The organism is Paenarthrobacter sp. YAF11_1 (assembly GCF_052113445.1).
Classification (GTDB): domain Bacteria; phylum Actinomycetota; class Actinomycetes; order Actinomycetales; family Micrococcaceae; genus Arthrobacter.
Genome location: NZ_JBFRDF010000002.1, coordinates 57672 through 172585, shown reverse-complemented (window position 1 = coordinate 172585; position 114914 = coordinate 57672). Strand labels below are relative to the sequence as shown.

The window sequence follows — 114914 nt, the reverse complement described above, 5'->3', positions numbered from 1 at the left end:
CGTGCTGTCCAACGAATAGAGCCGCAAGGGGTCAACGTCGCGTTCCGTCAGCTCATCCCGCTGCCGGGAAAGATACTTCAGGTGCAACTGCCGGCCGTCCCTGATGGCTTGGGTAATGACGGCGAACGCCTGCGATTGTTCTGGCTCGACGGATTGCCCGGCTACTGCGCCTGCCAACCGTCCTGCCCGCCCTGCAGCACCAGTCAGCTTGAGGGTGACGGATTCCAGCGCACTCCCGGGCTCGTCTTCGGAGACGCCGGCCAGCGCCGGAAGGTCTCCCAGCATGGCCAGGCCGGTCAGCAAGGCAGCGGCTTCATCCTCGCTGAAGCGTACCGGGCGGTTCAGGTCAAGGTGTTCGGAGATGTACACATGGTCGTTCTCCCATTGAATATCCAGGAGGTCATCCGGATATCCCTCAGGGAGTCCAGAACAGATGAGGATCTTGAGATCGTCAATCAGCGCCTTGCGGGTGATGCCGAAGTGGTCTGCCACTTCCTGGATATGGAGTCCCTGGTGATGGACCAGGAACGGGACCAACTGCAGCATCCTGGCCAGTTGGTCCTCCGAGGTCCGCTTTCGGGCACGCTGCGCCCGGGCGACCTCCGGGAACGCCACAGGTACGGGCGGTTGAGCGTCGAAGTCAAGGGCGCCTTGGAGGCGGCGCACGACGGCGGCGCGCAGTTCAGCCGGGCCGTCCACCTTTACCTGGGGACCGTAAGATGCCAGCTCTTCGGCGAGTACCTCGGGATCGCGGAACTCCACCATGACGCGATCACGGTGCGTATCGACGGATGTTGTTTCGACGCCTCTTTTGCGCAAGGCAAGCAGGCGGTCCTTGTCGACGGAGAGAGTGGCCCGCTGCAAGGGTAATTCATGGAGGGCATCCAGCTCGGCCCGGGCATTGAAACCGACCGGAGGCTCGAAGCTGCTCCCGGGCACCAAGGTGACAGCGGTAGTCATGCGTGAAAGCCGGAAGAGTCTCTTGGCTCCTCTCCCCCGGTCAAAGCCCACGAGGTACCACTGGCCAAAGCGGCTGCCCAGTCCCCACGGTTCAACCTCGCGGACTTCTTCACGCCCGGTACTGACGGCGAGGTAGCCGAATCGGACCGGATGGTTGCCATGCATGGCTGCCACGACGTCGTCGAAGGCCTGTCCTGCAGGTTTAATCCGCGGCTGGACACCGGCGGGAAGGTCCACTTCCGTGAAGCCTCCTGCGGCTTGCAGCTTGCGGACGGCGTTGGCTGCCGCGGAGCCAAGCGCTGCCCGTTCCCACAACTGCGCGGCGAGAAGCAACACGGTGCATTCTGCAGGCGTGAGGCTCACATCAGGCAGCCGGTTGGAGTCCTTGCCGATGCGGTAGCGCGTGGAGGCAGGGTCATCGACGCCAAAATGGCGCGGATCGGTGAGTGTCTCGATCTCAAAGCCAAACTGTTTCAAGTCCACTTTGTCGCGCTCGAACATGCGCCCAAAGGCAACGTCATTCTCTGCGGAATCGTGATAGACCTTCTCGCGCAGGACGGAGCGTGGAAGGCCCACCCGGGTATTGAGCAAAGCCAGGAGAAGGTTCAAAAGTCGTTCAGTGCGGGATGCGGACACGGTTGCTACGTTACTAAAGTCCGGCGGGAAAGCAGCAAGGCGCGTCACCAACCGGTAAAACCGGAAGGTAACGCGCCTTGCCCTGAGTGGGGTCCTAGCGGACAGCCACCAGGTCTACAACGAAGATGAGGGCTTCGTTGGGCTTGATGGCTCCACCGGCGCCACGGGAACCGTAGGCGAGTTCCGAAGGAATTTCCAGGCGGCGGCGGCCGCCGACCTTCATGCCCAGCAGGCCCTGGTCCCAGCCCTGGATGACCTGGCCTACGCCAACGCGGAAGTCCAGCGGTGCGCCGCGGCCCCAGGAAGCATCGAATTCTTCGCCCGTGGACCAGGCGACGCCGACGTAGTGGGTGGAGACGGTATCTCCGGCTTTGGCTTCCGTGCCCGTGCCCTCGATGAGGTCGGTGATGACGAGGTCCGTGGGGACGTCGCCTTCCGGGAAGTCGATTTCGGGCTTGGTGCGGTCAAAGTCACGCTGACCAAATGACATGGTTGCTCCTTGGTGTGAGAAACGGAAATGGTGTCAGGAACCAGCTTAAGCCAGTGCCAGGCAGTCTTGCAGACGGTTCGGCAGTGGTTACTTGACGCCCAGAATGTCGACGACGAACACGAGGTCGCCCTTGGCTTCACCTTGGCCGGTTTCGCCGTAGGCCAGGTCCTGGGGGATGACCAGCAACACGCGGGAGCCAACAGTCTTGCCTTCAAGGCCCTGCGTCCAGCCCTTGATGACGCCGGTGAGGGGGAAGCTGGTGGGCTCTCCCCTGTCGAAGCTCGAATCGAACTTGGTGCCACCCACGAGGTTCACACCGACGTAATTGACCGTCAGGGTGTCAGTGGCCTTGACGGCAGCACCGGAGCCCTTGATCAGGTCCTGGGCGACGAGTTCCTTGGGCGCAGCAACGCCATCCACGGAAATCTGCGGAATGCCCTTGTCGTCTTCCTTCACAGCGGGGAGGCCGGCAGGAGGAGTAACAGCTTCACCTTCGGGCTTCTCCAGGACCGGAGCGGCATCCTTGGCGGAGATGATCTTGAAGACCACCAGCTGGGTGCCGGCCGGGGTGTCGCCCGAGGAATTGCCGGGTGCGGCGATGGCAACGTGGCTGCCCACCTTGGCACCGATGATGGCGTTGTAGATCAGTTCATTGCTGGACTTGATCTGGTCCGTCAGATCGATCGGCTGGGGGCCGGTCGCGTAGCCGTCCTCAAGGGTCTTGCCATCGTTGCCGTCCACGGCGACGTAGGCCAGCTCGGCTGTCTGCCCCGCCTTCACGCGGGCTCCGTCGCCTTCACTGACGACATCAACTGTGGGCTCGGCCACGGCGAGGGGCTTGGAGAACTCAATGCCCGGCGCTTTGTCGTTGCCGTGGTCCGTCACCTTCACGGAATCAAGCTTGGAGACGTCGCCAACGGACTTGCTGGTGGGCTCGGCGGCCGGAGTGCTCTCTCCGCCGCAGGCGGTGATGAGCAGAAGAGCGGGCAGGAGGATTGCTAGGAGTCGGCGCACAAAAAAGACACTTTCGTCGGGGCAAGGGACACTCGGAAGGGCGCATTGCGCTTCCAAGCAGGTTGGGTCCCGTGAAGAGACCACTATCCAGAATAGCCCGTGAAGCTGGGAGTCAGCTCATAGAGTCCAGCAGCGCATCCACGCGTTCGTCGACGCTCCGGAACGGGTCCTTGCACAGAATTGTCTGGTGGGCGCGGTCATTCAGCTTCAGGTGGACCCAGTCCACGGTGTAGTCACGGCCAAGTTCCTGGGCCCTGCGGACAAAGTCTCCACGCAGTTTGGCCCGGGTAGTTTGCGGCGGTGCGTCCACGGCGTCCTTCACCTCTGTTTCCGTGACCAAGCGGCGGGCCGCTCCCCGTGCCTGCAGCAGGAAGAAGATTCCGCGTTGCCGCGAAATGTCGTGGTAAGTGAGGTCAAGCTGGGCGATTCGTGCAGAATCCAGGCTGAGGTCATGCCTGCGCATGTACCCGTCCATCAACTTCTTCTTGATCGCCCAGTCCACCTCGGTATCGATGGTAGACGTATCGCCGCTTTCGATGGCGTCCAGCGTGCGCTTCCAGAGGTCCAGGATGAGCGGTACGTGGGCATTGTGTGCCCCATTGGTGGCGACGAATTCAGTGACCTTGGTGAGGTACTCGCGCTGGATATCGAGGGCGGTGAGCTGCCTGCCGTTGGCAAGCCTGACCAGCGCGCGGCCCGTAAGGTCATGGGAGATCTCACGGATGCTGCGGATGGGGTTTTCCATGCGCATGTCACGCATAATCACTCCCGACTCGATCATGCGGAGGATCAGGTCCACTGTTCCCACTTTGAGCAGCGCCGTGGTTTCGGACATATTGCTGTCCCCCACGATCACGTGGAGGCGGCGGTAGAACTCGGCATCCGCATGGGGTTCATCGCGGGTATTGATGATGGGCCGGGACCTGGTGGTTGCTGAGGACACGCCTTCCCAGATGTGGTCGGCGCGCTGGGAGAAAGCGAAGGTGGCCCCGTGCGGTGTTTTGAGGACCTTGCCTGCACCGGCGATCAGCTGGCGCGTCACCAGGAAAGGAATGAGGATCTCAGCCAGCCGGGAAAATTCGCCGCGACGCGGAATCAAGTAGTTCTCGTGGCTGCCGTAGGAGTTTCCCGCGGAGTCGGTGTTGTTCTTGAAGAGATAAACAGTGCCGTTGAAGCCCTCTGCCGCCAGCCTTGCCTGGGCCTCATCCACGAGGTCGTCCAGGATGAGTTCACCGGCCCTGTCATGGGCGATCAGTTGTGCGAGGTCGTCGCATTCGGCGGTGGCATACTCCGGATGCGAACCCACATCCAAGTACAGCCGCGAGCCGTTGGTCAGGAACACATTCGACGAGCGGCCCCAACTGACCACCTTGCGGAAAAGGTAGCGGGCCACTTCCTCGGGAGCCAGCGGCCGCGAGTCCGGGCTCGAATATGAGATCCCGAATTCCGTTTCGATGCCAAATATTCTCTTGTCCATCTCAAGCCTCCTCTGTGAGCAACCGGGTCATGTCCTCCGGCAAAAGCCTCCGGAACGCCCGCCGGGAACCGCGGTGGCTCTCGGACGCGCGGTACAGGACCGCAGCTTCGACGGCGGTGGCCGGCAGGGCATCCGCGTCCTTGTCTGTCGACAGGGCGCGCAGGGCCAAGCCCATGGCGCCGGCCAGGGTGAGCTCGGGATCCCAAGCCCCGCTGACGACGTCGGAAATTTGGTCGGCGAGCCCGCCCATGACCACGAAGCCGTTCTCATCGGCGATCGAGCCATCAAACGTCAGCCGATAAAGGTGGTCCTGCTCCTGCGCCAAGCCGACCTCAGCAACAGCGAGTTCCACTTCGAAGGGTTTCTGTTCGGCCGTGAACACAGCACCGAGGCTCTGGGCATACACGCTGGCCAGTCCGCGGGCGGTGACGTCTTCGCGATCGTAGGAATAGCCCCGGACGTCGGCGTAGCGGACGCCGGCCTGCCGGAGGCTTTCGAACTCGTTGTACTTGCCCACTGCCGCGAACGCGATTTTGTCGTAGATTTCACCAATCTTGTGCAAAGACGGTGAGGGGTTCTCTGCGATCAGCGCGATGCCGTCGGCACAACTGATCACCACTACTGACCGGCCCCGTGCGATGCCTTTCCGTGCGAAGTCCGCACGGTCCTTCATGAGTTGTTCAGGCGAGACATAGAATTGCTGGGTCATTTCAGGCCTCCCGTCCGGCGATGGCGCGGGATTCGACAATGGCGCCCGCTATGGCCGCTAAATCCCGTTCCGGGACACGCCGTGTTCCGGCGCGGTTCACTGTGTAGACCACAGGCCACAGCTGGCGGACGGGATCGGGCCCGCCGGTGGCGGAATCGTCATCGGCGGCGTCGTAGAGCGCCTCGACGGCCACTGCAACCGCGGCTTCTTCGGAGAGGTTCGGCTTCCACAATTTCTTCAGGGCTCCGCGGGCAAACACTGAACCTGAACCCACCGAATGGTGTTCCTGTTCTTCATAACGGCCACCGGTGACGTCGTAGGAGAACAGCCTGCCCACGCCGGAGACTTGGTCAAACCCTGCAAACAGCGGAATGACCGCCATCCCTTGCATGGCCATGGGCAGGTTCCCACGGATCATGGCGCCCAGACGGTTCGCCTTGCCCACGAGGCTGAGCAAGGTGCCCTCGATTTTCTCGTAATGTTCCAGTTCAACCTGGAAAAGACGGGTGATGTCGATGGCCAGGCCCGCTGTTCCGGCAATTCCCAAGACGGAGTACTCATCAGCAGGGAACACTTTCTCGATGTGCCTGCTGGCGATGATGTTGCCCATGGTGGCGCGACGGTCTCCCGCCATCAGCACTCCGCCCGGATACGTCAAAGCAACGATCGTGGTGGCGTGCGGCGAGGACGGGACGGTGCCGGCGGGTAATGACTGATTGAACGGGAGGAGTTCGGGACGCGAGCGTTGGAGATGCTCCGTGAAAGAGGATGTTGCCTGGGTGGCCAGGGGGCCGGTTGATGGGTCCTGCATTGCTGCACTCCTTCGACTCTGCGTTCCGATGCCCGGCGGCCTCACGCCTGCCGGGCAGTACATTCTGTAGCGGGTCTGGGTTACTGGCCGCCCTTTTGGACAAACGCCCTGACGAATTCTTCAGCGTTGGATTCGAGAACGCCGTCGATTTCGTCGAGGAGGTCATCCACGCCCTGCGTCGCGTCCGAAGCCTGGGCCGCAGGTGCTGCGGGCGGGGCCTCAGGGACATCCGCCTCAGTTTCCGTGTCGCGGGACTGTGGTTGTTGCTGCTCCTGTGCTGCCATTTTCTTTCTCCCTACTGTCAGTCTCCTGATGACGGAGACTTCCTACTGCCATATTGCCACGCTGCGGGCTGCTGCGTATGGCTTTGACCAGGCCCGGGTCTTCCCGTGGCGGAGCGCCCTCAGCTCTTCGCCGGGGGTACATTGCGGCCCATCAAATCGGACAGGAAGGCGCCTGCATCCTGGTGACGCTCAAACAGCGCACCAGTCAACGCCTCGGTGCCCCGGAGGGGTTCGCGGGTGGGGACCCGCTGCAGCTTGCCCAACCCAGGAACATCGAAAATAACCGAGTCCCAGCTGGCCCCGACCACGTCCTTGCCGAACTTCGAAACACAACGGCCGCGGAAGTACGCGCGGGTGTCCGACGGCGGTTCGGTCACGGCCCGGGCGATGTCGGCGTCGTCGACGATCTTGAGCATGCGGTCCTTGGACAGCAGCCTGTAGTAGAGACCCTTTTCCGGCCTGATATCGGACCACTGAAGATCAACCAGACCAAGCCGGGCGTCGTCCCAGGACAGTCCGTCGCGCTTCCGGTACCCTTCCAGGAGCGATCTCTTGGCTACCCACTCAACAGAGGATGCGGCGGCGTCGAGGTCGATGCCCAGCGTGGTCAACGTTGATTCCCACCGCGACAAAACGCCATGGGTGTGGCCGTCACCGGTCACGGAATCCGCCACTCCCGTTTCCTGGGAAAGCTTGGCGGCAGCCTCGTAGTACATCCACTGGATGTCCAGGGCAGTCACCCTCCTCCCATCAAGCAACCTCACGGTTGCCGTCAGCGTTGTGTCGTGGCTGATGGCCTGAAGGGCCTGGACGGGTTCGTGGACCTCGATCCTGGGTGCCTGGCCGGCCTCGATGAGACTCAGGACCATGGCAGTGGTGCCGAACTTGAGGTAGTTCGATGCCTGGCTGAGGTTGGCGTCGCCAATGATGACATGGAGGCGGCGGTACTTGTCGGCTGTTGCGTGCGGCTCATCCCGGGTGTTGATGATGGGGCGCCGGATTGTTGTTTCCAGACCCACCTCTGCCTCGAAGAAGTCGGCGCGTTGGCTGATCTGATAACCGGGGGTCGAGCTGTCCTGCCCCAGTCCCACGCGTCCGGCCCCACAAATGACCTGGCGGGACACAAAGAACGGTGTCAGGCCGCGAATGATGTCGCCGAAGGGAACCGAACGCGGCATGAGGTAGTTTTCATGCGAACCATAGGACACTGACTTGTTGTCCGTATTGTTTTTGTAGAGGTTGATGGGAGGGAGGCCCGCATCGGCCGCCACTTTCCGGACAGTGGCCAAGGCAACCACATCGCCTGCCGCATCCCAGGCAACAACATCCCGGGGGTTGGTGACCTCAGGACTCGAATACTCCGGGTGCGCATGGTCCACATAGAGGCGTGCACCGTTACCCAGGACCATGTTCATCAGCAGGGAACCGGACTCGTCCGCGCCATCAAGTTCCAGCTCCTGGCGGCCATAGGCCAACGCGACTGCCTCGGCGTCGAGCACTGGTGGCTGGTCCGTCAGCTGGCTTGGGTCCGCCGCTGCCCGGTCCACGGTCCAGCCGCGGGCATCGTGCAACGGTTCCTCATCGGTGTAGTCCCAGCGTGTTTCCGCTCCCCCCGCCGCCCGTTGCCGGGTGACTGTGGCATACGCCTGGATGATCCTCGCGGACATCATGGTGGCGTTCGCTCCGGGAGCCGATGGTGCATGGATGCCGTATTCAGTTTCCGAGCCCATGACGCGCATGGCACCGCCGGCGGGCAACTTCTCAGCGGGCGTACCTTCGGGTCTTGCTGTCACAGGTACTGGCCCGTGTTGGCAGTGGTTTCAATGGATTTGCCCGGTTCCTGGCCGGCCTTTCCCTGGACGATGGTGCGGATGTACGTGATCCTCTCGCCCTTCTTGCCGGAGATCCGTGCCCAGTCATCCGGGTTGGTGGTGTTGGGCATGTCCTCGTGCTCACGGAACTCGTCCACCACGGCCCGCAGCAGGTGCTCGATGCGGAGTCCCTTTTGATTGTTGGTCAGGAGGTCCTTGATGGCGTACTTTTTGGCACGGTCCACCACATTCTGTACCACGGCACCTGAGTTGAAGTCCTTGAAGTAGAGCATCTCGGTGTCGCCATTTGCGTAGGTGACCTCAAGGTATTCGTTGGACTTCTCCGTTGAGTACATGGCTTCCACGGTGCGCTGGACCATGGCCTCGACGGTGGCCTGGACGTCTCCACCATATTCAGCCAGGTCCTGCGCATGGAAGGGCAGGTCAGTGGTGATGTACTTCGCGAAAATGTCAGCCGCGGCTTCGGCGTCGGGGCGCTGGATCTTGACCTTGACGTCAAGGCGGCCCGGCCTGAGGATGGCGGGATCGATCATGTCCTCACGGTTGGAGGCGCCAATGACGATCACGTTGTCCAAGCGCTCCACACCATCGATCTCGCTGAGCAACTGCGGAACGATGGTGGTTTCCACGTCGGAGGAAACGCCGGTACCGCGGGTCCGGAACAACGAGTCCATTTCATCGAAGAAAACGACTACCGGGCTGCCATCGGACGCCTTTTCCCGTGCGCGGGAGAAGATCAACCGGATGTGCCGCTCAGTCTCGCCCACGTACTTGTCCAGCAACTCCGGACCCTTGATGTTCAGGAAGTAGCTCTTGAGGTCGGTGTTGCCGGCACGCTCCGCCGCACGTGCTGCAAGCGAATTGGCCACGGCTTTGGCGATGAGGGTCTTGCCACAGCCCGGAGGGCCGTAGAGGAGGATGCCTTTGGGGGCCTTCAGTCCGTGCTCACGGTAGAGGTCCGGATGCAGGAACGGCAGCTCCACGGCGTCGCGGATCTGTTCGATCTGGGGGCCAAGGCCACCGATGTCCTGGTAGGTGATATCCGGGACTTCTTCGAGGACCAGATTCTCCACCTCGGCCCGCGGCACCTTCTCAAGGGCGTAACCGGTGCGGGAATCCAAGGACAGTGCGTCGCCGACCTTCAGGTGAACACTTTGCAGGGCGCCCGAAAGCCGGACCACCCGCTCTTCATCGGCCCGCCCAACCACCAGCGCGCGGTCCTTGCCGAGCATTTCCTTGAGCGTCACAAGTTCGCCGGCACGCTCGTAGCCGAGGCCGGCCACCACCAGCAGTGCTTCATTCAGGAGGACTTCCTGGCCCACTGCGAGCTGGTTCAGGTTGACCAGCGGGCTGACACCCACACGCATTTTCCGGCCGGAATTGAAAATGTCCACCGACTCTTCGGTCGCGGCCTGGCCGGAATGACCGGCAGCCGGCTGCTTCCGCGGGTTGATCTGCACCACGGTTCCGAAGCTGTAGGGTGGTTGGCCCTCCTGCTCAAGTGCACCCTTTAGGCGGAGGATCTCGGCCTTCGCCGTCTCCAGCATGCTCACGAGCTTGCCGTTGTTCTGGGTAGCGGCTGCCAACTGTCGGTCGATGTGGCGAAGCTTGTCCCGGAGGATATTTATTTGCCGTTCGGCAACAGTCAGATCACTCGAGGGCTCTGGCGGTTGGACCGCGGCAAGCCCCCGGCCTGCTGCTTCTTCCGCTGCGGCGTGTGCTTCCTCCGGCGTCGGCCGTCCAAGGTCGTTGTTTGACGTATCCACGATTCATCAGCCCCTTCCTGCGCTTAAGAAGACCTTAGTCCCGAAAAGCTCAGGGTGCTGGGCGACATCCGGAATGCGGACCCTATTGTGACCTTTGTCAGTTTGTGACTGGGGGATCATCCTGGACGTTGGTTCCGGCGATGGCGTCACGGGCAGCCCGGCGGAGCTTTTTGTCGGAGACCGACCGCTCCCCCACTGCGCCGGGGGTCCAGGCGTTGAGGTCCTCTTCGCTGAACTCTGTCTTGGATGGGCGGCGCTTGACTGAAATTCCGGTAACACCATCCGCGAGACGGCGTGTCACCAGGAGGAAGCCGGTGTGGGCCACCATGCGGTGGTCCGGACGGACGGCAAGGCCCTCAAGGTGCCAACCGCGGACCATCGACTCCCAACCATCAGGCTCGGTAAAGCGTCCGTCAGCACGGATGGCTTCGGCAGTGCGGGACAACTGGGTGACGGTTGCAACGTAGTTGATCCAGACACCTCCGGGCGCCAGGACGGTGGCCACGGCATCAAGGCATTCCCACGGAGCGAGCATGTCCAGGACCACGCGGTCCACGGAGCCGGGAGCCTCAGCCTTGACTACTTCTTCCTGGAAGTCACCCAAGGAGATCTGCCATGCGGGGTGCGGTCCGCCGAAAATGGTCTCCACGTTGCCACGGGCGATGTCGGCGAATTCCTCGCGACGCTCAAAGGAGTGAAGGTAGCCACCGTCACCCACGGCACGCAGCAGGGAGATGGAGAGCGCACCGGAGCCGACGCCGGCTTCCACGACGCGTGCGCCCGGGAAGATGTCGGCCATGGTGACGATCTGGCCGGCGTCCTTCGGGTAGACCACAGCGGCACCGCGAGGCATGGACAACACGAAGTCGGAGAGCAACGGACGCAGGGTCTGGTACTGCTGGCCTACGTTGTTGCTGACCACGGAGCCATCTACCTTGCCGATGATTTCGTCGTGGTTCAGGAAGCCGCGGTGGGTGTGGAAAGCACCGCCCACTTCCAAGCTGATGGTGTTCATCCGGCCACGTTCGTCAGTGAGCTGGACCCGCTCACCCACGCGGAAAGGCCCGCGGCGACGCGCAGCGCCCGTCGGCAGCACAGCCTGGCTGGCGGATGCCTCGTCGGTGCCTGCGTTTGCTTCGGGGGCGGCGGTTTCGCTGCTCATGTACTGTTCCTCGCTCCTGTACGGCTTGGCCGCAACATCGTGCTGGCGGGTGGGCGCCAAAAATCAATGGGTTCTTCGGTAAAACCGCCGGCATGCAACTCTACCGGCAAGGATGTCAGGGGCGCCCGCTCCGGCGGGCTTCCTTACCTGTTATGGCCGTCACTACTGCCTGCTGGCGGAGAAGCCCGGTGACGATTCCGTTGTGGTCCACCACAGCGTATTCGCCGCCCTCAAGCCGTGCCAAGTACTGGATCAGTTCCTGGCCCTTGGACCATTCCGGGACGTAAGCCCCGGCGCCGAGGGCGTGGGCCACTGCGGTGACCGGCGTCGTCGTCGTCGACTGCGGCGGTACTGCGGCCGCTGCGCCAAAGTCCACCACGCCCTGCGGTTTGCCATCCGGCCCACAAATTACGACGGCGGGACTTCCGGACGGTGATATGTCCAGGACATCGGCCACGGTGGCGGAGTTCGGTACGCCCACGGCGCGCTCTGCCAGGCCCGCAGCGCTCACGAGGTAGAGGCGGCTGCGAAGTTTCGCGTGATGAATGGAACTGGACGCGCCCATCCACAGGAAACCGCAGACGAGGACGGTGATGAGCATGAGGTTGATGTCCAAGGGCGAACCGCTGAGGAGCGGCAGTCCGATGAACCAGATGACCAGTGCGGCAACGATGATACGGCCGGACCAGCCGGCGGCGATGGTGCCTTTGTCCTGGCTGCCTGTCGCTTTCCACACGGCCGACTCCACCAAACGCCCGCCGTCCAGAGGCAGTCCAGGGAGGACATTGAAGAGTCCGATCAGGAGGTTGGCCCACATCAGGATGTTGGCCAGGATGTCCGAGACCCCGTTGAGGAGGCCTGTAGAGAGGACGGCCCACATCCCGGCCGCCAGGACGAAGTTGGAGGCAGGGCCGGCCAGGGCGACCACTACTGAACGTCCGGGTGAAGCCGTGAAGTTCTCGAACTGGGTGTGGCCACCCCAGAGGTTCAGCACAATCTTTTCCGTGGGCCAGTTGAAGACTTTGGCGCTCAAGGCGTGCGCCAGTTCATGGACCAGGACAGAGACGGCCAGGAGCAAGGCGTAACCCAAGGCAACGAAGTAGGCCCCGATGCCGAGATCCGGCATCCGTACCAGGAGCGCGGGTCCGTACACGATGACCGTGAAGCCTGCGATCACGAACCATGAGTAGGCGAGAAAGACAGGGATGCCTGCAATCTTTCCGAGGGGTATGCCGTCCTTCTTGCTGGTTGCGTGATGCGGGGTGGAGGAGCTTGTCACCTAGTTGGCCCCTTCGAGGAGGTTTGCTGCCTGAAAGCGGTCAACGACCAGTTGCTGGACATCGGAGGCAGTCCTGCCCACCAGAGTGTCCCACATGACCATGCGGTGATCCTCCGGCAGTGGTACCTGATGCGGAATTCCCACGGTGACCACGCCCGAAGCGATGGCCGCAGTGGCGCCCGGAATGGAATCCTCCAGGGCGACGCAGTGGTGGATCGTCAAAGACGGGTCATCCAGGCGGAGGCGTTCCACGGCCGTAAGGTACGCCTCGGGGTGCGGTTTTCCGTTGGCGACGGTATCCCCGGTGACCATGAACTCGAAGTAGGGCTTGGGCAGGCTGTCCACTACAACGCCGGCCAGCGGGCCCTCGGACATCGTCACCAGGGCGCAGCGGATGCCTGATTGGTGGAGTTCGTCCAACAATTCGCGGGCGCCGGGACGCCAGGGAACTTCCTTGCGGACCTGCTCAATGACCTGGGCGCTGAGCGTATCCACGATCTCGCGGGCTTCAAGCCCGACTCCGGCGGCTTGCAGGACAGCAGCGGAATGCAGCAACGACTGCCCCACCAGTTGCATGGCTTGCTGGTGGGACCAGCTCCCGCCATGTTCCTCCACCAACGCGCGCTCGGCAGCGATCCAGTAGGGTTCGGTGTCCACGAGTGTGCCATCCATATCCCAGAGCACGGCTTTGAGGAGGGGCTGGCTGGGTGAGGAATGCATGGTTTCCAGTCTACGTGGAACCGGGCGACCGGCTGTGCCTGCTTTGCGCTGTGGGCGAATACCGGACACGCACCCACATGAAATGCCATGCATCCACGAGGGTCTTGGACGTAGGGTGAGTGGATGAACAGTGTGGACGGGACACCCGAAGGACAGGACACCACCGCGGAGCCCGAGCGTTTCCTCAAGGAACCTGCGGAAGGCCAGCGTGTCACCGTAATGCTCGCCGCCTTCGAGGGCTGGAACGATGCCGGTGAAGCCGCCAGCGATGCGCTGCACTATCTCAACAAGCTGTGGGACGGCAAGAAGGTTGCCACCGTGGATGCCGAGGAGTACTACGACTTCCAGTTCACGCGGCCTACTGTGCGGCGGACATCCTCCGGGGCCCGCAAGGTCAAGTGGCCCTCGACCCGCATCTACAAGGCAGCGGTACCGGACAGCAACGTGGACGTCGTCTTTGTCCTGGGCACCGAACCTTCCTATCGTTGGCGTGCCTACACCACGGAATTGCTGGTCCACGCCGAAGCCCTCAAGGTTGACTCAGTCATTCTGATTGGCGCGTTGCTGGCTGACGTGCCCCATAGCCGTCCCATCCCGGTGAGCACCACCACCGAGGACAGCTCATTGCGGGAGCGGCTCAACCTTGAGGCCTCCCAGTACGAGGGGCCCGTGGGCATCGTAGGTGTGCTCGCTGAGTTTGCCATGCTTGCAGGCTTGCCGACTGTCTCCTTGTGGGCAGCAGTCCCCCACTACGTGGCCCAGCCGCCCTCCCCCAAGGCCCAGCTAGCCATTTTGCACAAGGTTGAGGATCTGCTTCAGGTTCCGCTGGACAGCTTGGCCTTGGCTGAAGAGTCGGAAGCCTGGGAGCGCGGCGTGGACGAACTCGCCACCGAGGACCCGGAAATTGCCGCGTATGTGCGGCAGTTGGAGGAGGCCAAGGACACAGCGGATCTTCCTGAAGCGTCCGGGGAATCCATAGCCCGCGAATTCGAGCGGTATCTCAAGCGACGCGGCAAGGAACGGCCCTGACCCGCCAACACCGGAACAAACCAGCAGCGGCCCCGACGTCATGTCGGGGCCGCTGCTGTGTTTCCAAGGATTTTGTGGGATCAGAGTTCGACGCCAAGCAAAGCATTGATGGCGTCAGCAACGACGGCACTGTCGTGTTCGGACGCCGCAGCATTGGTCTGCTGGGCGTCTTCCGCCCAACGATCGATCGCTGCAATGGCTCCGGGCGCGTTGAGGTCGTTGGCCAGTTCCTTGCGCATGGCGGCCACCAGCGGTCCCGCTGAACCTGCCTGGGCATGCTCCGCTGCTTCACGCCATCGCGCCAGCCGCCTCTTGGCTGCCTCGAAATCCTCATCGGTCCAGGACCAGTCCGAACGATAGTGGTTGGCCAGAATCGCCAGGCGGATGGCCGCCGGTTCTTCACCAGCCGCGCGGAGCTTGGAGACAAGAACAAGGTTGCCCTTGGACTTGCTCATCTTCTCTCCGTCCAGGCCCACCATGCCGGCATGTGAATAGTGCCGTGCCAGCGGCACTCCGGACAGGGAGTACGCGTGGCCGGCACCCATTTCGTGGTGCGGGAACACGAGGTCCGAGCCTCCGCCTTGGACAGTGAAGGGAGCCGGAAGGTACTTCTGTGCGATGACCGTACATTCGATGTGCCAACCGGGCCGGCCGTCTCCCAGAGAGCCTCCGGGCCAGCTTGGTTCGCCGTCACGGGCTGCACGCCAGAGCAGGGGGTCCAGTGCGTGGCGTTTTCCGGCCCTTGCGGGATCTCCGCCGCGTTCGGCGAACAGCGCCAGCATCTCTGTTTCACCGAGTCCCGACACTGCCCCCAGGGTCCAGGCGTCTGTTGCGTCCGAGCGCTTGCCGGCCATTTCGACGTCGTAGTAGACATCGCCGTCGGGCTCACCGTCAGAACCGTGAACGCGGTAGGCAACGCCGTCAGCAATGAGGCGTTCGATGGCAGGCACGATGTCCGGGATGGCTTCAACGGCGCCGATGTAGTGATCGGGTGCCAGGACATTGAGTGCGTCCATGTCTGTCTGGAACAGCTCGATCTGGCTCTGGGCCAGTTCGCGCCAGTCCACGCCCGTGGCCGTGGCGCGCTCGAGCAGGGGGTCATCAATGTCGGTGACGTTTTGGACGTAGGAGACGCGGAGGCCAGCGTCGCGCCAGGCCCGGTTCAGGAGATCGAAGGCCACGTAACTGGAGGCATGACCCATATGGGTCGCGTCATACGGCGTGATGCCGCAAACATACATGGACTGTTCCGGTTGCCGTTCAACCTCCACTACACGGCCAAGGGCTGTGTCGAACAGCCGTAGTTGCGGCATGCTGCCGGGCAGCTCAGGAACAGGGCGGGAGGTCCACGATTTCACGACTCAACCTTAGTGCTAGGCACTGATGACATTGAAATACAGCAAGACATACAAGGCCAGGCCCAGGAGGATCCGGTACCAGACGAACAGCCGGTAGCTGCGGGTGGAGACGAACTTCAGGAACCAGCCAATGATGATGTAGCCCACCACGAAAGCGATGACCGTAGCCATGGCAGTCTCCGCCAAGCCGTAAGGACCGGCCAGGCCATCATTGGAAACCGTTTTGTACAGCTGGTACAGGCCACTGCCGAAGACAGCCGGGATGGCCAGCAGGAACGAATACCGGGCAGCGGCTTCACGGGTGTAGCCCATGAGGAGCCCGGCCGTGATGGTTCCACCGGAGCGGGAGACCCCCGGAATCAAGGCCATGGCCTGGGCGAACCCGTACAGGATGCCGTGCTTGTACGTCAGTTGTGTGAGATCCCTCTCCTGCCGCCCGATCGCATCCGCGACAGCCAGGATCATGCCGAAGACGATCAGCATGGTGGCGACGATCCACATGCTGCGCAACACCGACTCGATCTGATCCTGGAACAGCAGGCCCAGCACGATGATCGGGAGGCTGCCCAGGATGACGAGCCACCCCATACGGGCATCGGGATTGCTGCGTTCGACTTTGCCGGTGAGGGACCCGAACCAGGCGCGGACGATCCTCACGATGTCGCGCCAGAAATAGACGATGACGGCGGTTTCGGTTCCCAGCTGCGTGATGGCAGTAAACGCGGCACCGGGATCGGAGGCATTCGGGAGGAATGAGCCGACGATCCGCAGGTGTGCGCTCGAAGAGATCGGGAGGAATTCGGTGAGGCCCTGCACCAGGCCCAGCAAGGCTGCTTCTATCCAGTTCACGTGAATAGACCCTACGTCATGAAGACTGGGAACTCCCCGTAAGCTAGCAGCTATGCAGCAGCGTTATGTCGGGAACAGTGGGTTCCGCGTGTCCTCTTTGTCCCTTGGAACCATGTCCTGGGCACAGGAGACCGATGAGCAGGACGCTGCCGAAGTTCTCCACGCTTTTGTCGCTGCCGGCGGCACGGTGGTCGACACGGCAGCCTCCTATGCCCAAGGCCAGGCCGAGGCAATGCTGGGTTCCATGCTGGGCGACGTCGTGGCCCGCTCCGAACTGGTCATCTCCACCAAAGCCGGCGCGTCGTCGTCGGACTCAAGGCGCAGCATCAATGCATCACGCGGGGCCATGCTGTCCGCGCTCGATGCCAGCCTCGCAAGGCTGGGAACCGACTACATCGACATTTGGTTCGCCCACGAGTGGGATGCCAACGTACCTCTTGATGAGACCCTTTCAGCGCTGGAACTGGCCCAGCGGACCGGCCGCGCCCGGTACGTGGGAATTTCCAACTACAACGGCTGGCAGACCGCCAAAGCCGCTGCCGTGGCCGGATTCACCCTGGTAGCCAACCAGTCGGAGTATTCCCTGGTCCAGCGGAAGGCCGAAGACGAACTGATCCCTGCTGTGGAAGACGCCGGATTGGGTCTTATGGCGTGGGCGCCGTTGGGCCGGGGCGTCCTTAGCGGCAAATACCGTGGACAGATTCCAGCGGACTCCCGCGCCGCGCAGAACCGCCTCGCCGCCTATGTTGAGCCGTACCTGGAACCGAGGGCTTCGCGTGTGGTGGAAGCGGTGGCCATGGCCGCCCGCGGGCTGGGGCGCACCCCCCTGGATGTTTCATTGAGCTGGCTGCTCTCACGCCCCGGTGTCGCGACGGCAATCGTCGGGGCGAGGAACGCCGTCCAGCTCAAGGAACTGCTGGACGCACAATTGACGGCCTTGCCTGCGGAGATAGGACGCGCCCTGGAGGACGTTTCGGCCCCGTAGCCCGGTCTATTGGCGGTCCAGGATGTCCAGCAGGTAGTTGCCGTACCCGCTCTTGGCCAGCTTGGCAGCCTGCTGGCGAAGTTCGTCGTCGTTCAGGTAGCCCATCCGCCACGCCACCTCTTCCGGTGCGCCGATCTTCAAGCCCTGCCGGTTCTCAGTGGTGCGAACGTAGTTTGAAGCATCGTTCAGGTCACTGAAGGTGCCGGTGTCCAACCATGCGGTTCCGCGGGGGAACTTCTGTACGTGCAACCGGCCAAGGTCCATGTACTTCCTGTTGATGTCCGTGATTTCCAGTTCCCCGCGCGGGGAGGGTTTGAGGTCCTTGGCCATGGCAACCACGGTGTTGTCGTAAAAGTACAAGCCGGGGACGGCGTAATTGCTTTTGGGCATGGACGGTTTCTCTTCAATGGATACTGCCAGGCCGTCGTCGTCGAACTCCACCACACCGTAGGCGGACGGATCCTTGACCCAATAGCCGAAGATGGCACCGCCATCGACATCCACGAAGTGGCGCAACTGGTTGCCCATGCCGGGTCCATTGAAGATGTTGTCCCCGAGGATCAGGGCCACCTTGCCTGACCCGATATGCCGCTCCCCCAGGATGAACGCCTGGGCCAACCCGTCCGGCGTCGGCTGTTCCGCGTAGGTAAGGTTGATGCCGAACTGGGAACCATCGCCCAGGAGCCGCTGGAACTGGGTGGCATCGCCGGGAGTGGTGATGACGAGGACATCGCGGATCCCTGCGAGCATCAGTGTGCACAACGGGTAATAGATCATGGGCTTGTCGAACACGGGAACCAACTGTTTACTGATTCCGAGCGTGATGGGATGGAGCCTTGAACCCGTCCCACCTGCAAGAATAATTCCTCGCAAACCTGCCGTCCTCACCTGTGCCCTGTCCCGCCGCGGACGGCTACTCTAGGGCCATGCAGAGAATCCTTGTCACCGGCGGGGCCGGATTCATCGGATGCAACTTTGTCCACTACATCATGGGGCACACCGGCCTTCATGTCACGGTCCTGGATAAATTGACCTATGCAGGCAATCTCGAATCCCTTGCCGGGCTGCCACCTGAACGCCTCGAATTTGTCCAGGGTGACATCTGTGATGCCGCGGTGGTGGATCCGTTGACTGCCGCAGTGGATGCAGTGGTGCATTTTGCTGCCGAGTCCCACAACGACAACTCCCTGGAAGAGCCCCGGCCCTTCCTTGACACCAACCTGCTGGGAACGTTCACCCTGATCGAAGCCGCTCGAAAGCACGGCACCCGGTTCCATCACATCTCCACGGACGAGGTCTACGGGGACCTTGCCCTGGATGAACCGAGCCGGTTTACCGAAGACTCCGTCTACCGGCCCACCAGTCCTTACTCCGCCACGAAAGCAGGCTCGGACCTGCTGGTACGGGCATGGGTCAGGTCCTTCGGCCTCAAGGCAACCATCAGCAATTGCTCCAACAACTACGGTCCGTTCCAGCATGTTGAGAAGTTCATCCCGCGGCAGATCACCAACATCCTCGAGGGCACCCGGCCGCGCCTCTACGGTAATGGCCGCAACGTGCGCGACTGGATCCACGTCGAAGACCATTCGTCGGCAGTGGTGGCCATTCTTGACGGTGGCCGAATAGGCGAAACTTACCTGATTGGGGCCGACGGAGAACGGTCCAACAAGGAGGTGGTGGAAAAGTTGCTGTCCCTCACCAACCAGCCCAGCGACGCCTACGACCTGGTGACCGACCGCCCAGGCCATGACCTCCGCTACGCCATCGATTCAAGCAAGCTCCGCCGTGAACTGGGGTGGTCGCCCCGGTATTCGGATTTCGACGCCGGCCTGGCTGCCACCGTTCAGTGGTACCGGGACAACGAGGACTGGTGGCGGCCCCAGAAAGCCTCAACGGAATCCAAATACGCCGGCCAGGGTCACTAAGCCGTGGAGCCGGCACAGCAGCTGCGTTCACGGACCACGCCGATCCCCGGGTTGGTGCTTTTCGAGTTGCCGCTTCACGGGGATGACCGAGGATGGTTCAAGGAAAACTGGCATCGGAAGAAGATGCTGGACCTGGGGCTCCCGGATTTCGGGCCGGTGCAAAACAACATCTCCTTCAACGCTGCGCGGGGAACTACCCGGGGAATCCATGCCGAACCGTGGGACAAGTTCATTTCGGTTGCGACGGGGAGGATTTTCGGCGCGTGGGTGGACCTGCGCGAAGGGCCCGGCTTCGGCACCATGTTCTGTGCGGAAATGACGGCCAAGGATGCGGTGTACGTTCCCCGCGGTGTTGGAAACGCCTTCCAGACCCTGGACGATGACACGGCGTACACATACCTGGTCAATGATCACTGGAGTGCTGAGGCGCAGAAGGACTACACCTTCCTCAACGCGGCCGATGACTACGTGGCCGTTCCGTGGCCCATTCCCTTGGACCGTGCTGTCCTGTCGGCCCAGGACAAGAACCATCCACGCTTGCGGGACGTCAAGCCCATGCAGCCGCGGCGGACGCTGGTCCTCGGAGCGGACGGGCAACTCGGCAAAGCCTTGCGGAGCGCGTATGCCGGAGAGACCAGCGTGGAATTCGCCGACAGGGCCGGCTTCGATCTCACTGCCCCTGAATTGTTCGCGGAACGGAACTGGGGGAAGTACTCCACCATCATCAACGCGGCAGCATTCACGGGAGTTGACGCTGCAGAAACCGCGGAGGGCCGTGAGGCCGCCTGGGCCATCAACGCAACTGCCGTGGCCCGCTTGGCGAGGACCGCCGTCGAGCATTCACTGACGCTGGTCCATGTTTCCAGCGACTACGTCTTTGACGGAACTGCAGACGTTCACCGGGAGGACGAGAACCTGACGCCCCTGGGGGTGTACGGCCAGAGCAAAGCAGCTGGAGACGTGGCCGCGGCGACGGTTCCGCAGCATTACATCGTGCGGACCAGTTGGGTAGTGGGCCCGGGTCGAAACTTTGTTCGAACCATGGCCGCCTTGGCCGCCCAGGGGATTTCGCCGTCCGTGGTTGATGACCAATGGGGCAGGCTGAGCTTCGCCGTCGACGTCGCTGCCGCGATCCGCCACTTGGTGGACCATCAGGCCCCGTATGGCACGTACAACGTCAGCAACAGCGGCGAGCGGGCATCCTGGGCCGGCATTGCCCGCGATGTGTTCCGGCACTGCGGAGCCGATCCCGGCCGGGTGCAGCCCGTCAGCACTGCAGACTATGCCAAGCCCGGTACCGCGCCGCGCCCCCGAAGCAGCGTTCTGGACCTGTCGAAGATCCGGGCCACCGGATTTGACCCGGCTCCGGCACACCTGCGCCTGGCGGAGTATTTGGAGGGTTTGGAACCCTAGCGGCGTCCGGAAAAAGGGCCTACAGTGGCCGTACGGCAGCCCGCCCCAGGTGGGCCCGGGAGACAACTCAAGTGAACACGTTGGATGGGCAGCCTTGGCTGTCCGCGGCGATCCAGGCAGTGCAGCAGCATGGATCGCCGGCTCAATTGTTGTGTCCTGAGCTGGACCCTGAAGCCTGGAGAGCCGAGAATGCTGCTGCCGAAGATCGCGCCCCGACAAGACGCACTCCCCCACCCTTCATCCGCCCTGGAGATGAACGGCAGCGCACTGCTGCTGGCTCCCCGCGGGCGCCGGTCCAAAGGCTGGTCCGGCCGAGGCCGCTCCACGACGGGCAACGCCACCGCAGGCCGCCCCAGCCCAGGCAAAGCCAGCGCAGAGCAATCGGTGAACCTGGGTGGCGCCTTGGTGAACCTGATGGACTTCGAGCGGGCTGTGGAGCTGATCATGGACCGTGCGCAGTCCGGCGGTGCGAAACCTATGGGCGTCTGTTCCGCCAATCTTGACCACCTCCGTCATTTCGGCGCAGGTAGCCGGTGGAACGGAACGCTGGACCAGCCTGCACCGGTGGAATGGCTGACACTGCTCGACGGCGCGCCATTGGTGACCGAAGCGGCCAGGGTCACGGGTCAGGTGTGGCCACGGCTGGCCGGCAGCGATGTGGTGGAACCCTTGCTGGATGAGGCCGAACGCCGGGGTCTTCGCGTGGGTTTCCTGGGTGGAAGCCCGCAGGCGCAGGAACTGATCCGGAAGAGGTTTGCCCGGGAACGTCCCGGTTTGACGGTGGCGGGCTGGTGGGCTCCAGAGCGTCCCGTCCTCGTGGATGTGCACGCATCGACGCTTCTGGCGGCGAACATCGCTGACGCCGGCGTGGACGTCCTGGTGGTGGGTTTGGGAAAGCCACGGCAGGAGCTCTGGATTGCCGAATATGGGCAGCTGGCGGGGGCCAAGGTCCTGCTGGCCTTCGGAGCGGTTGTTGATTTCCTCGCCGGCAGGATCAGGCGCGCTCCGGTGTGGGTGAGCACCCATGGACTCGAATGGGCGTGGCGGCTGATGCTTGAACCGCGACGGCTGGCCCGCCGGTACCTGGTGGACGGCCCGGCGGCCTACCTGACGCTGAGGACCTCCAGTAGCAGTGCCGCCCCGCCTGACCCGGTGGCCTCGGCTGCGGGTGGCCTTTCCCCCGCCGTTACCAGCGCCCCGGAGGACGGGCCCAGCCGTGCTCCGGGGCAGTTCGTCCCGGCAGGGGCAAGGGCCGATGTCGCAGTGCTGGTGGTGACGTACAACAACGCCGAGGACGTCCCGGCGTTGGTTGCCAGCCTGCGGGAAGAAACGGTGGCGCAGTCCATCAAGGTCGTGGTGGCGGACAACTCCCCCGATGACCGGACCATGGACGAGGTACTGAGGCATCCCGACATCACTGCCGTACGCACTGGGGGCAACCTCGGGTACGCCGGCGGAATCAATGCCGCAATGCGTATGGCCGGAGACGCGGACGCGTATCTCATCCTGAATCCGGACCTCCGGGTGGAGCCTGGTGCGGTAGCTGCGATGCGTCGAAGGATGGCACTGTCGGGCGCTGGAATGGTGGTTCCTGTCCTGCTGGATGACGACGGCACTGTGTACCCATCGCTGCGGCGGGAGCCTGGCGTTCTGCGAGCGCTGGGTGATGCGGCTTTGGGTGGCCGGGTGCAGGGCAGGCCGGGGTGGTTGTCTGAGATGGATTTTGATCCCGAGAGTTACCTCCATGCGCACCGCGTTGATTGGGCGACGGGTGCCGCGCTGTTGATCAGTGCCGATACTGCCAGGGACGTGGGCGGGTGGGATGAGCAGTTCTTCTTGTATTCGGAGGAAACGGACTATTGCCGGAGGGTCCGTGATGCGGGCCGTTCGATCTGGTGTGAGCCGTTGGCCCGGATGTGGCATGAACGTGGGGGTTCGGGGTCTTCGCCGCAGTTGACGGCGTTGATGTCCGTGAATCGTGTCCGGTATGCAGCGAAGTATGGCGGCCGGGGCAGGGTGGCGGCGTTCAGGGCTGTGGTGTTGGTTTCGGAGCTTGTCCGGCTCAATAGGCCCGGGCATCGTGAGGCTGCTTTGGCTGTGGTGGACCGGAGGCGGTGGAAGGCGTTGCCTCATGCTTCCAGCGGCGAACGGTCTGCTGCGCAGCAGTCCCTGATACAGGGCATGGCGCCGCCATCAGGTGCGGTGATCATCCCCGCCCATAATGAAGCCTCCGTCATTGGGCGGACGCTTCAATCGCTGGAGGGGGTGGCTGCTTGGGGCACTGTGGAGGTCATTGTGGCGTGCAACGGGTGCACGGATGGGACGGAAACCGTTGCTTCGGGGTTCCGGGGGGTGAGGGTCCTCCAAGTAGAGGCGGCTTCGAAGTCTGCTGCTTTGAACGCGGCGGATCAGGTGGCGGAGCGTTGGCCCCGCCTTTATCTTGACGCGGACATCGAGGTCAGCACGGAGGCCGTCCACGCTGTCTTGACCGCACTGGGGGACGGTCCGCTGTTGGCGGCCCGTCCGGCGTTCCGCTACGACACTGTGGGCGCTTCGGCATTGGTGCGGTCCTACTATCGGGCGCGGGCCAGGATACCGTCGAACGCCCAGGGGCTGTGGGGTGCGGGTGCGTACGCCCTGGGCAGGGCTGGCCATGATCGCCTGGGTGGGTTTCCGATCCTGACGGGTGATGACTATTACGTGGATCGCCTTTTCAGTGGGGTGGAGAAGGCTGTGCTGCCCACGGTGCCTGTGGTGGTGCGAACCCCGCGGACCCGGTCAGCCCTGCTGGCTGTCCTTCGCCGGGCCTACCGTGGCAACGCGGAACAGGACGGGCAGGAGCGTGGGGCTGGGACGTCCCGGACGGTGCGGCAGCTTATTGCCGCCGTCAGGGGGCCGTTGACGGCGGTTGACGCCGTAGTTTACGTGGCCTTCGCCGTTGCCGGCCGCCGTCGTCCGCTGTTGGGGCGTTCGGTGTCAGCCGGCTGGGAGCGGGACGACAGCAGCCGTTAGTCAGAAGCCGCAGCTCCCGCCGCCTTCGATGCGGTAAAGGTGGACGGTGTTTCCGTCAGAGAACGTGTCGGTGAAGGTGCCGCCCACCATCGGGATGGTCCGGTTTTCGTCAATCACGACGGCGGTGCTGCCGCCGCACTGGACGTGGAAGCTTGCCTGGCCGCCGGCGTTCTTGTTCGCCCCGGCGAAAACATGGACTTTTCCGTTGTGGAGTTTGGTGGTGAAGTCCACGGGGCCTGTGGCAGTGGTGGCACCGTCGAGGAACGGGGCGTTGAGGACGGGGGCGAGGGCGGTGATTTGTTGGTTGAGCGCAGTCACGGTGGGGCGGACCTGTACTCCGCAGTCGCGGAGGACGTGTTGGGAGATGCAGGGGCCGCCGAAGTTGTGGTTGAAGTAGATCACTCCCCTGGCGCCGTGGATCAGGCTGCTCCATACTGCTGCGCGGATCTGTGGCGCTGTGATGGTGGTGGCGTTGGCGGAGTCCTTGAAGGGGTGCCCGGCTTCGACGAAGGCCCAAATGGGTGTGGCGTTGCCGCCGGCCTGCAGGGTCCGTACCCGCTCGATGGTCCAGCCGTAGTTGGCTGCCAAGCGGCATTCATCCTGTGTCAGGTCCCGGGTGTAGTTAACAATCGCACCGCCTTCGCCTTTGGCGCAGATGCTGGGGTCGGTGAACCAGTAGGTGTCTGCGGATACGACGTCCTGGATTCCTTTGAAGAATTCCACGGATTCTTCGTCGGAGAGCCAGAAGGCGATGCCCTTGCCGTAGTTGGAGTACAGCATGGCCCCCGGGGGTGCTGCTGCGCGCCGCTCGTTCTGGACGGTGTACCCGCATTTGCTGCTCTCCGGCACGCAGAGGGGGCCTTCGCCGGGGTACTTTCCCGTCCAGGGAGCACTGCCGGGCCCTGCCCACATGTCTACTTCGTCGCTGAGGGCGAAGCCGGAGGCGTCCGGGGACTCGAAGGTCGGTATGGCGTACATGCCCGACGCCTTCACCAGGTTCAGGTCGGAGTTGGCGGTCAGCTCAACGTAGGTGTTGAGTCCGGCTTCCGTGTCCAGGGCAATGTTTCCTTTGTCCAGGACGCTTTCGAACCAGACTGCGATGGGGAAGAACGAGGGATCGCCTGGGAGGCCGCCCTTGAACCGTCCGTAGTAGTCGGCGCCACCGTCTATGGGGCGCAGCGTCACCCCTTCATGGCCTGCTGCCAACGTTGTTGAGGCGTTGCTTGGCCCTTCTTCGGGTGTGGCCGCCCCGGCGAAGGGACCTACTCCGCTGGCAGCAGCAGCCGCAACGGCGACGGCAAGGCCGGCGAGAACAGTCCCGCCGAGGACCCCGGCTGTCCTTGGTTTCACGGGCTACCTTTCAGGCAGATGTTTCCTTGACGGGAGACTTCCCGTTGCTGGTGGACCGCAGGGGTTCGCTCCCGTGGCTGTTTGCTGCGAAAAGCCGCTCTGTTTTGTGGCTTGCCTGGGAGGGTGCCAGGATTTCCTGGATGGTGAGCTCGTCGAGGCCGGGGACGCCGGTTGCAGGCCCGTTCGGGTCGGGGGCATGATGGCCTTTGCGGCGGGACTTCTTCCGCTCCCCTGCAGGGGACGCCGAACGGGCCCGCACCCGCGATGTTTCCAGGCCCCGGGCTATGGACACGGCCCCAAAGGTGAGTACGATTCCGGCCACCAGGACAACGATCAGTGAGCGGAGACGGCTGGAGAACTGCTCGGTGGCGTTGTCGGGCGCGGCAACCATCAGCGAGGTGTACAGGAAGCGCTCATCTGCCCCGTTGATGGACTGGATGGCCAGCAGGTCAGCTTCCAGCCGGGACCCCAGGGCTTTGACCGTGGCAACGGCCTTGTCCTTGGTCTCGGACGCTGCGGCAATCTCGATCAGGAAAGAAGCAGGCGGACGTTGGACTGTGAAGTCCGTGCTCAGTCCCTCCCGGAGGAGGGCATCCCCGGTGGTGTCATCGTTCAGCCTGGTACCCACTACCTGGGCAATCAACGAGGAATCCGCTGATCGAAGGTAGGGGTTGTCCGAGTTGAGCAGGTTCAGGGCCGGGTTCTTCTCCAGCTCGGCAGCGGTGGGGATTTTTGGATTGACAATCGCGTATGTTGCCTTGGCTTCATAGGAGCGTGGGGCAAAGGAGTACACGTAGACGGCCGCCAGCACCGTCACCAGCAGGACAGGCAACACGACGAACTTGTGATGCCACAACGTCTTGATGACTGCTACCGGGTCCATGTGATCGCCTCGACATTCGGAGTTGATGGGTTGCGGAGATGTCCGTCGTGGGGCGGACCGTTCTTGAACAGGTCAGGAGCTGTGGTTTTCCTGAGCTCGATTTCACGGCGGATCATGATCCAAGCGCCTCCTCCGAGGCCGACGATAAAGGGGTACATCAGGGCAAACACGGGGAAAGCCATGGAGTCGAACGTCAGTGAGCAGCCTGCTGCCACGGCGCCGGCAGCCGCGGCCGCTCCTGCCAGGCAGCGCAGGGCAGGGATACGGGATGCGCGGGCGGCGATGAAGGATGATACGGCGGGCAGGATCAGGTATGCCACCATGCCGATGAAGCCCACCAGGCCCAGGGTGACCAGGGAGTTGAGGTACTGGTTGTCCAGGATGTAGAGGGCGTTCTCCGGCATGTAGTTTCCGGGTCCAAGCCCCAGGAAGGGCAGTTCACCGAACATCTCGGCCACGCGGGGGTAGTTGTTGGTGCGGGTTGTGAGGGAGGGGTCGCTGTCTCCTGCGGTGAAGGAGGACGTCAGTGTCCCCACCAGTCCGGGGATGGCAACGAAGAGTGCCGCCATGGCTGCCGGCGCGGCCACCACCGCCCAGCGCCGCGCTGAGCGTGGGAGGAAGGGAATGAACACCAGCATTCCCAGGAACAGTCCGAGGACGCCGGACCGGGACACCGTGGAGGCGATGGCGACGATCAGCAAGGCTGTACCCGTCCAGTGCAACCATTTGTAGCCCGTCCGGTCATAGATGGCCCGCCAGATGGACAAAGGCAGGAGCATGGCGCAGACAACGGCCAGTTCAATGGAATGGAACGTGCTTCCCGCAACACGGGTCATGAGCCCGCGCACTTGGAAGGCCGTGTTTCCTCCGTTGTCGGTGAATCCAGGCATGGCCTCCTGGATCCAGAGCATCGGGTTGACCCGGAAGAGGAACTGGACCAAGGCCACCAGGCAGCAGAAGAAGGCGCCGGCAAGGATGGCCCGGACCAGTGACATGGCGTTGTCCAGGGTGCGGACGGCTTCGCTTGCCACCAACGCGATCCCGCCGCAGGCCAGGATCAGGATCAGCCAACGGTCGGCCGCAGCTTGGGCCGAAACGTTGGTATTACCGGTGAAGCCGGAGAACAGTGCCACATAGGACGCACACGTTCCCACCCAGAGCAGTCCCAGCCCCAGCCGTCCCGGATACCGGGTCTGCAGTGGATGGTGCAGGCCGAAGAATGCCGAGCAGAGCCAAAAAGTCAGCAGCAGGAGGGCCAGCATGATCGGAACCGTCCCCACGGCACCGATCGGTTTGACCACCATGTTGGAAGGGAAGAAGAACACGGCAAAGGCCGTGAATTTGAGCAGGAGGCCCACATGGCCGGCGGTGCCCGACGTTCCTTCAAGATCGCGTACCTCGATTTCGCGGGCCGGAGGGAAAATGAGGATCTTCTTCATCCGCCTCATGTGAGGCCTCCACGCAGGGAATCTTGAAGGGTCTCTTGCGGGAGCCGGGCACAGGAGGCTTCCACGAAGTGAGCAAATGACGTACGGGAATCTGCCCAATCCAGTCGTTTCCTGCCGGCAACGGCTGCGGCACGCTCCTCGATGTCCGGTGCACTGACAACGTCCGCGAGCGCAGCAGCCAAGCCCGTGGGTGTTCCCGGCGCCCACACGGCGTCCGGGTCGTTGAGCAGTCCTGAAGCGAAGGGCGCTTGGTTCAACACGGGAATGTTTCCTGCGGCGAGGAGCTCGCCGGGGACCAGGGAAATGTTGGTGAAGGAAATGGCCAGCCCGGCGACCGTTCGGTTGTACAGGCTGTTCAATTCCGCCGGGGTGAGGTTGCCGTGGTTCGTGACGGGGATGCTCCACCCAGTGACGTTGTCTCCGTAGATGTGGATTTCCTGCTCAGGCTGGAGGGCGTGGAAGCGTTGCAGGGCAAGCTTGGCCAGGAGGTAGCCACGTCGGTCCACCTTCTTCTTGGCGTAGTAGACCACGCCGGACCGCGGCGGATGCTCAGTGGACGCGGGAAGCCTGTACGTGCCGGTGTCGCATCCGAACGGAACAACGGCTTGGGGCTTTTCGCCGAGTTCTTCCTGCATGACTTCGGCGATCATGCCGCCCAGTGCCACGTTGGTCAACCCCAGGCGGTAACTGTCCTCTGCCAGTGAGTAGAGGAACCCGCGGGGGTAGAAGTACGGCTCGTAGTCCTGGATGAAATAGAAGAGGTGGACGCTGCCCGGTGCCCGTCCCGCGGCAACATGTGCCGTAGGCCAGGAACTGGCAATGAGTGCATCCACCCCTTCCATCCCATGTGTGGCGCTGCGAACCCCGGCACGCAGCGCCGGCCAGTGGCGTTGGATAGTCTCTTCGTGACGGCTGGTGTCGTCATCGTTGGTGTCATAGAGGAACAAGGTGCACTGATGGCCACGCTCTTCCATCTCCTCCACCATGCGGAAGAAGGTGGTGTGTCCCCCGGAACCGGGCGCCGGCGGTGTGCAGATCCAGCCGATCCTGAGGCGTCCGGTGGTGACGGGTGCGGGGGCGGGACGGGCAGGAGGCCTGGAGTCCATGATGTCTTCCTCCCTCAGGGGAAGGCCCGGTTCCGCCAGATGCCAGGCCTCCACAGCGGAGGTGACCAGTCTTGCCGCCACCAGCCGGGCAACAGGCCGCCAGCCATCCCGGCGGACACGCTGGGCTGCCAGGCGGGCGGCAGACAGAGTGATGGGCATCATGGTTGGACCGTGCTTCCGGGAATGCCGGCAGGGGACGGCTCAGGCGTGGCATCCCCGGCCTTGAGCAGCCCACGGATCTCAACCACGAGCTCTTTGCCTTGGCGGAAAGTCAGAAGCACATACAGGACCGAACCGAGCACTATGCCGCAGACCAAGGCCAAGGCAGGGTTGGTTATCCCCTGGGTGGCCAGCCAAACACAGCCCCCCGCCACTGCAGCCGCCGCCAACGGGCGGACACTTCCGCGCAGGAGCTGCCAGGCGCTGGTCTGCAGGACCGAGGTCAAGGACGTGACGTAGAGGGGAATGACCACCAGGCAGGCCACCGCGGCATGGGCGATCCCTGCCCCGGCAATCCCCCACCACGTGATGCCGGCGAAAAGGGCCGGGGTCAGGGCGGCAAGCCAGGCGACCTGGACCCAGAAGAGCCATCCGGTCCTGCCTGCACCCACGCTCAGGTCAGCGAAGAGTTCCACCAGGATCCGTGTGGCGCCGAAGACCCCCAGCGTGGCAAGTGCAACGCCCGCCGGCGCCCATGCCCCGCCATAGGCGGTGACGATCAAGGGATGGGCCAGCGCTATCACCAGGGCGGAGATCGGAAAAGCGCCATAGGAAACCCCGGTCACGAACCGGGCGGCCAACACACCCAATGTTCCTTCGGAGAAGAGCCTGCCAAAAGTGGGCACCGCTGTGGCCCGGATGACCGCAGTGATCACTGAACTTGGCAGCCCGGCCAGATTGAATGCCAACAGGTACAGGCCCAATGCGGTTGGATCCAGCATCCTGCCTACCAGGAGATAGTCCACGTTCAGTGTCACGAAAACCACCAGGTTGGCCAGGGCCAACGGCATGCCCAGACGCAGGATCTCCGCTGCCACCGCACGGTCAAAGCCAGGGGCGTACCTCTTGGGAGTGATGATCCAATAGCCGGCCATGGCCACCAGCTGCCCACCCACCCTGGACCAGGCGAGCGCCATCGCTCCCCAACCGTCCAACGCCATCGGCACCACCAGCACCAGCACGGTGACCAGGCTGCAGAGGTCGACGACGACCCGCGGCTTTTGCAGGAACTCCCGCCACACCATGGTGGAAGGGACGGCGCCAACCCCCTGGAGAAGAATGGTGAGCGAGAGCACCTGGATCACGGGCGTCGCCGCGGGGTCATCAAAGGCAGCCGCCAAGGCAGGTGCCAGGGCGATGGCTGCCGCGGTCATGACGACGCTGGTGACCAGTGCAATGGAGAAGACAGTAGGGGCGATCTTGTCCGGATCCCCGGTGCCGCGTGCCAAGGCGGCGGTCGCACCGAGCTCGGCCATGTTGGTGGCGATGGTCTGCACCACAATGGCAACCGCCAGCGCCCCGAAGTGCTCCGGAGCAATCATCCGGGCCACGATGATGGTGGTGGCAAACTGGACAATCCGGCCCAGGGCCATATTGACGCCACCCCAGAGCGTGGCGCTCGCAGCCCGGTTGCCCAGTGTGCGGTCCTGGCCGCTGACGGCGGTCACGAGATTCCCGTCATGGCCCATAGCCGCCATCGGACCCGATCCAGCTGGCTCCGCACGAAACCGGCGGCGAGCCGTCCCGTCCGGGGTTTCCGTCCACGGGCTGCCCGGGAGATCCTGGCATGCAACACGTTGGCCCGATGGATGTTCCCGGGAACCTCGTGAAGGCCCTCGATGAATTTACGGAGCTCGACTGCGGTCTCCACCGATCCGCCCCGGTTGATTTCCCTGAACCCCAACCGGGCAGCTTCCTTGCTGAGGGCACACTTGGCCCGCTGCACCTGCCGTGCCCGGTTCTTCGGGTTGCCCGGAAAGCGGGAGTCTTCAAGAACCCGGAAAGCCTCCAAGCGGTGCTTGAGATCCACGGCGGCCGCTGCGAACTCTGTCTGATGCATGTTGGCCCCATGGACACGGTAGAACGCCTGAACCGGCCCGTTGATCCGGCCCACATCCCAGGAGCCGGCGGCCCGCAGCCAATACTCGAGGTCCCCGGAGTGCGGCAAGGTGGTGCTGTAAGCACCCACGCTGAGCACAGCCGCGGTCCGCATGACCACTTCGGGTGAAAGGATGAAGTTCCTTCCACGGGCGCACGCCAGGGAAATCCATGCCCGGCCTTCCCACACAGTCCATGTGCTGTGGTCATGGGAGGAAGGGGCCGGGGGCTCGCCAGTGAAGTCCCGGGGAAGGCCATACACCATTCCCACCCGGGGGTTGGCTTCCATCAGCGCAGCAGCCCGGCCCAACGCACCGGGGGCGATCACATCATCCGCGGAGAGAAGCGTCACGTAGCGGCCCCGCGCCCTGGAGAGGCCGTCGTTGTACGTGGCAATGTGCCCTTTGTTGCTGTCGTGGAGAACAACGCTGATGCGCGGGTCCTCGGAGGCCAGCCGCCACGCCACGGCGGCGCTGCCATCAGTGGACGCATCATCGACCACAATGACCTCAACGTCCACGCCCTCCTGGGCCAACGCACTGGCAACAGCCTCAGGCAGGAAGTGTCCGTAGTTGTAGCACGGCACCACCACCGAAACGCTTACCGGGTGCCGCAGGGGAACAGGCCGCATCAGTTTCATTGGATGCCCTCCAAGGCAGGGGAATTTCCCCGCCTGATGACCCGGGCCGGGACCCCGGCCCACGTCTCTTCCGCCGGTACGTCGGTGAGAACGGCCGCCCCCATCCCGATCGTGGCATTCGCGCCGATGGACGTGCGCTCGCGGACACTGGCATTCATCCCCACGTAGGCGGCACGCCCAATGTGAACGTTGCCCCCAAGCGACACTCCGGAGGCGAAGGTCGCAAAGTCGCTGATGTCGTCGTCGTGGGTGAAAGTGACTCCGGGCATGGCTACTACATGGTTGCCGATCGTCACGGACGCCGTCATGCTCACATGGGCAAGGAGGATGCTGCCCTTGCCGATCATGCAGCCTTCGGGAATCTGCACGGAGGGGTCAATGGCCGTGGCATAACGCTCTTCATCCAGTCCCAGGGTCCTGAGCCTCATCACAACGGCCTCCCGCCCGGATCCGGATCCGATGCACACCAGCAATAGAGCATGAGGGAATTTCAGGGCGTCCCGGATGGGGCCAAGGACGTGTGCGCCGTCCACCACCCGCCCGAGTTTGTCTTCGTCGTCGTCGAGTATCCCGATCACGTCAAAGGGCCCGTTGCTGCGGACCATGGCCAGGACCTCCCTGGCCAGGCCGCTGGCGGCGATGAGGAGAAGTTCACTCATGTCAGTCGACCTGCTGCCCGAAGAACGGAATCGATGACCCGGACCTGGTCGTGCAGGGAAAGGTGGTGGTACAAGGGCAGGATGAGCGTGTGGTCAGTCAGCCATTCTGTGGCATCCAGGTCTGCCTTACCGCTGTCCTTGCCGGCGTAGGCCGGTTGGCGGTGGGCTGCCATGATCCCCCGACGCGCGGAGATTCCATCTTCGGCCAAAAGAGATATCAACCCGTCCCGTCCCACGGGAAACCCCGGCCCGACTTCCAGCCAGCAGGACTGGAAGTTGCTGGTTCCATAGTCCGGGTCGTTGACCAGCCGGAGGCCCTCAACGCCTGCGAAGGCGTTTGCGTAGGTGGCGGCCAGTTCCCGCCGCCGCTGGATGGCTTCGCGGAGCCGGCCCAGTTGGACGAGACCGACGGCGGCCTGAAGATCAGTCATGCGGTAGTTGAACCCGATCTCGAGGTACTCCTCCGGGGGCGCCAGGATGCTTGCGTGCCGGTCGGCAGCAGAGACACTCATGGCGTGTTCACGGAGTCGCCTTGATCTATCCGCAAAGTCCTGCCGTGAGGTGGAGAGCATGCCACCCTCCCCTGTGGTGAGGATCTTGCGTGGGTGGAAGGACCAGGCCGCCACGTCCGAGCCTGCCCCCACCGGCCGGCCGTGATACCGGGATCCGATGGCGCAGGCAGCATCTTCGACCACGGTGATGCCCAAGGGATCGCACAAGGCACGGATGGGATCCAGGTCAACGGGAACCCCGCCTTGGTCAACAGCGATCACGGCCTTGGTTGCCGGAGTCAGGGCGGCCCGCAGAGTTTCTGCGGTGACACAGCCGGTAGTGACGTCGACGTCGGCAAACACCGGACGCGCTCCCACATACGTTGCCGCGTTCGCTGTGGCAATGAAGGAGAACGACGGCACCACCACGTCATCACCCGGGCCCACCCCGGCCACTACAAGGGCCAAGTGCAGGGCGGTAGTGCAGTTGGACGTCGCCACGGCGAAGTCTGCCTGTTGGAGCAGGCAGAACGCTTCTTCGAACTGGCGGACTTTGGGGCCTTGGGCCACCCAACCTGAGGCGATCACTTCGGCCACTGCCTGGGCCTCCTCCTCGCCCAGCCACGGCTTCATGACGTCGATGCGTGCCAGGTGGAGCCCGGAGGCGGTCATCTCGCACCAACTACCGGAACATCAGGGCTCTTGGTGGTCCGTCCTGCGGCAATCTCATCGCGCAGTGGCTGCCACCAGGCAACCAGCGAGCGCAGTCCATCCTCCAAGCCGACGGCAGCCTCGAAACCAAGGTCCGCCCGTGCGGCCGAGGTATCGGCCAGGCGCCGCGCCACGCCGTTGACGGCCCGTTCCGGTCCGTGCTCAAGGTGCAGCGGTGACTCCATGACCCCCAGCAGCGTTTGGGCCAGCCCGGCGAGGCTGGTTTCGGTTCCGCTGGCTACGTTGTATACGCCCTCGGTGACATCACTGACTGCTGCAAGGACGTTGGCCCGTGCCACATCGGCTGTATGGATGAAGTCCATGGTTTGCTGACCGTTGCCGAAGATCAGCGGCGGACGGCCATCAGCGATCCGCTCCATCCAACGGACCAGCACCTCGGTGTACAGCCCGTGGACGTCCATCCGTGGGCCGTAAACGTTGAAGTACCTTAGTGCCACATAGTTCAAGCCTGACATCGCCCGGAAGCTCCTTGCCATTCCCTCATTGAAGGACTTGGCTGCGCCGTAGAACGTGTCGTTGTTGTGATGGTGGTGGCGTTCAGAGGTGGGGAATTCCTCGGCCTGGCCGTAGACAGAAGCGCTGGAGGCCAGGATGAGCTTGTCCGGGGAGTTTTGGGCGGCGGCCTCGAGCACGTTGAACGTTCCGTCCACCAGTACTTCAAGTGCCAGACGAGGTTCCTCGGCACATTGGGTGATGCGGATGGCGGCCTGGTGGAACACCAGGTCCTTGCCACGGGTGAGATCATGTACCAGGTCGCGGTCCCGCAGGTCACCTTCCACCAGGTCCACCCGTTCAGTGGCCAGGGCGTCGTCCAGGTTTGCGAGGCGTCCGCGCACCAGGTTGTCCAGGACGTCCACGTGCGCCGCACCGGCGTCGAGCAGCTGGTCGACCAGCGTGGAGCCTATGGTTCCGGCACCACCGGTGACCAGGACGCTGGCGCCGAGGAGCCGTTTCACCGTGCAACCTGGAGATTGACCTCGTTGCCGGCCACCACGGTGGACTGCCCGTCGGTGCTCAGGCTTTGGGTGACGGCCTCCAGGACAGAGAGGACGCGCAGCCCGGATTCACCGCTGGTTCGGGGCATGGTGTGGTTCCGGATGGACGCTGCGAGTTCGGCCACCACCTGGCCCAAGGGCTCGCGTTCCTGCAGTGCAGGTGACCACGTGTCGCCGAGGCGGTAGGAAATGGCGGAGGTCCGCTTGTCGGCGGTGGACCGGGGCTGGTGTTCCAGGCTGACCCCGCGGTCATAGACGCTGAGGCGTTGCTGCGGGTTGAGGTCATCCCACACGAGGGTCCTCTTCGACCCCCCGATGATCATCTGCCGGATCTTGGTGGGGCTGAGCCAGTTCACGTGGATGTGCACCATGGCGTCGTTGGGAAGGCCAAACGTCAAATGGCCCACGCAGTCACGGCCGGTACCCAGCGGATCTGCCCCATGGGCTGCGATCTCTGTGGGATGCAAGCCACCCGGCAGGACGAAGTCCAGGATGGACAGGTCATGGGGAGCCAGATCCCAGAAGACGTTGACGTCCGGTTGGACCAGGCCCAGGTTGATGCGGACCGAATCGACGTAGAGGATATCGCCCAACGCGCCTGTGGCGACGAGCTCCTGAATTTTCAAAACGGCAGGGGTGAAGCAGTAGGTATGGTCTGCCATCAGCACCAAACCCCTGGCTTTGGCTTCTTCCACCATTTCCAGACCCTTTGCCCGGCTGTCCGCCAGGGGCTTTTCCACCAGCACATGCTTGCCTGCGCGCAGCGCCGTCATCACCACTCCGTGATGGGTATGAGCCGGCGTCGCCACCGCGACGGCGTCGAGGTTGTAGGTGTCCAGCAGTTCATCCAAAGATTCGACGACGGCCACGCCACCCACCGTTTCGGCGAGCCTGAGGCCGCGCTCTACGTCCAGGTCGCAAATGGCCACCAGGTCCCAGTCAGGGCTGGCTTTCAAGTTCCTGGCGAGATTGGGACCCCAATAGCCTGCTCCGACCACTGCAATGCGAAGCCTGGGCCGCAGTGCGTGGCCGTTCCGTTGTCCTGATGGAATAGTTCGTATGCTCATTTCCCACTCGACTTCTGTGCTGAAAGCGCGGTTCTTGTCAGGTACTGCATGGGCGTTTACTAATAGGCGCCGGACGGTCGGGTCATGGCCCGGAAGGTCCGCCACATGATCATGAGGTCCCCCGCTATTGACCAGTTCTCCACGTAATAGAGATCCAGCCGGACTGCCTCGTCCCACGGAAGGTCCGAGCGTCCATTGATTTGCCACAATCCCGTGATTCCGGGCTTGATCAACAGCCGGCGGTGCGTGTGGCGCTCGTATCCGCTGACTTCCCGTGACAGTGGCGGTCTGGGCCCTACCAGGCTCATGTTTCCCACCAGGACGTTCCAGAACTGCGGCAGCTCATCCAGTGAGTACCTGCGCATCCAGCGGCCGCACCGGGTAACGCGGGGGTCTCCGCGGATCTTGAACAGGACACCGGCGCCCTCATCCTGGCTGCTGAGGGCTTCAAGATGTGCCTCGGCGTCCACCACCATGGAACGGAACTTCAGCATCGGGAAGGTAGTGCCCTTCTTTCCGATCCTCTCCTGCTTGAACAGGACAGGCCCGGGGCTGTCGGCCTTGACGATGGCGGCCAGGACGAGCAGGACAGGAGCCAGAACGAACAAGGCCGCTGCAGATACCGCGATGTCCATCAGCCGCTTGAGCGTATGCTTGCCGCCGGAGTAGTGCGGAATATCAACGTGCATCAGGGGAAGGCCTTCAACGGGCCGCCAGTGGATGCGTGGTCCTGCCACGTTGGTCAAGGTTGCTGCCAGAACCAACTCAGCGGAATTTTCCTCGAGCCGCCATCCAAGTTCGCGGATGAACTGGTTTCCACCAGGAACCGGGCCTGCCACGATCACTGCGTTGGCACCGGTCTGCCGGACGGTTTGCGCCACGCCGTAGATGGAGGACAAGACCGGTACGCGCAGGTGGTCCACGGCCAGGACTGTACCGCGGCGGGCACCTGGGAGGCAGGCCCCCAGGATGTCGTAGGCGGCGCCGGACTTTCGATTGATTTGCTTGATGACGTATCTGACGTCCTGGGGTTCGCCAACAACGATCGCGCGGGACAGGCAACGGCCCCTGGACTTTTCGTGGCTCAGCCATCGGCGGAAGCCCCATCTGCTTCCGGTCAGGGCCACCAGGCCCAGCGGCAAGGAGACCAGGACAAAGGAACTGACTGCCTCCAAACGGAAAACCACCGCAACGATGCCCAGGAACCCGAAAACCCGGAAGCTGGCAGAAAGTACCCGCTTGTACTCTTCGGGGCCTACACCGAGGACTTTCGGATCGCGTGTCCTGTATACCTCCAAGGCCGCCAACCAGACCACTCCCAGGATCAACCCCATGGCCAGGTGTTGGGCCTGCGCCGGCCCTCCGGGAGATCCTCCCATTCCATCGGTGTTCAGCACTGTCCCGGCGATGACGGCTCCGGCAACCAGCGCCGTGTCAGCGAGCCGGAGGCTGTATGTCAGGAATCGCGTCCACGTCAAACGGTCTTTGAACGGTACCTTGACCCGCTCGCGGCGGTGGGTGACTGGCGGCGGCACGGGGTCCAAGGTGACATCGGACCCCAGCGCCGCCAGTCCCGCCTTTTCAGTCCGCTGTGCAGCAGCGGGCTTGCCAATCCAAGGAGACGCCGGCGGATTGACGTTGGCGGCGGCAGAGTGAGCGCGGAAGGCTGACCCCGCGGGGGCGTGAGCCGCACCCTGGGGTGCCGCTGCCTTGCCGTACCGCAAGACTGGAACTCTTACCATGTCAGCCCTCTTTACAGACCTGCCGTTGCCTACCTATCAGTGAAGCCGCGGCGCTCCGAAGGCGCACCAGTAGTCGATACTCAACTTTGCGCAGGATTACCTATGACCCCTACGTGCAAGTACCTACCCAGGGGTGCCGGGACTACGTGCCCTGACGAGTAAAAACCCCGGAAATCCGGGCGTGAAACGCTGCCAACAAGACGTCAAGGCACAAAAAACCGGCCGCCCGCAGGCGGCCGGTCGATGGCGTTCCTAGTCCTCGACGATTTCGAGGTCTTCGTCGAGCACCTCGTCGTCTTCGTCTTCCTCGTCATCGAAGACCTGAAGCGGAGTAACCTCGGAATACGCCTCGTAGAGTGCGTCCTCGTACACTTCGAAAGCATCGGCAACAGCGAAAAAAGCGGCCTCGACATTGGGGTCGCCCTCACCGCGGCGGGCGGATGACGCAGCCAGGTGCTCTTCGAGGGCGGCGGTCAATGATTGAAGCGCGACACGCGGATCGATGCTCATGCCTTCACGTTAGCCGGAAAAGGACGAAAATGGAGAGGGATGAGAGAACAATTTCCGGGTAGCTCCGTAGAGCGTCAACGAGACTATGCACGTCAGTACGAGTACCTCGTCCTGACGGTGGGACCTGACGATTCGCTGCCCGACGCCCGGCGCCGGCTCGCCGAACATTCCGAGTACGGCAAGTGGGAGCTCGAACGCAGCGTGCTCTACCTCGGCGGTGGCCGCCGTTTTTGGCTGCGCCGCAAGGTGTATTCGGTCCAGCGGACCGTCTAGGCTCCTAACCGTCCAGCGGCCCCAACCAGGCGTTGGCCACGGTGTTGTGTGCAGATTCGTCGTTGGACGGATGGAAAATGCCCGCCAAGACGTCCCGGTAGAGGCGTTCCATCTCTGAGCCCCTGAAATAGCTGGAGCCTCCTGTGACACGGATGGCAAGATCCACCACGTAGCGCGCGTTTTCCGTAGCCCGGGATTTGAGTCCCACCAGCCGGGGGAACCACTGGGCTCCATGGTCCACCAGGTTGTCCACGTCGCGGGCAATGCTGGATATTTGTGGTGCGATGCCATCCATGGCCAGTGCGGCGTCGGCCACCTTCCACCGGATATCAGGGTCCTGCGCGAAGCTGCGTCCACCGTGTTTGGCCGACACCCTGCGTTTGACGTTCTCTACACCAAGAGTGAAAGCACGCTGGGCCACCCCCGTATAGACCGCGGCGAGAAGGGTTTCAAAGCACGCGAAAATTGCGAAGATCAGCAGGTCATTGTTAGGTCCTGCCGGGAGCTTGCGGAAGATCCGCTCCGCCGGGACCACAGCGCCATGCAGGAGCGTGGTGTTCGAAGCGCTGGCCCGCATGCCCAGGGTGTCCCAGTCGCTGAGCGTTTCGTGTCCGGGCTCGTCGCGTCGAAGAAAGCCGAACACCAGCTCCCCCTCTCCGGCCCTGGCGTCGGAGTCTTTACCGAAAGTGCCCAACCGGGTCCAGCCACGCGACAGGCTCGTGAAGATCTTCCGGCCCGTGAACTTGTAACCGCCATCGGGCAGCGGCTCGGCGACGGTGCCAGAGTCGAACAACATCGAATCATTGCCGGCTTCGGAAATGCCGAAGGCAAAGACTTCCCCCTGCCCCGCTTCCTTGAGGACGAAGTCCAGGGAGTTATCGCCTCGTGCAGCCATGACCTGCGCGACGCCGGTCCACACCAGGTGCATGTTGACGGCCAACGCTGTGGCCGGGGCCGCCGTGGCGAGCCTTTGCTGCAAGGCAGCTGCCGCTTCGAGACCGAGCCCGAATCCGCCGTCGGACTCCGGTACGAAAAGTTTCAAGTAGCCGGCCGCGGCCAGCTCCTCCAGGTCTTCATGGAAGAACGCGTTGTTTTGGTCGTAGCCGGCAGCGCGGCCGCGCAGCCGCTCAAGCAGGGCGTCGGGGAGGATTTCCTCGGGAGACATCTCCAGGCCTCTTTCTCGCTGATTGCGGTCTAGTAGGTGCTCAGCAACCTGTTCAGGACGCGTGCGCCGAATTGGAGGGACTCGGCCGGAACGCGCTCATCAACGCCGTGGAACATGCCGGTGAAGTCCAGCTCATCAGGAAGCATCAACGGGGCGAAACCGTACCCGGTGATGCCGATCTTGCTCAAGGACTTGTTGTCGGTGCCGCCGGAAAGCGTGTAGGGAAGCACCTTGGCGCCGGGATCCTCGGAGTGCAGTGCATCGATCATGGAATCCACCAGATTGCCGGCGAACGGCACTTCCAGGGAAACATCCTTGTTGACATAGTTGATGTCGATGCCCTCGCCGGCAAGTTCCTTGATGGTCTCGAACACCAGTTCCTGCCGGCCGGGAAGCGTACGGCAGTCCACGAATGCCTCCGCCGACTCCGGAATGACGTTGTGCTTGTACCCCGAACGCAGCAGCGTGGGGTTGGAGGTGTTCTGCAGCGTCGCACCCACAAAGCGGGCTACTGTGCCGAGTTCCTTCAGGATGATGTCCGGGTTGTCGGGATCGAACTCTACGCCGGTCAGTTCGGTAACGCCGTCCAGGAACTGGCGGGTGGTAGGGGTCAACTCCACCGGCCACTTGTACTCGCCGATCCTGGTGACGGCAGCGGCCAGGCGGGTGACGGCGTTGTCGGTGTTGATCTGGGATCCGTGGCCGGCGCGGCCATGTGCCACCAGTCGGAGCCAGGAGAGGCCCTTCTCGGCTGTTTGGAGCAAATAGGTCCGTTGGCCGCCGATGGTGGCGGAGAAGCCACCTACTTCGGAGATCGCCTCGGTGGCACCATCAAAGAGTTCGCGCCGGTGTTCGATGGCGTAGCGGGCGCCGTAGGTGCCACCGGCTTCCTCGTCGGCAAAGAACGCGAAAATGATGTCGCGCTTGGGTTTGCGGCCCGTCCTGGCGAAGTCGCGCATGACTGACAGGATCATGGCGTCCATGTCCTTCATATCCACCGCACCACGGCCCCAGACCAGCCCGTCCTTCAATTCGCCACTGAACGGATCAACGCTCCACTGGTCTTTCAGGGCAGGAACAACATCCAGGTGTCCATGAACCACCAAGGCGTCGGCAGACGGGTCTTCGCCCGCCATCCGGGTCACGACGTTGGCGCGGCCGGGGGCGGATTCGAAGATTTCAGCTTCGAGGCCCACTTCCGTAATGAGGCCGGCCGTGTATTCGGCCGCCGCGCGCTCCCCCGGTCCGGTGTCGTCGCCGAAGTTGGAGGAGTCGATGCGGATCAGCTCCTGGCAGATCCGGACAACTTCATCTTCGGGGCGGATGACAGACATGGAAACTCTCCTTGCGTGGCTGGGCTGCAGGTTCCGGCGACGTGCACTGCGGCTCCCGCAGCGGCACCGTCCCGTATCCCATCAGCCTACTCACCGGACCGGCACCGCGTCAGGAACGCATGGCGCCGGAAGTCTCCGGGTGTCCCTCGAGGCCGTCCTGACCAGCGCCGATTTTTCCGCCACCGGAAACCGTGTTAGAGTTTTTCTCGCTGCTTCGGAGGAAAGTGAAGCACCGGAAGGTGCAAAACGGCTCAACCGAACACCACCTGCGCGGGTGGCGGAATGGCAGACGCGCTAGCTTGAGGTGCTAGTCCTCGAAAGGGGGTGGGGGTTCAAGTCCCCCTCCGCGCACTATCGCAAGGCCTGGAATCCACGGATTCCGGGCCTTGTTTTGTCTGTGGCCCGTGTTGTGCCGGCGTCGTGCCTTATGTCCCGCCCTGCGTTTCCAGGGCAGCAGTCAAGGATTAACGACGACGGCGGTCACCTTTCGGTGACCGCCGTCGTTCCGTTATCGACGGGAGCTTGCTCAGCCCAACGCCGCCACAGTGCCGGTGAAGTGCCGCCGGCCGCTGCGGGCATTCCACGCTACATAATCCGAACGTTCCCAACTGCCTGAACCAGACTGAACCGTGGAAATATCCACGGCGACCCGTGCCGGGAGGAACACCGGGGCCTCAAAGGCAACGTCCCAGGTATACGAATCGGATTTGACGGCCCCCACGTCAGCCAGCGCACGGGAAGCAAGGTACATTCCGTGGGCAATTGACCCGCGTAAGCCCAGTGCCTTGGCAGAAAGGACGCTGAGGTGGATCGGGTTGAAGTCGCCGGAGACCGTTGCGTAGCTTCGGCCTGTGTCCAAACCGAGTTGCCACAGCGCGGTGGGGTTGGGAGGAGAAAAGTCGCTGGGTGCTGATGCTCCGTTCGCACTTCCGGGTTTGTCGATGCCCGGCAGGAAGACGCCCTTGGCCAAGTAGGTGGAGGCGCCACGCCAGAGCAGGGTGCCGCTGGACGCCGAGCGGACCTCCGCCACAACATCCACCTGCGTTCCGGCTTTGTGGCCAGCAAGGTTCTCAGCCCAGGACCGGATGTCCAAGGCCTCGGAGAAGGCTATGGGAACCCGTTGTTCCACATGGTTCTTCAGGTGGATCATGCCCAGGAGCGGCAGCGGGAAATCATCCCGGTTCATGACGCTCAACGACACCGGAAAGGCCAGGGCATGGACATATCCGGCCGGCAGGGTGTCGCTGGCGGTCTCCCCCAGCAGATGTTGGTAAGCGGTCAGGTTTCCCACGTCTGCCTTGACGTTACGCACTTCGTGGCTGACCGAGGGCACGGTGTGCTGGCTCGTGGACGCGCCCAACACCCGACGGCGGGCGGCGCTTGTTGCCGCGTTGACGTAGAGCTTGGACAGTGAGGGCAGCTCGCCAAGGATCACTGGCTGGGGATTGGTCATGCTCCCACCAATTGCTGACCACAGACCCGCAATACCTGACCTGAAATTCCTCCAGCGGCATCACTGGCCAAAAAGGCAATGGTCTCGGCGACGTCCCGGGGCTGTCCGCCCTGCTTGAGTGAGTTAAGCCTGCGGGCAGCCTCGCGGATGGCGAAGGGCATCCTGGCCGTCATTTCGGTTTCAATGAATCCGGGGGCCACCGCGTTGATGGTTCCATCAAAAGGTTCCATCAGCGGGGCTGTAGACCGCACCATCCCGATCACCCCGCCCTTGGAGGCGCCGTAATTGGTCTGGCCCCTGTTTCCGGCAATGCCGCTGGTGGAAGCCACCGACACGATGCGCGGTGCGACCTTGAAGTGTTCGGACGCGAGAAGGACCTCGTTGATGCTCAGCTGGGCTGTGATATTAACGGCGATCACTGACTGCCAACGGCTTTCATCCATGTTCGCGAGCAGCCTGTCACGGGTGATTCCCGCGTTGTGGACCACGATGTCGAGCCGGCCGTGGCGTTCCACTGCGTGTTCGATGATCCGGTGCCCGGCGTCGTCACGACTGATATCGAGCTGAAGGGCGGTGCCCCGTACCTCGTTGGCCACTGCAGCCAGGTGGTCCCCGGCCGCCGGGATGTCCACGGCAACCACTGTGGCGCCGTCGCGGTGCAGAGTCCGGGCGATGGCAGCTCCAATACCCCGGGCCGCCCCGGTGACGACTGCGACCTTGCCGGCCAACGGCTTGTCCGGGTCGCTGGGCAAAGCCCCTGACGCCGAGCTGACCGTCAGGAACTGTCCGTCCACATAGGCAGAACGCCCGGAGAGGAAGAACCTCAGTGCGCCCAATGCCGACGGGCTGGTGGTGGCGAGGTCGTCGTCGAGCAGTATGCCATTGGCGGTGGAGCCAGTGCGGAGTTCCTTAGCCAAGGACCGCACCAGCCCGTCAATGCCTTGGCGTGCAGCAGCCGCGGCAGGGGTTTGGGCTGATTGGGACGTCCGGGAGATGGTGACCACCCTTGCGTTGGTGCCCAGATCACGGAGCGAAGTGCCTGCGGTCAGTACCGGCTTGGCAAGGTCTGCGGGATGCTGGACGGCATCGAGGACCATAATGATGGCCCCCAGCTTTTCCTTGGGCAACGCGTTCCGCCGGACATCAAGACCCCATCCGAGGAGTGTGGTGGCAATATCATCCGCACCTGGGCTGTCTCCGTTGACCAGGACTGGGCCGGTGACCAGCGGGCTGCCGGGTTGGTAGCGGCGAAGTTCCACCGGTTGCGGCAATCCGAGCCGTTTGGCAACGTCCCTGCCCAGTCCGCGGCTCACCAGTTGTGTGTATTTGTCCGTCATGGAGCTCCCCTATGCTGCTTCCAGAAGGGCGACGACGCCCTGGCCGCCTGCGGCGCAAACGGAGATCAGGCCACGGGCCGGACGCCCGTCAACTGCGCCCTTCTCATGCAGCATTTTCGCAAGGGAGGCCACAATCCTGCCACCTGTAGCGGCGAATGGGTGCCCGGCAGCCAAGGACGAGCCGTTGACGTTGAGCTTGGCCCGGTCCACCTTTCCGAGTGCGCCATCGAGTCCAAGCCTGGTGCGGCCAAAGTCCTCATCCTCCCAGGCGGAGAGCGTGCTCAGGACCGTGCCGGCGAATGCCTCGTGGATTTCGAAGAAATCGATGTCCTCGAACGTCAAGCCGTGACGGGCCAGGAGTCGCGGAACGGCGAACACGGGCGCCATGAGGAGGCCGTCCTTGCCGTGCACGAAGTCTACCGCGGCGGCTTCTCCGTCCAGGACCGTTGCGAGCTTGGGCAGGCCGTGGGCGTCGGCCCACTCATTGGTTGCGAGCAGGACGGTGGACGCGCCGTCAGTGAGTGGTGTGGAGTTGCCCGCCGTCATGGTCGCTTCCGCGCCGAGGTTCTTGCCGAAGACCGGCTTCAGCGATCCGAGTTTCTCCAAAGTGGTATCTGCGCGCAGGTTGGAGTCGCGGTTGAGGCCGCGGTACGGGGTAATGAGGTCATCAAAGAAGCCACGCTCGTAAGCTGCAGCGAGATTGCGGTGGCTGTTGAAGGCAAGTTCATCCTGGGCCTCGCGGGTGATCTTCCACTGCGCCGTAGTGAGTGCCTGGTGCTCCCCCATGGACAGGCCGGTGCGAGGCTCACCCGTATTCGGTGCGTCCGGGGCCAGGTCCTTGGGGCGGATGCGTCCGATGATCTTGAGCTTTTGTACAGGGGTTTTGGCGCGGTTCAGGTCCAGCAGGATCTCGCGCAGTCCCTCGCTTACGGCGATGGGGGCATCGGACGCCGAATCCACTCCGCCGGCAATGGCTGAATCGATCTGCCCCAGCTTGATCTTGTTGGACAGCCCGATCACTGTTTCAAGCCCGGTTGCGCAAGCCTGCTGAAGATCATATGCAGGGGTTTCAGGTGACAGCGCTGAGCCGAGGACGGCTTCCCGCGTGAGGTTGAAATCCCTCGAGTGCTTGAGCACGGCTCCGGCAGCTACCTCGCCAATGCGTTCGTCCTGCAGCCCGAACCTGGCGATCAACCCGTCCAGTGCCGCGGTGAGCATGTCCTGGTTGGAGGACTTGACGTACGCTCCCCCCGTGCGGGCAAACGGGATGCGGTTGCCGCCCACAATGACCGCTTTGCGTGGTGCGTGGGTGGTGGTAGCCGGTTCGCCGGTTCCACCCGTGGTGACGTCTGCTGCAGCCATGCTGGTCTCCTTCGATCAATGCCAGTTACTGATACCCAGCGTACCTGATACGCTGGGTATCGTGAACAACCGCCACGAAGAATTCGCCAGTGCTGCAGCGGACGCGCAGAATACCGCCGTCGACGGCCGGACCGCCCGCTGGCAGTCCCACCGCGAGGAGCGGCGTGCCGAACTCATCCGGCAAGCCCGCAAGGCCGTTCACAGGCTAGGCAGTGACGCGTCCATGGAGGACATCGCGGGAGCCGCCGGAACGTCCAAGTCCGTTTTCTACCGCTATTTCGGTGACAAAGCCGGACTTCAGCAAGCCATGGGCGAGGTAGTGCTGGGGCAGATGCAGCGCCGCATGCAGGAAGCCGCACAGTTGGCCCAGACACCCCGCGAAGGGTTGTTTGCCATGGTCTCCGCCTACCTGCAGATGGCCGAATCAAGCCCCCACGTCTATGCGTTCATTACCCGGCTCACCCCAGGTGAAGCGTCAGCGCAGGACGCCATCGCCGCGTCTGGAGCGCTGGGGAACTTCTTTGAGCAAATCACTGAAATGATCGCCACCCCCATGCGGGAGTACCTGGGCGAAGAGAAGGAAGCGGTGCTTGTGTATTGGCCCACCGCCGCAATCGGACTCGTCAGGAACGCCGGAGAGATGTGGCTCGGCAGCCCGGCAGGCGGAGCCAAGCCGGACCAGGAAACCATGGCGGCGCAAATCACTGACTGGCTGTGCCTCGGCATTGCTCCAGCACTCAAGACATCCACCTGACACCAGCAATGACTCATCAGTTGTCGGAACCAAAGAAGGAAGCAACATGACTGAAGTAGTGGACCGGACTGCATCCGCCCAAGACCCCACGGGCAGTAAGGACGCTGCCGCCACTGGCGCCGAGCCTGTGGTGGACGTGGCCGCGCTGGGAGAGCAACTCCTCGGCAAGTGGGCTCATATCCGCCATGAGGCACGCAAAGTGGCCGGCAATCCGGTGGTACAAAAGATCGAAGGGCTGCACCACACCGAGCACCGCGCCCGCGTGTTCGAGCAATTGAAGTTCCTGGTGGACAACAACACCGTGCATCGTGCCTTCCCCACCCGGTTGGGTGGCTCCGACGATCACGGAGGCAACATTGCAGGCTTCGAAGAGATCGTTACCGCCGATCCGTCCCTTCAGATCAAGGCAGGCGTCCAGTGGGGCCTGTTCGGCTCTGCCGTGATGCACCTCGGCACGGTGGACCATCAGGACAAGTGGCTCCCCGGCATCATGAGCCTGGAGATTCCCGGCTGCTTCGCGATGACCGAGACCGGCCATGGCTCTGACGTTGCCAGCATCGCCACCACGGCGACATACGACGAAGCCAGCCAGGAATTCGTCATCAACACACCTTTCCGTGCGGCGTGGAAGGACTACATCGGCAATGCAGCCAACGACGGCCTGGCCGCTGTGGTGTTTGCCCAGTTGATCACCAAGAACGTCAACCACGGAGTCCACGCTTTCTATGTGGAACTGCGCGATCCCGCTACCAAGGAATTCCTCCCCGGCATCGGTGGCGAAGACGACGGCATCAAGGGCGGACTCAACGGCATCGACAACGGCCGGTTGCACTTCACGGATGTACGGATCCCCCGCACCAACCTGCTGAACCGCTACGGGGATGTGGCTGTTGACGGCACCTACTCCTCCAGCATCGGCAGCCCCGGGCGCCGTTTCTTCACCATGCTCGGCACCCTCGTCCAAGGGCGTGTTTCCCTGGACGGAGCAGCGGTTGCCGCCAGCAAGGTGGCCTTGAAGACGGCCATCCAGTACGCCACCGAACGCCGTCAGTTCAACGCATCCTCGGCAACCGATGAGGAAGTCCTCCTGGATTACCAGCGTCACCAGCGCCGACTGTTCACCCGGCTCGCCACTACCTACGCGGCCAGCTTCGCGCACGAGCAACTCCTGCAGAAATTCGACGACGTCTTCTCCGGCGCGCACGACACCGACGCCGACCGCCAGGACCTGGAGACGCTGGCAGCCGCCCTCAAGCCGCTGAGCACCTGGCATGCCCTGGACACGCTCCAGGAATGCCGCGAAGCCTGTGGTGGCGCCGGATTCCTGATCGAAAACCGCTTTGCCTCCCTCCGTGCGGACCTTGATGTGTATGTCACCTTCGAAGGCGACAACACCGTGCTGCTGCAGTTGGTGGCCAAGCGGCTCCTTGCCGACTACGCCAAGGAATTCCGCAGCGCTGATTTTGGTGTCCTTGCACGCTATGTGGTGGACCAGGCTGCCGGTGTGGCCCTCCACCGGACGGGCCTTCGCCAGGTGGCCCAGTTTGTGGCCGACACCGGATCGGTTCAGAAGGCGGCTTTGGCTTTGCGGGACGAGGAAGGCCAGCGCACCCTCCTGGCTGACCGCGTGCAGTCCATGGTCGCCGAGGTCGGTTCTGCACTGAAGGGAGCCAACAAACTCCCCCAGCACCAGGCCGCGGCCCTGTTCAACCAGCACCAACACGAACTCATAGAAGCGGCCCAGGCACACGCTGAACTGCTCCAGTGGGAAGCTTTCACCGAGGCCCTGACCCATGTCACGGATGAGGGAACCAAGCGCGTGCTGACCTGGCTGCGCGACCTGTTCGGTTTGTCCCTGATTGAGAAGCACCTTTCCTGGTACTTGATGAACGGCAGGCTCTCGATGCAGCGTGGCCGAACGGTGGGCACGTATATCAACAGGTTGCTCGTCAAGATCCGCCCGCACGCTGTGGACCTCGTTGATGCTTTCGGCTACGGTCCTGAGCACCTGCGGGCCTCGATCGCGACCGGCGCAGAATCCACCCGTCAGGACGAGGCACGGAAGCACTTCCGTGAGCAGCGGGCCAGCGGCAGTGCACCCGCAGACGAGAAAACCCTTCTTGCCCTGAAAGCGTCCAAAACCCGCTAGCAGAGCCAACCAGCCGCGAGGTTAACATTCGCGGAACTGTTGAAAAGCACGACGGCGCCGTCCCCACCAAAGGGGGCGGCGCCGTCGTGCTTTCATTTTCTGCTGTTGGAGCGCTGCCGGTTTAGCGCAGGACCGACCGGTAGACCTCAAGCGTTGTTTCCGTAATGGATTCCCAGGAGAAGTGCTCTTCCGCGCGGCGGCGCCCCGCTATACCCATTTCGCGGGCACGTGCAGGATCTGCCACCACCTCGTTCAAGGCTGCCGCGAAGTCGCTGACGAATTTCTCCGGGTCCAGGGGCGTCCCGGTTCCGTCGGTGACTTGCTCCAGCTGCACCAGGAGTCCGGTTTCGCCGTGCTGGACCACTTCCGGAATCCCGCCGGTGGCACTGGCCACTACCGCCGCACCGCATGCCATGGCTTCGAGGTTCACGATGCCCAGCGGCTCGTAGATCGAAGGGCAGGCGAATGCCGTGGCATGGCTGAGCACCTGGATGAGTTCCTTTCGGGGCAGCATCCGCTCGATAAGGACGACCCCTTGGCGCTTGGTCTGCAGTTCCTCGATGAGCCGTGCAGTTTCGGCGGCAAGCTCGGGAGTATCGGCGGCTCCCAGGCACAGGACCAACTGGACGTCGTCAGGCAGGCTTGACGCCGCCCGAAGCAGGTACGGCACCCCCTTCTGGCGGGTGTTGCGTCCAACGAAAACCACGCTGGGCTTGGCGGGATCGATGCCCAGCGCACGAATTGCGTCATCCTCTTCATCGCGTTCCCAGAGGGAAACATCAATGCCGTTGTGGACGACTCGGACTTTGTCGGGATCGACGTCCGGGTAGCTGCGGAGGATGTCCTGGCGCATGCCGTCGGAGACAGCGATGATCGCAGCGGCTGCCTCATAGGCTGTTTTCTCCACCCAGGAGGACAGTGCGTAGCCGCCCCCCAGCTGCTCAGCCTTCCACGGGCGCAGGGGCTCAAGGCTGTGGGCGCTGAGCACATGGGGAATTCCGTGCAGCAGCGAGGCGAGGTGGCCCGCCATGTTGGCGTACCACGTGTGCGAGTGGACCAGGTCCGCTCCCGCAATGTCCGGAACGATCCTCAGGTCCACGCCCAGGGTTTGGAGGGCGGCGTTGGCATCGCCGAGGTCGTCGGGCGTGGCGTAGGACGCCACCGAAGCCCCGTGATAGTCGGCATCACGCGGCGCGCCGAAGGCCCGGACGTGAAGGTCGACGTGCTTTGCCAGCACCCGGCTGAGCTCGGCAACGTGGACACCGGCACCGCCATAAATTTCCGGAGGGAATTCTTTAGTCACAATGTCTATTCGCACGCTAACCAACGTAGTCGTTCCGGCGTATGTGTTCTAGTGTGAAAGAGTCCGGAAAATCGGACTTTTGGGGGATACGAAGACGTACGGGGAGCTGTGACCATGGCGTTGAAGAAAGTTCTGGCAATCGTATTGGCAGGCGGAGAAGGCAATCGACTCATGCCGCTGACGGCGGATCGGGCCAAGCCCGCGGTTCCGTTCGCAGGCGGCTACAGGTTAATTGACTTTGCACTATCCAATCTCGTCAATTCGGGATATTTGAAAATCGTTGTACTGACGCAGTACAAATCGCACAGCCTCGACCGGCACATCTCGGAAACCTGGCGTATGTCAACGCAACTGGGCCGGTATGTAGCTTCTGTTCCCGCGCAGCAACGCGTGGGTAAGAGTTGGTTCCTTGGCAGTGCCAACGCCATCTACCAATCGCTGAACCTCATCCATGACGACGCCCCGGACATCGTGGTTGTGGTCGGCGCCGACCACGTGTACCGCATGGACTTCTCCCAAATGGTGGAGCAGCACATTGCCAGTGGCGCGAAAGCGACTGTTGCTGCTGTGCGGCAGCCCCTGAACATGGCCAACCAATTCGGCGTGATCGAGGTAGACCAGAACGATCCCCAGAAAATCGCCGCGTTCGTCGAAAAGCCTGCCAGCACCCCCGGGCTGGCAGCAGATCCCACACAGTTCCTGGCATCCATGGGCAACTACGTCTTCAACGCAGACGCCCTGGTGGAAGCCCTGCATGTTGACGCTGAAAGACTTGATACCAAGCACGACATGGGCGGGGACATCATCCCCTACTTCGTGGACCAGGGCGAAGCAGGCGTGTATGACTTCACGCTCAATGACATCCCCGGTGCCACCGACAGGGACCGGACTTACTGGCGCGATGTCGGTACCATCGACTCGTTCTATGACGCCCACATGGACCTCATCTCCCCCGTGCCGATCTTCAACCTCTATAACTCCGAGTGGCCGATTTACACGCGCCAGAGCATCTCGCCCCCTGCCAAGTTTGTCCGTGGCGAGAACAACACCGTGGGTACGGCCCTCGATTCCATTGTTGCCAGCGGCGTGGTGGTTTCGGGTGGCATCGTCGAAGGTTCCGTGATCTCCAACGACGCCTATGTGGCCGCCGGCAGCCGTGTCCAGGACTCCGTCCTCATGGACAAGGTTCGGGTAGGCGAAGGCGCTGTGATTAAGCGGGCCATCCTGGACAAGAACGTGAAGGTTCCTGCAGGAGCGGCCATCGGCCTGGACCCCGCCCTGGACAAGGCGCGGGGATACAAGGTGACGGAGTCAGGCATCACGGTACTGGCCAAGGGCCAGCTCGTGCCCGAGCCCGGCGAGGCGGAGCTCGCGCTGTCCGCGCAACACCGCCGTGGACTGCCCGAGGCTGTCAAGGCGGCCACCCATGATGATCCGGACATCCGCGACTCGGCCGAAAAGGTAGCAGCAGGAATCCAGTCACGCGTCGCGGACGCCGCAGCGCAGGGTGCCTCGCACTAAGCGTTGGGCGCCCGGCTGACGCCGACAGAACCCGGGGCAGGCCACTGGCTCCCAAGGCTGTAAAATCAGGTCAATGAGCTCCACCGATCTGACGCCTGAAGAGATCCAGGCCTGCCTCAAGGTTCTGACCACGATCCACGTCTATGACGAGGAGCACCCGGACTACGTTGCAGTCCGCCGTGCCACCGGCAAGATGTTCAAAGCCGTCAAGCGACACCGCCGGGTCACCAAGCGCGATTCCATCGCCGAGGCAGACCGGGCCGTCATCGCCCTGACGGCAACCGCCGCTCCGGACCGCATTGACGACGAAACCCGCGGCAACAAGCTGGCGCCCTCCGCCACCGGCGAGGTCGCCGGTCACCTCATCCGCTCGCGTCCCTGCTACATCTGCAAAAAGCACTACACGCAGGTTGATGCCTTTTACCACCAGCTCTGCCCTGAATGCGCGGCCTTCAGCCACAGCAAGCGTGATGCACGCACCGATCTCACAGGACGCAGGGCTTTGTTGACCGGCGGACGCGCCAAGATCGGCATGTACATCGCACTGCGCCTGCTCAGGGATGGCGCCCACACCACCATCACCACCCGCTTCCCCAAAGACGCGGCCCGTCGTTTTGCTGCCATGGAAGACAGCGGCGAGTGGCTGCACCGGCTGAGGATCGTCGGCATCGACCTCCGTGACCCGGCCCAGGTGATGGCTCTCACGGACTCCCTCAACAAGGCCGGCCCGCTGGACATCATCATCAACAACGCGGCCCAGACCGTTCGGCGCTCCGGCAATGCGTACAAGCCCTTGGTGGATGCAGAGGACGAGCCATTGCCCGCGGCCCTTGACGCTGCCAACGGTGGCCCCGAATTGGTCACGTTCGGCCATGCCCATGACAAACACCCCTTGGCCCTTGCCAGCAGCGTCACCGAGCACCCCGTCCTGGCGGGCGATGCCATCACCTCCCTGGCACTCTCCACCGGATCGGCGTCACTGGAACGGATCGAGTCGGGAACGGCGATCGATGCCGGCGGCTTGGTTCCTGACCTCGCGTCGATCAACAGCTGGACTCAAGTGGTGGACGAGGTGGATCCCTTGGAGATGCTCGAGGTCCAACTGTGCAACGTCACTGCTCCCTTCCTGCTGGTGAGCCGCCTTCGGGATGCCATGAAGCGATCCACGGCGCATCGGAAGTACATCGTCAACGTCTCGGCCATGGAGGGGCAGTTCTCCCGTGCGTACAAGGGCCCCGGACACCCCCACACCAACATGGCCAAGGCCGCGTTGAACATGATGACCCGGACCAGCGCCCAGGAAATGCTGGACTCCGATGGCATCCTCATGACGGCAGTGGACACGGGATGGATTACCGACGAACGCCCGCACTACACGAAGGTCAGGCTCATGGAAGAAGGTTTCCATGCGCCATTGGATCTGGTGGATGGCGCCGCGAGAGTCTACGACCCCATCGTGATGGGCGAAAAGGGCGAGGACCAATACGGAGTCTTCCTGAAGGACTACAAGCCCTCGCCCTGGTAAAATCTGAAGTTTTTGTACAGATAAGGCCCCTAAGAGCAGTTCTTTGGGGCCTTATCTGTACTCAAATTCCTGTACGAGCCAACTCCTACGCGAGGCGCGTGATCTCCACGGAAACCGAGAGTCCCGAACCGCCGCCGCCGGACAGGATGCCCTTCAGCGGGGGAACATCGCGGTAGTCACGGCCCCGCGCCACCGTGACGTGGTAATCACCTGCCGGCTTGTGGTTGGTGGGGTCCCAGCTGCGCCATTCCCCATCCCACCATTCCAGCCACGCGTGCGACTGGCCCGCAACGGTTTCGCCAATGTCGGCCGAGGACCTCGGGTGTATGTACCCCGAAACATAGCGGGCGGGGATGCCGCTGCAGCGCAATGCCCCAATGGCCAAATGGGCCAGGTCCTGGCACACGCCCTGGCGCTGGGACCAGGCCTGTTCGGCATTGGTCGTCACCCCGGTGGTGCCCTTCATATAGGTCATCTCACCGGCCATCCAGGCGAACACTGCCAAGGCTGCCTCGTGGGGATTCTTCCCCTCCACAACACCGGGAACAATGCCCAGGACTTCCTCGCCCGGTCCACTGAGCCTGGACTGGGGCAACCAGTCGCTGAACTCGTCCTGGACCTTGTCCGACGCAATGACGTCCCATCCGACGATGTCGTCCTCGACTGCCACGCGTTCGGTCCGGTGCACTTCCACGGTGGCCGTGGCAAGGACCTCAAGGCTCTCATGCGGCATTTGCATATCGAATGCCGTGACCCTGGTACCCCAATAGTCACGGTAGGTGCTGACGGACGCCTGGTTGGGTGAGACCTTCAGCGAGGACTCCAGGACCACCTGCTGGCCGTCGGTCAGGGGTGTCATCCGGGCCTCGTTATAAGACAACGTCACGCGGCGGTTGTACTTGTAAGCCGTCTTGTGGACGATGCTCAGCCGGGTCATGAAACTTCTCCCACCCAGGCGTGCTCATCAGCCTGATTGAAGTACTTACGGGAAATCGCATCGGACGCCTGCGTCACGGCCTTCTGCACGCGTTCCATGTGCTCGGGCAGCTCGGACATGAGGTCGTCTGTGCGGTGGAACTCGAGGAACGTGCGGGCCTGGCCAACAATGCGCCGGGCATCGTTGATGAAGCCCACACGCTGGGCTGATGGGTCCAGTTTCGCGAGGCATTCATCGGCATCGCGCAGGGCGTAGACGATGGACCGCGGGAACAAGCGGTCCAACAGCAGGAATTCCGCGGCATGCTGGTCTCCGAAAGCCGCCCTGCGTGTACGGATAAAGGACTCATAGGCGCCTGCGCACCGGAGCATGTTGACCCACGACATTCCTGCAGACTGGACATCGCGCGTAGACAGCATGCGGGCAGTCATGTCCGCCCGCTCCAGGGAACGGCCCAGCACCATGAACAACCAGCTCTCGTCATGGCTGACGGTGGTGTCCGCAAGGCCGCGGACCATTGCTGTCCGCTCCAGGACCCAGTTGCAGAAACGGTAGGTTCCCACCACGTCCTTGCGATGCTGGTTGAGGCCGTAATACGTGGTGTTGAGGCTTTCCCACAGGGACTGCGAGACAGTTTCCCGGGCACGCCGTGCATTCTCGCGTGCAGCCCCCAGGGAGCCGGCAATGGAGGACGCGCTCTGTTTGTCATACGCCAGGGCATGGAGGAGCTCAGGGAGGCCGAAATCCTCGCTCTGGGGCTTGGCGCCCATCACGGCAAGGAGTTCCCGGGCTACGCTCCGCTGCTCTTCGAGGGGCAGGTGGTTCAGTCGTTCGAGGTGCACATCCAGGATCCTGGACGTGCCATCGGCGCGTTCTACGTAGCGTCCGATCCAAAAGAGAGACTCAGCAATACGGCTCAGCATGGAACTGCCTCCTTCGAGTGGTGCAGGTCGAAGTTCAAGTGGGTATGGAGCGGGGTCACTGTTGCTGCTCCGTTTGGCGGTCACGCCAGTTGCTTTCCACGGGCCACACGGATACCTGTTCACGGACGGTGACGGACTGGCGCGGGATGACCTCAGCGGGGAGCTTCGGCGAGTCGGCCAGCACCCAGGTGTCCTTGGAACCGCCGCCCTGGCTGGAGTTCACTATCAAGGAACCTTCCTTGAGTGCAACTCTGGTGAGTCCGCCGGGCAGGACCCAGACGTCGTCGCCGTCGTTGACTGCGAACGGCCGGAGGTCCACGTGGCGGGGTCCAAATTTGTCCCCGGAGAGCGTCGGCACGGTTGACAACTGGAGGACGGGCTGCGCGATCCATCCGCGGGGATCGGCAATAACCCGCTTGCGCAGGGCATCGAGCTCGTCCTTCGTGGCATCAGGTCCAATGACAAGTCCCTTGCCGCCTGAGCCGTCCACGGGCTTCACCACCAGTTCTTCAAGGCGGTCCAGCACATGCTCCCTGGCCTCCTTTTCCTCAAGCCGGAAAGTGTCGACGTTGGCGATGATCGGCTCTTCGTGAAGGTAGTACCGGATCAGGTCAGGCACGTAACTGTACACGAGCTTGTCATCAGCTACGCCGTTGCCCACGGCGTTGGCTATGGTCACTCCCCCGGCACGTGCGGCATTGACCAGGCCCGGGCAACCCAGCATGGAATCGGAACGGAACTGGAGCGGATCAAGGAAGTCGTCATCGATGCGCTTGTAGATGACGTCCACGCGCTGTTCGCCCGCAGTGGTCCGCATGTAGACGCGGTTGCCGCGGCAAATGAGGTCGCGGCCTTCCACCAGTTCCACACCCATGAGTCCGGCAAGGAGCGTGTGCTCGAAGTAGGCGCTGTTGAACACGCCCGGCGTCAGGACAACCACCGTGGGGTCGTCCACGCCCGCCGGCGCTGTCTTACGGAGTGCGGAGAGAAGTCGTCGGGGATACTCCTCCACGGGACGGATGTGTTGCTGGCCGAAAGCCTCTGGAAGGCCCTTGGCCATGGCCCGGCGATTCTCCAGAACATAGCTGACGCCGGAGGGAACGCGGACGTTGTCCTCAAGCACCCGGAAGGTCCCGGCAGCATCACGGACGACGTCGATGCCCGACACATGGACGCGCACACCGCCGGATGGTTCGAATCCATGGACTGCCCGGTGGAAGTGGGCGCTGGTGGTGACGAGCTGCCGGGGGATCACGCCATCGGTGACTACCGCCATGCGTCCGTAGACGTCGTTGAGGAAAGCCTCCAGTGCTTTGACCCGCTGGGCTACCCCGCGTTCCAGGACATTCCATTCGTCAGCAGGGATAACGCGGGGAACGATGTCCAGCGGGAATGGGCGCTCCTCCCCCGCGTAGTCAAAGGTGACACCGCGGTCCAGGAACGTGCGCGCCATGGAGTCGGCCCGGGCTGTCACGTCGGCCAGGGACAGCTCCCGCAAGGCGCCGGAAACCTGACCGTAGGATTTTCTGGCAACGTGGCCGGGAGCAAACATCTCGTCATAGGCGCCGCTGCGCGCAGCGGCCTCGGAGTAATCCTGGAATAGGTCAGACATGTGAATTAGACAATCACCTTTTTGAGTCGAGCGCATTACGCACTGATTGTGTCGCGGTTTCCGGATGCCCCCGGTTCGCCTTTCCATGCCCCCATCCGGCAGGGTTGAGGCATGCCCTTCAACAGTCTTGCGCCCCAGCTGTCCCGGCTGGGGCCCGGGTTGGTCCTGAGCATCGCCGCTACGGGCCTTGCCTTCGCAATTCACGCCGTGTTTCCGGCGGTTCCTGCCATGACGCTTGCTGTTGCGTTGGGCTTGCTCTCAGCAAATATACCGGGCACGGCTGTCCTGACGGCGGGGCGCGCCCGCCCGGGGCTCGACTTCGCGGGGAAGCACCTCATGCGTGCGGGCATTGTCCTGCTGGGACTCAAAGTGAGCATGGGTGATGTCCTCGGACTCGGGTGGGTGGCACTGTTGCTGATCGCCGGGGTGGTATTGGTGAGCTTCGCCGGGACGTATGGCTTGGCCCGTTTGTTGCGTCTCCCCCGCGAAGCGGCCTTGTTGATCGCCACAGGCTTTTCCATTTGCGGCGCTTCGGCGATCGGGGCCATGGCCGCAGTCCGGCGGATCAAGCACCAGGACACGGTCCTGCCAGTAGCGCTGGTAACCCTCTGCGGCACCTTGGCCATTGGGGTGCTTCCCCTGCTCATGCACCCCTTGGGCCTCAGTCCGGCGCAGTTCGGTGCATGGACAGGCGCCTCCGTCCATGATGTGGGCCAGGTGGTGGCCACCGCCCAAACCGCCGGGACCTCGGCGCTGGCGATCGCCGTCATCGTGAAATTGACGAGGGTTGTCCTGTTGGCACCGATAGCAGCCACGGCGGGCCTTCATCAGCGGGTCCTCGATGTCCGGGAACGCGCCAATGGAGCGGCCGGAACGGAAAGAAGTTTCCCGCCGATTGTCCCTATGTTCGTGGTGGGCTTCCTTGCGTTGGTAGCCGTCCGGTCTTTGGGATGGGCACCGCCGGTAGCCTTGGAGGTCGCGGCAGCGGTTCAGGACATTCTGCTGGCGACGGCGCTGTTCGGGCTGGGCTCGGCCGTACGCATGCGGACCCTGATCCACACGGGAGGGCGTGCTGCTCTGGTGGCCTTGGGCTCCTGGCTGCTCATCGCATCGCTGGGCCTGGGCGCCGCCTTGATCATGATTAGATAGCTGTGTGTCGAATCACAATCTATCGCGCGATGAAGCCGCTACCCGTTCAGCCCTGATCACCACCCACAGCTACGACGTCACCCTCGATGTCCGAGACGCGGAAGATCCCGCCGTTTCCGGTTACCCGAGTACCAGCACCATCACTTTTTCCGCCGAGCCGGGCTCTGCCACCTTCCTGGATTTCATCCATGGTGGTGTGCAGTCGGTGGTGCTGAACGGCCAGGCGTTGGACGTCGGATCGGTGGTGGATCGCGACAGGATCATCCTTGACGGACTGGCGGCCGACAACACGGTCACCGTGACCGGCAGGGGCCTCTACAGCCGCTCCGGCGAGGGCATGCACCGCTTTGTTGATCCAGCCGACGGCCAGTGCTACCTCTACACCCAGTACGAACCGGCGGACAGCCGCCGCGTCTTCGCCAACTTCGAACAGCCGGACCTCAAAGCCAGGTTTACCTTTCACGTGATCGCTCCGGCCGGCTGGGAAGTCGCGTCCAACGGAGTTGAGGAACTGCGGACACCGGAGGATGTTGACACCCGCGCCGCGCGCTGGGATTTCGCCACAACCCAACGCATGTCCACGTACATCACCACCGTGCTCGCGGGGCCCTACTTCAAGGCAACAGATCACTGGGGAACAACGTTCGACGGCGACACCCGCCTTGACGTGCCGCTGGCACTTTACTGCCGGGCCTCGTTGGCGGAGTCCTTCGATGCCGACGAACTGTTCCGGTTGACCAAGAGCGGGCTGGCCTTCTTCAACGAGCTCTTCGACTACCCCTACCCGTGGGGTAAGTATGATCAGGCCTTCGTGCCCGAATACAACCTCGGAGCCATGGAAAACCCCGGGCTGGTCACTTTCACGGAAAAGTATGTCTACGCCTCCCGCGCCACCGATGCCCAGTACCAGGCCCGCGCCAACACCTTGATGCATGAGATGGCGCACATGTGGTTCGGCGACCTCGTGACCATGAACTGGTGGGACGACCTCTGGCTCAAGGAATCGTTCGCCGACTACATGGGGACACTTGGCGTGGACCGTGCCACCGATTGGGACACCGCATGGGTGAACTTCGCCAACAAACGCAAAGCATGGGCCTATGTCCAGGACCAACTGCCCACCACGCACCCGATTGTGGCCGACATCCCGGACCTGGAAGCAGCCAAGCAGAACTTTGATGGGATCACCTACGCCAAGGGTGCCTCGGTCCTGAAGCAACTGGTGGCCTACGTCGGCTTTGATGCTTTCATTGCCGGCTCCCGTCAGTATTTCCGGGACCATGCGTTCGGCAACACGTCCCTCCAGGATCTCCTCAGTGCACTCAGCACCGCTTCAGGAAGGGACCTTGGGGACTGGGCCCGTCAATGGCTTCAGACGTCCGGAATCTCCACCATCTCGGCAGAAATAGTGGACGACGGCGGCGTCTTTGGCGCCGTGACGCTTCGGCAGGACGCCATCGACCCCATCACGGGTCATCAGGAACTCCGGCCCCATCGGCTGCGTCTGGGTCTGTACGACGCTGACGCTTCGGGCCTGCTCGTCCGGTCAGAGAGCCATGAGGTGGATGTGGCGGGGCCCAGTACGTTGGTGCCCCAACTGAACGGTAAGCGCCGTCCTGCCTTGCTGCTGGTGAACGACGATGACCTGAGCTATGCCAAGGTCCGACTGGATCCGGGTTCCGAACACACTGTCCGGACCTCGCTCCATAAAATCACCGATCCCATGGCCCGCGCCCTGTGTTGGACCGCATTGTGGGATTCTGCCCGTGACGGTGTGACGCCTGCCGTGCGCTACGTGGCCGCAGTGGAGCAGTTCGCGTCCTCGGAGACCGGCATCGGGGTCCTGTTGAACGTGCTCGGCAATGCCTCCGGCGCCATTGAACGATACGTTCCGGCGGCAGCCCGTGAAGGGGTACGCAAAGACTTCCTCGCAGTAGTTGCGGCCAGGATGAAAGCAGCGGCCCCCGGCTCCGATCATCAGCTGGCGTGGGCCAGGACCTTGGCGGACGTGTCCCGGCATGGGGACAGTGAACTTCCCTTGCTGCGTGGAATCCTGGAAGGCAGCACCGTCATTGACGGACTTGCAGTCGACGCAGAACTGCGGTGGAGCTTCTGGCAGGCCCTCTCTGCCCAGGGGCAGGCGTCACGCGCCGAATTGGACCGCGAACTGCAGGCCGATAAGACAGCGTCAGGCAGGGAGGGCCACGCCCTGGCATCGGCCGCCGTGCCGGATGCCGCAGTCAAGTCAGCTGCTTGGGATTCCACGGTTAACAGCGCTGGGCTGTCCAACGAGATCCTGAGCGCAACAATCACCGGATTCGCCACGGCGCCGGGGTTCCTGCTGGAACCGTATGTGGAACGCTATTTCGACTGCCTCGAGCAGGTATGGGCAGAACGCAGCATCGAAATTGCCGGAAGGATCGTGCGCGGCTTGTTCCCGGGCGCCCAGGACCTGGCCGAAGGCATGCAGCCTTCGGAGCACGCGGTCCTGGTGCGGACAGATGATTGGCTGACGACGCACACCGGCGCTCCCCGAGCACTGCGCCGGATCGTCATAGAGCAGCGAAGCCACTTGGTGCGGGCGCTCACGGCACAAGCTGCAGGGGTGTAGTTCCCGCCGGCAGGCTACGGAACCCGGTTCAACCATTCGTCGGTGCCGAACTTCGTCTCTACGCGTTTCCTCGCCTCACCGAGCTCGGCCTCGGTGAGGCGGGACTCCTCAGCGCCATAACGTTCCACGAAGACCTCCTGCATGGCCCCGAGGATGGCCGCGCGGGCCAGCCCCGTTTGGCGTCGAAGCGGATCAACACGCTTCTTGGCGCTGCGTGTCCCCTTGTCCGAGAGCTTTTCCTTGCCGATGCGAAGGACATCCACCATCTTTTCGGCATCGATGTCGTAGCTCATGGTGACGTGGTGGAGCATGCCACCGTTCGCGAGGCGCTTCTGTGCTGCGCCTCCGATCTTGCCTTGTTCGGTAGCGATGTCATTGAGGGGAACGTAGAAAGCAGTGATGCCCAGTTTCTCCAAGGCTGCCATTACCCAGGCATCCAGGAACGCGTAGGAGTCGGCAAAACTGATGCCGTCCACCAAGGTCTGGGGCAGGTAGAGGGAATAGGTGATGCAATTGCCGGCCTCCATGAACATGGCCCCGCCACCGCTGATGCGCCGCACCACCGTTATGCCGTGGCGGGCTACTCCGTCCGGGTCCACCTCGTTCCGCACCGACTGGAAGCTGCCGATCACCACGGATGGCTCCTCCCAATCCCAGAAGCGCAGCGTGGGATTGCGCAGTCCGGCACCTACCTCCTCTGTGAGGACCTCGTCCAGGGCGACGTTCACCTGGGTGGGCAGGACCGACGGTGGGATGACTTCCCACTGGTGGTCGGCCCAGCTTGTGGCTTTGGCCAGCGCGCGGCGGACGGTGACAGCTACGGCTTCCGCGGAGAACCCGAACAGTACGGCATCCCTGGGCAGCCCCGCGGTGACGGCTGCAGCGATATCTGCTGCCGTTGCATTGTCCGGAAGTCCGGTGAGAGCCGTATTGATGGCCTGCAGGGCCTCGTCCGGTTCCAGGAAAAAGTCACCGCTCAGGGAGACGTTGGCGAACCTCCCTGCCACGACGTCCAGGTCAACTACCACCAGTTTGCCGCCGGGTACTTTATATTCGCCGTGAAGGCGGTTATCGGCGTCGTTGATGGTGGGTTGCTGCTCAGCGCTGGAAGTCATGCTTTCCATCTTGCCGGAAAACGCAAAAGCCCGCATTGCCGGGGATCCGGCAATGCGGGCTGTGAAAGCCTTGGGGTGAAGTGGGTTACTTCGTGCCGCCGAAGCCCTTGAAGCGGGCGTTGAAGCGCTCGACGCGGCCAGCGGAGTCCATGATGCGCTGCTTGCCCGTGTAGAACGGGTGGGACTCCGAAGAGATTTCGACGTCGATAACCGGGTAGGTGTTTCCGTCTTCCCACTCGATGGTCTTCGAGGAAGACACGGTGGACTTGGTCAGGAACTGCGTACCGGAAGCCAGGTCGTTGAAAACAACAGCTTCGTACTTCGGGTGGATATCAGACTTCATAATGGGACCTTTTGTTCACGCAACTGGATTTTGCCAGCTGCCAGGTATGAATGGAGGTGGTCCGGTTGTTGCAGGATAAATAATCCAGCTGCCGGGCCAACAACCAATCATAGCGGAAAGCGTGCCGCCAGACGAACCGCGATCAGTCCCGTGGGCGGAGCTCCCAGAAGGCCACCGCCGAGGCAGCGGCGACGTTGAGTGAGTCAACGCCGGCACGCATGGGGATCTTGACCGCGAGGTCAGCCGCGGCCAACGTGTCCTGGCTCATGCCGGGACCCTCTGTACCGAGTACCAAGGCCAGTTTGGGATACTGCTTTGCCGCAAGATCGTCCAGATCCAACGCGTCCTCGGTCAACTCCATTGCCGCCACGGTGAAGCCTTGCTCCTTGAGCCGCTCCAGGTCCCCGGGCCAACTTTCCAGGCGCGCCCAGGGAACCTGGAAGACCGTGCCCATGCTGACCCGGACACTGCGCCTGTAGAGGGGATCTCCACAGCGTGGAGAGACCAGGACGGCGTCAACCCCAAGGGCAGCAGCGGACCTGAAGATGGCTCCCACATTGGTGTGGTCAACGATGTCCTCGAGCACGGCCACGCGCCGCGCGTTCGCCAGGAGCTCTTCCAGCGGAACGGGCGCGGGCCGGTGCATCGCCGCCATGGCGCCGCGGTGCAGATGGAACCCCGTGATCTCCTCGAGCAGGGAAGCCTTGCCAATGAAGACCGGAACGTCAGGAAAAGCCTGGAAAACGTCGTCCAGATCCTCCAGCCATTTCTCGGCCAGGAAGAAGGACCGTGGCTGGTGTCCCGCGGCCAGCGCCCGCCGCAGCACCCGGGACGATTCCGCGATGTACATGCCTTCCTCGGGCTCGCGCAGCTTTCGCAGATGCACATCGGTGAGCGTGGTGTAGTCCGCCACACGGGGATCGTCTGCGGACTCGAGATAGTGAAAGGTCACCGGGAGATTATTTCAGCAGGTTGGCGATCATGAAGCCAAGGGCCACGATGCCCAGGGTGAAAATGACCGCCCTGAGGATTCGCGGCGAAAGCTTTCGGCCAACCCTCGAGCCCACAAGACCGCCGATGGTTGAGCTGACAGCAATGAGCAGGACCACAAGCCAGTTGATGCGGTCGAAGGCAAAGATCAGGTATGAGATGGCTGCCACCATGTTCACGCCCAGTACCAGGAAGTTCTTCATGGCATTGGCGTTTTGCATGGTTCCCGCCATGAACACACCGAGGATGCCTACCAACAAGATCCCCTGGGCTGCTACGAAATAGCCACCGTAAACGCCTGCGAGGTAGACGAGCGCGACCAGGAGGATGCCGTGGCTGCGGTCCCGGATGGCGTGCTCGGGGTTCTCTTCCCGGCTGCGCACCCACGCCTGCAGCTTGGGCTGGAACACCACCATGAGCAGTGCCACCACCAGCAGGACTGGGGCAACGTAGTGGAACACTTTCTCCGGCAGGTGCAGCAGAAGCCACGCGCCGGTGATGCCGCCCAGCAGCGAGGCCGGCAGCAATTTCATCAACTGCCGCCCCCTGCCCGCCAATTCGCGGCGGTAACCCCACGCCCCCGCCGCTGTACCTGCCACGAGGCCCATCGCATTGCTCATGGACGCAACTACGGGAGTGATGCCAATGGCGATGAGCACGGGGAAGGTTACGAGAGTGCCGGAACCGACCACCGCGTTGATGGTGCCGGCCCACAGGCCCGCGAAAAAGACCAGGATGCTACTAAGAATGTCCACTGTTGACTATATGCTTCCGGCTTAGCGACGGGCAGTAGCGGTGTAGCGCCCGGCGTTTTCTGATACGTCCAAGGGCAGGCCGAACGTGCTGCTGAGGTGCTCGTCGGTGAGCACTTCCTTGATGGGGCCCGCAGCAACCACTCCACCTTCGCGGAGCAGCATGGCATGGGTGAAACCAGGCGGAACTTCTTCGAGGTGGTGGGTGACCAGGACCATCGCGGGTGCCGCTTCATCGCTGGCGAGCTCGCCGAGTTTGTGCACCAGTTCCTCCCGGCCGCCGAGGTCCAGACCCGCTGCCGGCTCATCCAGGAGCAACAGTTCGGGGTCCGTCATGAGGGCGCGGGCAATCTGAACACGCTTGCGCTCCCCTTCGGACAACGTGGCAAAGGTCCGGTTGAGCAGCGGGCCCATCCCCCAGTCGTTCAGGAGCCCAAAGGCGCGTCGTTCGTCGTCGCGCTCGTAGCCTTCACGCCACCGGCCGGTGACACCGTAGGCGGCGGTGACCACCACGTTCAGGACGTTCTCGTGCTCGGGAATCTGGGTAGCAAGCGCAGCAGAAGAGAGTCCGATCCGGGGGCGGAGTTCGAAGACGTCAACGCGGCCCAGGACCTCGTCCAGGATCCCGGCTTTTCCGCTGCTGGGGTGGAGCCGGGCCGCAGCAATTTGGAGAAGGGTGGTCTTGCCGGCGCCGTTCGGTCCCAGGATGACCCAGCGTTCCCCTTCGTTGACCTGCCAGTCAACCTTGTCCAGCAGGGTTTTCTTGCCTCGGACAACGCTGACGGAAGCCAATTCCAGAACATCACTCATAGCAGTAGACACTAGGACAAAAATGCATATGACTGATAACCGGTCACTTCGCGGTGTTTGCCAGCCGAAACGAATTCGGGTGGATACGCTGCCCTCAGTAGGATTGGGGCCATGACTTCGAACTTGGCTGCGGTCAGCTATGGCGTGAATTTGTCCCCCTCATCCCTCGTTAAGCTTCGGAAGGTACTTGCTGACGCCGGCGTCGAAGTGTCGTCGGAATCACAGGGTGGCGACCACCGCTTCAGTGTCATGACTGCCGGTCTTGCCGCGGGTGCGGAGACCTTGGCGGATCTTGAAACAGTGCGGCGACACGTTGCTGCGATAGCCAGTGAGGGTATTGATACAGCCATTGTTCCCGAAGGCCTGCGCCAGGCGCCCCGGAAGCTCCTCATCATGGATGTCGATTCCACGCTCATCCAGCAGGAAGTCATTGAATTGCTGGCAGCCCACGCAGGCAAGCGCGAGGAAGTCGCCGCTGTCACCGAGGCCGCCATGCGCGGTGAGTTGGACTTCGCCCAGAGTCTCCATGCCCGGGTTGCCGTGCTCGCAGGGTTGCCCGTGGCGGTCGTCGAGTCAGTCCGGCAAGAGGTGCGCCTCAGCCTTGGTGCTGCAGAACTCGTGTCCGCCTTCAAGGAAGAAGGCCACGTTGTGGCGGTGGTGTCAGGCGGCTTCAACCAGATCCTTCGTCCCATTGCCGCGGACCTTGGGCTGGACTATTGGATCGCCAATGAGCTCGAAATCGTCGACGGCGTGTTGACGGGCAAGGTGCTTGGCGCTGTGATCGACCGGGCGGCCAAAGAAAAGTACTTGCGTGAGTGGGCAGCGGCGGAGGGCATCAGTCTTGAGCACACCATCGCCGTAGGCGACGGTGCCAATGACCTGGACATGCTCAGTGCGGCAGGAATTGGTATTGCGTTCAATGCCAAGCCGGCTGTTCGTGCGGTGGCGGATGCTGCAATCAACATGCCCTACCTTGACGCCGTCCGGCATATCGCCAACGTCTGATTCCTGCTTTGCCCCCCGCCGGCCGTGACCCCCGGCGGCCCGCACATAGCAGCGGGCAGCTTTTGCGCGCCCAAAAAGTACTGCACTCACTCTGCGCTGTTCTTCGGCCTGTGGCGTGAAACAACAATGTAGATTTCGTGACGCGGATATTCAAATAATTTATCGAATCGTCATTAATTGCGCATTCTTTGCCGTGGATTCCATGGCAAATGTACATTCATTCCGTTTGCCGGTAATTGATGTGTAGAGTGAAAAACTCGATGAAGAAATCCGTGGAACATGCGGCAGTCTGAATGACGGAAGTGCAGGGTCAGTAAGTGAACCGTTCGGAGCGTACGTGGAAATGGTGGAAACGCAGCGAAGGATTTGAACCCCTTCCAACACCTCTCCACGAGATCATTCGTGAACGGCACCCTGACGCGGTGGCAACGGGAATGGTTCCCAACCAATGGGACTCCGGACCCGGCATGACGTCCCACCCGGAAATTCCGTCCGTCTATTTCATGGCTGCCAGTGATGAAACCACAGAACAGGAAGAACTGATCATGAGCTCACTTGATGAAGCTACGAAACAACTGCTCTCCATTGAAGGCGCCACAGGTGCGGCCATTGTCGACTACACCAGCGGAATGGCACTGGCGCAGGGCGGCAACCCAGGCTTCGACCTCGGAGTCGCCGCTGCTGGAAACTCCAATGTTGTCAGTTCCAAGCTCCGGACCATGGCGGACCTCGGACTGGACGGCACCATTGAGGACGTCCTCATCACCCTGGATACGCAGTACCACCTGATCAATGTCCTGAATTCGGCGGGGTCCAAGGGGCTCTTTGTGTACCTGGTGCTGGACCGGAACTATGCGAACCTGGCGCTGGCACGCCACAAGCTCAACAACATCGCCAAGGCCGTGGCCATCTGATCCCAGGGCGTTAACGAATGAGGGGCGGCCGCGAGTATCGCAGCCGCCCCTCATTCGTCGGTCAAGCATTCGTCGGTCAAGCAGGATATATCAAACCTTCACGCGGCGGGCCTCGCTGCCGCCCGCTTCAAACTTAACCCCCAGCATGTGGTGCACAAGGACATCCTCATTGGTGTTGGCATTGGCATCGATGGTGACAAGTTCCCCGTCCCTCATGACGCCAATCCGGTGGCACCAGTTGACCATCTCGGAGAGGTCTGAGGACAGGAGAATGATGGCCACACCGGTTTTGCTGAGCTGCGTCAGCATCTTGTAGACGATTTCTTTTGCCCCAATGTCAATCCCGCGGCTGGGGTGACTCAGGATCAGGACGTCACAGTCGGTGGAGATCCATCGGGCCAGTTCCACCTTCTGGCGGTCGCCTCCGGAAAGCGTGGAGAGGTCGCCTTGGATGTTGGTGGTATTGATGCGCATACGGTGCACTACATCAGCCACACCCCTGAGGTGGGTGATCTCATCCCGCAGGCTTTCAGCGCCCGCCCCGGCACCTTGGTGAAGCCCCTCCGCAATGCTGGTCCCGGGCACTAAGGTATCGGCATCCGGCGAGTAGCCGATCTTCAACCGCTGCGCATCCTGGGGCCCGCGGATCTGGACGTGGCTACCGTTCAGGGAGATCGTTCCAGAGGTGGAGGGATGGATGCCCGCCAGTGCTGCTATGAGTTGATAGACGCCGGATCTATGGGTTCCGACCAGGCCGAAGATTTCGCCTTTGGCCACGCTAAAGCTCACGTCACGGACCTTTTCCTCCACGCTGAGGTTGGAGATCCGCAGGGCCTCTCCCCCGGGCGCCGGGCCGGAGGGCCGGGAAGTCGGCTCCAGTTCCTGCTGCAGCAGGAGGAAGGCAAGTTCATCGACGTCGGTTTGGCTGGCCTCCACGATCTTGTGCACCTTGCCGTCCCGCATGACGGCGATGCGGTGGGCTATGGAACGGACCTCATCAAGGCGATGGGTAATGTAAATGATGGCCCGGCCCTGCCGTGTCAGCATTCTCAGCACCTGATGCAAAACCGCGACATCGTGGTCCGGAAGTGACGCTGCCACTTCGTCCATGATCACCAGTTGGGCTTCCTCAGCCACCATTCGGAGGACCTCCACCAGGGCCTGTTCGGCTCGAATCAGCGTTCCGACCTTCGCGTCAGGGTCCATGCTGATGCCGATGTCCCGGATCAGCTTGCCCGCTTGATCTCGGAGTTCCCCGTGTGTCCGGCCCGACTGGAAGGTCCCGCGAAAGATGGCCTCGGTGATGGTCAGCGCCGGGTCTATGTGGAAGTTCTGGGGAATCAGTCCCACTCCGCAGGCCTGTGCTTCTGCGATGGAATCCGGCATGTATTTTTCACCGGCCAGGGTGATTCGCCCATGGTCGTGCTTGAGGGATCCGGCCAGGACGCCCATCAGGGTGGTCTTGCCGGCGCCGTTGGTTCCAATCAATCCCAGGATTTCGCCGCGATGCAACGAAAGCCCAACACCCTTGAGGATGCGCCGTTGATCGTATGATGCGTGAATATCATCAGCATGTAATAACAGGTCCAAAGAAGCTCCTAAGGCATGCATAAACCCGCCCATTGTGGTTTATGCAACGTGCTGACAACTACGTGCGAGGCTGCCTTGGAGAGTCAACCAGAAGGATTCACATAATGCAAAGCCAATTTTGCAAAACAATCATTGCCATTTCGTGACGCAAGAATCTGCATTATTTATCAAACTGGTACTCAACGCGTGGGAGTTTAATCCGGCACTGTGGCCTTATACGGCTGGGGCTTAAACAACTGTGGCCCGGAAACAACGTTCCGGGCCACAGCTATGGGGTACTGATCACTCGGCGGTCTTGCCGAAGTAGTCGGCACCGCCAACATATTCCGTGTGTCCGGATTCGACGTCCGCAGTGGCCATCTTGGCAACCTCGGCAGCGAACTCCTCCACGGAGTAAAGCTTGCCTGCCTCGGCACGGCGCGCTTCGATGGCTCCCGGGTTGGACCGATCCAGCAGGGTGGCGGTCACTGTGCCCTCGATCATGTCACCGGAGACCACCACCAGCGAGATTCCCTTCTCCGCGAGGTGGGGAATCAGTTCACGCAGGGCGTCCTCCCCGGCGCGCTTGCTCTTCGCGACGGGCTCGTACTCCGGCATTGTGGGAACAGTCTCCACGAAATGCGCCTGGTGGCTGGTCACGAAAACGACGCGCGAACCCTCAGGCATGAGCGGAACGGCCGCGTTGAGCATGTTGACCTGGGCATCGCGGTTGAGCTTGAGGGCGTATCCCTCTTCCATGCCCGATTCCATGCCGCCTGAAGCGTTCAGCACCAAGACGTCAAGGGATCCGAACTCCTCCATGGCTTTGCTGGCGAGGGCGTGAACGCCTTCATCGGTGGTGAGGTCTGCGCCCACGGCAGCCGCACGGCCACCTGCTTCCTGGATGCCGGCCACTACCTTATTGGCGCGGGGCGCCTTTTGCCGGTAGTTGACGACGACGGCGGCACCCTCGCCTGCGAGGATCTTGGCAACTTCGGCGCCAATTCCACGGGAAGATCCCGTGACGATGGCGGTCTTGTTATCCAGCGTTCCCATTCATGCTCCTTTTGTTCACTTCATCCAAATTCCGTGGGCCTCGCCTTCCATCATGCCAGCGGCAAGGACGAAATCGCTTGTGGGCCCCGGACAAAAAACCGCTCTTCAGGCTAGTGGCCCATACCCAGGCCACCATCTACCGGGATCACAGCCCCTGAGATGTAGGCGGCTTCGTCGCTGGCAACCCAGCGCACCACGTCAGCTACCTCGGAGGCCTCGGCAAAACGACCTGCAGGAACGTTGGCCAGGTAGGCCTTCTGGGTGTCTTCGGGCAATTCGGCCGTCATGTCAGTGTTGATGAAGCCGGGCGCCACCACGTTGGCCGTGATGCCCCGGCTGCCGAGCTCACGGGTCAGGGACCGTGCGATGCCGACCATGCCGGCCTTGGAAGCGGAATAGTTGATCTGGCCGGGTGCGCCGTAGAGGCCGGAGACGGATGAAATGAGGACCACGCGGCCCTTACGGAGCCGGATCATTCCTTTGGACGCCCGCTTTATCACACGAAATGCGCCGGTGAGGTTGGTATCAAGGACCGAGGTGAAGTCGTCTTCGCTCATGCGGAGCAGGAGCGTGTCCTTGGTGATGCCGGCATTGGCAACCAAGACTTCAACGGGTCCATGGGCTTCTTCGACAATCTTGAAAGCAGCGTCAACGGAGGCCTCATCCGTGACATCGGCCTTAACGCCCAGGATGCCTTCGGGCAGCTTTGTTTCACTTCGGTAGGTCACCGCCACCTTGTCGCCGTTGGCAAGGAACGATTCTGCAATGGCCAGGCCAATGCCGCGGTTGCCGCCGGTGATCAAGACGCTGCGGCCGGTTGTGACTGCTTCAGACATGCTGTGGCTCCAGGTTCCGCGGCATCGAAGTGCCGCATTGAAGGGGGATTTTCCTGTGACGATCTTATCTGCCGCCCATCCCAACCCGTGGGTAACCACCCACCTGCGCGGTTTGGGCGGTTAGGGCCTTGGTGAGAGAATTGGGATAGGCCTTTGGAGCGTGATGATTCAGTTGTGACACGAGAAAACAGTCCCCTGCAGCAAGTGCCCGGGGAACCGGACGCTTTTTCCGGCGACCCCGAGGTCCACAGCATCACGGACGCCGCCGCCGCTCACTCCGAGGACATGCGGGAGCGCATGATCAAGTACGCGGTGGCCATGGGGATCCGAATGGTCTGTATCGTCCTCATTTTCGTGGTTGATGGATGGTTCAAGATCATTGCGATCGCCGGCGCAGTTTTCCTCCCTTGGATCGCCGTTGTCATCGCCAACGGGAATGACAAGGCGGAGGACCACAGCGAGTCATTGCTGGACTACGTGGCTGTCCCCGAAATCGAGCGCTCCTCCCAGCCGGAAGAAGCACCTGCCGATGGACCCACGGTGCTCCAAGGCGAGCTGGTGGACGACGAACCAACCAGCAATCCAGGCGGTCCTACAACGGGACCTGCAAGCGAGGCCGGATACCCCGGCGACGAACGGGCGGCTTCATGAACATCTTCAACCTTGGCGGCGCGGATGCGGCCGGCCAGGACTCCGAACGCGCCACGGCTCCGGCGGTGTGCTCCCGGAAGGGGTGCCGGACCGGTGCCCAGTGGCAACTCCTATGGAACAACCCGCGTATCCACACTCCGGAACGGCGCAAGGTATGGCTTTCCTGCGGAGACCACCGGGAGTGGTTGGAGGAATACCTGACCACCCGGGGCCTGTGGAAAGAAACCCTCGCCTTCACAGCGGGCGAAGCTGCAGCGAACGAGGCCGGCTGAATGTACCGCTTCCTCTTCTCCAGCAAGTGGCTGGGGTACTTTGTCCTGGCTGTCATTTTTGCCACCGCATGTGTTTTCCTGGGCCGCTGGCAGATGGACCGCCGCGCTGAGACTTTGGCGGAAATCAATCGCGTGGTGAGCAACTACTCGGCCACGCCTATCCCTTACGCGGAAATCAAGGACCAGTTCAACACCCTGGATCCTGAACGGGAATGGACCCAGGTCCAGCTGCGCGGCAGCTACGACCCGGACGGCCAGCGGGTCGTCCGAAACCGCCCGCTCAACGGCCAGCCAGGTTACGACGTCGTGGTTCCCTTCCGGCTCACCACCGGCGAAGCGGTGGTGATTGACCGTGGTTGGCTGCCCATCGGCAACAACACTCCCGGCCGTCCCGATGTTGTACCGGCCCCACCAACGGGCCAGGTTACCGTGGTGGCGCGCCTCAAACCCGCTGAACCCAAGTTGGACCGTGGAGCGGTGGACGGGCAGCTGGCCTCGATAGACCTGGCCAGTTTCGCCGGCGAGCTCCCCTACCCCATCGCCACCGGGGCCTACGGGCAGCTGGCCAGTGAAGATCCTGCAGTTCAACCGATGCCCACGCCCTTCCCTAAACCGGCAACCGAAGAGGGGACGCACCTTTCCTACTCCCTGCAGTGGTTTGCGTTCGGTGTCCTGATGTTCATCGGGTTCGGCTACGCAGCACGGCAACAGGCCCGCAACGCGGCCATCGACGCCGAAGAGGAAGAGGATGAGCAGATCATCGCCGCCGGTGGCACGCCGAAGAAGCGTACTCCGGCTCCCCGGAAGAGCAAGCGCGCTACGTCCGAAGAAGAGGAAGACGCCATCCTGGATGCCCAAGGCTACTGAGTGATTCCGGAACCCGTACTCAACGTAAAGTCAGCCCTGGCAGCGGCCGGAGCCCAGGACACGGTTCGGATCTTCGAGGACAAGGTCCCGACGGCGGCCGCCGCTGCTGCCGTGCTGGGATGTGCCGTCGCTGCAATCACCAACAGCCTGATCTTCGAGCTGGACGGCGCACCGTTCCTCATCCTTGCCAGTGGAGCAGCCAAAGTTGATACGGCACTGGTGGCTAAGCAGCTTGGGACCGGAAAGATCCGCCGTGCCAAGCCGGAATTCGTGCTGGAGCACACCGGCCAGGAAGTAGGCGGAGTGGCGCCAGTGGGCCATCCCAAGAAACTAAGAACCATCTTGGACACCTCACTTCACGAACATGCTGTCCTCTGGGCCGGAGCAGGAGACCACAACTCCATGTTCTCCATCGGCTACGAAGAACTGGCACGAATCACGAGCGCGGAACCCCTGCAGGTTCGATAAATCGCATGGGGTGACTTGGCCACCAGCGGAGTGGAGGGGTTGATGTGCGTAGCGTGCGTCTAAGCGAGGAACGAGCGAGCACGCGGCACATCAAGCGCGCCGCGCAGCGGAACCCAACCACACGCGCCGCGCAGCGGACCGCCAAGCAGGCCTATGCCAGCGTAATCAGGTCCAGGTAGTCCTCGTTCCAGTGGTCCTCCACGCCATCCGGAAGCAGCACAACACGCTCCGGGTTCAGTGCGGACACAGCGCCTTCGTCGTGGCTGACCATGACGACGGCGCCGCTGTAGTTCTTGAGTGCGCCCAGGATCTCCGCGCGGCTGGCGGGGTCCAGGTTGTTGGTGGGCTCGTCGAGGAGGAGAACGTTGGCGCTGGAAGCCACGATGGTGGCGAGGGCCAAGCGGGTCTTCTCACCACCGGAGAGAACGCCTGCGGGCTTATCGACGTCGTCGCCGGAGAAAAGGAACGAACCAAGGATGCCGCGGACTTCGGCATCCTTCATGTCCGGCGCGGATGAGCGCATATTTTCCAGGACGGTGCGATCGACGTCGAGCGTCTCATGTTCCTGGGCGTAGTAGCCCACTTTGAGGCCATGGCCGGGAATGATGTCGCCCGTATCCGGTTTGTCGACGCCTGCCAGCATGCGCAGCAGGGTAGTCTTGCCGGCACCGTTGAGACCAAGGATGACTACCTTGGAACCGCGGTCGATGGCGAGGTCCACGTCCGTGAAGATTTCCAGCGAACCGTAAGACTTGCTGAGGCCTTCCGCGGTGAGCGGAGTCTTGCCGCAGGGAGAGGGATCCGGGAAGCGCAGTGCGGCCACGCGGTCGTTCTCGCGTACAGCCTCCAACCCGCTCAAAAGCCGCTCAGCACGCTTGGCCATGTTTTGGGCAGCGACAGCCTTGGTGGCCTTGGCACGCATTTTGTTGGCCTGGTCGATCAGGACCTGGGCCTTCTTCTCAGCGTTGGCACGTTCGCGCTTCCTTGCGCGCTCGTCCGTTTCGCGCTGGAGCTGGTAGCGCTTCCAGTCCATGTTGTAGTAATCGATCTGGGCGCGGTTGGCATCCAGCAGATACACCTTGTTGACCGTTGCTTCCAGCAGTTCGGTGTCGTGGCTGATCACGATCAGGCCACCCTGGTGGTTCTTCAGGAAGTCGCGCAGCCACGTGATGGAGTCGGCATCGAGGTGGTTGGTCGGTTCGTCGAGGAGCAAGGTCTCGGCGTCGGAGTACAGGATGCGCGCCAATTCCACGCGGCGGCGCTGGCCACCGGAAAGAGTCTTCAGCGGCTGGTTGAGGAGTCGGTCCGGCAGTGCGAGGTTGGAGGAGATCGCGGCGGCTTCAGCTTCGGCCGCATAGCCGCCACCGGCCAGGAATTCAGCTTCCAGTCGGTCGTAGCGGTTCATGGCTTTGCGCTGGACGGATGCGTCGTCGCTGGCCATGTCATCGTGGGCTTTTTTGAGCTTGCCTACCACGACGTCCAGGCCACGCGCGGAGAGGATGCGGTCGCGGGCGAGCTGCTCCATGTCCGGGGTCCGCGGGTCCTGCGGAAGGTAGCCGATTTCACCGGTGCGGGTGACCTTGCCGCCTGCGGGAAGGCCTTCGCCGGCGAGGACCCGGGTGAGGGTGGTCTTGCCGGCACCGTTACGTCCGACGAGTCCAATCTTGTCCCCTTTGTCCACCCTGAAGTTGACCTGGTCCATGAGCAGGCGTGCGCCGGCGCGGAGTTCGAGGTCCTGGACGGTAATCAATTCGGGTGATGCCTTTCAATGGGGAACGCTCGCGGGGACCGGTGGGTCCGATAAGTGCGGCGGGATGCGGCTGTGAGAACAGCCTGTTCAAGTCTACCGGTACCCTGGCCGCGGGGTGACATCGGGCCCCGACGGGGGAAACTGTGCCAACGGCCAAACAATTCCGGGCCGGCTTTGTGGGAAGGCTCCAAAATTCCACGTCCGCTGCATCCGTATTCTCAGGAACAGGGGAAGAAAGCTCCACATTCATCGCATCGCACCACACCTGATTGGACCCGTCATGAGCCAGACCAACTCTGCCGCTGTGCAGCACAAGCCAACGTCCCGTAAACGGTGGACGGCCACCGACCTCGGGCTCATTGCGGTTTTCGCGGCCCTCGTGGCAGTCTCCGCGATCGTTCCCGGCATCCCGGTAGGCGCCCTTGGCGTGCCCATCACTCTGGTGACCCTGACAGTGATGCTCAGCGGATTGGTGCTGGGCGCCGGGCGCGGCTTTGCCGCCGTCGGGCTTTATGTGCTGCTGGGTTTGGCGGGGCTGCCGATCTTCAGCGGCGGCCGCAGCGGATTGGGTATCCTGGCGACTCCCTCCGCAGGCTACATCGTTGCGTTCCCTTTGGCTGCAGCAGCCACCGGCTACCTCGCGGCCATCGTCATCCGCCGGACAGTCAAGTTCCGGGCCCTCTGGTTGTTTGCCGCCACCATGGTGAGCAGCATCGTCATCATCCATGGGCTGGGCGTGGTGGGCATGATGGTCAACGCCAGGTTGGACTTCGCCAAAGCCTTCCTCGCCGACCTTCCCTTTGTCCCCGGAGATATCATTAAGAACGTCCTGGCCGTCATCATCGCCATGGCAATCCACAAGGCCTTCCCGGATGTCCTGGTACGCCGGGTCAAGTAAAGCGGGAACAATCACTCCATGAATTCCATCAGTTTCAGCAGGGTTTCGGTGCGTGTCGCCGTCGATGGCAGCGACACGCCCAAGACCCTGCTGCACGATTTTTCCCTTGAACTGACCGAACGCCGGATCGGAGTGATCGGTGCCAACGGATCCGGGAAGTCCACCCTGCTACGGCTCATGAATGGCTTGGTTGAACCGTCCGAAGGCAGCGTGGAGGTTAACGGCGATGACACTGTTGCCGCCGTGCGCCGTGTCCGGGCCAACGTCGGTTTTGTTTTTACCGATCCTTTGTCCCAACTGGTGATGCCCACAGGGCGCGAAGACGTGGAGCTTTCTTTACGCCGTTCCATCAAGAACTCCAAAGAGCGGGCGGCCCGGGCAGAAACAGTCCTGGATCGTTTTGGGCTGCTGCACTTGGCCGATCAGAGCATTTACGAACTGTCCGGTGGTGAACGGCAGTTGCTGGCCCTTGCCGCAGTCCTGGCCGTCGATCCCACGGTGCTGGTGCTCGACGAACCGTCCACCCTCCTGGACCTCCGGAACCGAGAACTCTTGCGGCATACGGTGGCCGGCCTGGATCAACAAGTGATCATGTCAACGCATGATCTCGACCTGGCGCTGGACATGGACCGGGTGTTGGTGGTGGAGTCCGGACGCATTGTGTTCGACGGTGGTGCTGCCGAAGGCGTCGCCCGCTATCGTGAGCTATGTGCGGCTCCCCTGCCCGGCGCCCGCTTGGGTGATGTGTCCAGGTGAGAGGGCACGGCTTCCTAATTGCGAACTATGTTCGCGGAAATTCGATCATCCACCGCACGCCCCTGTGGCTGAAGTTTTTGGTGGTAGCGGCCTGCGGAGCGGCGTCCTTCCTCATTGTGGACTGGGCTGTGTCCTTGGTGATCTTCGCCGTCATGTGCGGGCTTTTCATGCTGACTGGAGCCGGCTTCCGCCGCCTTCTGCGGGCCATCTGGTTGGTGGCTCCCATCCTGCTGGTCATTGGGCTCTTCCAGTGGTGGCAACTCGGCGGGCCCACCGCGGCGCGCATCGTGTTGAACGTGCTCGTGTGTGTGGTGGCAGCTTCTGTCCTGACCGCAACTACCCCCGTGCAGGAACTGCTGGACGGTGTGGTGGCACTGGCTAAACCGTTCCGGCGTTTCGGTGCCGACCCTGAACGTTTTGCGTTGACCATCGCGGTGATGCTCAGGAGCATTCCCTTTATTGCCGGTGCCTTCTCTGACGTGCGGGACTCAGCGCGGGCGCGGGGGCTTGAACGCAATCCTCGTGCACTGGTTCTGCCCGTCTTCATCACCACTGTTGCGTACGCGCGCCAAACCGGTGACGCTTTGGCAGCCCGCGGGCTGGGCGAACCGGAGCGCGACTAAACCCGAAGGAGGCCTAGAGCCTGGCGTACTGCAGGAGAGCGGCGGTTCCCATGCCCCCTGCAATACTGATCATTGCCAACGCCAGCGGGAACTCGCCCTGCTGTGAGCAACTGCGGCGTGCTTGGGCCATCAGCCGCGTCACCAGGACCGCTCCCGAGGCTCCGTAGCCATGGCCTAAAGCAAGTGCTCCGCCATCAAGGTTTGCCTTCTGAGGATCTACGCCCAAATACTCCAGGCATGCGATGGTTTGGGAAGCGAACGCCTCGTTGAACTCCATCAGATCAATTTCATCTGCGGCCACTCCGTGGCGATCCAGGAGCTGTTTGGCCGCGTAGGCTGCTCCGATACCCAGGAGTTCCGGATCAATGCCGGTGGTATCGCACCCCAGCACCAACAATCCGTCGGTGGCCCCCATGGTGCGGGCACGCTTCAGTGACGTGATGACGACGGCGGATGCTGCGTCCGCGTCGAAGCAGGAGTTCGCTGCCGTGACCGTTCCGCCGGACACGAATGCTGCAGGGAATCTGGCCATCAACGGTGCCCGCAAGGTCGCCCGGGGGCCGTCGTCGGAATCCACCGTCTTTTCGTCCCACTTCAAGGGAACGATTTCCCCCAAGAAAGAGCCTGTCCTGGCCGCTTCAACGGCACGGCGATGGCTCCGGAGCGCATACTCGTCTTGACTCAGACGTGTCACGCCGAATTCGCGGGCAACGTTCTCGGCGGCAACACCCATGTCAGGGTCGCCAAACTCCGGCGGCACAAAGCTGGCCCGGGAGTAGAAATCGAGTTCGCCGTCGTCGTTCCTGTTGGCCCTTGCCGGGGCGGTACTGATGCTTTCAACGCCGCCCGCCAGAAACAGCGGATCACCGCCGGCCGCCACGAGGCGGGACGCCAGCGCAATGGCATCCAGGCCTGAGCCGCATTGCCGGTCAACGGTGATCCCGGGCACGCTGATGGGCAGGCCGGCCTGAAGGGCTGCGAACCGGGCCACGTTCCCGCCGCCGCCCACGGCGTTGCCCACGATGACGTCGTCCACGTCCGCCGGGTCCACGCCTGCTGTTTCCACGAGGGAAGCCAGCACGGGTGCTAGGAGGTCCGGGGCACGGAGATGCTTGAGCTGGCCGTTGGCCCGGCAAATCGGAGATCGAAGCGCGGCGATAATGACGGGTTGCCGGGACTCGTCGGGTTCTCTGGCGGAGTCGTCGCCGCTATCCAAGAAGCTGCGCCCGCGGGTCATGGTTTTTGATCCAGTCCAGGAGCACTTTTCTGCTGACTTTGCCCCGGTCGGTCAGGGGCAACTCCGCCAACAAGTAGTACTGAAGCGGCCACTTGTCCCGTGCCAGCAGACCATCCAGTCCGGTGCGGAGTTGGGTGGCTGTGACCGCACCGCAGGCAGGCACGACGCCGGCGATCACCTTTTGGCCACGGATATCGTCCGGCGCTCCGGCCGCAACAGCGCCATCCACGCCGGGCACCGAGGCGACGGCGAGCTCCACCTCATGCGGGTAGACGTTCTTTCCCGAAGTGATGATCATGTCCGAGCGCCGGCCAAGGATGTGCAGGGTGCCCTTCTCGAGGAAACCCTGATCCCCTACGGTGTACCAGCCGTCGAGGCATCTCAGGGCCTGTCCATCGTCTCCCCACAGGTAGCCGTTGCTGACCATTCCGCTGCGAACGCTGATATTGCCGTGCCCGCCGTCCGGCAGTGGCTTCCCGGCGTCGTCGAGGATGTTCAGTTCCACACCCGGGAAAGGCGAGCCAATGCCGGTACCACCGGCGTCCATCGGTTCTCCCGCAGCCAGGCGGGTGCCGGAAACAAAGCTCAGTTCGGAAGCGCCGTAATACTCGTAGATGGCCGCTCGGGGCGCCCACCGCCGGACCGCCTCCAAGGTTCGGGCGTCCAACTTGGAACCGGCACAGATGATGCTGCGGATTCCTGAAGCGTCAACGTCTCCTGCCAATCCCCGTTCGCTGAGCAACCGCAGCGCAGTGGGCGCGAGGACCAGTCGCGTGATGCCGTCGTGACTGATGGCTGAGTGGGCGTCCCCCACGTCGAAGGATTCGAGAGTGTGAAACGCGGCACCCGCGTACAGGCACTCCGAGAGCGCGTACAGATTCAGGCTGGCTGACAGAGGGCCGGGCGCAAGTGTGCGGTCGTCCTGTGCGAGGCCGAAGAACTCGATGGATGCCTCGAAGGACATTTGCCAGGAGCGGCGGGACCTGGTGAAGGCTTTGGGGACGGAGGTAGTGCCCGAAGTAAGGCCGATGAGGAAGGTACTGGACGGGTCCCCGTCCGATAAGCCGGTCTCGACGGGTTTGGTGGTCCCGCCGATGCGCGACGTGACTTCTTCGATCATCGGAAGCGGCCATTCGGGGTCTAGCACGGCGCAGCGCCGCTCCCCCGCCACCGCTGCCGTGTAGCGCTCCACAAAGCGAACGGAGTTGGGCTCGGCGAGAACAGCAGTAGTGGTCGCATCGCCCAGCAGCGCTGCTGCGGCGTCGCGGAGTCCCGCCCAGGTGAGCCGGCTGCTGCCCACAACGACCGCGGTGTCGTGGGGGCGCTCATCGGCCCAGAGCTGAAGTTTGTCCAGGAAAGGCATCCACACAATTTTACGGCAGTGTCAGGCCCCGGGCACCAATAGTGACGTCTATTCTGACTGTATGAGTTTCAATGACGGCGCACAGCTTGACCCCTCCCAAGTGGAGGACCGACGTGGCAGTGGAATGGGCCGCGGGACCAAGATCGGCGGTGGCATTGGCGGCGGGATTGTGGTGCTGCTGCTGGCTCTCTTCGGCATAAACCCCAACATCCTGGGTGACCTGACAGGCAGCGGAACCCAGCCGCCCGCCGTCGAAAGTGGCGGCGCCGGAGGTGTCCAGGAATGCCAGACAGGCGCTGACGCGGACAAACGGTTGGACTGCCGGATCACCGGAACGGTGAACAGCCTGAACGCTTTCTGGCCTGGCTACCTTGCCGACTACAACGTCCAGTACCCACGGCCCAAGACCGTCATCTTCAGTGAGGCCACCAACACCGGCTGCGGTGCAGCTACCAGCGCCGTGGGTCCGTTCTATTGCCCCGCAGACACCACCGCATATTTCGACCCTGGCTTTTTCGACGAACTGGTGACCCGCTTTGGTTCCTCCGGAGGACCGCTGGCACAGGAGTATGTCGTGGCCCACGAGTTCGGACACCATGTCCAAAATGTCATCGGAAACCTGGACCAGGCACAGCAGGATCCCCAAGGTCCGCAGTCGGGCGCCGTCAGGGTGGAACTGCAGGCTGACTGCTATGCGGGATTGTGGGTCAGGCACGCAACGACGCAAACGGATGCCAGCGGCAAACCCTTCCTTGATCCCCTGACCGAGCAGGATCTGCAGGATGCGCTCTCTGCTGCTTCCGCGGTCGGCGATGACCGCATCCAGGAGGCGGCTACGGGCCGCGTCTCTCCTGAGTCATGGACTCACGGCTCCAGCGAGCAGCGGCAGAAATGGTTCTATCAGGGCTACACCACGGGCGACATCAACAAGTGCGACACGTTTGGGGTAGCCACGCCGTAAGGTAGCGGCCAAACGACAAAGGAAGGGTTCCAGGCCAATGGCCCGGAACCCTTCCCTATGCCCGCCGGAAGCGGGCAGAAATTGCTGATCAGATGTTGAAGCCCAGGGCCCGCATCTGGTCCTTGCCGTCATCGGTGATCCGCTCGGGACCCCATGGCGGCATCCATACCCAGTTAAGGCGCCAATCATCAACCACGCCGTCAAGGGACTTGCCAACCTGCTCTTCGAGCACGTCCGTCAGCGGGCAAGCCGCAGTGGTCAGTGTCATGTCGATCAGGAGAGCGCCGTCGTCGTCGGAATACTTCAGTCCGTAAAGAAGGCCCAAGTCCACAATGTTGACTCCGAGTTCGGGGTCAATGACGTCCTTGAGCGCTTCCTCGACGTCCTCGAGGCTGGTGCGCGCCGTGTTGATTTCGGTCATGGAACGATCCTAACTAGGCCTGCACGGCAGGAGCAACGGCAACGCCGGCGCCTGGGGCGTAGCGGTCGTAGCCTTCGTCTTCAAGACGGTCGGCGAGCTCGGGGCCGCCCTCTTCAACAACCTTGCCGTCAACGAATACGTGAACGAAGTCCGGCTTGATGTAGCGCAGGATGCGGGTGTAGTGGGTGATGAGCAGGGTGCCCATGTTGCCCTCTTCGTGAGCGCGGTTAACGCCTTCGGAGACAACCTTCAGGGCGTCCACGTCAAGGCCGGAGTCGGTCTCGTCGAGGATGGCGAACTTCGGCTTGAAGAGTTCGAGCTGAAGGATCTCAACACGCTTCTTCTCACCACCGGAGAAGCCTTCGTTGACATTGCGCTGTGCGAAGTCGGCGTCGATACGGAGCTGCTGCATGGCAGCCTTGACGTCTTTGGTCCACGTGCGCAGGGCCGGTGCTTCGCCGTCGATTGCGGTCTTGGCGGTCCGCAGGAAGTTGGTCATGGTGACACCGGGAACCTCTACCGGGTACTGCATGGCCAGGAAGACGCCTGCGCGGGCGCGCTCGTCGACACTCATTTCCAATACGTTCTCACCATCCAGCGTGATGGTGCCGCTGGTGACGTTGTAGCGCGGGTGCCCGGCAATGGTGGAGGCGAGGGTGGACTTGCCCGAGCCGTTGGGGCCCATGATGGCGTGCGTTTCACCGGTCTTGATGGTGAGGCTGACGCCCTTCAGGATCTCCTTGGTGCCCTGCTCCGTCTCGATGCTGACGTGCAGGTCCTTGATTTCAAGAGTTGACATGCTCTTCTTTCTTTCCGTTCGTAAGTCTGGCGGTACTGGGCGCTCAGTAGTGATCTACCGAAGCGCCGTTCACAACGTTGGTCACGTCCACATACACGTCGTCTCCATCGATGGTGACGGCGAAAACAGGGACGGGGTCGTAAGCAGGCAGCTGGAGCGGCTGTCCGCTGCGGAGGTCAAACTGGGAACCGTGGCCCCAGCACTCGATCGCGCAGCCTTCAACCTCACCCTCGGACAAAGAGATGTCCGCGTGCGAGCAGGTATCGGCGATGGCGTGGATCTCGCCCATCGAGTCCTTGACGATGGCTACGGGGTAGTCATCAATCAGGACGCGCAGCGCTTGCTTGACCTGGATGTCATTGGCGTTGCATACCAGTTCGCCTTTGGTTTCTTCACTCATTGTTGCTCTGCCTGGCCTGTCTTAGTTGTCGGTCGCGGCGAGTTCGCGCTCAACAGCTGCGGTCAGGCGATCTTCGATTGCCGGCACCTTGATCTGCTGGATGATCTCGTTGAGGAAGCCCCGGACCACCAGGCGGCGGGCAACCTTCTCAGGGATGCCGCGGGCCATGAGGTAGAACAGGTGTTCGTCGTCGAAACGGCCGGTGGCACTGGCGTGGCCCGCACCCTCGATCAAGCCGGTTTCGATTTCGAGGTTCGGTACGGAGTCGGCGCGGGCGCCGTCAGTGAGGACCAGGTTGCGGTTGGCCTCGTAAGTGTCCGTGCCTTCTGCTTCCTTGCGGATCAGGACGTCGCCAACCCATACGCTGTGGGCGTTGCGGCCCTGGAGGGCGCCCTTGTAAAGAACGCGCGACTTGCAGTTGGCCACCGCGTGGTCAACGAACAGGCGCTGCTCAAGGTGCTGTCCGGCGTCGGCGAAGTACAGGCCGAACATTTCGACGTCGGCACCGGGAGCCGTGAAGCGCGTGGACGGCGTGACGCGAACGAGGTCGCCGCCAAGGCTGACCACAATGTGCTTGAACTTGGCATCGCGGCCGATCTTTGCCTGCTGCGATGATGCGTGCACAGCGTTGTCTGCCCATTCCTGCAAGGAAACAACGGTCAGTTCAGCACCGTCTTCAACGATGATCTCCACGTTCTCGGAGACAACCGCGGTGCCCTGGTGGTCCAGGACCACAACGGCTTTGGAGAAGCGCTCCGCCACAATCACGATGTGCTGGGCAGACGGTGCTTCGCCGGCACCGGTGATCAGGACCGAAACTTCACTCTCGGCCTGCAGCTCGGCGGGCACTGTGATGACCGTTGCCTCGGCGAAGTTCTCCCAGGCGTTGGCGGACACAAGGTCCTCCGGGATGGCTGCCTGGCCGATGCGCTGGTCATCGCGGCCAACGGTTTCAACAACGACGCCGGCAGGCGCGGTAACGCTGACAGCCGGGGCTGCGCCGTTGAGGACGTCGGTGTGAAGGCCACGAAGCCGCTTCAGCGGTGTGAAGCGCCAGTCTTCCTCGAGTCCGTTCAGCGGCTTGAAGTCTGCCAGCTTGTAGGAGGTGAGGCGGCCGGCACGCGAGCTGTCCGGGATGCCTACGCCGCCACCATGCGAGTGGCTCTTGGCCGAAGCGCCGGCCAGCGGACCAGCGGAAGGCTGCTCCGACGTCGTGCTGGTGTTCGTACCGGTGTTCACGGGCGAAAGGTTCTCGCCTTCCTCGGTGAAGCCGTTGATAAACGGCTGGGCCGAGGGCGCGCCGATGCGCGCCTTTTCAGTAGTGATATCAGTCATTGTTAACCGACGGACCCTTCCATCTGCAGTTCAATCAAGCGGTTCAGCTCGAGGGCGTATTCCATGGGGAGTTCACGGGCAATCGGCTCAATAAAGCCGCGCACGATCATGGCCATGGCCTCGTCTTCAGGCATGCCGCGGGACATCAGATAGAAGAGCTGCTCTTCGCTGACGCGGGAAACGGTGGCCTCGTGGCCCATGACAACGTCATCCTCACGGATGTCGATGTACGGGTACGTGTCCGAGCGGGAAATGGTGTCCACCAGGAGGGCGTCACAACGGACCGTGTTGGCCGAGTGCTTGGCGCCCTCGCGGACCTGGACCAAGCCGCGGTATGCAGCACGGCCACCGCCGCGGGCCACGGACTTGGAAATGATGGAGCTCTTGGTGTTCGGCGCGATATGTACCATCTTGGAGCCGGTGTCCTGGTGCTGGCCTTCGCCGGCGAAAGCGATGGAGAGAGTTTCGCCCTTGGCGTGCTCGCCCACAAGGTACACGGCCGGGTACTTCATGGTCACCTTGGAACCGATGTTGCCATCGATCCACTCCATGGTGGCGCCCTCTTCGCAGATGGCACGCTTGGTGACGAGGTTGTACACGTTGGTGGACCAGTTCTGGATGGTCGTGTAGCGGACGCGGGCGCCCTTCTTCACGATGATCTCCACGACGGCCGAGTGCAGGGAATCCGAGGTGTAGATCGGAGCCGTGCAGCCTTCGATGTAGTGAACGTAGGAGTCCTCATCGGCGATGATCAGCGTGCGCTCGAACTGGCCCATGTTTTCCGTGTTGATGCGGAAGTAGGCCTGCAGCGGAATGTCCACGTGGACGCCCTTGGGGACGTACACGAAGGAACCGCCGGACCAGACGGCCGTGTTCAGCGATGCGAACTTGTTATCGCCCACGGGAATGATGGTGCCGAAGTATTCCTGGAAGATCTCCGGGTGCTCACGCAAAGCGGTATCAGTGTCCAGGAAGATGACGCCCTGGGCTTCCAGGTCTTCACGGATCTGGTGGTAGACCACCTCGGACTCGTACTGGGCAGCGACGCCCGAGACGAGGCGGCTGCGCTCAGCTTCAGGAATACCGAGTTTCTCGTAGGTGTTCCGGATGTCTTCCGGAAGGTCTTCCCACGTGGCGGCCTGTTTCTCGGTGGAACGCACAAAATACTTGATGTTGTCGAAGTCGATGCCGGAGAGGTCTGCACCCCAGGTAGGCATGGGCTTGCGGTCGAAGTACTTCAGGCCCTTGAGCCGCAGATCGAGCATCCATTGGGGCTCGTTCTTCTTCGAGGAGATGTCGCGGACGACCTCCTCGTTGAGGCCACGACGGGCGTTTGCGCCCACGTCGTTCTTGTCGGCCCAGCCGTACTCGTAGTTTCCGATACCGTGCAGTTCGGGATTCTTCTCCAGAATCTCCGAGATCACAGTGCCGTCAGCTACCGCTTTCTCTGCTATTTGGTCCGTCATCACGGCCTTTCTTGCTGGTTGTTTGATTCCTGGTACGGGTTCCCGGACTGCTCTGCGACATCTGGGGATGCCGTGGCAGCCGGGCGCCCGGTAGGTATGTGGGTGGTGCAGACGTGGCCGCCCTGCGCGAGTGTGGAGAGGCGCCGGACATCGACGCCCACCAAACGCGAGAAGACCTTGGTCTCGGTGTCGCAAAACACCGGAAACTCCGCGGCGAGCCGCTGGATGGGGCAATGGCCCTGGCATAACTGAACGCTGGACAGCGCTGCAGGCAACGGGGCCTTCGCCTCAATGGAATGCGCTGAAGCAACGAAGCGGTCGCGGCTGAGTGCCTTGGAGAGCGCCATGGCCCGGGCGGTGATGTCTTCCCCGGCGGCTTCGACCTCAGGGGCGTAACGACGTTCCATGTCGGAGAAGCGTTCCTCCGCGTATTCACGGACTGCATCCTCGCCGGCGAGTTCCTGGAGGCGCCGGAGCGCAGAGCTGGCAATGTTCAGGTAGTCATCGCCCAGAGTGGACTGCCCCTGGGAGCTCAGGACGTAACGGCGTGCGGGGCGTCCCGCGCCGGAACCGGCCTTAGCCACACGCTTGACCTCTATGACGCCGCTGCGCGCCAAATGATCAAGGTGACGGCGGACTGCAGCGGGTGTGAAGCCGAGGAGATCGCCAAGTTCCGCGGCGCTCACCGGTCCGTTCTCAAGAACGGCGCTCAGGACCCGGTCCCTTGTGCGGTCATCCGCGTCCGGCAGCGCAGGCGGGGCAACGAATGCCTCTGCCGCTGCAGCATGCCGTGTTGAGGGCATGGAAGTTGGACTGCTCATGGAATACACAACACAATCATGTCGTAATTTGTTTCATGCATCCAGTAAGGCAAGACTGACCTCAGTCGCCCGCCAAGTGTGACCGTACTACTTCACGTAGAATACTCTGGTGCGCTCACCCGAATCCCCTGTCCTCACCATAGACGGACTCATTAAGGATGTAGGCCCTTTGGCCTCCCTTGACGGCAAAATGCTCCGGGTGGTCAGCGGACTGTCCCTTGTGGCGGAGCGCGGCCAAGTGACCGCCCTGCTCGGTGCCAACGGAGCCGGCAAGACCACCACCCTTGAATGTGCGCAAGGACTGCAGAAGCGGACCGGCGGAAGTATCTCGCTCCTTGGCGCAGACCCTGATTCGGCCGGCGCCGACTTGAGGTCGCGCGTAGGGGTGATGCTCCAGGATGGCGGGCTGCCGCCGTCGGCCCGTCCCATCCCATTGTTGCGGCACGTTGCCGGCATGTACCAAAACCCCATGGATGTTGACGCGCTGGTGGAACGGCTGGGAATCGGCCAATTCAGTAGGACAAGCGTACGCAGGCTGTCGGGCGGCCAAAAGCAGCGCTTGGCTCTGGCCGCCGCATTGGTCGGCAATCCGGAGATCCTGTTCCTCGATGAGCCCAGTGCGGGGCTGGATCCGCAATCGCGCCAGATGGTTTTCGACCTGATCGCCGAACTCCGTGACGCTGGCATGGGAATTGTCCTGACCACGCATCTGATGGACGACGCCGAGCGCCTGGCCGACTACGTGTACATCATCGACGGCGGCCACAACGTGGTGGAGGGAACCGTTGCGGAACTGCTTCGCCATGACCACGCCACGGATTCTGCCATCACGGACCGGACGCTCCACTTCGATGCGCCGGGCGGACTCGACTTTGCCGGCATCTTGGGACCGGGCCTTCAACTGACCGAGACCCGCTCCGGAAGCTACTCCATCACGGGTGCGATCACACCGAAAGACCTTGCGGCCCTGACCGCGTGGTGGGCGGAGCGGAACATCATGCCTGCATCACTCCGCCTGGAAGCCCGTAGCCTTGAAGACGTGTTCCTGGACATTTCCGGAAGGGACCTCCGATGAGCAAGCTCCTCTCTCCCAACGCGGGACCCGCATCGCTGCCACGCCGCATCATGCAGCAGGGACGCTATGAGACCATCACCATGCTGCGGAACGGCGAACAGCTGATCCTTGCCATCGTCCTGCCTTTGATGGCTTTGGTGGGACTGGTAGTGACTCCCCTCCTTGATGGCCTGGGGGGATCACGTGTGGACGTTGCCACCCCGGGCATCCTCGCTCTTTGCGCGATGTCCACGGCTTTCACCGGGCAAGGAATTGCTACCGGCTTTGACCGCCGCTACGGAGTCCTCCGGTTCCTGTCCACCACACCGTTGGGCAGGGGCGGGCTCATCGCCGGCAAGATCCTTGCCGTACTGGTGGTCCTCTTCCTGCAGGTAGTGGTGGTGGGCGCCGTTGCCGCCTTGCTGGGATGGCAGCCCAGGCCCGAAGCCTGGCTCCCCGGGCTTGGTCTGCTGGTCCTTGGCGCTGCCGCCTTCACTGCCCTTGGACTGCTGGTGGCGGGCACGGTCCGACCGGAGGCAACTCTGGCCATCACCAATTTGCTGTGGATACTGCTGGGTGCGCTGGGCGGAATCGTGGTGCCGTCCGAACGGCTTCCCGGCCTGCTGCAGGGCATCGTCCACTTCCTCCCGTCGGGTGCCCTTGGCCAGGCGCTCCGCGACGCTTTCCTTGTGGGCGCCGTTCCGTTCCCCGCCGTCCTTGTCCTCCTGCTGTGGACGGTAATTGCCGGCGCCGCAGCCATCCGCTGGTTCAAGTGGAACTAATCCAACCGGGCACCAACAACAATGCAGAACTGAGAAGTGAGAAAACTGTGAGCACGGCATCGCGCCTTCCAAAGACCATTCAGCGGTTCACGTCCAAGTTGCCTACCGAGGTTAATAAGGCCGTCCGCCGCTTGGCTTTGTTGTCACTCATTGGGCAGACCGTCCTGGTGGTGACCGGAGGTGCCGTCCGCCTTACCGCCTCCGGTTTGGGCTGCCCCACCTGGCCGCGATGCACCAACGACTCGCTGGTCAATACTCCGGAAATGGGCATTCACGGGTTCATCGAATTCGGGAACCGCCTGCTGACCTTCGCCCTGGCAGCCGTTGCCGCGCTCATGCTGGTGTACTTGTGGAACCTCCGCAAAGAGCGCCGCGACCTGTTCATCCTCGCCCTGGGCCTGCTGGCCAGCATCCCGGCCCAAGCGGTCATCGGCGGTATCACGGTTTTGTCCGGCCTTAACCCATGGGTGGTGGGCCTGCACTTCCTGGTCTCCATGGCTTTGGTGGTCTTCGCCACGCTGCTGGTCAACCGGGCCTATGGCCGTACTGGTGGCTATATGAACCGGATCCTGCCCGCGCTCCCGGCCACGGCCCGCCCTGTGATGCTGGCCGTTGCTGTTTTCTCGGCAGTGTCGGTGATGCTGGGTGTCGTGGTCACTGGTGCCGGCCCTCATGCTGGAGACGCCGACGCACCCCGGAACGACCTCGACTGGGACCTGTTTTCCCACATCCACGCCGTCCCCGCTTATTTGATCACGGCCGGAACGCTGTTCGCGGTGTACTTGGTGGTCCGCTACAAGATCAACGGTCCGTTCCGAACGGCGGCATACCTGCTGCTGGGCGTGACACTGCTGCAGGCTGTCATCGGTTTCACCCAGTACTACAACGGAATTCCCGCCCTGCTGGTGGGTGCGCACATGCTCGGCGCGGCTATGCTCATGAGCGCTGCCACCAACGCCGCGGACGTTGCGAAGCACAGCCCGGTCCGATAACTGAACTCCTATGCCTGTCCTAAGCCCGGATCAGGTGCGCCGGGTTGGACCGCATGGCCAGTATGGCCGGATATACGGCGGACAGGGTACCGCTGACAAGTCCCGCCCCCATGCCCCACATCGACGCGTACCAAGGAATCATTGCCGCCCAGCCTTCACTGGATGCGTAGGCCAAGACGGAGCCCATTCCGGCCGCTGCGCCTGCAGCCCCGCCCAACGCTCCCACCGCGGCACCTTCGGTGAGGAACATCGAGGCCAGCACTCCCCGCCGCATGCCCAGGGCCAGTCGCAGTGCAATCTCGCTTGATCGCGCCAGCACGCCCAGGTACATGGTAGTTCCGGCGCTGAGGCAGGCCATGGCGAGCAGTACGACGGAGACAATGGCTACCAGCCTGCCGAGGTCCGAATTAATCCCCTGTTTGAGCTCACGCAGGTCCGCCACTGTCTGCACCTTGACGTTGCCCGGTTCGCTCGGACTGAGTGCTTTTGGCAGCGCCTCTGCAATAGCTGCCGGCATCCCTGGAGTTGTCCGAAAAACCAGGCTGGCTGCCACGTTATTGGTCAAGGGATAGGATCCGACGCCCACCAGAACAGCTGAGGGCAGAACAGGGTCCCGCCCAGGGTTGTCAACAATTCCCACCACCGGGACGGGCTGGCCATACAGCCACACCACGACACCGGCACCTGGCTTCGCGATTCCAAACCGCTGGGCGGCATCCTGGCCCAGGACGGCAACAGGCCCTCCAAATGACTGATCCAGCAGGGCGGCATCGCCGTAGGAAACTGTTGCGCCTTGGAGTCGAAGATACCCAGAGTCGACGATCCGGACAGCCCCGGTGAACCCTGGCGGATCGGGAAAGGACCCGGGCCGGAAAGTTGATGGCTGCACCACCGACGAGGAGAGCTCAGCGATAACACCGGCGTCGTGAACGCCGTAGAGTCTCCTTGATGCCTGGAGATCGGTGCTGACGGCTTCCCAGGATGCATAACCTGCCTCGCGAGTCACCCGGACTTCGTCGCTGGCGGCGGCATCGATGCGGGCCGATACCTTGACGGAGGCGCTCTCGCTCAGTCCGATGGCCGTCACCAGCCCTCCGCTGCCCAGAAGGAATGCCATGATCAGCAAAAGGGCCTTGGCCGGACGAACCGTGAGGGCAGACAGGGCGTCAGCAACAACATCCACGGCCTCGTGACGTCGGCGCCGGACGAACGTGTGTTCGTTGCCCGCGGAACCGGCAGCCGTAGCGGGTGGCGTGCCGAAACGGCCCTTGCTGTCGCCCGTGTCCTGGACGATGGCTCCATCGCGCATGGTGATGATGCGGCCCGCGGCCGCGGCAATGTCGGGATCGTGGGTCACCATGACTACGGTGGTTCCGGACTCACTGAGTTCGCGCAAATGATGGATGACCAGCTCGCCGTTTGCTGTGTCAAGACTGCCCGTGGGTTCGTCGGCAAGGACTACCCTGGGCGCACCCATCACGGCCCTGGCGATGGCAAGTCGTTGCCGCTCACCCCCGGACAACAACGCAGCAGGGGTTGCTGCCCTGCGCTCAAGGCCGAATCTCGCCAAGGAAGGCAAGACAAGTTGTTTCTGGACCGCAAACGCTATACCGCGAGCACGTAGGCCCAGTACCGCATTGCGGGCTGCAGCATCACGCCCCACCATGTGGGATTCCTGAAAGACGAAGCCAAAAATGCCTGCTCTGCGGTCTGCTCTTCGTCTCTCGTTGAGGCCTTCGACGTCCACCCCATCAATGAGGTAGGTACCGTGAGTCGGTGTGTCCAGGAGGCCGAGGACATTCAGAAGGGTCGACTTTCCCGAACCCGAGGGCCCGACGATGGCGACGAACTCCCCCTCATGGATGTCCAGGTACACGTCATCCAGTGCTGTCACTCCGGTAAACCGCCGATTAACGCCGCGCAGACTGAGAATCGGGCGGGGCTGCGCGGGATCCGATGATGCATGGGAAGTGCTCATTGCAAGGTGACCTCATCGCCAACAAGTAGTCCGTCGACGTCCGCGATGGCCGCCCATCCGTCCGCTTGGGCCGTGATCTTTACCTCCAGACGGCGCGGCTGGCCGTTCGCCTGGTCGTTCTTCTGGTCATTCGCCTGGACCAGGAGGTAAGGCCTACCGCCCTCTTGACGAATGGCTATCAGTGGAACGGCGAGGGACTCCGTAGCTGCGCTGCCTGCAGTTACGGTGACTGATTGCCCGGCCGCAAATCCCTGTGCGCCCGGCGGCAATGCCACAGTGATGTCTTTTCCTGGAATAGTGTTCTCGCTGTGTTCACCCTCCAGGAAGCTGCTGACCTTCGCCACAGTAGTGTCAAGCGCAGTCGATCCGGCCCTGACCGTGACACGCATGCCGACAGCGAATTGCTCGGCTTGGACCACGTCTGCGCGGGCAACTATGGCGTCGTCGGCAACTCTGATCCGTGCCACGACCCCATCATCTGCCAGGATGGCACCAGATCCGGCGATGGAGGCGACCTTCCCGGTGTCACCGGGGACCTGAACGAACTCCCGCCAGCGGAACATGATGTCCGACGACGATGGCTTGGGTGCTGCACTACCGGCTTCCCCCTGAGAGATGGGATCGGAGGCAGTGGGGGCCTTAAACCCTGCGGCTTTGTACCAGAATCCCAATGCTTGCTGGGTTGGCAGGTCAAAGCTTCCCGTCACGGGACACGCATAACCCCACGACGTCAAGACCGTCTGAAGGGATTCCACATCGGGTCCCGCCTCACCTTGGGTGATATCCCGATACAACGGCACACCCGCAGGGAGTATCAGCAGTGGTCTGCCGGACACGACGGCCAGCAAGTCACCGGGGGCCACGTGGCTTCCAGCCTCTTTGGCCACTGCTGTCACAACCAGCCTGTCAACTCCCTCGGCATGGCTTGCCTGAAGAACGGACTCTGCTCCCGCAACGACTTTCCCGGAAAGGACCACCTGTTTCACCACGGCCCGGCGTTCCACCGTCGCTGACACCGGAACAACGGCTGCCAGGGGCGGTGTCGACTCCGTCCCTGCCGTGGTGGAAGTGCCTGCCCAGTAGGCGGCGCCCAAACCTGCAAGCACGACCAGCACCACCACAGGAATCAGCCACCAGCGCGGAATGCGCCTCATGGCGCGGGCAATCTGCAGTGATTCAGAGTCTTGCATCTGCCACTCCGTGGTCCCGCAGTATTCGCCTGGCACGCTCCACTGCAGCCGTCTTCTCTTCCGCCAAGGCGTTGAGTTCCGCTTGATGGTTCTTCATCTGTGCTGCCTGATACTGAGCGAGAATGTCATAAGGTATGCGGGCGCCGCCGCTGGCCTCCTTGCAGTCAACGTCAATCAAAGCCGTCCGGATTTCATCTTCCTTGGAGCTGCCATCCTGGAACGACCATGAGTCCGCAGCAGCAAGCTTTAGACCCTTGGCCTCCACGCAGTCTTCCCACGTGCTGCGATATGCCAGATATTCGGGGTCCCGATCGGTGAGGGCTACTGAAATCTGCACAACCTGATTCTGAATGGACGTATCGCCCGCCAGCCCCTCAAGGAGTTCGGGCAGACCAGCCCGACCCACCGAACTGGTGCACTTTACTTCCATCTCCTGTTGCTGTGCGCTAAGGGCAGGGCGCTCCGGTTGCTGATCCATGACTCCTGGACTAACACGGATCTCCGGCATGGCACCGTTCCGCGCAGCCAGGGACCGGGACCACTGACCATACCTGTAGTCCTGCAGGGCCTTACCTCCGCCGCCCCAGGGTGCCACTGTGAAACCGGCCTCCTCGACACAGTCGTAAATAAGGAAGGCAACCGCCGTATTGACGATGACGTTCTCGCGGTCCGAGTACCAGTAGGAACTCATGGGAAGAACCACCTCACCGCTTGTTTCGTTGAGCGATGCCCTTGCCCCGGCTCCGGCCGAACGATCGACATCGGGCAGGCTGGCGGCCGGAGGTACGGTGGGGGCTGGCGCTGATGGGCTGGCACAGGCCGTGGTGAGACACGTGACAACGGCCAGCGACGTGATGATCTGCGCGACACATGGAAATGTTGGAGGTCGCAAGGCTAACCCCAGATACTTGAGATCTCGTCGTCCCAGTTCACGCCGGAGTACATTGACACGCCCCGAAGATCGTTCACCGCGTTGCCACCACGGAAAATGACGGCGTGGCCTGAGTAGTTCAGGTCCCGGTAGAGATAGACGTAGGGCGATTGGACATTTGCAGCCGGGCCAATGACGATTGAACTCGCTTTGTCGTTTGCTGGGCCGCCCAAATATGAAGTGACCCAGCCAAAAGACCGCTGCGTTCCCGTGAACCAGTAATCGCCATAGAGGCATACTCGCGCTGTGGAGCATGCCGGCGCGGCTTGGGCAGCGCTTACCCCGGTCAGGACCGAAGCTGAAGCAACCGTCAGGATCCCGGCTGTACGCAGAAGTGCTTTCACTGTTTCCCCAATGCTCTTGTGGTGCGGAACGACTCTGTTCCACTACGAACGCTAGGGTGCGCACGGCACCACCTAGACGCCAGAACTCAAACTAGGTGGCGTTTGGGCAGGAAATAGGTGCCCAGAAGTCAGAAACTAGGTGCCGCAATGGGACCTCTAGGTATGGAAGCGTGTCAGAGCCCTCCGCCGTCGCGTCCGACATACTTGTCCTATGCAGGCGACAACTGTGCTGGTCGAGGGTGAAAGCGACAGGTTGGCCGTGGAGGCCCTGGCCTTGCGATGTGACCACGACTTGGCCTCGGAACGTGTGCAAATTGTCCCGATGGGTGGCGCCACGAGTATCGTGCACTACCTCGAGCGCTACGGCCCGAAGGGAGCGGACCACCGATTACTTGGGCTTTGTGACGCAGGTGAGTCCAGAGGCATTGCCAGGGCACTCCTGCGTGCCGGCATGGGGTCCGGAACCCTGGAAGAGCGCGGGTTCCAGGTTTGTGACGCCGATCTGGAGGATGAAATCATCCGATGCCTGGGAATCGAGGCAGTGCTCGAGGTCATCGAGGCCCAGGGCGAGCTGGCCTCGTTCAAGCTCCTCCAACGCCAGCCATCACTGCGTGAACGGTCCGTGGAAGCCCAACTGCAGCGGTTCTTCGGGGGCCGGAGCGGCAACAAGATTCGCTACGCACCCCTGCTGGTCTTTGCGCTGCCCGCTGGCCAGGCACCACCCCCGCTGGCTCACTTGGTTGCGTCCTTTGGGATGTGAGCGAGCGTTGGGATCAAGGGCTAGGGATGTGAGCGAGCCTTGGGAACAAGGGCTAGGGATGTGAGCGAGCGTTGGGATCAAGGGCTAGGGATGTGAGCGGAACAGCAAGTCGCCGGCACTCAGGTGAGTGTCGGCGTCGAACGTTTGTTACTTGAGGAACTGCGGGACTTAGCCGCCGACGATCGCTGAGCCAATGAACGGGTCAACTGCCAGTGCGATGAAGAGCAGCGTCAGGTAGCTGATGGAGCCGTGGAAGACCTTCATGGCGCCCTTGTTGGAGACGTCGCCACCCTGTGCGCGTTTGTACAGGGCGTGGCTCTCGTAGAGGAACCAGGCGCCGGCGGCAACGGCGACGATCGTGTAAACCCAGCCGGCACCGCCGACGGGCACCATCAAGAGTGAGCAGGCAACCATGGCCCAGGCGTAGAGGACAACCTGTACCGAAACCACCTTGGCTCCGGCGATGGCACCCAGCATGGGCACCTTGGCGTTGCGGTAGTCCTCGCCGTAGCGCATGGACAGGGGCCAGTAGTGCGGGGGCGTCCACAGGAAGATCACCATGAAGAGCACGATTGCAGGCCACTCCACCGTATTGGTGACCGCGGCCCAGGCGATCAGCACCGGGAAGCACCCTGCTGCTCCGCCCCACACAATGTTCTGGGCAGTGCGTCGCTTCAGGATCATGGTGTAAATGACCACGTAAAAGACGATGGCGCCGAGCCCGAGCCAGGCGGAGAGAGGATTGGCGCCGAACCACAGGATCGCAATTGAGGCTGCGCCAAGGATCCAGGCGAAGATCAGGGCCTCGCGCGGCGTCACTTCACCCGTAACCAAGGGACGCTTCTCGGTGCGGTGCATCAGTTTGTCGATGTCGCGGTCGATGTAGCAATTGAAGACGCCGGCGCTGCCGGCTGCAAACGCTCCGCCGACGAGGGTGGCCAGGATCAGGCCGATGGAGGGGAAGCCGCGCTGGGCGAAGATCATGGTGGGCAGGGTGCTGACCAGGAGGAGTTCGATGACCCGGGGTTTGGTGAGTGCCAGATACGCCTTGAACTTACGGGAAATTCCGATGCTTCCCCGGGCCGGGGACGCGTTGAGGGGCGTATCAGTTGTGCTCACGGCGGCAGTCACTCTGTTCTATGCTCTGGGGTTCTCGCAACGGCTGCCGTCCCGGTCTTCGAAAGCTGACACGGGCGCATGAACCGCTGGTGGCCTCCAAATATCATACCGTGGCTGGAAGTAGCCCAATGTCCGCAAAATTCGTCAATGTTTCCGAATCTTCACTCCGCTTCGGGGCCGTCGTGATTCATATAAGGGAATTTCTGTCCAGTTAGTGGGATTCCCTGAGTTCCATGACACGTTTAGGGCTAAGCTGTTGAGCAGATCAGCACACGTTGACGATCCGGGAAACCGTATTCTCGGATATCCGTGCGTCTGGATGAGAGATCAACGTTTCAATGGTGAACGGCTGGTAGACACATTGCAGCGGGCGCCATCCTGTGCTTCCTGCGTGCCGTGTCCATATGCCTGCCGTCAGCACAGAGAGGGGCTCGGTTTTCGTGCCACATTTGGAAGAGCAAGAACTGTCATGGACCGATCTGGACAAGAAGGCAGTTGACACCGTTCGCGTGTTGGCCGCCGACGCCGTGGAGAAGGTCGGCAACGGCCACCCTGGTACGGCGATGAGCTTGGCTCCGGCAGCATACTTGCTGTTCCAGAAGCTGATGCGCCATGACCCGAAGAACCCGGACTGGCTTGGCCGCGACCGGTTTGTCCTGTCCCCCGGCCACACGTCGTTGACCCTTTACATCCAGCTGTTCCTGTCCGGCTACGGCCTGGAACTGAAGGACCTTGAGGCGCTCCGCACGTGGGGTTCGCTGACCCCGGGACACCCCGAGTACAAGCACACCGCCGGTGTGGAAATCACCACCGGCCCGCTGGGCCAGGGCCTGGCCTCCGCTGTTGGTTTCGCTTACTCCCAGCGTCGCCAGCGCGGATTGTTCGACGCCGATGCTCCCGCCGGCGAATCGCCGTTCGACCACACCATCTGGGTCATCGCTTCCGACGGCGATCTCCAGGAAGGCGTCACCTCCGAGGCCTCCTCGCTCGCAGGCCACCAGGAACTGGGCAACCTCGTAGTGATCTACGACGAGAACCACATTTCCATTGAAGACGACACCGACATCGCCTTCACCGAGGACGTCCTCAAGCGCTACGAGGCCTACGGCTGGCACACCCAGCGCGTGGACTGGACCAAGACCGGCGACTACGTCGAAGACGTCCAGGAACTCTACGCAGCACTGCTCGCTGCGAAGGCAGAGACGAACAAGCCGTCCATCATCTCGCTGCGCACCATCATCGGGTACCCGGCGCCGAAGAAGCAGAACACCGGCAAGATCCACGGATCCGCCCTGGGCGCCGAGGAAGTCGCGGCTCTGAAGACCGTGCTCGGCTTCGACCCGGCCAAGTCCTTCGACGTTGACGAAGAAGTTCTGGCACACGCCCGCAAGGTCCTGGACCGCGGGGCCGAGTCACGCGCTGCCTGGCAGTCCAGCTTTGAGGCATGGCAGTCCGCCAACCCGGACGCCGCTGCGCTGTTGGAGCGTGTTGAAGCCAAGAAGCTCCCCGTGGGCATCGATGCTGCGCTCCCCGTGTTCGAAGCAGGCAAGGACGTTTCCACCCGTGCGGCTTCGGGCAAGGTCCTGAACGCCATCGGCCCGGTCCTGCCGGAGCTGTGGGGCGGCTCGGCCGACCTCGCGGAGTCCAACAACACCACCATTGAAGGCTCGCCGTCGTTCATCCCGACCTCGCGCTCCACGGATGCCTGGAAGGGCAACCCGTACGGACGGGTGCTGCACTTCGGTATCCGTGAGCACGCTGCCGCGTCGATCGTGAACGGCATCTCCCTGCATGGCCGCACGCGCGCCTTCTCGGGGACGTTCTTGATCTTCAGCGACTACCAGCGCCCGGCCATCCGCCTCGGCGCGCTGATGGGGGTTCCGTCGCTGTACGTCTGGACGCACGACTCCATCGGCCTGGGCGAAGACGGCCCCACCCACCAGCCGGTGGAACAGCTTGCCTCGCTGCGTGCAATTCCGGGCCTGGACGTTGTCCGTCCCGGTGACGCGAACGAGGTCTCCGCGGCATGGAAGGTCATGCTGGAGAACCACGAGAACCCGGCCGGAATCGTCCTGACCCGCCAGAACATCCCCACGTACGCCCGCGGCGAAGGCGAAGCAACCGGCGACACGTTCGGTTCCACCGCAGGTGTCGCCAAGGGCGGCTACGTGCTGGCCGAAGCTTCCAAGGACGGCGAAACCGTTGACGCGCAGGTCATCCTGATCGGGACCGGCTCGGAAGTCCAGCTCGCCGTGCAGGCCCGCGAAGCCCTCCAGGCTGAAGGAATCGCCGTCCGCGTTGTGTCCATGCCGTGCGTTGAGTGGTTCAACAAGCAGGACGAGGCCTACCGCGAGTCGGTGCTCCCGGCATCCGTGAAGGCCCGTGTCTCCGTTGAAGCAGGCCTGGCACTGGGCTGGCGAGAATTCGTCGGCGACGCCGGCCGCTCCATCTCCCTGGAACACTTCGGCGCCTCGGCAGACTACAAGCGGCTCTTCAACGAATTCGGCATCACCGCCGAAGCCGTCGCGGCCGCAGCCAAAGACTCCCTCGCAGACTCCAACGCATAACAGTCTGCTTCCCTCTCACAAGGAGAAAAACACATGACCAGCACTCCCACGCAGCAGCTCTCCGACGCCGGCGTTTCCATCTGGCTCGATGACCTCTCCCGCACCCGCCTGGACTCAGGCACCCTGCAGAAGCTCATCGACGAAAAGAACGTAGTTGGTGTGACCACCAACCCGTCCATCTTCCACGCCGCCATCACCTCAGGCACGGACTACGACGCCACCATCGCAGCGCAGGCCGCGGCCGGCGCCAGCGTCGAAGAGACCATCTTTGAAATCACCACCACTGACGTTGCAGACGCCTGCGATCTCTTTGCACCGGTCGCCGCCGCCACCAACGGCGTGGACGGCCGCGTTTCCATCGAGGTGGACCCCCGCCTTGCCTGGGACACCGCCGGTACCATCGCCGAGGCCAAGCACCTCTACGCCAAGGTCAACAAGGACAACGTCCACATCAAGATCCCCGCAACCCTGGAAGGCCTCGAAGCCATCACGGCTACCTTGGCCGAGGGCATCAGCGTCAACGTGACCCTGATCTTCTCCCTGGAGCGCTACCGCGCGGTCATCAACGCCTTCCAGTCCGGCCTCGAGCAGGCAAAGGACAACGGCCACGATCTCTCCAAGATCCACTCCGTGGCCTCGTTCTTCGTGTCCCGCGTTGACTCGGAGATCGACAAGCGCCTCGACGCCATCGGTACCGACGAAGCCAAGGCCCTCAAGGGCAAGGCAGGCGTCGCCAACGCCCGCTTGGCCTACCAGGTCTACGAAGAGCTCTTCTCCACCGAGCGCTGGGCAGTGCTGGCAGAAGCCGGCGCCCTCCCCCAGCGTCCTCTGTGGGCCTCCACAGGAGTCAAGGATCCGGCCTACCCGGACACCCTCTACGTGACCGAACTCGTGGCCGCCGGCGTTGTCAACACCATGCCGGAAAAGACGCTGGACGCTTCGTTCGACCACGGCGTCGTTACCGGTGACACCATCACTGGCACCTACGACGAGGCAAACGAGACCCTCAATGCACTCGAAGCCCTCGGCGTTTCCTACAACGACGTCGTGACGTTGCTGGAGACCGAAGGCCTCGAGAAGTTCGTAGGCTCTTGGAAGGAACTCCTCGCCGACGTCGAAGGCGCCCTCGCCACCGCACGGAAGGCTTCCTAACCCACTATGAGCACAATCAGCTACGACGCCAGCGGTGCCGCACAGCAGGCCATCGCCAAGCACATTGACGGCCTGGTCGAGGACAGGATCGCCACGCGGATTTTCGCCAAGGACCACACCCTTTGGGGTCCTGACGCGGAGTCAGAGTCCGCGATCCGTCTCGGCTGGGTCGAGGCCGCCACGGTGTCCCAGGCCTTGGTCGGCGACATCCTGGAACTTCGCGACGCTCTTCGCGCCGAAGGAGTTACCCGCATTGTCCTCTGTGGCATGGGCGGGTCTTCGCTGGCTCCGGAGGTCATTGCCGGTACTGCCGGCGTCGAGCTGACTGTGCTGGACAGCACTGACCCTGAACAGGTTGGTGCTGCCCTGGCGGACCGGCTGGCTGAAACGGCCATCGTCGTTTCCTCCAAGTCCGGCTCCACCGTTGAAACCGACTCCCAGCGCCGCGTGTTCGAAAAAGCGTTCAACGACGCCGGAATCGACGCCAAAAGCCGCATCATCATCGTCACGGATCCGGGCTCGCCCCTGGATAAGGCTTCCCGCGAGGCAGGCTACCGTGCGGTGTTCAACGCCGACCCCAACGTCGGTGGCCGTTTCTCGGCACTGACTGCCTTTGGCTTGGTTCCGTGTGGACTTGCCGGTGTGGACATCCAGGCTTTCCTGGATGAGGCAGAGGAAGCGGCGGAGATCCTCAATGAGGACTCCGCTGACAACATCGGCCTGGCGCTGGGCATTGCTTTGGGCGGAACCAGCCCGCTGCGCAACAAGATCATCATTGCCGAAGACGGGTCCGGCATTGTCGGTTTCGCTGATTGGGCCGAACAGCTCATCGCCGAATCCACCGGCAAGTTGGGCACTGGTGTTTTGCCGGTCGTTGCCGGCCCGGATTCTCCTGAAGCCCTGAGCGGGGCCGAGGACGTCCTGGTGGTGCGGCTGGTCAGTGCGGATGACGACGTCGAGCTCCGTGAGAACGAGGTAGCCATTGCCGGTGGACTGGCCTCCCAGATGTTCGCCTGGGAGTTCGCCACCGCCGTGGCGGGTCGTCTGCTGGGCATCAACCCGTTTGACCAGCCCGACGTCGAGGCCGCCAAGGTGGCCGCGCGCGGCTTGCTGGACGCGCGTCCCGAACCCACCCCCGCGGCCTTCACGGACGGCGCTGTGGAAGTACGCGGAGGCGAATGGCTCGGGGACGCCTCAACGGCAAGCGAAGCTGTGCAGGCACTGCTCAGCCAGCTCGGCACGGATGGTTACTTGAGTGTCCAGGCCTACCTGGACCGTATCTCCCACGCACCCCTTGAAGGCATCCGCGATGAACTCGCGGCCGTCAGTGGGCGTCCGGTGACGTTCGGTTGGGGTCCGCGGTTCCTGCACTCCACCGGCCAGTTCCACAAGGGTGGACCGGCCATCGGAGTGTTCCTGCAGGTGACTGCGGCATCCTCCACCGATCTGGAAATCCCTGAGCGGCCCTTCACTTTCGGCCAGCTCATTGCTGCCCAGGCCACGGGCGATGCCCAGGTCCTGGAAGGCCATGGCCGCCCGGTATTGCGCCTGCACCTCACCGAGCGTGCCGCCGGCGTAGCCCAACTCCAGGAAGTCGTCGCTGCGTTGGCCGGCCAGGCCAGCGCACTCGAAAGCTAAGGCACAGAACCAAACATGCCAGAAACTGAAAACGGCAGGAAAAACGCCGGTCTGCGGAATCCTTTGCGGGATCCGCGGGACCGGCGCCTGAACCGCATTGCCGGGCCTTCGTCGTTGGTGTTCTTCGGAGTCACCGGCGACCTCGCCCGTAAGAAGCTCATGCCGGCGGTCTATGACCTCGCCAACCGTGGCCTGTTGCCCCCCAGCTTCGCTTTGGTCGGTTTCGGCCGTCGCGACTGGGATAACGCCGACTTCGCGGCAGAAGTCAAGGAAAACGTCAAGGCCCACGCGCGAACCAAGTTCGACGAAGCGGTCTGGGAACAGCTCGCTTCCGGCATTCGTTTTGTTCAGGGCGAGTTCGACGACGACGACGCTTTTGAGCGCCTCGGAGATGTCCTTGATGAGTTGGATGAGACACGCGGTACCCGGGGGAACCACGGCTTTTACCTGTCCATCCCGCCCAAGGCGTTTGAGCAGGTCTGCCGCCAGCTGTCGAAACACGGCCTGGCGCAGGCGAAGCCGGGGCAGTGGCGCCGTGTGGTCATCGAGAAGCCGTTTGGGCATGATCTTGAGTCGGCCCGTCAGCTGAACGACATCGTGGAATCCGTGTTCCCGGCTGATGCCGTGTTCAGGATCGACCATTACCTGGGCAAGGAGACGGTCCAGAACATCCTGGCGCTGCGCTTCGCCAACCAGTTGTTCGAACCGCTGTGGAACGCCAACTACGTGGACCACGTCCAGATCACCATGGCCGAGGACATCGGCACCGGCGGCCGTGCAGGCTATTACGACGGTGTGGGCGCTGCCCGTGACGTGATCCAGAACCACTTGCTCCAGTTGCTGGCATTGACGGCCATGGAAGAGCCCATCTCCTTCAACGCCGATGACCTGCGCGCGGAGAAGGAAAAGGTCCTGGCCGCGGTCAAGCTCCCCGATGATCTCTCCACGCATTCGGCCCGGGGTCAGTTCACCGGTGGGTGGCAGGGCGGCGAGGAAGTCCTCGGGTACCTGGACGAGGATGGCATCCCCGCCGATTCGAAGACCGAGACGTTCGCGGCGATCCGGGTGGACATCAACACCCGCCGCTGGAATGGTGTGCCGTTCTACCTGCGTGCCGGTAAGCGCCTGGGCCGTCGCGTCACCGAGATCGCCGTGGTGTTCAAGCGTGCACCTAACCTGTTGTTCCGTGATCATGGCGAGGACGACTTTGGCCAGAATGCCGTGGTGATCCGTGTCCAGCCCGATGAGGGCGCGACGATCCGTTTCGGTTCCAAGGTTCCGGGCACGCAGATGGAAGTCCGCGATGTCACCATGGACTTCGGCTACGGCCACTCCTTCACCGAGTCCAGCCCCGAAGCATATGAGCGGCTGATCCTGGATGTACTCTTGGGCGAGCCGCCGCTGTTCCCACGCCATCAGGAAGTGGAACTGTCCTGGAAGATCCTTGATCCGTTCGAGGAATACTGGGCCGGCCTGGATGAACAACCGCAACCCTACGCACCCGGCAGTTGGGGACCGGCCTCGGCCGACGCCCTGTTGGCCCGCGACGGACGAACCTGGAGAAGGCCATGATTGTAGATCTTCCCGATACCACCACCTCCAAGATCTCCAAGAAGATCATGTCCCTGCGCGAACAGGGCGGTGTGATTGCCTTGGGTCGTGTGCTGACCCTCGTGGTGGTGACCAAGTCCGGGCAGGAAGAAGAAGCCATCGAGGCAGCCAATGAAGCCAGCAGGGAACACCCCTGCCGGATCATTGTCCTGGCCGATGCCGGTGTGGAAGGTCCGGACCGCCTTGATGCGCAGATCCGGGTAGGCGGTGACGCCGGCGCGTCCGAAGTCATCGTTCTGCGCGGGCACGGGCATATGGCCCACGAAAGCGAATCCCTCGTGGCCGCCCTTCTCCTGCCGGACGCCCCGATCGTGGCGTGGTGGCCGCACGGCGCCCCGGAAAGCGCCTGCGAGACCTCCATCGGCCGCATCGCCCACCGGCGTATCACCGATTCGGCCAACGAACCCGACCCCCGCCGGGCGTTGGAGAACATCCGGGCAACGTACAAGGCCGGCGACACCGACCTCGCCTGGACCCGACTGACCAACTGGCGCATGCAACTCGCAGCAGTTTTCGACCAAGTCGACAGCGACCCCGTCTCGGCCGTGGCGGTTGAAGGCGCATCGGACTCCCCCAGCACCTTGTTGCTGGCAGCCTGGCTGAGCCTGGCGCTGGAGGCGCCCGTGACGATTGTGGCGGACCCCGCAGGTACCGGCATTCGGCGGGTCCGGCTGACCCGAGCAAGCGGCGACGTCCAGCTTTTCCGTCCCGGACTGTCTGTGGCGGAACTGACCCAGCCCGGACAGCCGGCACAGCGTATCACCCTCCCCCGGCGCAGTCTTAAAGATTGCCTCGCCGAAGAACTCCGACGGCTTGACCCCGACGAAGTCTTCGGAGAAGTGATTACGATGGGACTGCCACTTACCAGCCAGAGGAGAGTCCAGACAAGTGCACGCTGAGCCAAGAGTTAGCATCCATCCCGACTCCAAGGTGTTGATGGCCGCCATCGCGGCACGCCTCATTACCAAGCTTGTGGATGTCCAGGACAAGCATGGCGAGGCCACGGTGGTCCTGACCGGCGGCACCGTCGGTATCGGAACGCTGAAGGCTGTGGCCGATTCAGCTGCAGCACCGGCCGTCGACTGGTCGAAAGTTAACTTTTGGTGGGGTGATGAGCGCTTTGTTGCCGCTGACAGCGATGACAGGAATACCCGTCAAGCGCATCACGCCCTGCTGGCCCACCTGGCCGTAGATCCTGCCAGGATCCACGAGCCTGGCTCGACGGACCAGTTTGCCACGGCTGACGAAGCCGCCACTGCCTACGCCGAGGAACTCAAAGCAGCGGCCGAAGCCGAGCACGCAGCTGACATGTCTGATAACCGCGCCGATGAGCCTGGCATCCTGCCGCGCTTCGATGTCCTGCTTCTTGGCGTAGGCCCGGACGCCCACGTGGCGTCGCTGTTCCCCGAGCAGGCCGGCATCCGGGAGAAGAAACGCACGGTGGTGGGCGTCGAGAATTCGCCCAAGCCGCCGTCGTCGCGCGTCTCTTTGACGCTGCCCGCCATCAACACCGCCCAGGAGATCTGGATGGTTGTTGCCGGCGAGGACAAGGCAGGAGCTGTTGGCCTGGCCTTGGCGGGCGCCAACCCGGTCCAGGTGCCCGCAGCCGGCCCCGTTGGCCGTGCGCGGACCCTGTGGCTTATCGACGAGAACGCAGCGTCACGCGTCCCCCAGCAGTTGGTCCGGAAGGACCCCGCGGGCGCGTAGCCGCTCCAACGCTCCAGCCAGGACAATTTCTGCGTCTTGGCTGGAGCGTCTCTCTTTAACGTAATCGAGGTGCGATTTGAAGAGCTCATCCCCCGGCCTGGCCGAGGCTGGATTGCCGGGATCCCGTGAGGCAGGGAGACCGCATTTGGGGCAGTCCCAGTTCCTGGGTATTTGATCGTCCGGCAGCTTAAGGAAAACAAGCCGCGTTTCGTGTCCTTTGGCGCACCAATAGGGAACCCGAATTCGCGGCAGCTGCACTCCCTCGCCATGGTCGCTTTGGTTTCTCGGAGTAGAACCTTGGGCCACGCCTACGCGGGTGCCCCGATATCCTGGCGTGCCATGAACCATTTTCGAACCCCTAGCGACTCGGTGGTCGGCCGTCACGGCCTGCGGGCCTTTCGGCCAACACGGTCATTCTAATGCGAAGGGCTCGAGGACGGCACCAGGGATGGGTAGCTGACAAAAAGAGGAGTGGTCCCTGGCAGGAACCACTCCTCTTGTGACAGATCAGTTGCGGTGGTGACTAAGAGTCGCCACCTGAGGTGAAGCGCATGATCAGGCCAAGGCCGATGATGACAGCTCCCCATGTAATACCGAGAATGATGGTGAAGCGATTCAGGTTGCGCTCGGCTACACCGGACGAACTCAATCCGGAGCTCATTCCGCCACCGAACATGTCGGACAAACCGCCGCCACGTCCCTTGTGCAAGAGGATGAGCAGCGTCAGCAGAAGACTGGTGATTCCCAGCAAGATCTGCAGAATGACTTGAAGAACGTCCACGACGGCCTTTCGAAGAAGCGGAAAACGGGAGCCGGACTAGTCCGTGACGAGGTGGCTCTCGAACCTGACAATGTTAGCAAACTCAGCGGGGTCCAGGCTTGCGCCACCCACAAGCAATCCGTCAACATCATTTTCGGCCATGATGGCCGCTGCATTGTTGGCCTTGACGGAACCGCCGTAAAGCAGGCGGGTCTTTGCTGCGACGGTTTCGTCGAAGAGTTCGGCAAGTTCGGCTCGGATGGCTGCGCACATTTCCTGAGCATCCTCCGGACCGGCAACTTCACCCGTGCCGATGGCCCAGACGGGCTCGTAGGCAACCACGAGTTCCGCAGCCTGCTCAGCAGTGAGTCCCTCAACACCGGCGCGCAGCTGGGTGAGAGTGTGCTCCACATGCGTTCCTGCCTGGCGGATCTCAAGGCCTTCGCCGACGCAGAGTACAGGGGTGACACCATGGCGGAATCCGGCTTTGACCTTGGCGTTCAGGACGTCGTCGGACTCGTTGTGGATGGTGCGGCGCTCACTGTGGCCCACCAGGACGTAAGCGCAGCCCAGCTTGCTGAGGAACTGACCGGAGATGTCACCGGTGTAGGCTCCGGAGTCGAACTGCGAGAGGTCCTGGCCACCGTAGACGACCTCAAGGTCGTCACCCTGGACCAGCGTCTGGACGCCACGGAGGTCCGTGAACGGCGGGAAGACAGCGACCTCGGCACGGTTGTAGTCGTGCTTGGCGTCGGACAGCGTCCAAGCGAGCTTCTGCAGCAGGGTGATGCCCTGGACATGGTCCATGTTCATCTTCCAGTTGCCGGCGATGAAGGGCTTGCGGACAAAGTTGCCGTTGGCAGAGGTAGTCACATGAACTCCAAAGAATGCGTTGAAATATGGAACGGCCGGCAGGACGCCGTGGCGCCCTGCCGGCCGGATTGTACTTAGCGGTCCAGAACGCTCAGGCCGGGAAGTTCCTTGCCTTCAAGGTATTCCAGGCTTGCGCCACCACCAGTGGAGATGTGTCCGAACTGCGAGTCCTCGAACCCAAGGGTCCGAACGGCTGCGGCGGAATCGCCACCCCCCACCACTGTGAAGGCGACCGTGTCCGTCAGCGCCTGGGCAATAGCCCGTGTGCCGCTGGAGAAGGCTTCGAATTCGAAGACACCCATGGGGCCGTTCCAGAAGACGGTCTTGGCGCCTTCGATCTGGGCTGCGAACGCGGACGCGGATTCCGGTCCGATGTCCAGGCCGATGCCGGAAGCACCGAAAGCGCTGTCCTCGATGGCGTCCGCCCTGACGACCTCGTGGTCTGCGTCAGCTGCAAAGCGGCTGGCCACCACTACGTCGGTGGGGATCACGAAGGAGGTACCAGCAGCAGAAGCGCGCTGGAGGTAGTCCTGGACTACGGGAATCTGGTCCTCCTCGAGAAGGCTGCCCGCAACCTTATGGCCCGCTGCGGCCAGGAAGGTGAAGAGCATGCCGCCGCCAACAAGGATGGTGTCCGCCTTGCCCAGGAGGTTCTCGATCACTGCCAACTTGTCCGAGACCTTGGATCCACCAAGAACCACGACATATGGGCGCTGTGTGTCCGTGGTGAGCTTCCGGAGAACCTCTACCTCGGTGTGGACGAGGTCGCCCAAGTAGGACGGCAACCGGGTGGCCACGTCATAAACGCTGGCGTGCTTGCGGTGGACCGCACCAAAAGCATCGTCCACGAACGCGCCGTTGCTTCCCGTGAGGGCAACCAGCTCGTCGGCAAATGCGCCGCGCTGGGCGTCGTCCTTGCTGGTTTCGCGGGCATCGAAGCGGACGTTCTCCAGGATGAGTACGTCACCGTCGTTGAGGCCGGATGAGAGCTCCTTGGCGGAGTCCCCCACAGTGTCTGCGGCAAGCTGTACAGGGAAGTCCGCCAGTTCAGCAAGGCGGGCTGCAGCGGGCTTCAGGGAGAACTTGTCTTCAGGAACGCCCTTGGGGCGTCCCAGGTGTGCAGTAACGAGCACACGGGCACCGGCGTCCGAGAGCTTCTTGAGGACCGGAAGCGAGGCCTTGATGCGGCCGTCGTCGGTCACTGTAGAGCCGTCGAGCGGCACATTCAGGTCACTTCTGACCAGAATGTACCGCCCGCGGACACCTTCAGCGATGAGTTCGTTGAGGGTGTGAGATGTCATGTGTCTACCCTAGCCCAGCTTGGATGCGACGAGCTCCGTGAGGTCTACGAGGCGGTTGGAGTAACCCCACTCGTTGTCATACCAGGAAACAACCTTGACCTGGTTGCCGATGACCTTGGTGAGGCCGGAGTCGAAGATGGAAGAAGCCGGGTCCCCGACGATGTCCGAGGACACGATGGGAGCATCGGTGTAGCTAAGGATGCCGGCGAACTGCTCGGACTCGGCGGCAGCCTTGACGGCTGCGTTGACTTCTTCAACCGTTACTTCGCGGGAGACGGTGACCGTGAGGTCCGTAGCGGAACCCGTGGGGACCGGAACGCGGATGGCGTAGCCGTCCAGCTTGCCCTTGAGCTCCGGGAGCACCAGGCCGATGGCCTTGGCTGCACCGGTGGATGTCGGAACCATGTTGATGGCAGCGGCACGGGCGCGGCGGAGATCGCCGTGCGGTCCGTCCTGCAGGTTCTGGTCGGCCGTGTAGGCGTGGACCGTGGTCATGAGGCCACGCTCGATGCCGAAGGCGTCGTTCACTACCTTGGCCAGCGGGCCGAGGCAGTTGGTGGTGCAGGAGGCGTTGGAAATGATGTTGTGCGCTGCGGGATCGTAGAGCTCGTGGTTGACGCCCATGACGATGGTGATGTCTTCGTCGCTGGCGGGTGCCGAGATCAGGACCTTCTTGGCGCCGGCATCAAGGTGCTTCTGGGCTGCTGCGGCCTTGGTGAAGAAGCCGGTGGACTCGATGACGATGTCAACACCCAATTCGCCCCAAGGAAGGTTGGCGGGATCGCGCTCAGCCAGGACCTTGATGGACTTGCCGTCGACTACCAGGTTTCCATCGACAACTTCCACGGTCTGGGCGAGGCGTCCACCGACGGAGTCGTACTTCAGGAGGTGGGCGAGGGTTTCGGGGCTGGTGAGGTCGTTGACTGCGACGATCTCAAGGTCTGCGCCCTGGGCCAGTGCTGCACGGAAGTAGTTACGGCCGATGCGGCCGAAGCCGTTGATACCAATACGGGTGGTCACTATGTGTCAATCTCCTTGGTGCTCTTGCAAGCACGCCTAGTGAGTCGGATTTATTATTTCCAACTAACAGACCCCGCACGTCTTTGGGCAGAGGTGATTATCAGATCGGAGGGCGACCAGCCACGTTGCTGAAGGCTAACCGCCTTCCGTGATCCATCTTACGTTTAACTAAGCCTGCCCCCGCAACTGCGGAGGCAGGCTTTCCAGCATTTGGCCCCAATTCACGCAAAAAGTGACTTTTGTTACATCGGCGTGAACCGGGGCTCACCAACTAAAGGACGATGAGCCCCGTGGCGTTGGCGCGCGCGGCTTCGAAACGCTTGGCAACGTCCGCCCAGTTGACGATGTTCCAGAAGGCCTTGACGTAGTCAGCCTTGACGTTGACGTAGTCCAAGTAGAAAGCGTGCTCCCACATGTCCAGCATCAGCAGCGGCGTGGTGCCGACTGCAACGTTGCCCTGCTGATCGTAGAGCTGCTCGATGAGCAGGTTGCCGCCGATGGGCTCGTACGCCAGGAAAGCCCAGCCGGAACCCTGCAAACCAAGTGCGGCAGCGCTGAACTGTGCACGGAAAGCGTCGAACGAACCAAAAGCGTCGTCGATGGCTGCTGCGAGCTCACCTTCGGGCTTGTCGCCGCCGTCCGGGGAAATGTTGTTCCAGAAAACGGAGTGGTTGATGTGTCCGCCGGTGTGGAACGCGAGGTCCTTGGAGAGACGGTTGATGTTGGCGAAATCATTGTTTTCGCGCGCTTCGGCCAGCTGCTTGAGGGCGTTGTTGGCGCCGGCAACGTAAGCGGCATGGTGCTTGCTGTGGTGCAGCTCCATGATCTTTGCCGAAATGTGCGGCTCGAGTGCTGCGTAGTCGTAGCCGAGCTCGGGCAGAACGTACTCTGTCACGAAATCCTCCAATGTAATGGACTGACGTCCGGGTTGGTAACTCTCGTTATGTCATCCGGCCAGCATGCCGGCCGGAAATCCTTGGCGAAGAAGCTTGGCTGTCGCCTCCATCGGGAACAACCCCGGGTGGCCTCGCAGTATTTCCTCCACGCATTTTCGATTCTATGGGTGCGGACTACTCGTCCATCATTTCCGGAGTCACATTTGCCTCAGTACCCGGGATACCCAGGTCGAGGGCACGCTTATCCGCCATGGCAAGGAGACGGCGGATGCGGCCCGCGATGGCGTCCTTGGTCATGGGTGGATCCGCAAGGCGTCCGAGTTCATCCAGGCTTGCCTGCTTGTGGGCCACACGGAGCTCCCCGGCGTACTTGAGGTGATCCGGTACGTCGTCTCCCAGGATTTCCAGGGCACGGTCCACCCTGGCACCCGCTGCCACTGCTGCTTGGGCGGAGCGGCGCAGGTTGGCGTCGTCAAAGTTGGCAAGCCTGTTGGCCGTAGCCCGGACTTCCTTGCGCATGCGCCGCTCTTCCCAGACCATCAGGGCGTCATGGGCTCCCATCCGGGTCAGGAGGGCAGCAATGGTGTCTCCGTCACGGATGACCACGCGGTCCACTCCACGCACCTCACGGGCCTTTGCCTGGATGCCGAGCCGGCGGGCAGCTCCTACGAGCGCCAGTGCGGATTCGGGGCCGGGGCAAGTTACTTCCAGCGAGGAGGAACGCCCCGGTTCGGTGAGCGAACCATGGGCAAGGAACGCTCCCCGCCAGACTGCCTCAGCGTCTGCAGCCGAGCCGTTGACTACCACCGAGGGCAACCCCCGCACTGGGCGTCCGCGTCCATCCAGCAGGCCCGTCTGGCGGGCGAGGGCCTCGCCATCCCGGACCACACGGACAACGTAGCGGCTCCCCCGGCGCAGGCCGCCTCCGGAAACGACGATGATTTCGCTCTGGTGGCCGTACACATCCGCGATCGCTGCCCGGAGGCGGCGTGCAGTGGAAGCGAGGTCGACTTCAGCCTCGATGACGATCCTGCCCGAAATGATGTGCAGGCCGCCCGCGAAGCGCAGCATTGCCGAAACTTCAGCCTTGCGGACTGAAGATTTTTTGATGTCCAGCCGGGACAGTTCGTCCTTGACCGACGCAGTAAGTGCCATCGCGTATTCCTAACTGTTCCCGAAAATATCGTGGTACGCCGCTGCCAGCAGCAGTGGATCATGGACGGGGCGGCGCCTCGACGCCCCTACTCTACCCAACACCACTTCAGCCCCGATCATCCCCGCGGCCTTCTCGAAGGCTTTGAGATCCTGGATTGCAGCAGGATCCGCAAGGACCACATCCACGCTGAACTCAGGTGCATAGCGGCGCAGGACGTCGAGATGATCCGCGGCTGTCATGCCCGAGGTTTCCTTCGTTTCGACGTCAAGGTTCATGGTGAGGCAGCGTTTCGCAGCGGTGTCGCCCAGGGCTTGGCGCAGCTCAGGCAACAGCAGATGCGGCAGGACCGAGGTGTACCAGGAGCCGGGTCCGAGAATGACCCAGTCCGCCAGTTCGATGGCCGTCAGGGCTTCTGTGCAGGCAGGAGCATCCTCAGGCAACAGCCTGACGTCTTCAAGCTTGCCCGCCACAGCGCATTTGGCCTGGCCCCGGACCGTACGCAGTTCCTGGCCGCCCCCCGGAAGGTCAAGGTGGGCCTGGCCCTCAATGGTGAGGGGAACGCTGGACATGGGCAGAACCTGGCCCCTGGCTCCCAGCAGGGCGCCGGCCCATTTCAGGCCGGCAACTGTATCTCCCAAGAGCTCCCACAGGGTCACGATCAACAGATTGCCCATGGCGTGATGGTCCAGTGAGCCGCCCTTGGCGGATCCGGCGTTGAAACGGTGCTGCATGACGTCACGCCACGTCCGGCCCCAGTCGGTGTCGTCGCACAGAGCGCTGAGCGCCATCCGCAGGTCACCGGGCGGAAGGACACCGTACTCTTCGCGGAGACGCCCGGATGAGCCGCCGTCGTCCGCTACTGTAACGATTGCCGTCAGCTCGGAGGTGAGCAAGCGCAGGGCCGACAGCGACGCCGCCAGGCCGTGGCCGCCACCCAGGGCAACCACTGACGGACTCTTCTTCTGCTGGCTGCCGGGGACGCCTTTGGGCGGAATCAGGGGCAGCGGGCCGGTGAGGACGCCCACTACTCGCGTCCCAGGTCTCGGTGGGTGGTGGTGACGGTGACACGGGGATACTGCGCCAAACGCTTGGAAAGTTCGACGGCGACGGCCACCGAACGGTGTTTGCCTCCCGTGCAGCCGACGGCCAACGTGGCGTAGTGCTTGTTCTCCTGGCGGTAGCCGTCCAGGACCGGTTCCAAGGCCTGGACATACCTGTCCACGAACTCGTGCACGCCATCGGCAGCGAGCACGTAGTCGCTGACGTCCTCATCCAGGCCCGTGTGGGGCCTGAGTTTGGGAACCCAATGCGGGTTGGGAATGAAGCGGGCATCGGCCACAAAGTTGGCATCCACGGGCAGGCCGTACTTGAACCCAAAGCTCATGACGTTAAGGCGCAGGGTCACCGGGCCTGTGTCGCTGAACAGTTCGGTGATGGCTGTTGCCAGGCCGTGGACATTGAAGTCGGACGTGTCCAGCACGACGTCGGCATGCTCGCGCAGTTCCCGCAGGACCTCGCGTTCGATCCCGATGCCGTCGAGGATCCTGCCGCCGCCCTGCAGGGGATGCGGTCGGCGTCCTTGCTCAAAACGTCGGACCAGGACGTCGTCATTGGCATCCAGGAAGAGAACCCGGAAGGTGATGCCGCTGGCGCTCAGGGCACCCAGCGCCGTCTGGATGTCGGTGAAGAGGTCCTTGCTGCGGACATCCACCACAACTGCCAGCTTGGGAATGGATTTGGGAGCATGCGAGACAATTTCGGCCAGGGTTCCCAGCATCTGCGGCGGGAGGTTGTCCACCACATACCAGCCGTGGTCCTCCAAGGCATCCGAGGCCGTACTGCGTCCTGCCCCGGACATGCCGGTGACTACCAGCAGTTCCGCCTCCGGGGGCTTGACGGGCGTGAGGCCGTCCTGCTCCGTTCCGGACCCTGCCGTTGCCTCATCCATGAGTTGTTCCCCGTTTCGTCCGAAGTGGTGTTTACAGCCTGAGGTGCGCCAGGTTGGTCAACGCACCCTCGTCATGTTCAAGCGCCGGTGACCGCAGATGCGGCCATCGGCCAAGTTCTAACCCTAGCTAAGATTCAAGGATTTCGCCGGTGGTCATGTTGATCGCCGGGACTGCCACCGAGGAGTCATCCGTGGAACCCAGGTGTTGAACCACGGCGGCTGCCAGCGCAGGACCAATGCCTTTGGCTGAGGTGAGCTCTTCGACGGAAGCCGCTTTGATCTTTTTAAGCGAGCCGAAGTGCGCCACCAAGGCCTTGCGCTTGGCTTCACCCAGGCCTGGCACGCCGTCCAGGACGGAGACGGTCATGGCCTTACCGCGCTTTTGCCGATGGAAAGTGATGGCGAAGCGGTGGGCTTCATCACGGATCCGTTGAAGCAGGTACAGCCCCTGCGATGTCCTCGGCAGGATGACCGGGAAGTCGTCGTCGGGCAGCCAGACTTCTTCCAGGCGCTTGGCAAGGCCCACCACGTAGACGTCGTCGATGCCCAGCTCCGCCAACGCACGCTTGGCAGCGTTGACCTGCGGCTGGCCACCATCCACCACCACCAGATTGGGTGGGTAGGCGAACTTGGCCTTGGGGGCCGGCATGGTGGGGTCCGACGGCGGGGCGTCGGCGGCGCTTTTGCCCCCCGCACGCGTTGGGTTGACGATCTCACCGGACACCACGGGGACCTGGGCAGCTTTGTCCGTCAGGTAGTGCCGGAACCGCCGGGTCAGGACGTCGTGCATGGCGGCGGTGTCGTCGGCGGCCGCTGCACCCGTGATGGAGAACTTGCGGTAGTCGGCCTTCTTCGGCAGGCCGTCCTCCACCACCACCATGGAGGCCACCACGTTGGTGCCCTGCACATGCGAGATATCGAAGCACTCGATCCGCAGCAAAGGAACGGGGATGTCCAGGGCTTCCTGCAATTCCTGAAGTGCCACGGAACGGACAGTGATGTCACCGGCCCTCCGGGTTTTGTGCAGCTTGAGGGCATGCTCCGCGTTCTCCCGCACCGTGGACATCAGGGCGGCTTTGTCACCACGCTGCGGCACCCGGATGTCCACCTTGGCGCCACGCAGCCCGCCGAGCCATTCGGTGAGGTCGGCATGGTTGCTGGGCGTCTCCGGCACCAGGACTTCCCGTGGAATCCGGCCCTGGACCTCGCTGTCCTCACCGTAGACCTGCTGCAGCAAATGTTCTATCAACTCAGGTGTGGTGGCGTCTTCGACCTTCTCGACAACCCAGCCGCGCTGACCGCGGACCCGGCCGCCGCGGACGTGGAAGACCTGCACGGAAGCCTCCAATTCGTCGTCGTGGAGGGCGAAAACGTCAGCATCGGTATCTTCTGCAAGAACCACGGCATTACGCTCAAAGACTTTCCGCAGCGCGATGATGTCGTCCCTGAGCCCGGCAGCCCGCTCATAGTCGAGTTCGGCGACGGCCGCGGCCATGTCCTTTTCCAGGCGGCCGATGAAGCGCTTGGCTTCGCCCCCCATGAAGGAACAAAAATCTTCCGCGAGGTCGCGGTGTTCCTCTGGAGTGACGCGGCCGACGCACGGTGCCGAGCATTTGTCGATGTAGCCGAGCAGGCAAGGACGCCCGCTGGATTCCGCGCGCTTGAAGACCCCGGCGCTGCAGCTGCGGACCGGGAACACCCTCAGCAGGGTATCCATCGTGTCGCGGATGGCACCCGCGGTGTAGGGGCCGAAGTACCTGGTGCCCTTCCTGCGTTCGCCACGCATGACCTGCACCCGGGGATACTTCTCCCCCATGGTGACGGCAAGGTAGGGATAGGTTTTGTCGTCGCGGAAAACTACGTTGAAGCGCGGCTTGAACTCTTTGATCCACGTGTATTCCAGCTGCAGCGATTCCAACTCGCTGCCCACCACGGTCCATTCGACGCTGCTGGCCGCATGCACCATGGCATGGGTCTTGGGAAGAAGCCCTGCCGGGTTGGCGAAGTAGGAATTGAGCCTGGACCTGAGGTTCTTTGCCTTGCCCACGTAGATGACCCGGCCATGGGGGTCGCGGAATCGATAGACGCCCGGGGTGGTGGGAATCTCACCTGTTTGGGGCCGGTAACTTGCTGGATCTGCCACGTTTCCAGTCTAGTGAACCGGAACGACAGTCATTGCCACGCCATCGCGGCTGCAGCTCCCGTTAGTCGACGGATTTGCTCTGGTTATAGCTTGCAGAACGTTCCTGGCCGCTGAGTACGGCGATCGCGTCCATGATTTTGTCGGTGACTTCACGCCGTGCCGGAAGTGAGTGGTCCGGCCCGGTCTTCTCGAAGTAGAGCGGCTCGCCAACCTTCATGGTGAAGTGCTGCGGCCTTACTGCGTTTTTGTCGGCCGGTTGCAGCTTTTCGGTTCCGATCAGGCCCACGGGAATGACCGGCGCGCCCGTGGTCAGCGCAAGCCACCCTACGCCCGTGCGTCCACGGTAGAGGATGCCATCACGGGACCTGGTGCCTTCGGGGTAGATGCCGATGCCCTTGCCGGACTCGAGGATGTCCAGCAAGGTCTTAAGCGCCTGCACGCTGGCAGCCTGCTCACCGCGCTCCACCGGAATGGATCCCACGGCTTCGAAGAAAGACTTCATGACAGCGCCTTTGACGCCCTTGGTGGTGAAGTACTCGGCCTTGGCAAAGAAAGCCACCGGACGCGGCATCAGGGCCTGGACGATCACGCTGTCGAGGAAGGAAAGGTGGTTGGGCGCCACAATGAAGGGCCCCTCTTTGGGAACGTTCTCCAACCCAATGACTGTAGGCCGGCACGTGGAGGAAATCAGTCCACGGGTAGTCCACCGGATCGCATCAAAGACTGCCATCGTTTTGTACCTCGCTCAGGGCTGCCGCACGGACAGCGTCAAGTTCTTCAATTTTGATCCGCAACTCTGCTGCGGTTTGCACCACGGCCACAGCGCCGGCTTCTTCGAGTTCTCCGTCCGGGGCGAATCCCCAGGCCACTCCGATGCAATCCAGGCCATTCGCCATGGCCCCCGCAACGTCCTGATGCCTGTCTCCCACCATGACTGCCGGCTGCGAATGCAGGTCAGCCAAGGCAGCCCCGACAATTTCGACTTTGCCGGACGCCGTGTTGGCTTCCAGGGACTCGTTATCCGCAGCCCCGCGGATGGAGACGAAGAAATCGGCGATGTTGTGGTGCTCCAGGACAAGCCTCGCTATGGACTGCGGCTTCTGCGTAGCAACTGCTACAGCCCTGCCTGATTCAGAAAAGTATTCGAGGAGTTCGAAGATCCCGGGGTAGAGCTTGCTCTGCCCGATTCCCGTCTCCTTGTAATGGCGCCGGTAACGCTCAATGGTTTCATTCACCAGGGTTTCCGGGACATTGGCCAAATGCAGCAGGGAATCGCTGAGTTTGGGACCCACCATGGAATTCAGCACGGCCTGCTCCGGAACGGGAAGGTTCAATTCACGGAGGGCCGCAGAGATTCCTCCCGTGATACCGCCGGCTGGATCGACAAGGGTGCCGTCCAGATCGAATATTACGGGCACCGTTGTTTGAGTCACCGGGTTAGTTTCTCACGAGTAGCGGCATGCCTGAAACTCGCATGCCGCTACCGGAATACTTCTGGCGACTATCCGAGAATCTCGGCCAGGAAGGTGGCCGTGTGGCTGTCCGTTGATTTTGCCACCTGTTCAGGCGTTCCCGTAGCAACAATCTTTCCGCCACCCGAGCCACCGTTGGGGCCAAGGTCCACAATCCAGTCCGCGGACTTGATGACGTCCAGGTTGTGCTCAATGGTGATGACCGTGTTGCCCTTGTCCACCAAGCCCTGAAGCACCATGAGGAGCTTCCGGATGTCCTCGAAGTGCAGGCCCGTGGTGGGTTCGTCCAGGACATAGATGCTGCGACCATTGGAGCGCTTTTGCAGCTCTGCGGCAAGCTTCACGCGCTGGGCCTCCCCACCGGACAGTGTGGTTGCGGGCTGTCCCAGACGGACGTAGCCAAGGCCCACGTCCACCAGGGTATTCAAGTGGCGTGCGATCGGGGTGAACGCAGCGAAGAACTCCGCACCCTCCTCAATGGGCATATTGAGGACATCGGCAATGGTCTTGCCCTTGTAGTGGACTTCAAGGGTTTCCCGGTTGTACCGGGCGCCATGGCAGACCTCGCAAGGAACGTAGACGTCCGGCAGGAAGTTCATCTCGATCTTCAAGGTGCCGTCGCCTGAACAGGCCTCGCAGCGGCCGCCCTTGACGTTGAAAGAGAACCGCCCGGGCTGATAACCACGAACCTTGGCTTCGGTGGTCTCGGCGAAGAGCTTGCGGATGTTGTCGAACACCCCGGTGTATGTTGCAGGGTTGGAGCGTGGAGTACGTCCGATGGGGCTTTGATCGACGTGCACCACCTTATCCAGGTGTTCCAGTCCGGCTACCGTCCGGTGCCGTCCCGCCACTTGCTTGGCACCGTTGAGCTTGTTGGCCAAGACCTTGTAGAGGATCTCATTGACCAACGTTGACTTACCGGAACCGCTGACGCCGGTCACCGCAGTAAAGAGCCCCAGCGGGAACGTGGCATCGACGTTGTTGAGGTTGTTCTCACGGGCACCCACAACCTTCAGCTCGCGCTTTTTGTCGTACTTACGGCGTTTGGTGGGAATGTCGATCTTCCGGCGACCCGACAGGTAGGCACCCGTCAGGGAGTCCGTGTTCTCCAGCAGTTCCTTGTAGGTGCCTGAGTGCACCACCTGGCCGCCGTGCTCACCGGCGCCTGGTCCGATGTCCACCACCCAGTCAGCCTCCTGGATGGTGTCTTCGTCATGCTCCACAACTATCAGCGTGTTGCCGAGGTCCCGGAGGCGGGTGAGGGTCTCGATGAGTCGCCGGTTGTCACGCTGGTGGAGGCCGATGGATGGCTCGTCAAGGACATAGAGGACACCCACCAGGCCGGAGCCGATCTGGGTTGCAAGCCGGATGCGCTGGGCTTCTCCACCGGACAGGGTTCCCGAGGGACGCTCGAGGTTGAGGTATTCCAACCCCACATCCAGCAGGAAGGTCAGGCGGGCCTGGATCTCCTTCAGCACCTGGTTGGCGATTTGGGCTTCCCGGCTGGTGAGGGTCAGGCTCCCCAGGAACTCGGCGCACTCACGCATCGGCAAGGCCGCGACTGCGGCGATCGACTTGCCGTTGATGAGCACGGACAACGACGCCGGGTTGAGGCGCGCACCGTTGCACTCGGGGCACGGAATCTGGCGCATGTACTCTTCGTACCGGTCGCGGGCCCACTCAGAGTCGGTCTCCCCGTGCTTGCGGTGGACGTACTGAATGGCTCCTTCGAAGCCCGTGCTGTATTTGCGTTCACGGCCAAAACGGTTCTTGTACTGGACAACAACCTTGTGGTCCTTGCCATGCAGTACCGTGTTCCGGACTTCCTTGGAAAGCTTCTCCCAAGGTGTCTTCATGGAGAAATCGAGTTCATGGGCCAGACCCTCAAGGAGGCGGTTCCAGTACTCCGTGGTTGCCGTTCCCAGGGACCATGGGGCAATGGCGCCTTCGCCCAAAGAGAGCTCAGGATTGGGGATGATGAGTTCCTCGTCCACTTCAAGCTTGGTTCCGATGCCGCTGCAGGCTGAGCAGGCGCCAAAGGGGTTGTTGAAGGAGAACGAGCGAGGCTCAATCTCATCGATGGCCAAAGGGTGCTCGTTGGGGCAGGCAAGATTCTCGGAGAAAGCCCGGATACGACCGGGATCCGAGGCCTCGAGATCCACGAATTCCACCAGGACGCGGCCCTCGGCCAAGCCAAGAGCGG

Annotated in this window: 103 protein-coding genes and 1 tRNA gene (2 of these 104 cut by a window edge); 33 read left to right on the top strand and 71 right to left on the bottom strand. The window is 62.6% G+C overall.

Annotation, left to right across the window (positions count from 1 at the left end):
• The 12 genes from AB4Y77_RS04860 to AB4Y77_RS04805 all read right to left on the bottom strand — a co-directional run.
• Positions 1-1596 carry the 5' portion of a helix-turn-helix transcriptional regulator gene (locus AB4Y77_RS04860; protein WP_442013127.1) on the bottom strand. Its footprint begins 417 nt before the window's first position, so only the first 1596 of its 2013 coding nucleotides appear in the window; its start codon is at positions 1594-1596; its stop codon lies off the left edge, out of view.
• 94 nt (positions 1597-1690) lie between these two features.
• On the bottom strand, positions 1691-2086 hold the full coding sequence (locus tag AB4Y77_RS04855) for an FKBP-type peptidyl-prolyl cis-trans isomerase (RefSeq protein WP_011774867.1): 396 nt from the start codon (positions 2084-2086) through the stop codon (positions 1691-1693).
• An 87-nt stretch (positions 2087-2173) separates the two neighbouring features.
• Positions 2174-3100, bottom strand: coding sequence for an FKBP-type peptidyl-prolyl cis-trans isomerase (locus tag AB4Y77_RS04850; protein WP_442013126.1), 927 nt, complete (start codon positions 3098-3100; stop codon positions 2174-2176).
• Between the two features lie 112 nt (positions 3101-3212).
• Positions 3213-4577, bottom strand: a complete 1365-nt coding sequence (gene pafA / locus AB4Y77_RS04845) for a Pup--protein ligase (RefSeq protein WP_311213363.1) — start codon at positions 4575-4577, stop codon at positions 3213-3215.
• A gap of 1 nt (position 4578) precedes the next feature.
• The gene (gene prcA, locus AB4Y77_RS04840; protein WP_311213362.1) at positions 4579-5286 is read right to left on the bottom strand and encodes a proteasome subunit alpha; all 708 of its coding nucleotides are present in this window, start codon (positions 5284-5286) and stop codon (positions 4579-4581) included.
• A 1-nt stretch (position 5287) separates the two neighbouring features.
• Positions 5288-6097: a proteasome subunit beta gene (prcB, locus tag AB4Y77_RS04835; protein WP_311213361.1), complete on the bottom strand. Its 810-nt coding sequence runs from the start codon at positions 6095-6097 to the stop codon at positions 5288-5290.
• Between the two features lie 80 nt (positions 6098-6177).
• Positions 6178-6381 (bottom strand): ubiquitin-like protein Pup, encoded by a 204-nt coding sequence (locus tag AB4Y77_RS04830; protein ID WP_442013125.1) that lies wholly within the window; start codon positions 6379-6381, stop codon positions 6178-6180.
• 119 nt (positions 6382-6500) lie between these two features.
• On the bottom strand, positions 6501-8120 hold the full coding sequence (dop, locus tag AB4Y77_RS04825) for a depupylase/deamidase Dop (RefSeq protein ID WP_311213384.1): 1620 nt from the start codon (positions 8118-8120) through the stop codon (positions 6501-6503).
• Between the two features lie 50 nt (positions 8121-8170).
• On the bottom strand, positions 8171-9979 hold the full coding sequence (gene arc, locus AB4Y77_RS04820; protein WP_442013124.1) for a proteasome ATPase: 1809 nt from the start codon (positions 9977-9979) through the stop codon (positions 8171-8173).
• Positions 9980-10076: 97 nt separating this feature from the next.
• The gene (locus tag AB4Y77_RS04815) at positions 10077-11141 is read right to left on the bottom strand and encodes a tRNA (adenine-N1)-methyltransferase (RefSeq protein ID WP_442013123.1); all 1065 of its coding nucleotides are present in this window, start codon (positions 11139-11141) and stop codon (positions 10077-10079) included.
• A gap of 115 nt (positions 11142-11256) precedes the next feature.
• Positions 11257-12420, bottom strand: a complete 1164-nt coding sequence (locus tag AB4Y77_RS04810; RefSeq protein ID WP_442013122.1) for a site-2 protease family protein — start codon at positions 12418-12420, stop codon at positions 11257-11259.
• Positions 12421-13233, bottom strand: a complete 813-nt coding sequence (locus tag AB4Y77_RS04805; protein ID WP_442013121.1) for an HAD family hydrolase — start codon at positions 13231-13233, stop codon at positions 12421-12423.
• Between the two features lie 30 nt (positions 13234-13263).
• On the opposite strand from AB4Y77_RS04805, the gene AB4Y77_RS04800 reads away from it, so the two are divergent.
• Positions 13264-14169, top strand: coding sequence for a PAC2 family protein (locus AB4Y77_RS04800; RefSeq protein WP_442013120.1), 906 nt, complete (start codon positions 13264-13266; stop codon positions 14167-14169).
• An 80-nt stretch (positions 14170-14249) separates the two neighbouring features.
• Here AB4Y77_RS04800 and mshC read toward each other — a convergent pair whose 3' ends face one another.
• Positions 14250-15527: a cysteine--1-D-myo-inosityl 2-amino-2-deoxy-alpha-D-glucopyranoside ligase gene (gene mshC / locus AB4Y77_RS04795; protein ID WP_442013119.1), complete on the bottom strand. Its 1278-nt coding sequence runs from the start codon at positions 15525-15527 to the stop codon at positions 14250-14252.
• Positions 15528-15542: 15 nt separating this feature from the next.
• Positions 15543-16376: an undecaprenyl-diphosphate phosphatase gene (locus AB4Y77_RS04790; RefSeq protein WP_089595127.1), complete on the bottom strand. Its 834-nt coding sequence runs from the start codon at positions 16374-16376 to the stop codon at positions 15543-15545.
• A gap of 52 nt (positions 16377-16428) precedes the next feature.
• Between AB4Y77_RS04790 and AB4Y77_RS04785 the strand changes: the two genes are divergently transcribed.
• Entirely contained in the window at positions 16429-17361 is a 933-nt protein-coding gene (locus tag AB4Y77_RS04785) for an aldo/keto reductase (RefSeq protein WP_442013118.1), read from the top strand.
• A gap of 6 nt (positions 17362-17367) precedes the next feature.
• Here the strand turns inward: AB4Y77_RS04785 and rfbA are convergent, their stop codons facing one another.
• Entirely contained in the window at positions 17368-18234 is an 867-nt protein-coding gene (gene rfbA, locus AB4Y77_RS04780; protein ID WP_442013117.1) for a glucose-1-phosphate thymidylyltransferase RfbA, read from the bottom strand.
• Between the two features lie 53 nt (positions 18235-18287).
• Between rfbA and rfbB the strand changes: the two genes are divergently transcribed.
• The 3 genes from rfbB to AB4Y77_RS04765 all read left to right on the top strand — a co-directional run bounded on the left by rfbB (position 18288) and on the right by AB4Y77_RS04765 (position 23711).
• Positions 18288-19286 (top strand): dTDP-glucose 4,6-dehydratase, encoded by a 999-nt coding sequence (gene rfbB, locus AB4Y77_RS04775; RefSeq protein WP_442013116.1) that lies wholly within the window; start codon positions 18288-18290, stop codon positions 19284-19286.
• A gap of 3 nt (positions 19287-19289) precedes the next feature.
• Positions 19290-20699: a sugar nucleotide-binding protein gene (locus AB4Y77_RS04770; RefSeq protein ID WP_442013115.1), complete on the top strand. Its 1410-nt coding sequence runs from the start codon at positions 19290-19292 to the stop codon at positions 20697-20699.
• Positions 20700-20888: 189 nt separating this feature from the next.
• On the top strand, positions 20889-23711 hold the full coding sequence (locus AB4Y77_RS04765) for a WecB/TagA/CpsF family glycosyltransferase (protein WP_442013114.1): 2823 nt from the start codon (positions 20889-20891) through the stop codon (positions 23709-23711).
• Here the strand turns inward: AB4Y77_RS04765 and AB4Y77_RS04760 are convergent, their stop codons facing one another.
• From AB4Y77_RS04760 to AB4Y77_RS04705, 12 genes are all read right to left on the bottom strand, one after another.
• Positions 23712-25061: a hypothetical protein gene (locus AB4Y77_RS04760; RefSeq protein ID WP_442013113.1), complete on the bottom strand. Its 1350-nt coding sequence runs from the start codon at positions 25059-25061 to the stop codon at positions 23712-23714.
• 10 nt (positions 25062-25071) lie between these two features.
• On the bottom strand, positions 25072-25944 hold the full coding sequence (locus AB4Y77_RS04755) for a chain-length determining protein (protein ID WP_442013112.1): 873 nt from the start codon (positions 25942-25944) through the stop codon (positions 25072-25074).
• Positions 25932-27392 (bottom strand): O-antigen ligase family protein, encoded by a 1461-nt coding sequence (locus tag AB4Y77_RS04750; RefSeq protein WP_311213347.1) that lies wholly within the window; start codon positions 27390-27392, stop codon positions 25932-25934. Before AB4Y77_RS04750 ends, AB4Y77_RS04755 begins: the two co-directional genes overlap by 13 nt.
• Positions 27389-28660 (bottom strand): glycosyltransferase family 1 protein, encoded by a 1272-nt coding sequence (locus AB4Y77_RS04745; RefSeq protein ID WP_442013111.1) that lies wholly within the window; start codon positions 28658-28660, stop codon positions 27389-27391. Before AB4Y77_RS04745 ends, AB4Y77_RS04750 begins: the two co-directional genes overlap by 4 nt.
• Entirely contained in the window at positions 28657-30165 is a 1509-nt protein-coding gene (locus AB4Y77_RS04740; RefSeq protein ID WP_311213345.1) for an oligosaccharide flippase family protein, read from the bottom strand. Before AB4Y77_RS04740 ends, AB4Y77_RS04745 begins: the two co-directional genes overlap by 4 nt.
• Positions 30162-31235 (bottom strand): glycosyltransferase family 2 protein, encoded by a 1074-nt coding sequence (locus AB4Y77_RS04735; RefSeq protein ID WP_442013110.1) that lies wholly within the window; start codon positions 31233-31235, stop codon positions 30162-30164. The genes AB4Y77_RS04740 and AB4Y77_RS04735 overlap by 4 nt, the downstream gene beginning before the upstream one ends.
• Positions 31232-31894 carry an acetyltransferase gene (locus tag AB4Y77_RS04730; protein WP_442013109.1) on the bottom strand — a complete coding sequence of 221 codons (663 nt, stop codon included), beginning with the start codon at positions 31892-31894 and terminating at the stop codon, positions 31232-31234. Before AB4Y77_RS04730 ends, AB4Y77_RS04735 begins: the two co-directional genes overlap by 4 nt.
• Entirely contained in the window at positions 31891-33057 is a 1167-nt protein-coding gene (locus AB4Y77_RS04725; RefSeq protein ID WP_442013108.1) for a DegT/DnrJ/EryC1/StrS family aminotransferase, read from the bottom strand. Before AB4Y77_RS04725 ends, AB4Y77_RS04730 begins: the two co-directional genes overlap by 4 nt.
• A complete protein-coding gene (locus AB4Y77_RS04720) occupies positions 33054-34073 on the bottom strand; it encodes an NAD-dependent epimerase/dehydratase family protein (RefSeq protein ID WP_442013107.1) in 1020 nt (339 codons plus the stop codon). Before AB4Y77_RS04720 ends, AB4Y77_RS04725 begins: the two co-directional genes overlap by 4 nt.
• On the bottom strand, positions 34070-35179 hold the full coding sequence (locus AB4Y77_RS04715; RefSeq protein ID WP_311213340.1) for a Gfo/Idh/MocA family protein: 1110 nt from the start codon (positions 35177-35179) through the stop codon (positions 34070-34072). The genes AB4Y77_RS04720 and AB4Y77_RS04715 overlap by 4 nt, the downstream gene beginning before the upstream one ends.
• A 59-nt stretch (positions 35180-35238) precedes the next feature.
• Entirely contained in the window at positions 35239-36921 is a 1683-nt protein-coding gene (locus AB4Y77_RS04710) for a sugar transferase (protein ID WP_442013106.1), read from the bottom strand.
• A gap of 252 nt (positions 36922-37173) precedes the next feature.
• Entirely contained in the window at positions 37174-37431 is a 258-nt protein-coding gene (locus AB4Y77_RS04705; protein ID WP_311213338.1) for a hypothetical protein, read from the bottom strand.
• A 39-nt stretch (positions 37432-37470) separates the two neighbouring features.
• Between AB4Y77_RS04705 and AB4Y77_RS04700 the strand changes: the two genes are divergently transcribed.
• Entirely contained in the window at positions 37471-37704 is a 234-nt protein-coding gene (locus AB4Y77_RS04700) for a DUF5703 family protein (RefSeq protein ID WP_011774832.1), read from the top strand.
• A 4-nt stretch (positions 37705-37708) separates the two neighbouring features.
• Here AB4Y77_RS04700 and AB4Y77_RS04695 read toward each other — a convergent pair whose 3' ends face one another.
• Both AB4Y77_RS04695 and AB4Y77_RS04690 read right to left on the bottom strand, forming a co-directional pair.
• Entirely contained in the window at positions 37709-38869 is a 1161-nt protein-coding gene (locus tag AB4Y77_RS04695; protein ID WP_311213337.1) for an acyl-CoA dehydrogenase family protein, read from the bottom strand.
• Positions 38870-38898: 29 nt separating this feature from the next.
• Entirely contained in the window at positions 38899-40203 is a 1305-nt protein-coding gene (locus tag AB4Y77_RS04690) for a M20/M25/M40 family metallo-hydrolase (RefSeq protein ID WP_442013105.1), read from the bottom strand.
• A gap of 268 nt (positions 40204-40471) precedes the next feature.
• Here AB4Y77_RS04690 and AB4Y77_RS04685 point away from each other — a divergent pair.
• A tRNA-Leu gene (locus AB4Y77_RS04685) sits at positions 40472-40554 on the top strand.
• A gap of 175 nt (positions 40555-40729) precedes the next feature.
• Here the strand turns inward: AB4Y77_RS04685 and AB4Y77_RS04680 are convergent.
• Genes AB4Y77_RS04680 through AB4Y77_RS04670 form a run of 3 tightly spaced genes read right to left on the bottom strand, consistent with a single transcriptional unit; the run spans position 40730 to position 44355 of the window.
• Positions 40730-41656 carry a MaoC family dehydratase gene (locus AB4Y77_RS04680; protein WP_442013104.1) on the bottom strand — a complete coding sequence of 309 codons (927 nt, stop codon included), beginning with the start codon at positions 41654-41656 and terminating at the stop codon, positions 40730-40732.
• Entirely contained in the window at positions 41653-42993 is a 1341-nt protein-coding gene (locus tag AB4Y77_RS04675; protein WP_442013103.1) for a 3-oxoacyl-ACP reductase, read from the bottom strand. The genes AB4Y77_RS04680 and AB4Y77_RS04675 overlap by 4 nt, the downstream gene beginning before the upstream one ends.
• Before the next feature lie 9 nt (positions 42994-43002).
• Complete coding sequence (locus AB4Y77_RS04670) at positions 43003-44355, bottom strand: acetyl-CoA C-acetyltransferase (RefSeq protein WP_311213333.1); 1353 nt, start codon at positions 44353-44355, stop codon at positions 43003-43005.
• On the opposite strand from AB4Y77_RS04670, the gene AB4Y77_RS04665 reads away from it, so the two are divergent.
• Both AB4Y77_RS04665 and AB4Y77_RS04660 read left to right on the top strand, forming a co-directional pair.
• Entirely contained in the window at positions 44354-45109 is a 756-nt protein-coding gene (locus tag AB4Y77_RS04665; RefSeq protein WP_311213383.1) for a TetR/AcrR family transcriptional regulator, read from the top strand. The two genes, AB4Y77_RS04670 and AB4Y77_RS04665, sit on opposite strands and share 2 nt — an antisense overlap.
• 46 nt (positions 45110-45155) lie before the next feature.
• The gene (locus AB4Y77_RS04660) at positions 45156-47258 is read left to right on the top strand and encodes an acyl-CoA dehydrogenase family protein (protein WP_442013102.1); all 2103 of its coding nucleotides are present in this window, start codon (positions 45156-45158) and stop codon (positions 47256-47258) included.
• Positions 47259-47379: 121 nt separating this feature from the next.
• On the opposite strand, the gene glgA is transcribed toward AB4Y77_RS04660, so the two are convergent.
• Entirely contained in the window at positions 47380-48576 is a 1197-nt protein-coding gene (gene glgA / locus AB4Y77_RS04655; protein WP_311213331.1) for a glycogen synthase, read from the bottom strand.
• Between the two features lie 93 nt (positions 48577-48669).
• Between glgA and glgC the strand changes: the two genes are divergently transcribed.
• A complete protein-coding gene (glgC, locus tag AB4Y77_RS04650; protein ID WP_311213330.1) occupies positions 48670-50082 on the top strand; it encodes a glucose-1-phosphate adenylyltransferase in 1413 nt (470 codons plus the stop codon).
• Between the two features lie 73 nt (positions 50083-50155).
• Positions 50156-51607, top strand: coding sequence for an SDR family NAD(P)-dependent oxidoreductase (locus AB4Y77_RS04645; RefSeq protein WP_311213329.1), 1452 nt, complete (start codon positions 50156-50158; stop codon positions 51605-51607).
• Positions 51608-51692: 85 nt separating this feature from the next.
• Here the strand turns inward: AB4Y77_RS04645 and AB4Y77_RS04640 are convergent, their stop codons facing one another.
• From AB4Y77_RS04640 to AB4Y77_RS04630, 3 genes are read right to left on the bottom strand one after another with little or no spacing between them, the layout of a single operon-like run.
• Positions 51693-52544: a transglutaminase family protein gene (locus AB4Y77_RS04640; protein ID WP_089595100.1), complete on the bottom strand. Its 852-nt coding sequence runs from the start codon at positions 52542-52544 to the stop codon at positions 51693-51695.
• Complete coding sequence (locus AB4Y77_RS04635; RefSeq protein WP_026540668.1) at positions 52541-53467, bottom strand: alpha-E domain-containing protein; 927 nt, start codon at positions 53465-53467, stop codon at positions 52541-52543. The genes AB4Y77_RS04640 and AB4Y77_RS04635 overlap by 4 nt, the downstream gene beginning before the upstream one ends.
• A 55-nt stretch (positions 53468-53522) precedes the next feature.
• On the bottom strand, positions 53523-55079 hold the full coding sequence (locus AB4Y77_RS04630) for a circularly permuted type 2 ATP-grasp protein (protein WP_311213328.1): 1557 nt from the start codon (positions 55077-55079) through the stop codon (positions 53523-53525).
• A 111-nt stretch (positions 55080-55190) separates the two neighbouring features.
• Here AB4Y77_RS04630 and AB4Y77_RS04625 point away from each other — a divergent pair, with 111 nt between their 5' ends.
• Together AB4Y77_RS04625 and pepN are read left to right on the top strand one after the other, a co-directional pair.
• A complete protein-coding gene (locus tag AB4Y77_RS04625) occupies positions 55191-56228 on the top strand; it encodes a YeiH family protein (protein ID WP_442013101.1) in 1038 nt (345 codons plus the stop codon).
• A gap of 4 nt (positions 56229-56232) precedes the next feature.
• The gene (pepN, locus tag AB4Y77_RS04620; protein ID WP_442013100.1) at positions 56233-58839 is read left to right on the top strand and encodes an aminopeptidase N; all 2607 of its coding nucleotides are present in this window, start codon (positions 56233-56235) and stop codon (positions 58837-58839) included.
• A gap of 14 nt (positions 58840-58853) precedes the next feature.
• Here the strand turns inward: pepN and AB4Y77_RS04615 are convergent, their stop codons facing one another.
• From AB4Y77_RS04615 to AB4Y77_RS04595, 5 genes are all read right to left on the bottom strand, one after another.
• Positions 58854-59963 (bottom strand): lipoate--protein ligase family protein, encoded by a 1110-nt coding sequence (locus AB4Y77_RS04615; RefSeq protein WP_396136292.1) that lies wholly within the window; start codon positions 59961-59963, stop codon positions 58854-58856.
• Between the two features lie 76 nt (positions 59964-60039).
• Positions 60040-60297: a type B 50S ribosomal protein L31 gene (locus AB4Y77_RS04610; RefSeq protein WP_089595095.1), complete on the bottom strand. Its 258-nt coding sequence runs from the start codon at positions 60295-60297 to the stop codon at positions 60040-60042.
• A gap of 142 nt (positions 60298-60439) precedes the next feature.
• Complete coding sequence (locus AB4Y77_RS04605; RefSeq protein WP_311213324.1) at positions 60440-61249, bottom strand: TrmH family RNA methyltransferase; 810 nt, start codon at positions 61247-61249, stop codon at positions 60440-60442.
• A gap of 7 nt (positions 61250-61256) precedes the next feature.
• Entirely contained in the window at positions 61257-62042 is a 786-nt protein-coding gene (locus tag AB4Y77_RS04600) for a sulfite exporter TauE/SafE family protein (protein WP_311213323.1), read from the bottom strand.
• 21 nt (positions 62043-62063) lie between these two features.
• A complete protein-coding gene (locus tag AB4Y77_RS04595) occupies positions 62064-62849 on the bottom strand; it encodes an ABC transporter ATP-binding protein (RefSeq protein WP_311213322.1) in 786 nt (261 codons plus the stop codon).
• Positions 62850-62960: 111 nt separating this feature from the next.
• On the opposite strand from AB4Y77_RS04595, the gene serB reads away from it, so the two are divergent.
• Entirely contained in the window at positions 62961-63854 is an 894-nt protein-coding gene (gene serB, locus AB4Y77_RS04590) for a phosphoserine phosphatase SerB (protein ID WP_311213321.1), read from the top strand.
• A 317-nt stretch (positions 63855-64171) separates the two neighbouring features.
• Positions 64172-64768: a hypothetical protein gene (locus tag AB4Y77_RS04585; protein WP_311213320.1), complete on the top strand. Its 597-nt coding sequence runs from the start codon at positions 64172-64174 to the stop codon at positions 64766-64768.
• A gap of 90 nt (positions 64769-64858) precedes the next feature.
• Here the strand turns inward: AB4Y77_RS04585 and AB4Y77_RS04580 are convergent, their stop codons facing one another.
• The 3 genes from AB4Y77_RS04580 to AB4Y77_RS04570 all read right to left on the bottom strand — a co-directional run bounded on the left by AB4Y77_RS04580 (position 64859) and on the right by AB4Y77_RS04570 (position 68229).
• Positions 64859-66379: a sugar ABC transporter ATP-binding protein gene (locus AB4Y77_RS04580; RefSeq protein WP_442013099.1), complete on the bottom strand. Its 1521-nt coding sequence runs from the start codon at positions 66377-66379 to the stop codon at positions 64859-64861.
• 261 nt (positions 66380-66640) lie between these two features.
• A complete protein-coding gene (locus tag AB4Y77_RS04575; RefSeq protein ID WP_311213318.1) occupies positions 66641-67393 on the bottom strand; it encodes an SDR family oxidoreductase in 753 nt (250 codons plus the stop codon).
• 110 nt (positions 67394-67503) lie between these two features.
• Positions 67504-68229 (bottom strand): beta-ketoacyl-ACP reductase, encoded by a 726-nt coding sequence (locus AB4Y77_RS04570; protein WP_311213317.1) that lies wholly within the window; start codon positions 68227-68229, stop codon positions 67504-67506.
• A gap of 153 nt (positions 68230-68382) precedes the next feature.
• Between AB4Y77_RS04570 and AB4Y77_RS04565 the strand changes: the two genes are divergently transcribed.
• Genes AB4Y77_RS04565 through AB4Y77_RS04550 form a run of 4 tightly spaced genes read left to right on the top strand, consistent with a single transcriptional unit; the run spans position 68383 to position 70487 of the window.
• On the top strand, positions 68383-68880 hold the full coding sequence (locus AB4Y77_RS04565; RefSeq protein WP_311213316.1) for a DUF3099 domain-containing protein: 498 nt from the start codon (positions 68383-68385) through the stop codon (positions 68878-68880).
• Positions 68877-69152: a hypothetical protein gene (locus AB4Y77_RS04560; protein ID WP_311213315.1), complete on the top strand. Its 276-nt coding sequence runs from the start codon at positions 68877-68879 to the stop codon at positions 69150-69152. Before AB4Y77_RS04565 ends, AB4Y77_RS04560 begins: the two co-directional genes overlap by 4 nt.
• Entirely contained in the window at positions 69153-70019 is an 867-nt protein-coding gene (locus tag AB4Y77_RS04555) for an SURF1 family cytochrome oxidase biogenesis protein (RefSeq protein WP_311213314.1), read from the top strand. It abuts the gene before it with no gap.
• On the top strand, positions 70020-70487 hold the full coding sequence (locus AB4Y77_RS04550) for a YbaK/EbsC family protein (RefSeq protein WP_311213313.1): 468 nt from the start codon (positions 70020-70022) through the stop codon (positions 70485-70487). It begins immediately after the preceding gene.
• 151 nt (positions 70488-70638) lie between these two features.
• Here the strand turns inward: AB4Y77_RS04550 and AB4Y77_RS04545 are convergent, their stop codons facing one another.
• The gene (locus AB4Y77_RS04545; RefSeq protein WP_311213312.1) at positions 70639-72237 is read right to left on the bottom strand and encodes an ABC-F family ATP-binding cassette domain-containing protein; all 1599 of its coding nucleotides are present in this window, start codon (positions 72235-72237) and stop codon (positions 70639-70641) included.
• Positions 72238-72517: 280 nt separating this feature from the next.
• Here AB4Y77_RS04545 and AB4Y77_RS04540 point away from each other — a divergent pair, with 280 nt between their 5' ends.
• From AB4Y77_RS04540 to AB4Y77_RS04530, 3 genes are read left to right on the top strand one after another with little or no spacing between them, the layout of a single operon-like run.
• A complete protein-coding gene (locus AB4Y77_RS04540; protein ID WP_311213311.1) occupies positions 72518-73135 on the top strand; it encodes a biotin transporter BioY in 618 nt (205 codons plus the stop codon).
• An 18-nt stretch (positions 73136-73153) separates the two neighbouring features.
• Positions 73154-73891: an energy-coupling factor ABC transporter ATP-binding protein gene (locus AB4Y77_RS04535; protein WP_311213310.1), complete on the top strand. Its 738-nt coding sequence runs from the start codon at positions 73154-73156 to the stop codon at positions 73889-73891.
• Positions 73888-74514 (top strand): energy-coupling factor transporter transmembrane component T family protein, encoded by a 627-nt coding sequence (locus AB4Y77_RS04530; protein WP_442013098.1) that lies wholly within the window; start codon positions 73888-73890, stop codon positions 74512-74514. Before AB4Y77_RS04535 ends, AB4Y77_RS04530 begins: the two co-directional genes overlap by 4 nt.
• Positions 74515-74527: 13 nt before the next feature.
• On the opposite strand, the gene AB4Y77_RS04525 is transcribed toward AB4Y77_RS04530, so the two are convergent.
• Both AB4Y77_RS04525 and AB4Y77_RS04520 read right to left on the bottom strand, forming a co-directional pair.
• Positions 74528-75751 (bottom strand): thiolase family protein, encoded by a 1224-nt coding sequence (locus tag AB4Y77_RS04525; RefSeq protein ID WP_442013097.1) that lies wholly within the window; start codon positions 75749-75751, stop codon positions 74528-74530.
• Positions 75723-77114, bottom strand: coding sequence for a class I adenylate-forming enzyme family protein (locus AB4Y77_RS04520; protein ID WP_442013096.1), 1392 nt, complete (start codon positions 77112-77114; stop codon positions 75723-75725). Before AB4Y77_RS04520 ends, AB4Y77_RS04525 begins: the two co-directional genes overlap by 29 nt.
• Before the next feature lie 61 nt (positions 77115-77175).
• Between AB4Y77_RS04520 and ypfJ the strand changes: the two genes are divergently transcribed.
• Positions 77176-78075 carry a KPN_02809 family neutral zinc metallopeptidase gene (gene ypfJ / locus AB4Y77_RS04515; protein ID WP_442013095.1) on the top strand — a complete coding sequence of 300 codons (900 nt, stop codon included), beginning with the start codon at positions 77176-77178 and terminating at the stop codon, positions 78073-78075.
• 88 nt (positions 78076-78163) lie between these two features.
• Here the strand turns inward: ypfJ and AB4Y77_RS04510 are convergent, their stop codons facing one another.
• Genes AB4Y77_RS04510 through AB4Y77_RS04485 form a run of 6 tightly spaced genes read right to left on the bottom strand, consistent with a single transcriptional unit; the run spans position 78164 to position 83317 of the window.
• A complete protein-coding gene (locus tag AB4Y77_RS04510) occupies positions 78164-78496 on the bottom strand; it encodes a metal-sulfur cluster assembly factor (RefSeq protein ID WP_089595078.1) in 333 nt (110 codons plus the stop codon).
• Between the two features lie 13 nt (positions 78497-78509).
• Positions 78510-79295: a Fe-S cluster assembly ATPase SufC gene (sufC, locus tag AB4Y77_RS04505; protein ID WP_089595077.1), complete on the bottom strand. Its 786-nt coding sequence runs from the start codon at positions 79293-79295 to the stop codon at positions 78510-78512.
• A 43-nt stretch (positions 79296-79338) separates the two neighbouring features.
• Complete coding sequence (locus AB4Y77_RS04500; protein WP_089595076.1) at positions 79339-79695, bottom strand: non-heme iron oxygenase ferredoxin subunit; 357 nt, start codon at positions 79693-79695, stop codon at positions 79339-79341.
• 21 nt (positions 79696-79716) lie between these two features.
• On the bottom strand, positions 79717-81030 hold the full coding sequence (gene sufD / locus AB4Y77_RS04495) for a Fe-S cluster assembly protein SufD (RefSeq protein WP_442013094.1): 1314 nt from the start codon (positions 81028-81030) through the stop codon (positions 79717-79719).
• A 2-nt stretch (positions 81031-81032) separates the two neighbouring features.
• Complete coding sequence (sufB, locus tag AB4Y77_RS04490) at positions 81033-82496, bottom strand: Fe-S cluster assembly protein SufB (RefSeq protein WP_089595074.1); 1464 nt, start codon at positions 82494-82496, stop codon at positions 81033-81035.
• Positions 82496-83317 (bottom strand): helix-turn-helix transcriptional regulator, encoded by an 822-nt coding sequence (locus tag AB4Y77_RS04485; protein ID WP_442013093.1) that lies wholly within the window; start codon positions 83315-83317, stop codon positions 82496-82498. Before AB4Y77_RS04485 ends, sufB begins: the two co-directional genes overlap by 1 nt.
• Positions 83318-83426: 109 nt before the next feature.
• Here AB4Y77_RS04485 and AB4Y77_RS04480 point away from each other — a divergent pair, with 109 nt between their 5' ends.
• From AB4Y77_RS04480 to AB4Y77_RS04470, 3 genes are read left to right on the top strand one after another with little or no spacing between them, the layout of a single operon-like run.
• Positions 83427-84392, top strand: coding sequence for an ABC transporter ATP-binding protein (locus AB4Y77_RS04480; RefSeq protein ID WP_442013092.1), 966 nt, complete (start codon positions 83427-83429; stop codon positions 84390-84392).
• Positions 84389-85153, top strand: a complete 765-nt coding sequence (locus AB4Y77_RS04475) for an ABC transporter permease (protein ID WP_442013091.1) — start codon at positions 84389-84391, stop codon at positions 85151-85153. The genes AB4Y77_RS04480 and AB4Y77_RS04475 overlap by 4 nt, the downstream gene beginning before the upstream one ends.
• 47 nt (positions 85154-85200) lie before the next feature.
• The gene (locus tag AB4Y77_RS04470; protein ID WP_442013090.1) at positions 85201-86145 is read left to right on the top strand and encodes a COX15/CtaA family protein; all 945 of its coding nucleotides are present in this window, start codon (positions 85201-85203) and stop codon (positions 86143-86145) included.
• 19 nt (positions 86146-86164) lie between these two features.
• On the opposite strand, the gene AB4Y77_RS04465 is transcribed toward AB4Y77_RS04470, so the two are convergent.
• From AB4Y77_RS04465 to AB4Y77_RS04450, 4 genes are all read right to left on the bottom strand, one after another.
• Entirely contained in the window at positions 86165-88123 is a 1959-nt protein-coding gene (locus AB4Y77_RS04465; protein ID WP_442013089.1) for an ABC transporter ATP-binding protein/permease, read from the bottom strand.
• Positions 88120-89313 (bottom strand): hypothetical protein, encoded by a 1194-nt coding sequence (locus tag AB4Y77_RS04460; RefSeq protein ID WP_442013088.1) that lies wholly within the window; start codon positions 89311-89313, stop codon positions 88120-88122. Before AB4Y77_RS04460 ends, AB4Y77_RS04465 begins: the two co-directional genes overlap by 4 nt.
• Positions 89300-90004, bottom strand: coding sequence for a hypothetical protein (locus AB4Y77_RS04455; protein WP_442013087.1), 705 nt, complete (start codon positions 90002-90004; stop codon positions 89300-89302). The genes AB4Y77_RS04460 and AB4Y77_RS04455 overlap by 14 nt, the downstream gene beginning before the upstream one ends.
• A gap of 203 nt (positions 90005-90207) precedes the next feature.
• Entirely contained in the window at positions 90208-90588 is a 381-nt protein-coding gene (locus AB4Y77_RS04450; protein ID WP_442013086.1) for a peptidase inhibitor family I36 protein, read from the bottom strand.
• Positions 90589-90799: 211 nt separating this feature from the next.
• Here AB4Y77_RS04450 and AB4Y77_RS04445 point away from each other — a divergent pair, with 211 nt between their 5' ends.
• Complete coding sequence (locus AB4Y77_RS04445; protein WP_442013085.1) at positions 90800-91348, top strand: TOPRIM nucleotidyl transferase/hydrolase domain-containing protein; 549 nt, start codon at positions 90800-90802, stop codon at positions 91346-91348.
• Between the two features lie 168 nt (positions 91349-91516).
• Here AB4Y77_RS04445 and AB4Y77_RS04440 read toward each other — a convergent pair whose 3' ends face one another.
• Positions 91517-92479, bottom strand: coding sequence for a heme o synthase (locus tag AB4Y77_RS04440; RefSeq protein ID WP_311213294.1), 963 nt, complete (start codon positions 92477-92479; stop codon positions 91517-91519).
• 392 nt (positions 92480-92871) lie between these two features.
• Between AB4Y77_RS04440 and tkt the strand changes: the two genes are divergently transcribed.
• The 6 genes from tkt to pgl are packed head-to-tail and all read left to right on the top strand — an operon-like array spanning position 92872 to position 101142.
• Entirely contained in the window at positions 92872-95034 is a 2163-nt protein-coding gene (gene tkt / locus AB4Y77_RS04435; protein ID WP_442013084.1) for a transketolase, read from the top strand.
• Positions 95035-95067: 33 nt separating this feature from the next.
• Positions 95068-96186 (top strand): transaldolase, encoded by a 1119-nt coding sequence (tal, locus tag AB4Y77_RS04430; RefSeq protein WP_311213292.1) that lies wholly within the window; start codon positions 95068-95070, stop codon positions 96184-96186.
• Between the two features lie 6 nt (positions 96187-96192).
• Complete coding sequence (locus AB4Y77_RS04425) at positions 96193-97824, top strand: glucose-6-phosphate isomerase (RefSeq protein WP_442013083.1); 1632 nt, start codon at positions 96193-96195, stop codon at positions 97822-97824.
• Positions 97825-97839: 15 nt separating this feature from the next.
• Positions 97840-99396 carry a glucose-6-phosphate dehydrogenase gene (gene zwf, locus AB4Y77_RS04420; RefSeq protein WP_311213290.1) on the top strand — a complete coding sequence of 519 codons (1557 nt, stop codon included), beginning with the start codon at positions 97840-97842 and terminating at the stop codon, positions 99394-99396.
• On the top strand, positions 99393-100334 hold the full coding sequence (locus AB4Y77_RS04415) for a glucose-6-phosphate dehydrogenase assembly protein OpcA (protein WP_024821021.1): 942 nt from the start codon (positions 99393-99395) through the stop codon (positions 100332-100334). The genes zwf and AB4Y77_RS04415 overlap by 4 nt, the downstream gene beginning before the upstream one ends.
• The gene (gene pgl / locus AB4Y77_RS04410) at positions 100324-101142 is read left to right on the top strand and encodes a 6-phosphogluconolactonase (RefSeq protein ID WP_311213289.1); all 819 of its coding nucleotides are present in this window, start codon (positions 100324-100326) and stop codon (positions 101140-101142) included. Before AB4Y77_RS04415 ends, pgl begins: the two co-directional genes overlap by 11 nt.
• Here the strand turns inward: pgl and AB4Y77_RS04405 are convergent.
• The 13 genes from AB4Y77_RS04405 to uvrA all read right to left on the bottom strand — a co-directional run.
• On the bottom strand, positions 101095-101490 hold the full coding sequence (locus tag AB4Y77_RS04405) for an RNA polymerase-binding protein RbpA (RefSeq protein WP_311213288.1): 396 nt from the start codon (positions 101488-101490) through the stop codon (positions 101095-101097). The two genes, pgl and AB4Y77_RS04405, sit on opposite strands and share 48 nt — an antisense overlap.
• A 175-nt stretch (positions 101491-101665) precedes the next feature.
• The gene (secG, locus tag AB4Y77_RS04400; protein ID WP_024821019.1) at positions 101666-101923 is read right to left on the bottom strand and encodes a preprotein translocase subunit SecG; all 258 of its coding nucleotides are present in this window, start codon (positions 101921-101923) and stop codon (positions 101666-101668) included.
• Positions 101924-101959: 36 nt separating this feature from the next.
• Entirely contained in the window at positions 101960-102775 is an 816-nt protein-coding gene (gene tpiA, locus AB4Y77_RS04395) for a triose-phosphate isomerase (protein ID WP_311213287.1), read from the bottom strand.
• Between the two features lie 74 nt (positions 102776-102849).
• Positions 102850-104076, bottom strand: a complete 1227-nt coding sequence (locus AB4Y77_RS04390; RefSeq protein ID WP_311213286.1) for a phosphoglycerate kinase — start codon at positions 104074-104076, stop codon at positions 102850-102852.
• A gap of 9 nt (positions 104077-104085) precedes the next feature.
• Positions 104086-105096 (bottom strand): type I glyceraldehyde-3-phosphate dehydrogenase, encoded by a 1011-nt coding sequence (gap, locus tag AB4Y77_RS04385; RefSeq protein WP_311213285.1) that lies wholly within the window; start codon positions 105094-105096, stop codon positions 104086-104088.
• 271 nt (positions 105097-105367) lie between these two features.
• Positions 105368-105991 (bottom strand): superoxide dismutase, encoded by a 624-nt coding sequence (locus tag AB4Y77_RS04380; protein ID WP_062069703.1) that lies wholly within the window; start codon positions 105989-105991, stop codon positions 105368-105370.
• Positions 105992-106166: 175 nt separating this feature from the next.
• Complete coding sequence (whiA, locus tag AB4Y77_RS04375) at positions 106167-107147, bottom strand: DNA-binding protein WhiA (protein ID WP_442013082.1); 981 nt, start codon at positions 107145-107147, stop codon at positions 106167-106169.
• Positions 107148-107156: 9 nt separating this feature from the next.
• On the bottom strand, positions 107157-108173 hold the full coding sequence (locus AB4Y77_RS04370; protein ID WP_089595053.1) for a gluconeogenesis factor YvcK family protein: 1017 nt from the start codon (positions 108171-108173) through the stop codon (positions 107157-107159).
• Positions 108173-109096, bottom strand: coding sequence for an RNase adapter RapZ (rapZ, locus tag AB4Y77_RS04365; RefSeq protein WP_311213284.1), 924 nt, complete (start codon positions 109094-109096; stop codon positions 108173-108175). The genes AB4Y77_RS04370 and rapZ overlap by 1 nt, the downstream gene beginning before the upstream one ends.
• A gap of 127 nt (positions 109097-109223) precedes the next feature.
• Entirely contained in the window at positions 109224-111239 is a 2016-nt protein-coding gene (gene uvrC / locus AB4Y77_RS04360; RefSeq protein ID WP_442013081.1) for an excinuclease ABC subunit UvrC, read from the bottom strand.
• Positions 111240-111300: 61 nt separating this feature from the next.
• Complete coding sequence (locus AB4Y77_RS04355; RefSeq protein WP_311213282.1) at positions 111301-111969, bottom strand: lysophospholipid acyltransferase family protein; 669 nt, start codon at positions 111967-111969, stop codon at positions 111301-111303.
• Positions 111956-112672, bottom strand: a complete 717-nt coding sequence (locus AB4Y77_RS04350; protein ID WP_442013080.1) for an HAD hydrolase-like protein — start codon at positions 112670-112672, stop codon at positions 111956-111958. Before AB4Y77_RS04350 ends, AB4Y77_RS04355 begins: the two co-directional genes overlap by 14 nt.
• Before the next feature lie 68 nt (positions 112673-112740).
• On the bottom strand, positions 112741-114914 hold the 3' portion of the coding sequence (uvrA, locus tag AB4Y77_RS04345; protein ID WP_442013079.1) for an excinuclease ABC subunit UvrA. It continues 754 nt past the right edge of the window; the window shows 2174 of its 2928 coding nt (coding positions 755-2928); its start codon lies beyond the right edge, outside the window — the gene reads right to left on this strand; it ends in the stop codon at positions 112741-112743.

Coding starts and splice junctions, on each gene's coding strand:
- AB4Y77_RS04390 (WP_311213286.1), bottom strand. CDS start 104,076: ATGACATCTCACACCCTCAACGAACTCATCGCTGAAGGTGTCCGCGGG.
- AB4Y77_RS04520 (WP_442013096.1), bottom strand. CDS start 77,114: ATGCCTTTCCTGGACAAACTTCAGCTCTGGGCCGATGAGCGCCCCCAC.
- AB4Y77_RS04460 (WP_442013088.1), bottom strand. CDS start 89,313: ATGCAAGACTCTGAATCACTGCAGATTGCCCGCGCCATGAGGCGCATT.
- tkt (WP_442013084.1), top strand. CDS start 92,872: ATGCCTGCCGTCAGCACAGAGAGGGGCTCGGTTTTCGTGCCACATTTG.
- AB4Y77_RS04695 (WP_311213337.1), bottom strand. CDS start 38,869: ATGTCTCCCGAGGAAATCCTCCCCGACGCCCTGCTTGAGCGGCTGCGC.
- rapZ (WP_311213284.1), bottom strand. CDS start 109,096: ATGGATGAGGCAACGGCAGGGTCCGGAACGGAGCAGGACGGCCTCACG.
- AB4Y77_RS04745 (WP_442013111.1), bottom strand. CDS start 28,660: ATGATGCCCATCACTCTGTCTGCCGCCCGCCTGGCAGCCCAGCGTGTC.
- AB4Y77_RS04595 (WP_311213322.1), bottom strand. CDS start 62,849: ATGAGTGATGTTCTGGAATTGGCTTCCGTCAGCGTTGTCCGAGGCAAG.
- AB4Y77_RS04670 (WP_311213333.1), bottom strand. CDS start 44,355: ATGGCTGCAGCAGACGTCACCACGGGTGGAACCGGCGAACCGGCTACC.
- whiA (WP_442013082.1), bottom strand. CDS start 107,147: ATGGCACTTACTGCGTCGGTCAAGGACGAACTGTCCCGGCTGGACATC.
- rfbB (WP_442013116.1), top strand. CDS start 18,288: ATGCAGAGAATCCTTGTCACCGGCGGGGCCGGATTCATCGGATGCAAC.
- AB4Y77_RS04610 (WP_089595095.1), bottom strand. CDS start 60,297: ATGAAGTCTGATATCCACCCGAAGTACGAAGCTGTTGTTTTCAACGAC.
- AB4Y77_RS04525 (WP_442013097.1), bottom strand. CDS start 75,751: ATGACCCGCGGGCGCAGCTTCTTGGATAGCGGCGACGACTCCGCCAGA.
- AB4Y77_RS04765 (WP_442013114.1), top strand. CDS start 20,889: ATGCTGCTGCCGAAGATCGCGCCCCGACAAGACGCACTCCCCCACCCT.
- sufC (WP_089595077.1), bottom strand. CDS start 79,295: ATGTCAACTCTTGAAATCAAGGACCTGCACGTCAGCATCGAGACGGAG.
- AB4Y77_RS04615 (WP_396136292.1), bottom strand. CDS start 59,963: ATGGAAAGCATGACTTCCAGCGCTGAGCAGCAACCCACCATCAACGAC.
- AB4Y77_RS04355 (WP_311213282.1), bottom strand. CDS start 111,969: ATGGCAGTCTTTGATGCGATCCGGTGGACTACCCGTGGACTGATTTCC.
- AB4Y77_RS04500 (WP_089595076.1), bottom strand. CDS start 79,695: ATGAGTGAAGAAACCAAAGGCGAACTGGTATGCAACGCCAATGACATC.
- AB4Y77_RS04675 (WP_442013103.1), bottom strand. CDS start 42,993: ATGACGGACAAATACACACAACTGGTGAGCCGCGGACTGGGCAGGGAC.
- AB4Y77_RS04680 (WP_442013104.1), bottom strand. CDS start 41,656: ATGACCAATCCCCAGCCAGTGATCCTTGGCGAGCTGCCCTCACTGTCC.
- serB (WP_311213321.1), top strand. CDS start 62,961: ATGACTTCGAACTTGGCTGCGGTCAGCTATGGCGTGAATTTGTCCCCC.
- zwf (WP_311213290.1), top strand. CDS start 97,840: ATGCCAGAAACTGAAAACGGCAGGAAAAACGCCGGTCTGCGGAATCCT.
- prcB (WP_311213361.1), bottom strand. CDS start 6,097: ATGCAGGACCCATCAACCGGCCCCCTGGCCACCCAGGCAACATCCTCT.
- AB4Y77_RS04425 (WP_442013083.1), top strand. CDS start 96,193: ATGAGCACAATCAGCTACGACGCCAGCGGTGCCGCACAGCAGGCCATC.
- AB4Y77_RS04415 (WP_024821021.1), top strand. CDS start 99,393: ATGATTGTAGATCTTCCCGATACCACCACCTCCAAGATCTCCAAGAAG.
- AB4Y77_RS04455 (WP_442013087.1), bottom strand. CDS start 90,004: ATGAGTTCCTACTGGTACTCGGACCGCGAGAACGTCATCGTCAATACG.
- AB4Y77_RS04805 (WP_442013121.1), bottom strand. CDS start 13,233: ATGCATGGCATTTCATGTGGGTGCGTGTCCGGTATTCGCCCACAGCGC.
- AB4Y77_RS04755 (WP_442013112.1), bottom strand. CDS start 25,944: ATGGACCCGGTAGCAGTCATCAAGACGTTGTGGCATCACAAGTTCGTC.
- AB4Y77_RS04730 (WP_442013109.1), bottom strand. CDS start 31,894: ATGAGTGAACTTCTCCTCATCGCCGCCAGCGGCCTGGCCAGGGAGGTC.
- ypfJ (WP_442013095.1), top strand. CDS start 77,176: ATGAGTTTCAATGACGGCGCACAGCTTGACCCCTCCCAAGTGGAGGAC.
- tal (WP_311213292.1), top strand. CDS start 95,068: ATGACCAGCACTCCCACGCAGCAGCTCTCCGACGCCGGCGTTTCCATC.
- AB4Y77_RS04475 (WP_442013091.1), top strand. CDS start 84,389: ATGAGCAAGCTCCTCTCTCCCAACGCGGGACCCGCATCGCTGCCACGC.
- AB4Y77_RS04635 (WP_026540668.1), bottom strand. CDS start 53,467: ATGCTGAGCCGTATTGCTGAGTCTCTCTTTTGGATCGGACGCTACGTA.
- AB4Y77_RS04830 (WP_442013125.1), bottom strand. CDS start 6,381: ATGGCAGCACAGGAGCAGCAACAACCACAGTCCCGCGACACGGAAACT.
- AB4Y77_RS04575 (WP_311213318.1), bottom strand. CDS start 67,393: ATGGGAACGCTGGATAACAAGACCGCCATCGTCACGGGATCTTCCCGT.
- AB4Y77_RS04555 (WP_311213314.1), top strand. CDS start 69,153: ATGTACCGCTTCCTCTTCTCCAGCAAGTGGCTGGGGTACTTTGTCCTG.
- AB4Y77_RS04665 (WP_311213383.1), top strand. CDS start 44,354: ATGCTGGTCTCCTTCGATCAATGCCAGTTACTGATACCCAGCGTACCT.
- AB4Y77_RS04535 (WP_311213310.1), top strand. CDS start 73,154: ATGAATTCCATCAGTTTCAGCAGGGTTTCGGTGCGTGTCGCCGTCGAT.
- AB4Y77_RS04700 (WP_011774832.1), top strand. CDS start 37,471: ATGAGAGAACAATTTCCGGGTAGCTCCGTAGAGCGTCAACGAGACTAT.
- pafA (WP_311213363.1), bottom strand. CDS start 4,577: ATGGACAAGAGAATATTTGGCATCGAAACGGAATTCGGGATCTCATAT.
- AB4Y77_RS04625 (WP_442013101.1), top strand. CDS start 55,191: ATGCCCTTCAACAGTCTTGCGCCCCAGCTGTCCCGGCTGGGGCCCGGG.
- AB4Y77_RS04445 (WP_442013085.1), top strand. CDS start 90,800: ATGCAGGCGACAACTGTGCTGGTCGAGGGTGAAAGCGACAGGTTGGCC.
- AB4Y77_RS04510 (WP_089595078.1), bottom strand. CDS start 78,496: ATGACCGAAATCAACACGGCGCGCACCAGCCTCGAGGACGTCGAGGAA.
- AB4Y77_RS04645 (WP_311213329.1), top strand. CDS start 50,156: ATGAGCTCCACCGATCTGACGCCTGAAGAGATCCAGGCCTGCCTCAAG.
- AB4Y77_RS04750 (WP_311213347.1), bottom strand. CDS start 27,392: ATGAGGCGGATGAAGAAGATCCTCATTTTCCCTCCGGCCCGCGAAATC.
- AB4Y77_RS04815 (WP_442013123.1), bottom strand. CDS start 11,141: ATGAGCAGCGAAACCGCCGCCCCCGAAGCAAACGCAGGCACCGACGAG.
- AB4Y77_RS04580 (WP_442013099.1), bottom strand. CDS start 66,379: ATGCATGCCTTAGGAGCTTCTTTGGACCTGTTATTACATGCTGATGAT.
- AB4Y77_RS04570 (WP_311213317.1), bottom strand. CDS start 68,229: ATGTCTGAAGCAGTCACAACCGGCCGCAGCGTCTTGATCACCGGCGGC.
- sufD (WP_442013094.1), bottom strand. CDS start 81,030: ATGACTGATATCACTACTGAAAAGGCGCGCATCGGCGCGCCCTCGGCC.
- AB4Y77_RS04735 (WP_442013110.1), bottom strand. CDS start 31,235: ATGAAACTGATGCGGCCTGTTCCCCTGCGGCACCCGGTAAGCGTTTCG.
- AB4Y77_RS04465 (WP_442013089.1), bottom strand. CDS start 88,123: ATGAGCACTTCCCATGCATCATCGGATCCCGCGCAGCCCCGCCCGATT.
- AB4Y77_RS04690 (WP_442013105.1), bottom strand. CDS start 40,203: ATGTCTGTCATCCGCCCCGAAGATGAAGTTGTCCGGATCTGCCAGGAG.
- AB4Y77_RS04540 (WP_311213311.1), top strand. CDS start 72,518: ATGAGCCAGACCAACTCTGCCGCTGTGCAGCACAAGCCAACGTCCCGT.
- AB4Y77_RS04800 (WP_442013120.1), top strand. CDS start 13,264: ATGAACAGTGTGGACGGGACACCCGAAGGACAGGACACCACCGCGGAG.
- prcA (WP_311213362.1), bottom strand. CDS start 5,286: ATGACCCAGCAATTCTATGTCTCGCCTGAACAACTCATGAAGGACCGT.
- AB4Y77_RS04705 (WP_311213338.1), bottom strand. CDS start 37,431: ATGAGCATCGATCCGCGTGTCGCGCTTCAATCATTGACCGCCGCCCTC.
- dop (WP_311213384.1), bottom strand. CDS start 8,120: ATGCGCGTCATGGGCTCGGAAACTGAATACGGCATCCATGCACCATCG.
- AB4Y77_RS04660 (WP_442013102.1), top strand. CDS start 45,156: ATGACTGAAGTAGTGGACCGGACTGCATCCGCCCAAGACCCCACGGGC.
- AB4Y77_RS04485 (WP_442013093.1), bottom strand. CDS start 83,317: ATGAGCAGTCCAACTTCCATGCCCTCAACACGGCATGCTGCAGCGGCA.
- AB4Y77_RS04560 (WP_311213315.1), top strand. CDS start 68,877: ATGAACATCTTCAACCTTGGCGGCGCGGATGCGGCCGGCCAGGACTCC.
- AB4Y77_RS04405 (WP_311213288.1), bottom strand. CDS start 101,490: ATGGTTCATGGCACGCCAGGATATCGGGGCACCCGCGTAGGCGTGGCC.
- AB4Y77_RS04710 (WP_442013106.1), bottom strand. CDS start 36,921: ATGGTAAGAGTTCCAGTCTTGCGGTACGGCAAGGCAGCGGCACCCCAG.
- AB4Y77_RS04630 (WP_311213328.1), bottom strand. CDS start 55,079: ATGTCTGACCTATTCCAGGATTACTCCGAGGCCGCTGCGCGCAGCGGC.
- AB4Y77_RS04640 (WP_089595100.1), bottom strand. CDS start 52,544: ATGACCCGGCTGAGCATCGTCCACAAGACGGCTTACAAGTACAACCGC.
- AB4Y77_RS04785 (WP_442013118.1), top strand. CDS start 16,429: ATGCAGCAGCGTTATGTCGGGAACAGTGGGTTCCGCGTGTCCTCTTTG.
- AB4Y77_RS04715 (WP_311213340.1), bottom strand. CDS start 35,179: ATGAGCATACGAACTATTCCATCAGGACAACGGAACGGCCACGCACTG.
- AB4Y77_RS04855 (WP_011774867.1), bottom strand. CDS start 2,086: ATGTCATTTGGTCAGCGTGACTTTGACCGCACCAAGCCCGAAATCGAC.
- AB4Y77_RS04725 (WP_442013108.1), bottom strand. CDS start 33,057: ATGACCGCCTCCGGGCTCCACCTGGCACGCATCGACGTCATGAAGCCG.
- sufB (WP_089595074.1), bottom strand. CDS start 82,496: ATGACGGACCAAATAGCAGAGAAAGCGGTAGCTGACGGCACTGTGATC.